Annotated in this window: 87 protein-coding genes, 1 tRNA gene and 3 pseudogenes (1 of these 91 running past the window's edge); 53 read left to right on the top strand and 38 right to left on the bottom strand. The window is 60.3% G+C overall.

Translation table 11 applies throughout. The annotated features are described in order from the left end of the window. Positions 1–38 precede the first annotated feature (38 nt). The 3 genes from MUM_RS0131335 (at position 39) to MUM_RS0131325 (ending at position 4722) form a co-directional block, all read left to right on the top strand. The gene (locus MUM_RS0131335; protein ID WP_010176915.1) at positions 39–1013 is read left to right on the top strand and encodes a CobW family GTP-binding protein; all 975 of its coding nucleotides are present in this window, start codon (positions 39–41) and stop codon (positions 1011–1013) included. After that, on the top strand, positions 1010–2182 hold the full coding sequence (locus MUM_RS0131330) for an ABC transporter substrate-binding protein (protein WP_010176914.1): 1173 nt from the start codon (positions 1010–1012) through the stop codon (positions 2180–2182). The genes MUM_RS0131335 and MUM_RS0131330 overlap by 4 nt, the downstream gene beginning before the upstream one ends. Positions 2183–2385: 203 nt before the next feature. After that, positions 2386–4722: a putative bifunctional diguanylate cyclase/phosphodiesterase gene (locus MUM_RS0131325; RefSeq protein ID WP_010176913.1), complete on the top strand. Its 2337-nt coding sequence runs from the start codon at positions 2386–2388 to the stop codon at positions 4720–4722. A gap of 61 nt (positions 4723–4783) precedes the next feature. Here the strand turns inward: MUM_RS0131325 and MUM_RS0131320 are convergent, their stop codons facing one another. Further along, a complete protein-coding gene (locus MUM_RS0131320; RefSeq protein ID WP_010176912.1) occupies positions 4784–7201 on the bottom strand; it encodes a glucose/quinate/shikimate family membrane-bound PQQ-dependent dehydrogenase in 2418 nt (805 codons plus the stop codon). Between the two features lie 101 nt (positions 7202–7302). After that, positions 7303–8640: a carbohydrate porin gene (locus tag MUM_RS0131315; protein ID WP_010176911.1), complete on the bottom strand. Its 1338-nt coding sequence runs from the start codon at positions 8638–8640 to the stop codon at positions 7303–7305. Between MUM_RS0131315 and MUM_RS1000000134855 the strand changes: the two genes are divergently transcribed. Continuing rightward, the gene (locus tag MUM_RS1000000134855; protein ID WP_010176910.1) at positions 8626–9321 is read left to right on the top strand and encodes a hypothetical protein; all 696 of its coding nucleotides are present in this window, start codon (positions 8626–8628) and stop codon (positions 9319–9321) included. The genes MUM_RS0131315 and MUM_RS1000000134855 overlap by 15 nt on opposite strands. 44 nt (positions 9322–9365) lie before the next feature. Here the strand turns inward: MUM_RS1000000134855 and MUM_RS0131305 are convergent, their stop codons facing one another. Continuing rightward, positions 9366–10616, bottom strand: a complete 1251-nt coding sequence (locus MUM_RS0131305) for a 2-aminoadipate transaminase (RefSeq protein ID WP_010176909.1) — start codon at positions 10614–10616, stop codon at positions 9366–9368. 89 nt (positions 10617–10705) lie between these two features. Then, on the bottom strand, positions 10706–11572 hold the full coding sequence (locus MUM_RS0131300; RefSeq protein WP_207201799.1) for a LysR substrate-binding domain-containing protein: 867 nt from the start codon (positions 11570–11572) through the stop codon (positions 10706–10708). Positions 11573–11767: 195 nt separating this feature from the next. Between MUM_RS0131300 and MUM_RS0131295 the strand changes: the two genes are divergently transcribed. Continuing rightward, positions 11768–12796 carry an amino acid ABC transporter substrate-binding protein gene (locus tag MUM_RS0131295; protein ID WP_010176907.1) on the top strand — a complete coding sequence of 343 codons (1029 nt, stop codon included), beginning with the start codon at positions 11768–11770 and terminating at the stop codon, positions 12794–12796. A 4-nt stretch (positions 12797–12800) separates the two neighbouring features. Here the strand turns inward: MUM_RS0131295 and MUM_RS0131290 are convergent, their stop codons facing one another. The 5 genes from MUM_RS0131290 to MUM_RS0131270 form a co-directional block, all read right to left on the bottom strand. Beyond that, positions 12801–13814 carry a sensor domain-containing diguanylate cyclase gene (locus MUM_RS0131290; RefSeq protein ID WP_029616175.1) on the bottom strand — a complete coding sequence of 338 codons (1014 nt, stop codon included), beginning with the start codon at positions 13812–13814 and terminating at the stop codon, positions 12801–12803. A gap of 182 nt (positions 13815–13996) precedes the next feature. Beyond that, positions 13997–14305, bottom strand: a complete 309-nt coding sequence (locus MUM_RS0131285) for a helix-turn-helix domain-containing protein (protein ID WP_010176905.1) — start codon at positions 14303–14305, stop codon at positions 13997–13999. A 320-nt stretch (positions 14306–14625) separates the two neighbouring features. Continuing rightward, positions 14626–16524, bottom strand: a complete 1899-nt coding sequence (locus MUM_RS0131280) for an alkaline phosphatase D family protein (RefSeq protein WP_029616174.1) — start codon at positions 16522–16524, stop codon at positions 14626–14628. A 137-nt stretch (positions 16525–16661) separates the two neighbouring features. Then, entirely contained in the window at positions 16662–16907 is a 246-nt protein-coding gene (locus MUM_RS0131275) for a hypothetical protein (RefSeq protein WP_010176903.1), read from the bottom strand. Continuing rightward, complete coding sequence (locus tag MUM_RS0131270; RefSeq protein ID WP_010176902.1) at positions 16897–17685, bottom strand: MlaA family lipoprotein; 789 nt, start codon at positions 17683–17685, stop codon at positions 16897–16899. Before MUM_RS0131270 ends, MUM_RS0131275 begins: the two co-directional genes overlap by 11 nt. Positions 17686–17849: 164 nt before the next feature. Between MUM_RS0131270 and MUM_RS0131265 the strand changes: the two genes are divergently transcribed. Both MUM_RS0131265 and MUM_RS0131260 read left to right on the top strand, forming a co-directional pair. Beyond that, entirely contained in the window at positions 17850–18560 is a 711-nt protein-coding gene (locus tag MUM_RS0131265; RefSeq protein WP_029616173.1) for a response regulator, read from the top strand. After that, positions 18557–19876 carry an ATP-binding protein gene (locus tag MUM_RS0131260; RefSeq protein WP_010176900.1) on the top strand — a complete coding sequence of 440 codons (1320 nt, stop codon included), beginning with the start codon at positions 18557–18559 and terminating at the stop codon, positions 19874–19876. The genes MUM_RS0131265 and MUM_RS0131260 overlap by 4 nt, the downstream gene beginning before the upstream one ends. Positions 19877–19890: 14 nt before the next feature. On the opposite strand, the gene MUM_RS1000000134530 is transcribed toward MUM_RS0131260, so the two are convergent. The 4 genes from MUM_RS1000000134530 to MUM_RS0131245 all read right to left on the bottom strand — a co-directional run bounded on the left by MUM_RS1000000134530 (position 19891) and on the right by MUM_RS0131245 (position 23525). After that, on the bottom strand, positions 19891–20067 hold the full coding sequence (locus MUM_RS1000000134530) for a hypothetical protein (protein WP_158000321.1): 177 nt from the start codon (positions 20065–20067) through the stop codon (positions 19891–19893). A 139-nt stretch (positions 20068–20206) separates the two neighbouring features. Next, positions 20207–22435: an ATP-binding protein gene (locus MUM_RS0131255; RefSeq protein ID WP_010176899.1), complete on the bottom strand. Its 2229-nt coding sequence runs from the start codon at positions 22433–22435 to the stop codon at positions 20207–20209. Further along, on the bottom strand, positions 22432–23046 hold the full coding sequence (locus tag MUM_RS0131250; protein ID WP_010176898.1) for a biliverdin-producing heme oxygenase: 615 nt from the start codon (positions 23044–23046) through the stop codon (positions 22432–22434). The genes MUM_RS0131255 and MUM_RS0131250 overlap by 4 nt, the downstream gene beginning before the upstream one ends. Positions 23047–23147: 101 nt before the next feature. After that, a complete protein-coding gene (locus MUM_RS0131245) occupies positions 23148–23525 on the bottom strand; it encodes a response regulator (protein ID WP_010176897.1) in 378 nt (125 codons plus the stop codon). Positions 23526–23689: 164 nt separating this feature from the next. On the opposite strand from MUM_RS0131245, the gene MUM_RS0131240 reads away from it, so the two are divergent. The 5 genes from MUM_RS0131240 to MUM_RS0131220 all read left to right on the top strand — a co-directional run bounded on the left by MUM_RS0131240 (position 23690) and on the right by MUM_RS0131220 (position 26691). Further along, the gene (locus MUM_RS0131240; protein WP_237151067.1) at positions 23690–24214 is read left to right on the top strand and encodes a demethoxyubiquinone hydroxylase family protein; all 525 of its coding nucleotides are present in this window, start codon (positions 23690–23692) and stop codon (positions 24212–24214) included. A gap of 14 nt (positions 24215–24228) precedes the next feature. Next, positions 24229–24750, top strand: a complete 522-nt coding sequence (locus MUM_RS0131235) for a GNAT family N-acetyltransferase (protein WP_032882436.1) — start codon at positions 24229–24231, stop codon at positions 24748–24750. A gap of 27 nt (positions 24751–24777) precedes the next feature. Continuing rightward, the gene (locus MUM_RS0131230) at positions 24778–25161 is read left to right on the top strand and encodes a c-type cytochrome (protein WP_010176894.1); all 384 of its coding nucleotides are present in this window, start codon (positions 24778–24780) and stop codon (positions 25159–25161) included. 29 nt (positions 25162–25190) lie between these two features. Then, positions 25191–25637 (top strand): NUDIX hydrolase, encoded by a 447-nt coding sequence (locus MUM_RS0131225; protein ID WP_010176893.1) that lies wholly within the window; start codon positions 25191–25193, stop codon positions 25635–25637. A gap of 151 nt (positions 25638–25788) precedes the next feature. After that, a complete protein-coding gene (locus MUM_RS0131220) occupies positions 25789–26691 on the top strand; it encodes a hypothetical protein (RefSeq protein WP_010176892.1) in 903 nt (300 codons plus the stop codon). Between the two features lie 64 nt (positions 26692–26755). Here the strand turns inward: MUM_RS0131220 and MUM_RS1000000135120 are convergent. From MUM_RS1000000135120 to MUM_RS0131170, 10 genes and pseudogenes are all read right to left on the bottom strand, one after another. Further along, positions 26756–26884, bottom strand: a pseudogene (locus MUM_RS1000000135120) (sulfatase); the annotation flags it as partial. Positions 26885–26892: 8 nt separating this feature from the next. Beyond that, positions 26893–27720 (bottom strand): phosphonoacetaldehyde hydrolase, encoded by an 828-nt coding sequence (gene phnX, locus MUM_RS0131210; RefSeq protein WP_010176890.1) that lies wholly within the window; start codon positions 27718–27720, stop codon positions 26893–26895. Between the two features lie 88 nt (positions 27721–27808). Beyond that, positions 27809–28681: a LysR substrate-binding domain-containing protein gene (locus MUM_RS0131205; RefSeq protein ID WP_010176889.1), complete on the bottom strand. Its 873-nt coding sequence runs from the start codon at positions 28679–28681 to the stop codon at positions 27809–27811. Positions 28682–28717: 36 nt separating this feature from the next. Beyond that, the gene (locus tag MUM_RS0131200) at positions 28718–30013 is read right to left on the bottom strand and encodes an MFS transporter (RefSeq protein ID WP_010176888.1); all 1296 of its coding nucleotides are present in this window, start codon (positions 30011–30013) and stop codon (positions 28718–28720) included. Between the two features lie 93 nt (positions 30014–30106). Next, the gene (gene psrA, locus MUM_RS0131195) at positions 30107–31198 is read right to left on the bottom strand and encodes an iron-containing alcohol dehydrogenase PsrA (RefSeq protein ID WP_010176887.1); all 1092 of its coding nucleotides are present in this window, start codon (positions 31196–31198) and stop codon (positions 30107–30109) included. A gap of 126 nt (positions 31199–31324) precedes the next feature. After that, positions 31325–33343, bottom strand: a complete 2019-nt coding sequence (locus tag MUM_RS0131190; RefSeq protein WP_010176886.1) for an LTA synthase family protein — start codon at positions 33341–33343, stop codon at positions 31325–31327. Continuing rightward, positions 33343–33942 (bottom strand): hypothetical protein, encoded by a 600-nt coding sequence (locus MUM_RS0131185; RefSeq protein ID WP_010176885.1) that lies wholly within the window; start codon positions 33940–33942, stop codon positions 33343–33345. The genes MUM_RS0131190 and MUM_RS0131185 overlap by 1 nt, the downstream gene beginning before the upstream one ends. After that, positions 33942–35195 (bottom strand): exo-alpha-sialidase, encoded by a 1254-nt coding sequence (locus MUM_RS0131180; protein WP_010176884.1) that lies wholly within the window; start codon positions 35193–35195, stop codon positions 33942–33944. Before MUM_RS0131180 ends, MUM_RS0131185 begins: the two co-directional genes overlap by 1 nt. A gap of 37 nt (positions 35196–35232) precedes the next feature. Further along, positions 35233–35778 carry a cytochrome b/b6 domain-containing protein gene (locus tag MUM_RS0131175; RefSeq protein ID WP_010176883.1) on the bottom strand — a complete coding sequence of 182 codons (546 nt, stop codon included), beginning with the start codon at positions 35776–35778 and terminating at the stop codon, positions 35233–35235. Continuing rightward, on the bottom strand, positions 35778–36044 hold the full coding sequence (locus MUM_RS0131170) for a PepSY domain-containing protein (RefSeq protein WP_010176882.1): 267 nt from the start codon (positions 36042–36044) through the stop codon (positions 35778–35780). The genes MUM_RS0131175 and MUM_RS0131170 overlap by 1 nt, the downstream gene beginning before the upstream one ends. A 146-nt stretch (positions 36045–36190) precedes the next feature. Here MUM_RS0131170 and MUM_RS0131165 point away from each other — a divergent pair, with 146 nt between their 5' ends. Continuing rightward, positions 36191–36853: a response regulator gene (locus MUM_RS0131165; protein WP_010176881.1), complete on the top strand. Its 663-nt coding sequence runs from the start codon at positions 36191–36193 to the stop codon at positions 36851–36853. Then, positions 36850–38247, top strand: a complete 1398-nt coding sequence (locus MUM_RS0131160; RefSeq protein WP_010176880.1) for a sensor histidine kinase — start codon at positions 36850–36852, stop codon at positions 38245–38247. The genes MUM_RS0131165 and MUM_RS0131160 overlap by 4 nt, the downstream gene beginning before the upstream one ends. Here MUM_RS0131160 and MUM_RS1000000133760 read toward each other — a convergent pair. From MUM_RS1000000133760 to MUM_RS0131140, 5 genes and pseudogenes are all read right to left on the bottom strand, one after another. Next, positions 38204–38674 (bottom strand): hypothetical protein, encoded by a 471-nt coding sequence (locus MUM_RS1000000133760; RefSeq protein WP_081480153.1) that lies wholly within the window; start codon positions 38672–38674, stop codon positions 38204–38206. The two genes, MUM_RS0131160 and MUM_RS1000000133760, sit on opposite strands and share 44 nt — an antisense overlap. Before the next feature lie 9 nt (positions 38675–38683). After that, entirely contained in the window at positions 38684–38962 is a 279-nt protein-coding gene (locus MUM_RS0131155; RefSeq protein ID WP_010176879.1) for a colicin E3-like toxin immunity protein, read from the bottom strand. A gap of 15 nt (positions 38963–38977) precedes the next feature. Further along, a pseudogene (locus tag MUM_RS01000000132785) lies at positions 38978–40142 on the bottom strand (S-type pyocin domain-containing protein). A gap of 125 nt (positions 40143–40267) precedes the next feature. After that, positions 40268–40588: a DUF6966 domain-containing protein gene (locus tag MUM_RS0131145; protein WP_010176877.1), complete on the bottom strand. Its 321-nt coding sequence runs from the start codon at positions 40586–40588 to the stop codon at positions 40268–40270. A gap of 37 nt (positions 40589–40625) precedes the next feature. Beyond that, positions 40626–40994, bottom strand: a complete 369-nt coding sequence (locus tag MUM_RS0131140; RefSeq protein ID WP_010176876.1) for a PH domain-containing protein — start codon at positions 40992–40994, stop codon at positions 40626–40628. Positions 40995–41139: 145 nt separating this feature from the next. Between MUM_RS0131140 and MUM_RS0131135 the strand changes: the two genes are divergently transcribed. Further along, positions 41140–41775, top strand: a complete 636-nt coding sequence (locus tag MUM_RS0131135; protein ID WP_003210319.1) for a LysE family translocator — start codon at positions 41140–41142, stop codon at positions 41773–41775. On the opposite strand, the gene MUM_RS0131130 is transcribed toward MUM_RS0131135, so the two are convergent. Further along, the gene (locus MUM_RS0131130; protein ID WP_010176875.1) at positions 41772–42101 is read right to left on the bottom strand and encodes a hypothetical protein; all 330 of its coding nucleotides are present in this window, start codon (positions 42099–42101) and stop codon (positions 41772–41774) included. The two genes, MUM_RS0131135 and MUM_RS0131130, sit on opposite strands and share 4 nt — an antisense overlap. Before the next feature lie 94 nt (positions 42102–42195). Next, a tRNA-Leu gene (locus MUM_RS0131125) sits at positions 42196–42280 on the bottom strand. Positions 42281–42388: 108 nt separating this feature from the next. Between MUM_RS0131125 and queA the strand changes: the two genes are divergently transcribed. The 6 genes from queA to MUM_RS0131095 all read left to right on the top strand — a co-directional run bounded on the left by queA (position 42389) and on the right by MUM_RS0131095 (position 48468). Beyond that, on the top strand, positions 42389–43438 hold the full coding sequence (gene queA / locus MUM_RS0131120) for a tRNA preQ1(34) S-adenosylmethionine ribosyltransferase-isomerase QueA (protein WP_010176874.1): 1050 nt from the start codon (positions 42389–42391) through the stop codon (positions 43436–43438). A gap of 5 nt (positions 43439–43443) precedes the next feature. Continuing rightward, the gene (gene tgt / locus MUM_RS0131115; protein ID WP_010176873.1) at positions 43444–44559 is read left to right on the top strand and encodes a tRNA guanosine(34) transglycosylase Tgt; all 1116 of its coding nucleotides are present in this window, start codon (positions 43444–43446) and stop codon (positions 44557–44559) included. 43 nt (positions 44560–44602) lie between these two features. Continuing rightward, complete coding sequence (yajC, locus tag MUM_RS0131110) at positions 44603–44941, top strand: preprotein translocase subunit YajC (protein WP_003175975.1); 339 nt, start codon at positions 44603–44605, stop codon at positions 44939–44941. A gap of 62 nt (positions 44942–45003) precedes the next feature. Beyond that, the gene (gene secD, locus MUM_RS0131105) at positions 45004–46872 is read left to right on the top strand and encodes a protein translocase subunit SecD (RefSeq protein WP_010176872.1); all 1869 of its coding nucleotides are present in this window, start codon (positions 45004–45006) and stop codon (positions 46870–46872) included. A gap of 9 nt (positions 46873–46881) precedes the next feature. Continuing rightward, on the top strand, positions 46882–47796 hold the full coding sequence (gene secF, locus MUM_RS0131100) for a protein translocase subunit SecF (protein WP_003210311.1): 915 nt from the start codon (positions 46882–46884) through the stop codon (positions 47794–47796). Between the two features lie 123 nt (positions 47797–47919). Then, the gene (locus MUM_RS0131095) at positions 47920–48468 is read left to right on the top strand and encodes a glycine zipper 2TM domain-containing protein (protein WP_003210309.1); all 549 of its coding nucleotides are present in this window, start codon (positions 47920–47922) and stop codon (positions 48466–48468) included. 51 nt (positions 48469–48519) lie between these two features. Here MUM_RS0131095 and suhB read toward each other — a convergent pair whose 3' ends face one another. Beyond that, on the bottom strand, positions 48520–49335 hold the full coding sequence (suhB, locus tag MUM_RS0131090; protein WP_003175971.1) for a type III secretion system regulator SuhB: 816 nt from the start codon (positions 49333–49335) through the stop codon (positions 48520–48522). A 145-nt stretch (positions 49336–49480) separates the two neighbouring features. Here suhB and trmJ point away from each other — a divergent pair, with 145 nt between their 5' ends. From trmJ to MUM_RS0130985, 21 genes are all read left to right on the top strand, one after another. Then, positions 49481–50251 (top strand): tRNA (cytosine(32)/uridine(32)-2'-O)-methyltransferase TrmJ, encoded by a 771-nt coding sequence (gene trmJ / locus MUM_RS0131085; protein ID WP_010176871.1) that lies wholly within the window; start codon positions 49481–49483, stop codon positions 50249–50251. A 2-nt stretch (positions 50252–50253) separates the two neighbouring features. Further along, positions 50254–51036 (top strand): serine O-acetyltransferase, encoded by a 783-nt coding sequence (cysE, locus tag MUM_RS0131080; RefSeq protein ID WP_010176870.1) that lies wholly within the window; start codon positions 50254–50256, stop codon positions 51034–51036. Positions 51037–51335: 299 nt separating this feature from the next. After that, positions 51336–51827: a Fe-S cluster assembly transcriptional regulator IscR gene (iscR, locus tag MUM_RS0131075; RefSeq protein WP_003210305.1), complete on the top strand. Its 492-nt coding sequence runs from the start codon at positions 51336–51338 to the stop codon at positions 51825–51827. 50 nt (positions 51828–51877) lie between these two features. Further along, positions 51878–53092 carry an IscS subfamily cysteine desulfurase gene (locus MUM_RS0131070; protein WP_008438290.1) on the top strand — a complete coding sequence of 405 codons (1215 nt, stop codon included), beginning with the start codon at positions 51878–51880 and terminating at the stop codon, positions 53090–53092. Between the two features lie 102 nt (positions 53093–53194). Next, positions 53195–53581 (top strand): Fe-S cluster assembly scaffold IscU, encoded by a 387-nt coding sequence (gene iscU, locus MUM_RS0131065; RefSeq protein ID WP_003175965.1) that lies wholly within the window; start codon positions 53195–53197, stop codon positions 53579–53581. A 28-nt stretch (positions 53582–53609) separates the two neighbouring features. After that, positions 53610–53933, top strand: a complete 324-nt coding sequence (iscA, locus tag MUM_RS0131060; RefSeq protein ID WP_003209680.1) for an iron-sulfur cluster assembly protein IscA — start codon at positions 53610–53612, stop codon at positions 53931–53933. A gap of 8 nt (positions 53934–53941) precedes the next feature. Further along, a complete protein-coding gene (hscB, locus tag MUM_RS0131055; RefSeq protein WP_010176869.1) occupies positions 53942–54463 on the top strand; it encodes a co-chaperone HscB in 522 nt (173 codons plus the stop codon). A 51-nt stretch (positions 54464–54514) separates the two neighbouring features. Then, positions 54515–56377, top strand: a complete 1863-nt coding sequence (gene hscA, locus MUM_RS0131050) for a Fe-S protein assembly chaperone HscA (protein WP_010176868.1) — start codon at positions 54515–54517, stop codon at positions 56375–56377. Between the two features lie 3 nt (positions 56378–56380). Next, entirely contained in the window at positions 56381–56722 is a 342-nt protein-coding gene (fdx, locus tag MUM_RS0131045) for an ISC system 2Fe-2S type ferredoxin (protein ID WP_010176867.1), read from the top strand. 14 nt (positions 56723–56736) lie between these two features. Further along, positions 56737–56937 (top strand): Fe-S cluster assembly protein IscX, encoded by a 201-nt coding sequence (iscX, locus tag MUM_RS0131040; protein WP_010176866.1) that lies wholly within the window; start codon positions 56737–56739, stop codon positions 56935–56937. A gap of 90 nt (positions 56938–57027) precedes the next feature. Next, positions 57028–57453, top strand: coding sequence for a nucleoside-diphosphate kinase (gene ndk, locus MUM_RS0131035; RefSeq protein WP_003175956.1), 426 nt, complete (start codon positions 57028–57030; stop codon positions 57451–57453). A 30-nt stretch (positions 57454–57483) separates the two neighbouring features. Further along, positions 57484–58632, top strand: coding sequence for a 23S rRNA (adenine(2503)-C(2))-methyltransferase RlmN (rlmN, locus tag MUM_RS0131030; protein WP_003209670.1), 1149 nt, complete (start codon positions 57484–57486; stop codon positions 58630–58632). Between the two features lie 12 nt (positions 58633–58644). Next, positions 58645–59403: a type IV pilus biogenesis/stability protein PilW gene (gene pilW, locus MUM_RS0131025; protein WP_010176865.1), complete on the top strand. Its 759-nt coding sequence runs from the start codon at positions 58645–58647 to the stop codon at positions 59401–59403. After that, positions 59403–60416 carry a RodZ domain-containing protein gene (locus tag MUM_RS0131020; protein WP_010176864.1) on the top strand — a complete coding sequence of 338 codons (1014 nt, stop codon included), beginning with the start codon at positions 59403–59405 and terminating at the stop codon, positions 60414–60416. The genes pilW and MUM_RS0131020 overlap by 1 nt, the downstream gene beginning before the upstream one ends. A gap of 4 nt (positions 60417–60420) precedes the next feature. Beyond that, positions 60421–61530, top strand: a complete 1110-nt coding sequence (gene ispG, locus MUM_RS0131015; protein WP_003209666.1) for a flavodoxin-dependent (E)-4-hydroxy-3-methylbut-2-enyl-diphosphate synthase — start codon at positions 60421–60423, stop codon at positions 61528–61530. Positions 61531–61553: 23 nt separating this feature from the next. Then, the gene (hisS, locus tag MUM_RS0131010) at positions 61554–62843 is read left to right on the top strand and encodes a histidine--tRNA ligase (protein ID WP_010176863.1); all 1290 of its coding nucleotides are present in this window, start codon (positions 61554–61556) and stop codon (positions 62841–62843) included. Positions 62844–62883: 40 nt separating this feature from the next. Continuing rightward, positions 62884–63525 (top strand): YfgM family protein, encoded by a 642-nt coding sequence (locus MUM_RS0131005; RefSeq protein ID WP_010176862.1) that lies wholly within the window; start codon positions 62884–62886, stop codon positions 63523–63525. Then, positions 63518–64669 carry an outer membrane protein assembly factor BamB gene (bamB, locus tag MUM_RS0131000; protein ID WP_029616169.1) on the top strand — a complete coding sequence of 384 codons (1152 nt, stop codon included), beginning with the start codon at positions 63518–63520 and terminating at the stop codon, positions 64667–64669. The genes MUM_RS0131005 and bamB overlap by 8 nt, the downstream gene beginning before the upstream one ends. A gap of 139 nt (positions 64670–64808) precedes the next feature. Further along, entirely contained in the window at positions 64809–66278 is a 1470-nt protein-coding gene (gene der, locus MUM_RS0130995; RefSeq protein WP_003209661.1) for a ribosome biogenesis GTPase Der, read from the top strand. A gap of 108 nt (positions 66279–66386) precedes the next feature. Further along, positions 66387–67535 carry a pyridoxal phosphate-dependent aminotransferase gene (locus MUM_RS0130990; RefSeq protein ID WP_010176860.1) on the top strand — a complete coding sequence of 383 codons (1149 nt, stop codon included), beginning with the start codon at positions 66387–66389 and terminating at the stop codon, positions 67533–67535. Beyond that, positions 67523–68314 carry an amidohydrolase gene (locus MUM_RS0130985; protein WP_010176859.1) on the top strand — a complete coding sequence of 264 codons (792 nt, stop codon included), beginning with the start codon at positions 67523–67525 and terminating at the stop codon, positions 68312–68314. The genes MUM_RS0130990 and MUM_RS0130985 overlap by 13 nt, the downstream gene beginning before the upstream one ends. A gap of 202 nt (positions 68315–68516) precedes the next feature. On the opposite strand, the gene leuA is transcribed toward MUM_RS0130985, so the two are convergent. The 5 genes from leuA to MUM_RS0130960 all read right to left on the bottom strand — a co-directional run bounded on the left by leuA (position 68517) and on the right by MUM_RS0130960 (position 77886). After that, the gene (gene leuA / locus MUM_RS0130980) at positions 68517–70196 is read right to left on the bottom strand and encodes a 2-isopropylmalate synthase (RefSeq protein ID WP_010176858.1); all 1680 of its coding nucleotides are present in this window, start codon (positions 70194–70196) and stop codon (positions 68517–68519) included. A gap of 374 nt (positions 70197–70570) precedes the next feature. Continuing rightward, on the bottom strand, positions 70571–74482 hold the full coding sequence (locus MUM_RS0130975) for a membrane-targeted effector domain-containing toxin (RefSeq protein ID WP_238535559.1): 3912 nt from the start codon (positions 74480–74482) through the stop codon (positions 70571–70573). A gap of 298 nt (positions 74483–74780) precedes the next feature. Next, positions 74781–75602, bottom strand: a complete 822-nt coding sequence (locus MUM_RS0130970; protein ID WP_010176856.1) for a peptidoglycan DD-metalloendopeptidase family protein — start codon at positions 75600–75602, stop codon at positions 74781–74783. Between the two features lie 3 nt (positions 75603–75605). Next, on the bottom strand, positions 75606–76985 hold the full coding sequence (gene xseA, locus MUM_RS0130965) for an exodeoxyribonuclease VII large subunit (RefSeq protein WP_010176855.1): 1380 nt from the start codon (positions 76983–76985) through the stop codon (positions 75606–75608). 10 nt (positions 76986–76995) lie between these two features. Next, positions 76996–77886: a LysR family transcriptional regulator gene (locus MUM_RS0130960; RefSeq protein ID WP_010176854.1), complete on the bottom strand. Its 891-nt coding sequence runs from the start codon at positions 77884–77886 to the stop codon at positions 76996–76998. A 99-nt stretch (positions 77887–77985) separates the two neighbouring features. Here MUM_RS0130960 and MUM_RS0130955 point away from each other — a divergent pair, with 99 nt between their 5' ends. From MUM_RS0130955 to guaA, 4 genes are all read left to right on the top strand, one after another. Next, on the top strand, positions 77986–78753 hold the full coding sequence (locus MUM_RS0130955) for a sulfite exporter TauE/SafE family protein (protein ID WP_010176853.1): 768 nt from the start codon (positions 77986–77988) through the stop codon (positions 78751–78753). Positions 78754–78897: 144 nt separating this feature from the next. Beyond that, entirely contained in the window at positions 78898–79446 is a 549-nt protein-coding gene (locus MUM_RS0130950) for a hypothetical protein (RefSeq protein ID WP_003209647.1), read from the top strand. A gap of 160 nt (positions 79447–79606) precedes the next feature. Then, positions 79607–81076 (top strand): IMP dehydrogenase, encoded by a 1470-nt coding sequence (gene guaB / locus MUM_RS0130945; RefSeq protein WP_010176852.1) that lies wholly within the window; start codon positions 79607–79609, stop codon positions 81074–81076. 81 nt (positions 81077–81157) lie between these two features. Beyond that, complete coding sequence (gene guaA / locus MUM_RS0130940) at positions 81158–82735, top strand: glutamine-hydrolyzing GMP synthase (RefSeq protein WP_003209644.1); 1578 nt, start codon at positions 81158–81160, stop codon at positions 82733–82735. Between the two features lie 74 nt (positions 82736–82809). Here the strand turns inward: guaA and treR are convergent, their stop codons facing one another. Then, positions 82810–83514: a trehalose operon repressor gene (treR, locus tag MUM_RS0130935; protein ID WP_010176851.1), complete on the bottom strand. Its 705-nt coding sequence runs from the start codon at positions 83512–83514 to the stop codon at positions 82810–82812. 107 nt (positions 83515–83621) lie between these two features. Here treR and MUM_RS1000000134850 point away from each other — a divergent pair. The 6 genes and pseudogenes from MUM_RS1000000134850 to MUM_RS0130905 all read left to right on the top strand — a co-directional run. Continuing rightward, a pseudogene (locus tag MUM_RS1000000134850) lies at positions 83622–83708 on the top strand (outer membrane lipoprotein carrier protein LolA); the annotation flags it as partial. 124 nt (positions 83709–83832) lie between these two features. Next, positions 83833–85275, top strand: a complete 1443-nt coding sequence (treP, locus tag MUM_RS0130925) for a PTS system trehalose-specific EIIBC component (RefSeq protein ID WP_010176850.1) — start codon at positions 83833–83835, stop codon at positions 85273–85275. 65 nt (positions 85276–85340) lie between these two features. After that, positions 85341–86987, top strand: coding sequence for an alpha,alpha-phosphotrehalase (treC, locus tag MUM_RS0130920; protein ID WP_010176849.1), 1647 nt, complete (start codon positions 85341–85343; stop codon positions 86985–86987). Positions 86988–87061: 74 nt separating this feature from the next. Next, a complete protein-coding gene (locus MUM_RS0130915; RefSeq protein ID WP_029616168.1) occupies positions 87062–88282 on the top strand; it encodes a maltoporin in 1221 nt (406 codons plus the stop codon). A gap of 129 nt (positions 88283–88411) precedes the next feature. Next, the gene (ptsP, locus tag MUM_RS0130910) at positions 88412–90943 is read left to right on the top strand and encodes a phosphoenolpyruvate--protein phosphotransferase (protein WP_010176847.1); all 2532 of its coding nucleotides are present in this window, start codon (positions 88412–88414) and stop codon (positions 90941–90943) included. Between the two features lies 1 nt (position 90944). Next, on the top strand, positions 90945–91229 hold the full coding sequence (locus MUM_RS0130905) for a PTS transporter subunit EIIB (RefSeq protein ID WP_010176846.1): 285 nt from the start codon (positions 90945–90947) through the stop codon (positions 91227–91229). Positions 91230–91395: 166 nt separating this feature from the next. Here the strand turns inward: MUM_RS0130905 and mltF are convergent, their stop codons facing one another. Then, positions 91396–92856, bottom strand: coding sequence for a membrane-bound lytic murein transglycosylase MltF (gene mltF / locus MUM_RS0130900; RefSeq protein WP_010176845.1), 1461 nt, complete (start codon positions 92854–92856; stop codon positions 91396–91398). A 287-nt stretch (positions 92857–93143) separates the two neighbouring features. Here mltF and purL point away from each other — a divergent pair, with 287 nt between their 5' ends. After that, positions 93144–93964, top strand: the 5' portion of a protein-coding gene (gene purL, locus MUM_RS0130895; RefSeq protein WP_010176844.1) for a phosphoribosylformylglycinamidine synthase. The gene runs 3076 nt beyond the window's last position; 821 of the gene's 3897 nt are visible here — the first part of the coding sequence; its start codon is at positions 93144–93146; the stop codon falls past the right edge of the window.

Raw genomic sequence — 93964 nt, 5'->3', positions numbered from 1 at the left:
AAGCCGGGCTCCTACAGGGGCATCATTGAGGTAGAAATATGAGCATCGCTCTAAACGTCATCACCGGCTTCCTCGGCAGCGGCAAGACCACCTTGCTCAAGCGCCTGCTGCAAGGCGAAAGCCTCGGCGATACGGCGTTGCTGATCAACGAATTCGGCGACGTCGGCATCGACCATCTGTTGCTGGAAGAGGTCGCGCCGGACACGGTGCTGCTGCCCAGCGGTTGCGTCTGCTGTTCGATTCGCGGCGAGTTGAAAGACGCCTTGCTCGGCCTGTTGCAGCGCCGCGAGCGCGGCGAGATTCCCGCCTTCAAGCGGGTGATCCTGGAAACCACCGGCCTGGCCGACCCGGCGCCGATCCTTGCCACCTTGAACAACGACGTTCAACTGCGCGGGCGCTTTCATATCGGCCTGGTGGTGACACTGGTAGACGCCAGTCACGCTGCCTTGCAAGAACGCCTGCACCCGGAATGGCTGGCGCAGGTGGCCGCCGCCGATCGCCTGCTGTTGAGCAAGACCGACCTCGTCGAAGACTGCGACTCGCTGCGCGCGCACTTGCAGGCACTGAACGCCGGTACGCCGATCCTCAACACCTGCGATATCGACAGCGGTGAACAACTGCTGCTCGGCGAAGGCTTGCGCAGCGCCGAACCGGCGGCGGAAGTCAGCCGCTGGAAACTCCATCAAACCACCGCCGCCAACCATGGCGCGGCGCAGGTCTGCTGCCTGACCTTCGATCAGCCGCTGGATTGGGTCGGCTTCGGGGTCTGGTTATCGATGCTGTTAAGATGCCACGGCGAACGTATTCTTCGCGTCAAAGGACTGCTCAACGTGAACGCAAGTTTGGCTCCCATCGTTATCCATGGCGTGCAGCACTGCCTGCATGCACCGGTTCACCTGCCCGCCTGGCCGGGAACCGACCGGCAATCGCGCCTGGTGTTTATCCTGCGTGGCCTCGACCCCGCGTTGCTGCGCCGCTCCTTTGAAGTGTTCTCCAGAAGGTTCGCCGCATGATCACGCTTCGCGTCCTCGGCACGTCGGTGACCTTGCTGGAAACCTTGCGTGTGCGCGCCGAACAGGAGCTGGGCATTCGCCTGGTGTACCAGGTGCACGACGTCGAGCAGGCCCAGCGCATCGCGGTGATGCAGCCCGACAGCTACGACCTCTACGACCAGTGGTTTCACAACGTCGACTTCGTGTGGCCGGCGCGGGCGATCCAGCCGATCGACACCCGGCGCATCGCGCTGTGGCACGAGATCAATGACCTGCCCAAGCGCGGCCGCCTGTCTGCCAACGACCGCCTGGGCAGCGGCAGTGTGCCCAGCGAGCGCTTGTTCGTGCAGCACGACGGCAGCCTCGGCAGCACCGTCACCGAACGCATCAGCATGCTGCCCCTGACCCACAACGCCGACAGTTTTGCCTACCGTCCCGAGCGCCTGCCTGAGGGGTTCAACCGCGCCAACGAGAGCTGGGGCTGGCTGCTGGACCCGGCCTGGGGGGCGCGTACCGCGCTGCAAAGTGACGCCGCCATCGGTGCCCTCGACGCCGCGCTGGCGGTGCAGGGCGCGGGGCTGGCGAGCTTCAAGGACATCGGCAACATGAGCATCGAAGAGATCGATGTGCTGGCCGATATCCTGGTGCGCAAGCAGAAGGAAGGGCACTTCGCGGCGTTCTGGTCCGACGACGAAGAAGCGGCGCAACTGATGCTCAGCCCGAGCATCGACATCCAGAGTTTGTGGTCTCCGACCTTGATGCGCCTGCACCGGGCCGGGGTCAAATACCGCCTGGCGGTGCCCCGTGAAGGCTATCGCGCCTGGTTCGGCGGGTTGTCGTTGTCGCGCCATGCCAAGGGCCCGGTGCTGGACGCGGCCTATGCCTACCTCAACTGGTGGCTGTCCGGCTGGCCCGGCGCGGTGATGGCGCGCCAGGGGTATTACATCGGCAACCCGGCCCGTAGCCGCGATCACCTGAGCAGTGCCGAATGGGACTACTGGTACGCCGGCCTGCCTGCGCGGGAGGAGCTGTTGGGCAGCGACGGCTTGCCGCTGATCGATGTGGGCGAAGTGCGTGACGGCGGCTCCTATGAGCAGCGCATGGGGCATATCGCGGTGTGGAACTCGGTGATGGACGAGCACAACTACCTGGTGCGGCGCTGGGGCGACTTCATGCGGGCGCGGACGTAAGTACAGCGCTATGTCGCCAAATTAATGGCACTTAAGCTCCCGTATTTATTGGGTGCACTTCTGCTCTTGCACAGCTAATCTGGATAATTCAAATATCCCTTCAAAAAGGATATTTATTTGACGCCGGTCAGCTATCGCGAGGGACGCGCATGACGAAGGGACGTTTCGGCTGGAGGGGGCAGGCGCTGCCAGAGGGCAACAAAATGAGGTGGCGCCATACGTTTCAAACCCGGATCGCCGGGGTGCTGGCGCTGCTGTTGCTGGTGGTCGTGGCCGCGGTGTATTTCGCGGTGAAGACCGCGACCAACCGCGCCGTGGAAAACCAGGCCCAAGTGCAACTGGAAACCGGCAGCCAGGTGTTCGAACGTTTGCTCGACCTGCGGGGCCGGCGCCTGCAATACGGCTTGAACTGGCTGACGGCAGACTTGCCCTTCCGCCAGTCGGTCACCGAGGGCGAGCCCGCCGCGATTCTCGCTGCCCTGCGCCGGCACGGCACCGGCCTGACGTCCAGTGAAGTGTTTGTGCTGGGCCTCGACGGCCAGGTGATGATCAGCACGTTACAGGCGCTGACGCCCGGCCAGGCCTTTCCCTACAACGATGCCTTGCGCCAGGCCCGGCGCAGTGGCCTGCAAATGTTGATCGTGGCCCTCGATGGCCGGCCTTTTCTGCTGGTGCAGCAGGAAGTGGTCGATCTGGCACCGATTGCCCGTGTTGCCATGGGCTTTCCCATGGACGAAGTGTTTGCCAGTGAATTGCGCTCCATGAGCAACCTGGAAGTCTCGTTCATCAGTGTGCAGCAGGGCCAGCCCGGCGAATTGTTCAGCACCCAGCCCGAGGCGTTCCAGGCCTCGATTGCCAGCGACTTGCAGGCCCCGTACATCAACCCTGTGCCGCAACTGAACCTGTTTCACGGCCAGCGTTATCTCAGCCAGGTACTGCCCCTGGGCAACACCGCAGACGGCGGTGAAGTGCGGGTGCTTCTGCAAAGTCCGCTGGACCACGCCCTCGAATCCTTCGCGCCGCTGGACCGGCAGTTTCTCGCGATCGCCCTGGTGGTGCTGCTGGTGTCACTGGCGGGCGCGTTGTTTCTGGCACGGCGGGTGTCGCGCCCGCTCAATGCGCTGGTCGAGGCGGCCGAACGTATCGGCGCCGGTGACTACCGCACGCCGGTGCGGGTTCGCAGCCATGATGAGTTCGGCCTGCTGGCCCAGGCCTTCAACGCCATGCAAACCGGGATCGCCGTGCGCGAGCGGCAACTGGCCCACAACGCCCTGCACGACCCGCTTACCGGCCTGCCCAACCGCGCGCTGGCCATGGAGCGCCTGGGCAGCGCTATCAGCGCGGGCCGGCCCGTGGTGTTGCTGTACCTGGGCATTGAAAACTACCGGGTGATCAACGAAGGCTATGGCCCGGAAGGCGTGGAAGAGATGCTCCGCGAAGCCAGCCGCTGCCTGCTGTCGAGCCTGTCGGCCAGCGACACCGCCGCACGCATCACCGGCAGCGAGTTCTTGCTGCTGCTGGAAAACACCGAGATCGACCGTGTCGTGGCTCTGGCTGACCGCTTGTATGGGCTGCTGACCGAGCCCCAGCGCATCGGCGGCGATGAACTGCGCCACGAAGTGAGCATCGGCATCGCCGCTTACCCGGCCGACGGCCAGCAAGTTGAAGAACTGATCAGCCGCGCGGCCATTGCCCGTCACGATGCAGCGGCCTTGCCAGGCTATTTGCAGATCTACCAACAGGACCGCGACCTTGCTCATCAACGCCAGATCAGCCTGATCCGCGACCTGCGCCGGGCGGCGGCGGAGGGCGAGTTGTACCTGTGTTATCAGCCCAAGCTCGACCTGACCCACGGCCATGTGCGCCAGGCCGAAGCGCTGCTGCGATGGCAGCATCCGACCCTCGGGCTGGTGTCGCCCGCCGAATTCATTCCCCTGGCCGAGCGCACCGGCAGCATGGGCAGCCTGACCCACTGGGTGATCGAAGAAGCCATTCGGCAACTGGCCGAGTGGGAGGTGCGCGGATTGCAGGTGCAGTTGTCGGTGAACATCTCGGTGGACGACCTGGCCGATGACGGCCTGGCCCTGCGGGTGACCGAGTTGTTGGCACACTACCGTGTATCGGCCCGGCAACTGATTTTCGAAATCACCGAAAGCGCGATCATGCACAACCCGGCCCAGGCCCTCAGCGTGCTCGAGCAACTTCGCGGCTGTGGCATCAGCCTGTCGGTGGACGACTTCGGCACCGGCTATTCATCGCTGGCGCAACTGCAACGCCTGCCGGTGCAGGAGCTGAAGATCGACCAGTCGTTCGTGCGCAACCTCGACAGCACTTCCGGCGACGGGGTGATCGTGCGCTCGACCATCGAGATGAGCCACAACCTGGGGCTCAAGGTGGTGGCCGAAGGCGTGGAGTTCGAGCCGAGCCTCAAGCTGCTCAAGCTCTGGAAGTGCGACACGGCCCAGGGTTATCTGATCAGCCGGCCGCTGAATGCCATGGCGTTTGAAATGTGGATGCGCCGCGAGCGGGTGCCGGTGTAAACGCCACAAAAAAAGGCGGCTACCCATGAGGTAGCCGCCTTTTTCTTACCGCCGGTTTTACTTAATCCGGCAGTTTGAACGCCATCACATAGTCACCCTGCTTGGTGCCCAGGGAACCATGACCGCCGGCCATGACCAGCACGTACTGCTTGCCGTCCTTGCCGGTGTAGGTCATCGGTGTGGTTTGCGCGCCTGCTGGCAGGCGGCCTTCCCACAACTGCTTGCCGTTTTTCACGTCATAGGCACGCAGGTACTGGTCAAGGGTACCGCTGAGGAAGGACACGCCACCGGCGGTGGTGAAGGTCCCGCCCAGGCTTGGTACGCCCATGGTCAGTGGGATCGGAACCGGCGAGCTGTCACGCACGGTGCCGTTTTTGTGCATCCAGATGGTCTGGTGGTTGGTCAGGTCGACCGCGGCCACATAACCCCACGCCGGCGCCTGGCACGGCAGGCCCAGTGGCGACAGCATGGCTTCGAGGATCACACCGTATGGCGCGCCTTTGTTTGGCTGCACGCCTTCGGTTTCGCTGACACGCGGACCTTGCTTGGCAATGTCGGCGGCCGGGATCAGTTTCGATTTGAACGCCATGTAGCTCGGGTTCACGAAGGCAATCTGGCGAACCGGGTCAACGGAAATGCCGCCCCAGTCGAACACACCGAAGTTACCCGGGTAAACGATCGAACCTTGCAGCGATGGCGGAGTGAACGGACCGTCGTAGCGCATGGATTTGAAGTCAATCCGGCACAGCATCTGGTCGAACGGCGTCACGCCCCACATGTCACGCTCCTTGAGGGGCGGTGGCATGAAGTTCAGGTCGGATTTCGGTTGGGTCGGTGCGGTGTGATCGCCGGCCACTGCGCCTTGCGGTACAGGGATTTCATTGATCGGTACTACAGGCTGACCGTTCGAACGGTCGATCACATAGATGCTGCCTTGTTTGGTCGACGCCATGACCGCTTGTTTCACTCCTTCAGCGGTCTTGATGTCGATCAGCGAAGGCTGGCCGCCCACGTCCATGTCCCACAGGTCATGGTGAGTGAACTGGAAGGTCCACTTCACGTGGCCGCTGTCGATGTCCAGGGCGGTGAGGCCGGCGCTGTACTTCTCGGAGTCCGGAGTCCGGTCGCCGCCGTACTGGTCGGGCATCTGGTTACCCATCGGCAGGTAGAGCATGCCGAGTTTTTCGTCGACCGCGAACATCGACCACATGTTTGGCGAGTTGCGGGTGTAGGTCTTGCCCTCGGCCAACGGGGTGGTGTCGTCCGGGTTGCCGCTGTCCCAGTTCCACACCAGCTTGCCGGTGTGCACGTCGAACGCGCGGATCACGCCGCTAGGCTCGTCGGTGGAGACGTTGTCGGTCACGTGACCGCCGATCACCACCAGGTTCTTGGTGACGGCCGGTGGCGAGGTAGAGTAGTAACCGCCCGGGGCGAAGGTGCCGATGTTGGCACGCAGGTCGATCTGGCCTTTGTCACCGAAGTCTTCGCACATCTTGCCGGTGTCGGCGTTCAGGGCGATCAGACGGGTGTCGGCGGTCGGTACGAAGATGCGTTTCGGGCAGGCATTCGGCGCGGCGGCCGGGCTGGCGCTGCCAGTCGGGCTCTGCTCGGAAGCGTAGACCGCGTCATCGTGATACGACACGCCACGGCAGGTCATGTGCGCCCAACCCTTGAAGTTGGCAGCCCCTTCGCTGCTGATCTTCGGGTCGAAACGCCAGATTTCCTTGCCGGTGTCCGGGTCCAGGGCAATCACCTGGCTGTGCGGGGTGCACACGTAGAGCATGCCGTTGACTTTCAGCGGGGTGTTTTCCGCGGTGGTTTCACCGGGATCGCCTGGGCCAGGAATGTCGCCCGTACGGTACGTCCAGGCTGGCACCAGCTTGTGGGCGTTTTCCGGGGTGATCTGCGCCAGAGGCGAGTAGCGATCACCAAAGGCCGAGCGGCCATAAGAGTTCCAGTCACCATCAGCCTGGGCGGGAGCAGCGCTCGCCATGCCAGGAACCGCATCGCGGTCCAGTTGGCCTTTCTTGACCAGTGCACCCGGGTCGGTGAATTGGCTGGCCAAGGCAGCGGCGCCTGCCAGCACGACAGCGACGCTCAGGGCGCCAGTGCCCAGCGGCGCGGCTTGGCCACGCAGCAACGGACGGCGGAACCACGGGAGCAGCATGACGATGCCGAGGGCGAACAGCAGGGCCAGGCGCGGCACCAGTTGCCACCAGTCCAGGCCGACTTCCCACAGCGCCCAGACGGTGCTGGCAAACAGCACCAGTGCGTACAAGCCCAGCGCCGCGCGGCGTGTCGCCAGCAGCAACAGGCCTGTAACGGTGATGCCGAGACCGGCCAGCAGGTAATACAGCGACCCGCCGAGCATGCTCAGCTTGATCCCCCCGGCCAACAAGGCCAGGCCCATTATCAGCAGCAAGATCCCCAGCAGCCTGGGCAGCAGGCGACTTGGACTTGAAGCACCATCAGTGCTCATAGTGTGGTTCTCCGTTACGTTTTGAATTGATTGCGCACAGTTCACTGTAGATGACGTTCCGGCGCAGGCATGGTTCAGGGCAAATAAGGTTTATTCAGAAATCAGAAGGAACTTTGCAGCTTGATCCCGCCGATCAGCGCGTCATCCACCTGGGCCACGGCCCCGGGATGACGGATGTATTGCAGGTTCGGGCGCACCGTCAGCCAGTTCGTGACGTGCACGCCGTAATAGAGTTCGGCGCTGTATTCGGTGTGTTGCAGGGGCAGGTAGGCCGGGTCATCGAAGTCGAAGACGGCGCGGGCCTGGTTGCTGGCCTCGGCGTTCTTGCGATAGGCCGGGTTGACGTGCACCCGCGCCACGGCAAAGCCGATATCGTCCTTCGCGCGTGCGTCGAACAGGCCCTTGTAGACCACGCCGGCCTGCACGTAGTTATCCACAGCGTTGGTTTTCTTGTCGTGCATCGTGCCGTTGGCGAACACGCTCAGGCCCCGCGAGTGGTCGCTGGCCAGGCTGGTGACTTGCTGCTGCACGCCCAGCCACACCCCGTGCTTGCTGGAGGCGCTGCGGTAGGCTTCGCCGCTGAGGGCCGCCGGCTGGTCGTTGCGGTCTTTATAGACATCGCTGGCCTTGGCGCTGCTGTAGTAGTACCCGGCGCGGTATTCGCCGGGCAGGCCGTTGAGCGTGGGGGTCCACACCAGTTCAACCGGGAGCAGGGTGCCCTGGGTGCCGCTGCCACTGAGCTTGAAGCCATTGCCGCGATCCAGGTTGGACGGGTTCTGTTCATAGGCGCCGACCTGGGCGTAAAGCTCGGGCGTCAGGTGATATTTGACCCGCAGTGCCCACTGGCTCACCGGCCAGTTGTACCAGATGCTGCCCACCCAGTTGCCGACCTGCGAGCCGCAGAACGCCAGGTTCTGGAAGTCGCAGGGGAAGCTGTTGAAGTCTTCGCCTTCGCCAAAACGGCCGGCCTTGATGTCGAGCTTCTGGTCGAAGAATTTCTGCTGGTACCACATCTGCGTCAGGCGCCAGGTCTGGCCGCGCCCCCAGACTTCCTGGGACGAGGTGAACCCGCTCACACGTGGATCGTTGACCCGGTCATTGGTGATGTTGTTGCCGCTGCGCTCGGTCACCGTCAACTGGAACTCGGCGTCGTGCCAGCCGAGGATTTTCTGCAGGTCCAGGTGCGTGCCCAGGCCGAACTGATCGCTGTAGCGTGCGGTGCGGTCATGGTTTGAGCCGCCGTGCAGGTTGCTGCCCATCTCGCCGGTGTAGTCGAATTTGAAGTCGTAGCCCTGTTGAGACAGCGCTGTCCGGGTACCGCCGAAATCACCCAGCATCCACGGTGATTCAGCGTCAAAGGCAGGTGCAGCCTGGGCACACGTGGCCAGACCGAAAGGCAGCAGCGCAGCGCACAGGCGCAGATTTTGGAAAGCAGGCATAGGCAAAATGGGGTCTTAATATTTTATGGTTTTGAAACGCAAACAGCGGCCTGGCGCGTTCACACAAAGGCGCTGGACGCGGGCAGTCGATGGTTTGATGAGAATGATGAAACGTTTCAGTTTGTTACTGACAAGGATAATGCCCCGACGCGGGGAGAGAAAGGGCTAAACGGAAGATGGATTCTTTCGGATTTGGTAATAGTGGGCTGGGTTGTTGGATTTGGTATCAAACTGTTCATTGGTTTGGGGTTGATAGCGTGGTTATCTGCGTCACCAAAACGGATGGGGGCGACATGGATGCGAAAGCAACACGGGGTGAACAAGGGGCATATTCGTCATGAGTATCGGCAAGCCTCGTTACCCGAGAATATCCACAAAGGCAGAGGAGGAAACGACTTGGAAAAGCGTATTGATACGATTGAAAAAGCACTCCCTGATATACGTGATCGGCTTTCGCGAGTAGAGACGAAGCTCGATGGCATAAAAGAACAGATGGTGACCAAGGCTGACCTGATCGCCACAAGGGCCGACTTTCGTGAAGACACATCAGGGCTGCGTCTTGAGATCTCCAATTTCAGGACAGACATGCAATCAATGGAAACCCGTGTCCTCAAATGGTTTGTCGGAACCGCTGGCGTTCTGTCTGCCATTGCATTTGGCGTCGCTCGACTTGTCCACTGACGCTTTCCTTTTGAAGCCGGGCTCCCTGCCGGGCTTTTTGGTTGCTAAGCCAACTTCACCAAACACCCCTCAAGAATATCCAGCCCTTCCTCCAGCACTGCCGCCTCAATGGTCAACGGCGCCAACAGCCGAATGATGTGCCGCGATTTGCCACTGGGCATCAGCAGCAAACCCGCGTCGCGAGCGAGGGCCAGCAGTTGGGTGAGTTGTTGTGGCGCCGGGCTGCCGTCGGCATTGGCCAGTTCGATGCCGCGCATGGCGCCGACACCCGTCAATCGACCGAGATACGGGGAAAGCTTTTTCGAACGCCACGCTTCATATCGGCTGACGATGGCTTCTTCCTGTTGCGCGCCCCAATTTTGCAGGTGCTCGTCAGTCATTTCATCCAGTGTGGCCAACGCCGCCGCGCAGGCGATCGGATTGCCGGAGTAGGTGCCGCCCAGGCCGCCTTTGGGCAGGTTGTCGAGCAACGATTTGCGCCCGACCACCGCGCCCAGCGGTACGCCGCCAGCGATGCTTTTGCCCAACAGAATCAGGTCCGGCTCGATGCCCAGGCGAGAGAAGGCAAAACGCTGGCCGGTACGACCGAAGCCGGACTGGATTTCATCGGCAATCAGCAGGATGTTTTTTTCGTCGCAGAAGCGTCGCAGGGCCTGGGCGAATTCCACGTCCAGGGTCAGGAAGCCGCCTTCACCCTGCACCGGCTCGATGATGAAACACGCCACATCGTTGACGTCGATTTCCACGCTGAACAGCCGGTCCATCGCCTTGAGTGCTTCGTTGCAGGTCACGCCGTTGTCGCGGCTGGGGTAGGGCAGATGGAACACCGGCCCCGGCAGCACGCCGACTTTTTGCTTGTAGGGCGCGACTTTGCCATTGAGGTTCAAGGTGGCCAGTGTGCGCCCGTGAAACGCACCGTCAAAGGCAATCACAGCGGTCCGGCCCGTGGCGCCCCGGACGATTTTCAAGGCGTTTTCCGCAGCTTCCGCCCCACTGTTGGTGAGCATGCCGCTGACTGGGTAATCCACCGGGATGAAGGCAGTGAGGCGATCCATCAGTTCGATGTACGGCGCGTGAGGCACAGCGTTGAAGGCGTAGTGGGTGAGCTTGGTCGCCTGCTCGCGAATCGCCTCGACCACACGCGGGTTGCAGTGGCCCAGGTTGAGCACGCCGATGCCGCCGATGAAGTCGATGAAGCGCTTGCCGGTGGTGTCCCAGACTTCGGCGTTCTTGCCATGGCTGAGGCTGATGGGGTGGACGATGGAAATCGACTGGCTGATGGTTTCGCGGCTCATGGATCCGGGACTCAAGAAGGGGATGCGTCCTTTTATCTAAGCCGTGAGCCGCCTCGCCCCGCAAACGAAATAAAGTCGCCGGGTCATTATTAAAAGTCGGGATGTGCTGTGGCGTACTCCACCATCCAGTTCAAAAACGCCTTCACTTTCGGGATCTCCCCGGCATGTTCGGCGTGGGCGATAAAGTGCGCACCGGCGCTGGGCATCGTGTAGTCCCAGGGGATCATCAGGCTGCCGTTCGCCAATTCCTCGGCCACCAGGTACTGCGGCACCAACGCTACGCCATACCCGGATTGCGCCGCGCGGATGCACATGTAGAACGTGTCAAAACGCGGCCCGTGGTAGCTGTTCTGCGAGTGCAGGCCTTGTTCCAGAAACCACGCGTGCCAGGCCTCGGGACGCGAGGTGCATTGCAGCAACGTGTGGCGGGAGGAGGCGTCGCTGCCGGCGGCGACAAACCCGGGGGCGCACACCGGCACCACGGCTTCGCGAAACAACTCGATGCAGGTTGCTCCCGGCCACGATCCCTGGCCGAAGAAAAACGCGATATCCGCCTTGGCCTGCAACACGTCGAAGGGCTCCAGTTCGTTGCGCACGTCCAGGTGGATAGTGGGATGGCGTGCAGCAAAATCCTTGAGCTTGGGCACCAGCCAGCGGTCACCGAAGGTCGGCTGGGTGGCGATCCGCAGCACTTCGGTCTCGCCACCGTAGGTCAGGATGTAGCGGCTGGAAATATCCACCTGGTTGAGGATCTTGCGCACTTCTTCCAGGTACAGCGAGCCCGCCGGCGACAGGTACAAACGCTGGCGAACCCGCTGGAACAGCGGATGGCAGAGCATCTCTTCCAGCTGCGCCACCTGCTTGCTCACCGCACTCTGGGTCAGGTGCAGTTCTTCGGCGGCGCGGGTAAAACTCAGGTGGCGGGCGGCGGCTTCGAAGCACTGCAGGGCCGTCATCGAAGGGGTCAAGCGTTTGGATATCACGGGATCGCAGATCCTTTTAAATAGCCGAGTTCATTCCAAATCGGAAGGAGCCTAAGCCTAAACGTCGTTTGTGGCCAAGGTGTAAAGCCGTTGATACTGACCGGCAACACTATAAACCGGCGCGGGTTTTTGGCGCCGAATAATAAAGATCGACAGGGAGTGCCTTGCATGAAGAACGTGAAATCCACTTTGGCGGCATTCACCGCCGCCGCCGTATTGGGCCTGACCGGGACTGCTCACGCAGGGGCGACCCTGGACGCGATCCAGAAGAAAGGGTTTATCCAGTGCGGCGTCAGCGACGGCTTGCCGGGCTTCGGCGTGCCGGACGCCAATGGCAAGATGACCGGCATCGATGTGGACGTGTGCCACGCCGTCGCCGCCGCGCTGTTCGGTGATGCGTCGAAAGTGAAGTTCAGCCAGCTGACCGCCAAGGAGCGGTTCACTGCGCTGCAGTCCGGCGAGATCGACCTGATTTCCCGTAACACCACCTGGACCAGTTCCCGCGACGCCGGCATGGGCATGGTGTTCACTGGCGTAACCTACTACGACGGCATCGGGTTTCTGGTGAACACCAAACTCGGCGTGAAGAGTGCCAAGGACCTGGACGGCGCGACCATCTGCATCCAGGCCGGTACCACCACCGAGCTGAACGTCTCGGACTACTTCCGCTCCAACGGCCTGAAGTACACGCCGATCACCTTCGACACCGCCGACGAAAGCGCCAAGGGCCTCGAAGCCGGCCGCTGCGACGTGCTCACCACTGACCAGTCGGGCCTGTATGCCCAGCGGATCAAGATGGCTCACCCGGATGAGTTCGTCGTATTGCCGGAAGTCATTTCCAAGGAGCCCCTGGGGCCACTGGTACGTAAAGGCGATGACGAGTGGTTCAGCATCGTCAAGTGGACCCTGTTCGCCATGCTCAATGCCGAGGAAATGGGCATCACCTCGCAGAACGTCGAGGAGCAGGCCAAGTCCAGCAAGAACCCGGACGTCGCCCGCCTGCTGGGTGCAGACGGTGACTACGGCAAGGATCTGAAACTGCGCAAGGACTGGGTGGTGCAGATCGTCAAGCAAGTGGGCAACTACAGCGAAGTGTTCGAGCGCAATATCGGCCAGGGTAGCGTGCTGAAGATCAAGCGTGGTCTGAACGCTTTGTGGAGCAACGGCGGGATCCAGTACGCGCCGCCGGTTCGTTGAGGCGTCACGAAGACACGGTGTCTTTACCCGCCGCCTTGGAGCGATACAACGCCTGATCGGCCCTGGCCATCAGGCTTGTGGTTGACTCATCGGTGCGCCGTTCCACCACGCCTTGGCTCAACGTCACCTTGAAGCTGCCCACGGCGGGCAGGGCCTTGAGTGCCGTGCGCAACTGCTCGGCCAGTTCCCGGGCAGTTTCCAGCGTGCTTTTGGGGGCGATCACCATAAACTCATCGCCTCCCCAGCGTGCCAGCAAGTCGCCGGGACGCAGGCAGGCTTCGAGGCATTCCACTACATGCACCAGGGCTTCATCGCCGACGGCGTGGCCGTGCTGGTCGTTGATGGGTTTGAAGTCATCAATGTCCATGGCGATCAGCGACAGCGGCAGGCGAAACCGTTGGGCCCGATCGCATTCTTCCACCAGGGCCCGCTCCAGGCGGTAACGATTGGCCACACGGGTCAGGGCGTCGCGTTCGGCCAGGGAGCGGTTTTCATCCAGTTGCAACTGCAGTTGTTGATTGACCCGCGACAGCTCGCGCGTGCGCTCGGCCACCAGGGCTTCCAGGGATTGGTTACGTCGCTCCAGCTGTTCGATGGACTGCTTGCGTGCCTGGATGCTGCGGTGAGCGCCGAGCATACGGGCCACCGAGCCATCATCGTTACGTGCAATCACGTAGCCCCGGTCTTCTATCCACAGGTAGGAGCCGTCTTTCTTGCGGCAGCGATATTCAGCTTGATAGTGAGTGGTGCGGCGGTTGATGTAGTCATCAAACAGCACCATCACATTCGGATAGTCCTCGGGGTGAATCACGTTTTCCCAGGTAAACACGCTGTTTTCCAGGGAGTGATGGGCGTAGCCGAGCATTTCGTACCAGCCGGGGTTGCGGTAGACGAACCCGGTGTTGGCGTTCCAGTCCCAGATCCCGTCGCTGACCAACTCCATGATTGCGTGCAGCATGTCGGCGTTAAGGTCGCAAAAGTCTTTCCTTGACGGTCCGCTGGCGGATGTATCGTCCATTGCGCACTCCCTGCGTGGACTGGCCCCCATGGCCAGCCTAAGTTGACGCCGATACTCCGTGGCTGGCGGTACTGTACAACGGCGCTTTGGCGCTTAGAAGGGGGGCTTTGGTCTAGGCTGGAAGGTGGCTATGAGCCACTATTTTTTGCTGTTTAGTCTGTAGTTCTACGAACTGGCAGTGTTCAAATTATTGCCGGCGCTGCGTCCGGATTCGGCACAAGACGCACTTCAACTCGTTGCCCCAACGCTCGTGCTGCGCTTGCCAGGGTGGCAAGTGTCATGCCTGCATCGTTCTGATCCAGGGCTCTGTCCACTGCCGTACGACTGGTGTGCATGCGCTCAGCCAGTGCCTTTTTGCTGATGTGCTGGGCTTTCATGGCCTCTGCCAGTTGCCAGGCGATCACTCGCTTCAACGCTGCGGCGGAAACCTCCTCAATGAGTCCTTGTTCGTTAAGGAATTCATCAAAGTCGGAACCGATATGTTTTTTCATGAATTGTTCCTCAAAGTTTGGCTTTGCGTCGCTTTGGGCAGTTCCATCAACCACTCACGAACAGGCTCATTTCCGGCATCTGTGCGAAAAAAACTTACGTTTAGTACAAGAGGAATGTCGTTCACAGGCGAGTGTACCAAAAAAGGTTCATCTGACAATCGGCGATTAAAGAGGCTTTTTTCGAAAAAGCCGACCAAAGCGTCGCACGTTGTTCTGTGAGCGAAAGGGACTGAAATATTGCCAAAAATGGCGCGAGAAACTGCGTGTTAAGCAGCTTCCTCAAATTACATGGGAAGGTTGTTTGGCATGAGTAGGAAAGCTTACTTCGGTGCCACCATCCTCGTCCGTGGCGCCCCATTCGCATTGTGCTGATAAATCGCCTCAGGCTGCCCTTGCTGATTAAAAAACACCTGCCCGATACCGGCAGAATTCCACAACCGCTCACCCGCTTCGGCGTGTTCCGGAATGTGCGGCACCACCTGCATGGGACGGCGTCGAGTCAGCCAGTTCAGGGGGGAGCGCGGCGAATAGAGCCAGCGATTGAGGCGGTCGAACCATTCCAGCAGGCGCGGGGGGAATTCGTTCTTGATGCCGCTGCTGGTGATCTGCCAGATCTTCGGGCCCGCGTTGCGGTGGCGGATCAGCACTTCGTAGACGAACGAGTAGTGCACGTCCCCCGACAGGATCACGTAGTTGCCCGGGGTGCGGGAGTGGCGAAAAATGTTGAGGATCACCTGTGCCGCGCCGCGGTGGGCCATCCAGTTTTCCGCGTCCACCAGCAGCGGGTAGCCGCACCAGCTGAAGGCTTTCTGTACGGTCTCGATCAGCTTGACGCCGAAGATCGGTGCCGGCGACACGATGATTGCCGATGGGTGATCCAGCAGTTCCTGTTGCAGTTCGCTCAAGCCTTCCCAGTCCAGCAGGCCGGACGGTTGCTTGAGGGTGAATTCACTGCGCCAGCGTCGGGTGCGGGTGTCGATCACCACCAGCGCGGGTGTGGTGGGCAGCACGTAATGCCAGTGCTGGAACTTCAGCAGTTCATCCACCAGTTCATCCTGGGCCACGGCATCCAGAGAGTTGCCATGGGTTTGCGTAGTCAGCGCCAGGGTGTTGCCCAACACGGTGCCAAACGCATCCGGGTTGTTGCCCCAGCCCTGGCAGAGCATGTAGGCCAGCAGGGCGTTGCCGATGATGCGCTTGGAGAACGGGTGGCCATAGGCGGTTTCTTCCCACTGGGCGCTGAGGTTCCAGTCGTCGGTGATGTCGTGATCATCGAAGATCATCAGGCAGGAAAGGTGAGCGAACACCCGGGCCACGCCGCCCAGGCCGTCACGAAACTTGTCGATCTGCACCTGCTCGTGTGCATAGCGTACGTGCTCTTCGGCACGCAGTTGCGGTGTTTGCGGGGTGATCAGTTGCCACGGTGTGGGTGACCAGGCCAGCAGGTACATCGCCATGACTTCGGCGAAGGTCACCAGGTGGTTGTCGGCGCTGCTGCTGGTGAAAATCGGCTTCTTCACGCCGCCAAAAAAACGCTCGCGCAGGGTCTCGTTGCTCTCCAGGGCGGGCAACAGATCGGCCCGATGGTAGTAGCTGGCGGCGTGCTCGTAGAGTGCTGCGCTGTTGTCGACGACGGCACCGTCGAGGTGTTCGTCGAACAGGCCGAGGCGGCTGATCAACGCATGAATGGCCCGCAGCATCGGCCCCGCGACATCGTCGGCGTAGACCTGGTCGCCGCTCATCATCAACAGGGCCGGGCGGTCTTCGACCGTGGTCGACTCGGCCAGCAGCCGGTCGACACACAACAACCCTTCGTCGGCGCTGTGGTGGGGTTTGCGGCACGAGCCGTGTACCAACTGGTGGATGCGGCTGTGCAGGACAAAGTTCGGGCCTTGGGCGCCGGGGTACAGCAGATGGGGCGCCCACTCGGCGATACTGGCACTCTCGACCAGCAGGTCGTAGCCAATGCGCACGTCCTGGGGCAGGGCGTGCGCCAGTTCAACGTCGATCAGGTGGATAAACGCCTGGCGCCCGACGGGCACGACCTGGCAGCGGCTCGCGTCCAGTTCGATGTCGAACGCCTCGCCTTGGGCGGGTTGCAGCCTCAGGGTCAATGCCAGGGCGCGACTTCCCACCAGCCACATCACCAGGCGCCGGGGTTCCAGGCGTCGCAGCAACGGGCCGGCGAGTACAGCGGTAAGTGTGTCGGGGTGCGGCATCAAGGCAACGGCTCTGGGCAGGGTTGGGCCGAAAAGGTAACGCATTGAATGTCAGCGTTTTGTTAAGGCGCGATACCCGGGCGAGCCGCAAATTACCCGGCACCTGCGAGCCCGGGCTATAAACCTTTCATCTCAAATCATGACCGGCTGGCCGTGGGTTCACCTTCAGCGATCATCCAGCGCAACACGTCGCCCAGCGCCACGCTGTGCTGCCGCTCAACCCAGCGCACGCCCTGCGGGCTGTACTGTTCGACGTAGCGGCTGAGTACCAGCCGGCCCTGCTCCGACGACAGGCTCAAGCGGGTTTCCCGGCAGAGCAGGGCGTGAGCCCCGCGTTTACGCACCTGATGTTGCAGAACCAGTGAGCCTGACTCAGAAATCATCGCCGGCTCCCTGTGCGCAACTATCGGCCTGGGGCGACGTCGCTCCCTGTTTGCCTTCCAGTACAAAGGCCGCACGGTGTTCGGCCACCACATTACGCAGGGCGCTGTAGTAGTCCGGCAACTTTTGCAGGCTGTCGGTCAGTGGCAGCAACGACGCCCGGGTATCGACGGTACCGCCCACCAGGCTGATGGTGCCCAGGGTCTGCACGGTGTCGCTGTCGCCCAGCGGCGCCACCAGGAAGTTCAGGACTTTGCCTGCCGCATCGCGGCTGTTGCCGGTGCCCAGCAACGGCAGCTCGACAATCGGCCCGTTGCCAATCCCCCACACGCCAAAGGTCTGGCCGAAGTCGGCGGTGTGGCGAGGGATGCCCAGCGGGTCCGAAACATCGATCAGCCCGACAATCCCCACGGTGGTGTTCACCGCAAAGCGTCCCAGGGTATTGATCGAACGCCGTGGGTTGCCTTGCAGCAGGTCGTTGATAAATACCTTGGGCTCGCTGAAGTTGCTGGCGAAGTTATGCACACCCTGCTGGAAAAAATCTGGCAGGTATCGGTAACCACGAGCCACAGGCGCCAGGGCATAGTCATCGACGGCGCGGTTGAAGGCGAACACGCCCCGGTTGACCGGCTCGGCGGGGTCATACACCGGGTAGGAAACCTGTGCGCAGCGTGTGGTACTCGTCACGTTGGCCGGGCTCGCGCAGCCTGTGAGGTAAGACACGGTCAGCAGCAACACGGCCTGGCGAGCCAGGTGCTGGGGATACGTCAGCGAGCGCATAGGGTCAGTCTCCGGGAAAAGGAGGCCGATGCTGGCAGCCGCAGCTTGCGCGAAGATGTCTGCTTTATTGCGCCGTTGACGCTTTATTGCACGATTGAAATATATGACGGGCCGCGTCGAATGGTTTTAGATGGCGCATCGACAAGACCAAGTGATGCCCGCCGGTGAGCCATCTTTTAATCGTGGACGATGACCTTGAGGTCCTCGCCCTGCTGAAGAAATTTTTTCTGCAACATGGCTACACGGTCGAGACCGCCGCCAATGGCACCGAACTGTGGGCGGCCATGGAGCGTACGCCTGCCGACCTGATTATCCTCGACCTGATGCTGCCGGGGGATAACGGCCTGTTGCTGTGCCAACGCCTGCGCCAGCAATACGCAACGCCGGTGATCATGCTGACCGCCATGGGCGAGTTGAGTGATCGCGTGGTGGGCCTGGAAATGGGCGCCGACGATTACTTGAGCAAGCCCTTCGACGCCCGTGAGTTACTCGCCCGGGTGCGCGCAGTACTGCGCCGGGCCGGAGAAAACCGGCCAACCCTGGGTGACGCTTCGCGCCCGCTGATCCGCTTTGCCGGCTGGCAACTGGACCTGACGCGCCGCGAGCTGCGCTCGCCGGATCAGGTAATGATCCCGTTGTCGTCCGGGGAGTTTGACCTGCTGCTGGTGTTCGTCGAGCACCCGCAACGGGTGCTGACCCGCGAGCAATTGCTCAACCTGGCGCGGGGTCATAGCCATGACGCGTTCGACCGCAGCATCGACGTGCAAGTCAGCCGCCTGCGACGCAAGCTGGAGTTTGACACCAAGCGCCCGGCGATGATTCGCACGGTGCGCAACGGTGGTTACCAGTTCACCGTCGCCGTGACCCGCTCATGAGTCGCTTCAAACCCCGGGACACCGTGGCCCGCTGGATCGCCCTGACCATCCTGATTGCGATGCTCACGGCGCTGGCCTTCAACGCGCTGTTTGTGCAACTGGCGGGCGTTTGGGCCAGGCCGCCGCTGGGTGAGACCGGCCTGCTGGAAAAAGTGGCGGTGATCGTGCGGATGATCGAGGCGGCAGAGCCGTCACAGCGAGCACAGCTGACGCAGGCAGTGGGCGATGACAGTTTCAGTGTGAGTTGGTCGGCCACCCGCGGGGGCATTGATGTGCCGATTCTGGAAGACCCGGGTTTTCATTCCGATCAGGTGTTCAAACAACTGCTCAAGGGTCCGGAACGGCGAATGGAAGCCTACGAACCGTCCGACTGGCCAGGCCCCGGCGGGCACTATGCGTTGGTGGTGCAACTGGTTGACCAGTCCTGGCTGATGTTCAGTGCACCGTCGCGCAGTTGGGGCCTGGCTGAGGGCCCGCGAAGCCTGGTGGTGCTGATGCTGGTGCTGGTCTCCACTGCGCTGGTCACGCTGATCGCCACCCGGCGCCTGGCCCGGCCGCTTCAACATTTCGCCCAGGGCGTGCGACGCTTTGGCGCTGACTTTCGTGCGCCGCCCATCGAACCGGTCGGCCCCCACGAAATCCGCCAGGCGATCCTCGCGTTCAACGGCATGCAGGCGCAGTTGCAGCACTTCATCCAGGACCGTACCCAGATGCTTGCCGCGATTTCCCATGACCTGCGGGCGCCGCTGACCCGCCTGCGCCTGCGGGGAGAATTCATCGAGGATGCCGACCAGCAGCACCGCCTGTTCCGGGATGTCGATGAGATGCAGGCGATGATCAACACCGCGCTGGAATTCTTCCGCGACGATGCACGCCTGGAGCAGGCCACCCAACTGGACCTCGCCGAGTTGCTGCAAACCTTGATTGATGACTACCGTGACCAGTCCATCGACATCACCTTCAACGGCCCGCCGCGGCTGGTTTACTTCGGCCGACCGCTGGGGCTAAAACGGGTGATGACCAACCTTGTGGACAACGCGATTCACTACGGGCTGGCGCCGGAAGTTGAACTGCAACAGAGTCCTGGAAGGGTGACGGTGCGGGTGCTGGACCGTGGGCCCGGCATCCCGGTAGAGCAGCACGAACAGGTGTTCCTGCCGTTCTTCCGGCTGGAGGGCTCACGCAATAAAAGTACGGGCGGTGTCGGTTTGGGGCTCTCCACGGCACGGGCGATTGTGCTGGAACACGGTGGGACGCTGACCTTGGAAAATCGCCCGTGCGGCGGGTTGGCCGCCGTGGTGGTGTTGCCGGTTTAGGAGGGCTTAAACGGTCATGGCAGCTTGCCGTTTCCCAGGTTGCTCAAAGAGCCGCCATTCGACTGGGCGTGTTGTTGATTGAAGCCGTTACGCGATGGCTCCTCCTTTGGTTTGGACGCAGGTTGAACAGGCTGGACGGGTTGAAGTGCCTGGATCAGGTTTTGAGTATGAAAAACGCTGCCGATCATCATGGATGTACCTCTCGTTCAATAGGAAGTTTGCCGTGCGCATCAACTCCCTCTGAGTGCGTCCTGATCAGTGGCTTTGGCCCGGTCCAGCGTTCCGGGCCATCGGGTTTCCATTTGCTTCGCCGTCTCAACAGGGCCGGTTTCAAGCCGGCTTGGGCACCGTAAACCGAAACTCGCTGCCCCGGCCCAACTCACTTTCAGCCTCGATCCGCCCGCCGTGGGCCTGCACAATGCCTTGGGTGATGTACAGCCCGAGGCCGCTGCCGGTGGGGTTGTTTTCGGTCTGGGTCCAGTAGCGATCAAACACGTGGGGCAATTGTTCAGGCGCAATCCCTTCGCCGGAGTCCCGCACCGAAAACACAATCTCTTCGCCGGTACTCATCGCACTGATGCCGATATTGCCCTGGCGTGGCGTGAACTTGATGGCGTTGCCAATCAGGTTCGACAACACCTGGAACAGCCGCTCCGGGTCCGCATTGATTTGCAGCCCGGGTTCGGCGTTGAACGACAAATCGATGCCCTTTTCCATCGCCAGGGGCGCCAGCAATGAATAGGCCTCCTCGAACATCTGGCTCACGTCCAGGGCTACCGGCTTGACGGTGTAGCGCCCGGCCTCAATCTTCGAGGTGTCGAGCAAATCCTCCAGCAGTACATTCATGCGCCCGGCGGCTTGTTGCATGGTGTCGATGGCCGAGGAAATCCGCCGCGAGGTGTGCGGGCCGTCGGAGCTGAAGGCCTTTTGCATCATGCCGCAGAGCATCGAGATGACCGTCATCGGGTTGCGCAGGTCGTGGGAAACCACCGCCACCAGTTCATCCCGGGCGCGCACCGCTTGTTGTTCACGCAGCACCTGGCGGGCCAGGTCATTTTCCAGGGCCGAGCGACGCAGGTCGTTGGCGGCAAAGCGGTCGCCATGGCTCCATTTGGTGGAAATGCCGGCCATTTCGACCTTCCAGATTTCAAACGAGGTGCGTGGGCGCAGGCGCAGGCCTGCGTCGGAAGTTTCCAGGTTCAGTGGTTTATTGGGATCGCCGCTCCAGTTGATGTTTTCCTTGGCCTCGGGGCGAAACCACAGCACGCCGTTATCCACCGGCTTGGGCAAGTTCATGGCCAGCACGCCACTGGCTACGTGCTGGTACTCCGCCGCCGGCGGGTACACCGACGCCAGGTGATGGCTGGCAAATACCGGCTGCCCGGTCTCTTGCAGCCACTTGTGCAGGGCACGGATTTGCCCGGGTTCCGGGCAGTTGCCATAGCGGTGCAGCTGCTTGTCTTCGATGATCGCCACACCGCAGGCCTGGGTCAGGTCCATCAGCAGTTGCGGACGTTGCGCCAGGCCGTCGAAAACATTGGCGGGCGAGGCCTGCATGGCCTGGCTGAGGAGGGCCAGGGCCTCGACCTTTTCTTCGCGCTGGCGGCTCAGGTCCAGGGCCTCCATGGCGCTGATCTGCAACGACAGCACCTGGCCGATGGTCTGGCAGGCCGTGCGCAACTCATTGGGCACCATCAGCGGCTGACGGTTGCCGCAACTGATCAGGCCCCAGAGTTTGTCGCCGGCCATCAGGGAGATGCTCATGGACGACAGCACGCCCATGTTCTGCATGTACTGGCAGTGAATCGGCGACACGCTGCGCAGGGTGGCGAAGCTCAGGTCCAGGGGCTGGCCGGTGTCCGGGCGCAATCTGGGCACCAGTGGTACCGGCTCATAATCGGCGTTGGGGATGATCCGCAGCCAGTTGGTGCGATACAGCTCCCGGGCTTGTTCGGGGATGTCGGAGGCGGGGAAGAACAGGCCGTTGAACAGTTCCATCGACGGCGCGGACGCTTCGGCGATCACCTGGCCGTGGCCTTCTTCCTCGAAGCGATAAATCAGCACGCGGTCGTAGCCGGTCATGGCCTGGATTTCGTTGACGCTGATTTCATACAAGGCCTGCAGGGTTTTCGCCGCTTGCAGGCGTTGCAGCATCTTGCCCAGGTTGCTGGTCCGGCCATTGAGCGCCTTGGGCTGAAAATCCTTGAGCCGCGGCTCGAACTCCAGCACCAGCACACCCTGATGGCGGTGCAGCAACCCTTCGAACTCGGCGCCGTTGAGCGTCACGTGCAAGGGTGGGGCGTCGAAAAAACTATTGTGCGTGACCATCGCCTGGACGGCTTCGGCATGTTCCGTGCCGATCAATGTGTGCAGTGGCTGGCCCAGCAGGGACTCGGGCGCGTGATTGAACAGCCCTGCCACGTTGGCGCTGACCTGCACGATATGCAGGCCTGGCTCAGACAAGGTCAGCAGCGCGCCGTGGGGCTGGATGGCCCCCGGGAAGCGAATGGGCTCGTCCGCACAGTTGGCAAGCAGTTCTTCAAAATCATCGGGTTTCATAGCAGTACCTCCTGGCTGTCGAGCCATTGCTCAAAGCAGCTGAATGTTGAGCGGGCCGCGTTTACAGCGCGCAGTTTGGCGTGCGCGTCGAGGGGCACATGGCTCAGGTAATCGAGAAAGTCTTTCCAGCGCCGGCCGGTTTCGGCGCCATACACGTTGAGAAACGCACCGCCGTTGTCGGCGTCCAGCCCCAGGCGCTGCGCCATTTCCCGGCGCAGAATTTGCCCGCCCAGGGTGGCGCCTTCCAGCACGTACAGCGCACCCAGGCAGGCGGCAGGTGTGTCGAGGGGTGGTAGCGACGTGCAGCGGGGAAGGGCGGCAATGGCCGGGTCGTCCAGGCCCAGGGCGTGGAGGTCCGTCAGCAAGGTAGGCGTTTTCAGACGCAGTGCCTGATCGAATCCCGCCGGGATCAAGCCGCTGTCGTTCAGCGTTGCTTCCAGAGGGTCGTAGAACCCGTAGTAGGCCTGGAGCAGGCGTCGGTACCCGTCGTGATCCAGCTGCGGGGAGAAAAACGGCAAGCGTTTTTCCAGGGCGACGTGCAGTAAAGCGGTACCTGAGCGCAGGGCTTCAAGTACGGGGGGCGCACCAACGTCATGGGCCTGTGAATGCATTCAGTAAACTCGAACTGGGGGCCTGCTGGCCATGTAGGGTTGCCTGATCATTGACCGCAGGAGCTGTCGCGAAGTTCGCTGCAGCTGATATCGCTACGCTATCAATGCATGGGCGGGCCCTGTACCAGCGCCGATTGCACGCAATCGAGCAAGCGCTTGGCGCTCCACGGTTTGGGCAAGAAACGCACCGTGCCGCCCAGTTGCGACGCCATGGCGGTATTGCCCGAGGTCAGCAGCACCGGCAGCGACGGCCAGCGATGGGCGACCACCTTGCTCAAGTCATAGCCATTGAGCAGGCCGGGCATCTGGATATCGCTCACGATCAGGTCCACCGGATCATTGGCCCGTTCAAGAAAAATCATCCCTTCGTCTGCGGAGGGAAACGAGGTCACCACCGCACCGAAATCCTCCAGTACATCCACCATCAACGCGCGAATGATTTCGTCGTCTTCCAGCACCAATATCGATGGCTGAGCCATGATCACCACTCCACCATCCGGGATAAGTAAGGTGGAGTGGACGGCGGTTGATTAGGTTCGATTGGATGTTTTTTTTGCGATGGGTGGTCATTTGGTGGGTGTGCTTGCGAGTAACGGGCGGGATACGTCACGATGCCGTCCCCCACGCTATGGAAGGCAATCCCGTGTTGAGCACGACCGATATCGGTGGCCGCATGATCAAGGTCGACCACGCCGGCGAACATGGCGCGATCTGCATCTACAGCGGCCAACTGTTCATGGCACGCCTGGTTGCCCCTGGCCTGGTAGAGGAACTCAGGGAGCTGCGTTCCCACGAGTTGCGCCATCGCGCAGTGTTCCAGTCCGAATTGCAGCGCCGTGGCCGGCGGCGTTGCCGCAGCTACTGGCTATGCGGCCTCGGCGGCCTGGTGTTGGGGTTGGTGACCGGGCTTTGCGGGCGCAAGGCGATCCTGGCCACCACCGTCGCGGTCGAAAGCGTGGTGCTTAAGCACCTTGCCCATCAACTTCACGTTTTACGCGACAGCGACCCGCAGGCAGTGGTGGCGATTGCCTCGATTGTGGAAGAAGAGCAGCAGCACCATGACCAGTCGGCCGCGCAGATCGACCCGCGCGACCCGTGGAGCCGGGCCTTGAACCCGGTGGTGACGGCCTGGACAGAGGCGGTGATCTGGATGGGCATGCGTTCGTGAGTGGCCGCAGTCTCATCTCTGTTGTTATCAGGGCCGCTATCTGTGAGGACGCAGCGTTCTTGCCGGCGATAGAAGCATCTGCAGCCCAAGCCTTCCGCGGCATCGAATCCTTGGGCTGGCTTGCCGATGCCGAGGTCATGAGTGTTGAACGCCATCTGCAGGTCATCGCGTTGGGTACGTGTTGGGTGGCGGTGGAGGCTACTGGCCAAGTCCAGGGGTTCCTCAGTGCAGAGGTATTTGATGACGACCTGCACATCCATGAGCTGTCAGTGGCGCAGGCCATGCAAGGCCGTGGCGCAGGGCGGCAATTGCTTGAAACCGTGATGAATGAAGCACGCTCGCGCCAGTTGCGGGGCGTCACCCTCACCACGTTTTGTGATGTGCCCTGGAATGCCCCGTTTTACCAGCGGCTGGGATTTCGGCAAGAGCACTCCCTGGCGCCGGATCATCGTTTGGCAGAGGCTTTGCGTGAGGAGTATCGTCACGGTTTTGCGCCGGGCAGTCGTTGCGCCATGTCGTGGCAAGTCACCACCTGAACCGGCACACCGGATGGAAGGCTATTTATGAAGCACGTTGTTTTACTCACCCTTGCCCTGATGTCCGGTTTTCTCAGTGCCCAGGCAATGGCGGAAGGCGACGCCGAAGCCGGTGGAAAGTTATTCAGCAAAACCTGCGGCGGTTGCCATAGCGTCGGCGAAAACGCCCGGGGCGGTTTTGGACCTCAGCTCAACGGCATCATTGGCCGTCCGGCCGGGACCACCACTGACTATCAGTATTCAGATGCGATGAAGAACTCCGGCGTGGTCTGGACGCGGGACAAGCTGGCCGCCTATATCGAAGCGCCGAAAAAGGTGGTGAGCGGCACCCGGATGATTTTCTGGGGGATCAGTGACCAGGAGAAGATCGATAACTTGTTGGCCTACCTCGCAACGTTCCAGGCGCAATAAGCACCGACTCCAAGAACAAGGATTTCAGCATGGTCGCACCGCGTATCCGGGCGCTTGCCCTTTGCATTTTTCACCGCAACGGTCGAATTCTGGTTCACGAATTCCAGGATGCGGTGAAACAGCAGACAGTTTTTCGCCCCATCGGTGGTGGCATCGAATTCGGTGAACACAGCGCCGAGGCCATCGTGCGAGAAGTCCAGGAGGAACTGGCGCAGCCTATTCACAGCCTGCGCTTGCTCGGCACTCTTGAAAGCATCTTTACCTATGACGGCAACCCCGGACACGAGATCGTCCAGGTCTACGATGGCCAATTTGAGGATCAGAGCCTGTACGAGCAGCCGTATCTTGACGGTGCTGAAAGCAGCGGTTTTGCGTTCAAGGTGAGTTGGAAGGGCAGCTCAAGCTTCACCGCGCAGTCGCCACTGGTGCCGGAAGGGCTTTACGCGCTGCTAAGGCGTATTTCATTACTTGACTGAGCGACCAGCCGGCAACAGTCATCGAGATGTTTATATTCATTGATTCCTTTCTTGACCGTAATAGCGGGTGCCTCTGCCGTGAGGTGAAGTTTTTTGTTTGGGGCTAAATGCTTTGATGGATACTGACTTGTTGTTTTGTTTGGAGTGATTGATGGCGCCGTCTAAGCAGTTTGTTAGAAAAAGAAGTGATCTGGACTTTGGTGGGGTTGTTAAGTTTTTGTACCTGATGATCGCTGCTTCGGCTCCATTATTCTATATGGCCGGGAAGGTTTATCATGAGGGGTATCTTGCATTTTTTAGTTTAAAGCCCTCAATGTTTCCCATGGATATATACGAGACGTTTTCTACAGCTACGATGGCATTGATTTATGCGATCTTAGGTGCGTTTAAATCCATATCTGAATTTCTTGATATAAAATACAAGGCTCTTTTTATAATTTTTATTGTGCTGTTCTTGGGGCTTTTGCTGTTCCGCTACGCTGTTCGGACGTTGTCGAAAAAAATTGATTCCTGGCATCCATCTGTTGCATGGACGCCTCGTCTTGTATTTTGGATTGAGGAAATATGCAAATGCCTTGCCTGGGTTGTTTTACCTTTTTATTGCTTACTTGTCGTTATGCTTTTCGTTGCAGTTCTGTTGGTCTTGATGTTGGCTCCCTTTGAATCCGTCGGATGGAAACAGGCTGAGGAAGATTTGCGCAAAGAGTTTGTAAGGTCACCTGTGGTACGTGTCGCGACACCAGAGGCAGAATATAGATCCTATAGAATCATGGAGTGTTCTTCGAGTTTTTGTGCGCTATATCGCAGGGGGGAGGTGATAACGCTACCGTTGGCTGATATTAAGTGGGGGGTTTCAGACGTCCGGGGAAAGTCAAATTTGGCACGCTGTTGGAGGTCGGCACGACTTGAACAGCACTTCGCAGATAAGAGTGTGTATCCGGTTGTTTTTAACTTAAGTTATATTGGTCCGTTCTCTAAATATTTTTTAAGTTATAACTCTCGTGAAAGGCTTTCTGAATACTGTAGGTATGTTGATATGAAGTCTGATTTTTGAAAGTGGATTTAAACTAACAGGCAGCCTGTCCCTCATGGATCAAAGGGCATGCGATGCCACCATTATTGGCCAGGTCGCGCAGGATGAGCGAGCTGCCGCCGTGCTCAATTTGCAGCGCAAAGTCCTTCATTACGCTGCCGATCAGCGGGAAGGTGCCTTCCCTGGAGGCCAATGGCACCACCCGCTTGCTCTGTCGCCTTATCAAGAACCCTGCGGTGTTTCCCCGCGCGCCAAACGCGCATTGATATCGTCGATCACCGCCGGCAGTTCGACGATGGTGTCGATCAGGTAATGCGGCCGGGAGCCTTCGAACATCTGGGCGATGCGCGCACGCTCCAGCGCCAACTCAGCAGCGGGCAGAGCCTTGTATTGCTCGTAGGTCAAGCCCAGGGCGTTGCCCGAACAGGTCAACGCCACCGTCCACATGCCAGCGCTGCGGCCTTCCAGAATCCCGGGCCAGGTGTCGTCGACCTTCACGCAGGCGGCCACATCACTGATGCCCAGCGCAATCACGTTGGCCAACGCCTGCGCCGGATGCGGACGCCCGTTGGGCACTTCGTCAGTCGCCACCACATGGTCGGCGACGTAGCCATTCTGCCGTGCCAGCTCGACCACCTTGGCCATCACCACCGCCGGATAGCCCGAGCAGGAGCCAATCTTCAAGCCTTGGCCACGCAGGGTTTTGATTGCCTCAAGGGCGCCGGGAATGACCGCTGAATGCAGTGCGATTTTCTCGATCTGCAACGGCATGAAGCGTTCGTAGAGGGCCGTGACGTCCTCGTCGGTGGGCAGTCGATCAAACACCGCCCGATAACGCTCGGCAATCTGCGGCAGGTTGCACAAGGTGCGGATGTGATCCCACTTGCCCATGCCCATCGGGCCGCGTGCTTCCTCCAGTGACACGGCAACGCCGAACTCGCCGAACGCCTCGACAAAAATCTGCGTGGGGGCGAAGGAGCCGAAGTCGACAACGGTGCCGGCCCAATCCAGGACCACGGCTTGCAGCTTGGAAGGTTGTTGGTAGTGCATGGCAAGTCTCCATTTTCAGGTGTGAGCAGGCCGTCCCTCTGCCGAAGAAGAGGTAAGCGCCTGGTGAGGGTTTAAACGGGTAAGGCGATCAGGTGGCCGGGATCGGGCTGGCCTCGAACAGCTCCGCGATCATCGGTCGGTTGCGCCGGATGCCCAGGCAACACAAGTGGTAGTCGATGAAAAACGGATGGTCGACGAAGGTGATCGGCGTGGTGCCCGGGGTTTCGGCGTATTCCACGGCGGACACAAAGCCGATGCCGATGCCCTTGGTGATGGCGTGCACGATGGCTTCACGACTGTTCAACTGCATCACGCAGTTCACGGCAATTCCCTGGCGCTTGCAGCTTTCTTCCACCAGTTGCCGGGTGCGTGAGCTTTTCTCGCGCATCACCCACTTTTCGCGGCTGATCTGTTCCACGTGCACCTCTTTCTGTTGCGCCCATGGGTGGTCATCGCGCACCACCGCAATAATCGGATAGCGCCGGTACAGCTGGGTATCGAAGCGCTGGTCGAATTCCGAGAGGGCCAGGATTGCCACGTCGATATCGAAGTTGAAGAGCCGGTCCAGGGTTTCCTTTTCCGGGGAAAACGAGGTTTCCAGTTCGATGTCCGGGTGGCGCTGCATCAGTTCGTAAGTCAGGTTCATCGCAATCGGCGGCGACACCGCGCCCAGGCGCAACAACCCTGTCTTGCGCTGCTTGAAACTCTGCAGCAGTTGCATGGCTTCATCCTCCTGGCCGAACAGCCCCTGGGTGATCCCGTAAAGGGCGTGCCCGGCCGCACTCATCTCGATAAACCGCCCGCGACGGTGGAACAACTCCACCGAGAACTGCTTCTCCAAACCGTTGACCTGCTCGCTGACCGTCGGCTGGCCGACGCTCAGGTACTCGGCGGCGAGGGTGAAACTGCCGGTCTTCGCCACCGCATGAAACGAGCGCAGCCACTTGTGGTACTGGTACATAAAAAGTCCTGTTCCTGAGGTCCGCCGGGCCGGTCATCAACGTCGGATAAACAACGCCACCGCCGCGCTGCACAGGCAGGCCGAGGTCACGACGATGAAGATCAGCGAGGTATTGCCGGTACTGTCGAGCATACTGCCGATCAGCGGTTCCGCCAGGCCGGCGAACAGATAGGATGAGAAGTTCATCACGCCGGTGGCCGTACCCGCACGCTTGGCGCCGACCAGGTCCGGGCACAGCGCCCAGAAACTCGATGCCGGCCCGTACACAAAGAACCCGCAAAGGAACAATGCCACCAGACCGATTGCGCTGTGGGGTGGCAGGCTCCACATCCACAGGCTGGTGGCGGCACCGAGGAACATGTAGAGCATGATCGCCAGGTAGCGTTTGGAGCCGAACAGCTTGTCCGAGACCCAACCATTGCTCAGGGCGCCGATGGCCATGCCCACCGGCAGGGCCACGGTGATCCACTTCGGATCGATCATGCTGTCGCCGCTTTTCCAGTTGGCGCCCAGGAAGTGCACCGGCACCCAGACGATCAGCCCGTAGCGGGCAGCGTTCTGGAAGCCCAGGGAGAGGGCGGCGATGATCAGGCGCGGGTTTTTCAGGACAGCCTTGTAGCGCTGTGCCGAGGTTTCGACTTCGCCGTGGGCCACTTCATGATTCTTGTCTTCGGCGTTGGCCACGCCGGTATCGGCCAGGGGTTCGAAGCCCAGGTCCTGAGGCCGTTCCCGGGCTACCAGATAGAAGATGATGCCGCCTGCCAGCATCAAGAGTACCGGCAGGCGGAAGATCCAGCGCCACTCCAGTTGAAACACTTCCAGCACCACGATCGAGGTCACATACGACAGGACCGAGGCGCATCCGGCGGCGAACACATAAAAGCCGTACACCTTGCCGCGCTCACCGGCGCTCCACCAATTGGAAATCAGCCGGCTGCCGGGCGCCCAACCGAGGGCCTGGAAGTAACCGTTGATGCCCCACGGCAGGATCAGCCCGGCAAAGCCGCTGGCGAAACTGGTGACCCAGTTGGCCCCGCAGGACAGCACCGCGCCCAGGGTCATGATGCGCCGCCCGCCGAACTTGTCGGCGAGGTTGCCGTTGATGGCCTGTCCAATCGCATAGGCCCAGAGCATGGCGGCCGAGGCCCAGCCGAGGGTTTCCTTGGTCAGGCCGAACTCGGCCTGGATCCCGGGGATGGCAAAACCGAAGGTCTGGCGACCGGTATAGAAAAACAGATAACAAAACATCGCCGCCAGCAGCATGCGCCACTGGGCAACACGGAAAGACGAGGTACGGACGGCAGGAACAGGCAGCACGTGTGCACGATTCATGATGTTTTCCTTATTGTTATTCGCCCCGGCGACCGCAGCCGCAGGGGGGCACTCTTGATAGGTGCAACAGGAAACGACCGAATTACGGTGAGTCTAGGCCGCTTGCGCGCCGATGAAGTTCTTGCCGCGTGCGCCTTGCAGGGCGAAGCGGATCATCGCGTCGGCTTCGCTGGCATTCACGCCGTAGTCGGCAAATTCGGTCTTCACGTCCAGGCTGTGGAGGAAGTCGCGCAACTGCGCCTGGGCCTGGTGCAGGTCGGTGCCGAATACCCGCTGCAGGGTGCGGTCCCGCGCGGCGTCATGCCCCCACGCCAGGCCCAGCACCAGCGGCAAGGTGAAGGAACAGGCGATGCCGTGTGGCAGGCCGTGGTGCAGGGTCATCTCGTAGGAGATGGAGTGGGCGAGGGCGGTCTTGGTATTGGAAAAGGCCAGGCCGGCTTTCAGTGCCGCCAACGCCATCCGTGAGCGTAATTCCTGATTGCCGAGATCACGCCGCAAGCGCGGCAGGCATTCCAGGATGTCTTCGATGGCGGAGATGGCGAAGGTGTCCGAGACCGGGTTGGCGTTGATATTCCAGATCGACTCCAGTGCATGGGACAAGGCATCCAGGCCGGTAGAGACGGTGACGCCACCCGGTACCGTCAGCATCAACTGCGGGTCGATGATCGCCACTTTCGGCCAGGTGCAGTCCAGGTGCAGCGAGTATTTCTTGAGGCTGGCGGAATCCCAGATCGTCGCCCATGGCGTGACTTCGCTGCCGGTGCCGGCGGTGGTCGGTGCGGCAATCAATTGCTTGTGGCGGGCCGGCACGAAAGGTTTGCCGGTGGCCAGCAGCGCCAGCAATTCGTCAAAATCCCCCGACTCGGTGCCGACGATCAGCGCCTTGGCCGTATCGATCGCACTGCCGCCGCCAACGGCGACCACCACCTGACAATCACCGGCCTGCTGCCAGAAGCGCTCGTACGTGTCGCGCAGTTGAGCCACGTCGGGGTTGGGCTGCACATCTTCGATCACATACACGAGGCGGTCACCCAGCAGGGCCTGGATGCGGTCTACCAAACCGAGCCCACGGGCTTCAGGGAAGGTCACGAGGGCGACGCGCTGGCCTTCGGTGAGGGCGGCAAGTTCTTGCAGGCAGCCCCAGCCGAAGCGGGTGTCTACCGGGTTGTGGAATCGGGCAGTCATGGCGGGTTCCTGGTTTTTGTTATTGGAAGTGGCGCCATAGTCGGGGACGGTGAGAGGGACCTCAAATCGATAGATTGGGGGGATGGATTGGCTGGGCCGATAGTAAGGCCCAGCCGCGGGGTACCTTTAACGAACGTTTCTGAACAACATCAACCGTGCACTTTCATGCAGGCCCCGAGTCAGCCCCTGCAACCGCTGAAACTCCTCGGGATACTGCTGGGCTACATCGTCCCTCGGCGTTTGCGACGCCAGGTCGTGCAGGGTCGGCGAACTGCCGTCGTGTTCCATCTGCAGCAGGAAGTCTTTGGTCACGCCGCCGATCAGCGGGAACGTGCCCTCGCGCAGTACCAGCGGCACCACCCGCTCGCCTTCCGGCGCAGGCTGCTGGATATCGCGGCCCATGGCGCCATTGCGGAACGCAATGCCCGCCATGCCGGCGACCGTGGGCAGCAAGTCCGCCAGTCCGACCGCTTCTTCGATCACCCGGGGTTCCAGGCCGGGTGCATGGATCATCATCGGTACGTTGTTGCTTTCCAAGCCAAGCTGTTCGAACGCTGGCGCCATGTGCGGGATCTGGCTGATGCGGGTGTTGTGGTCGCCGAAGAACACGAAGATGGTGTTGTCGTAGTAACCGCCGGCCTTGGCGATTTCCATCAGGCGGCCGATGTTGAAATCCAGCAGGCGAACGGCGTTGTATTGCTCGACGCTGCGACTGCCTGCAGCCTGGACTTGCTCCACGGTGAGGTCGTGCACCATGAAACCATCGTTGTCTTTGGGGATGGTGAACGGGCGGTGGTTGCCGGAGGTTTGCAGGTAGGCGAAGAACGGCTGGTCCTTGGGAATGGCGCGCAGCAGCTCGTCGCCTTCCTTGAACAGGTCCAGGTCGGACACGCCCCACACGTCCACCCGTGGCGAACGCCAGTGGCTTTCGTCGTAGAGCTTCACGCCGTCGATGCTCTGGCGGATCAGCGCGTTGATGTTCGCCCAGCCGGCATTGCCGCCGATCATGTAGAGCTTCTGATAATTCTCGAAGGCGTTGATCAGCGTGTGTTGCCGGGTGATCAGCGGGTTGCGGGTGGCGGTCTCCCGGCGGGTGACGTCGGGCACGCCGGTGATGCTCGCCCACACGGTCTTGGCGGTGCCGGTGACGGGCACGTAGAAGTGTTTGAAGAACCAGCTTTCTTGCGCCAGCTTGTCGAGATTCGGCGTGGGGTTCAGCGGGTTGCCGTAGGCGCCCACGGCGCTGGTGCCGAGGGATTCGAGCATCACGAAGATCACGTTTGGCGGGCGATCGCCTTTAAGCCGGTAAGGCTGCACGGCTTGTTCGCGGGCGAAGCTCAGTTGCTGGGGATCGGGTTGGCTGACCCCCAGGTAATTCGCGACTTGCGGGTAGTGCTCACGCACCTTGCCTTCATCGAACTGCGACTGGCCGACCTTGAGGGTGTCGTACAAAAACAGCACCGGGTTGAGGCCCACGGCGGCGATCTGGTTATTGCCGGAAAAGAACGCATCGCTCCAGCGCAGGGGCACCGGGTTTTCGAGATTGAGGTTGGCCACGCGGCCGAGCAAGGCGAGCAAGACCACAATCACACCGACAGTGGCCACTGATGCAAGGGCCAGCTTGCCGAAGGGTTTGTGTTCGCCGTCCAGGGTGATGCGTTCGAGGCGAACCAGCGCGTAGGTCCACAGGCTGACGGCCGTAAGCCAACTCAAGGTTATCCACAGCACCGGGTAGGTTTCCCACACCATCTGTTGGGAAATCTGCGCATCCTCCAGGTAACGCAGCACCGTGGCGTTGATGCGCACACCGAGGTAGGCGTAGTGGCCGAAGTCGATGATGTACACCAGCCCGACGACGGCCAGCGCCACCAGCAGATAACCCCGCGCGAGCCAGCGCAAGGCGGGGACGGTCAGCAGGTTCCAGCGCGGTAGCCAGGCGAGCAGGGCCAGGGGCAACAGGATCAGCACCGCCAGGCGCAGGTCGAAACGCAGGCCGATCCCGAAGGTTTCCAGCAGTGCGGGTTCCTTGAGGTCGACCCCGGAAAACCCGAGTACAAACACCAGCCGCAGTGCCGCCAGCAGCGTAAATACCAAACCGATCGCGCCCACGCCGTAGCGCAGGCGGCGCGAGTGCAGCCATCCCATCATTGACCTCTGTGCAGTTGTATAAGAGGGCGCCAGGCGGCCATCGCCAGCATCCACAACCCGGCCACCAGGCAGTAGCCTGTCAGCAGTGGGTCGATCAGATAGTCCCAGTAGTTTTCCGAGGCCTTGAGCCGCAGCGCGAACGCCAGGGTGCCCGCCGCAAGCATCCACACGGCCAAGGTATTACGCAGCCAGAGCATCAGCACTGCGGCGATGCCTATCAGCACAATCATCGGCCGAGGGTTGAAACCCCAACGGTAGGGGTCGAAATACGTCAGGCCCATCGTCGCCGGGTAAAGCACCAGGCTCAGAGCGCCAAACAGCAGCAACACCTGGAGTTTCTGCGGACGCTTGAGGGGCTGGACCACGCCCAGACGGCATAGGCTGATCCACGCCAATAGCACCAGAGTGCTGATGGCCAAGTCATCAGTGAAGCTGCGCACATAGGCCGCCAACGGCAGTTCGTTGACCGGGATGAAACTCACCACCACCAACACCGGCAGCAACCATGGGCGCCAGGGTGTGGTGACGCGCAACAGGCTGAGCAGCACAAAGCCCAACAGCACAAAACTCAAATGCGCTTGCCATACCGAAACCATCACAGGCGCTCCGACAGCCAGGCTTCGTTGAAGCTGACGTGTTTGATGAACGTGTTATTCCACGAGTACACCAGGTGGTACATGCCGTCCGGGCTGCGGCTGAAGTACGGGTACTCGTATTCGAAATCGCAGCCACGGGGTTTGCACACCCGGTAATCCAGGCTGCTGAGGAAGCGTTGCTCCAGCGGCAGACGGCGGGCGCCGCTGGATTCGCGGAAGCCTTCGCCGATGATTTCCTTGTAGGCCTCGGGGGAGAACGGTTGGCCCAGCGGGTCGGGGGACTGGTCCAGCTCGACCACGGTGCGCCACTGGTTGAGGTTGGCATCGGTGCCGTACAGGCTCAGCTTGAAGCGCCCGTCCTGCAGGTCGTTGAGGGCCACCAGCAAACCGTCGCCCTCAGTACTGACGGCCGCCAACGAGGAGTTGGGGTTGGACGGCTCCAGCGGGTAAGGCTCGCTCCAGGTTTGCCCGGCGTCTTCGGTACGGCTGGCGAGCACCCGGTGATGAGTTTCGCCGGCGTAACGCAGCATGGCGATGGCGCGTTGGCCGTCCTGCGGGACGATGGTCGGTTGCAGCGAATTTTTCCCACGGCTGATACGGAATTTGTCGACCACCGCACCGTCGGCGCTCAAGTACAGGTACTCGGCGAATTTGCCCATGAACTCGTGGTACACCGGCAGGCCGATGGAACCGTCGGCATGGAACACCGGCGCAGCGCGCACCAGGGTGCTGATGTTGAAAAACGGTGAAGTGATCAACTGCCGAGGCGCCGACCAGTGGGTGCCGAGGTCGTCCGAGACCATCACATTGATCGCACTGGTGGCCCAGCCGCCTACCGACACCGAGACGTAAAACATCCACAGGCGGTTGTCCGGCGCCAGGGCGATCACCGGGTTGCCCAGTTTGCGGATGTAACGGTGGGTGCCGTCGCGCGTGCTTTCGCGGGTGGCGAGTACCTGCTCCGGGCCCCACTCGGCGCTTTTCGCGTCAAAGCGCGCGGTGCGCACCTGTACATCGGCGGCGCCTTCGCGGGAGCCGGCAAACCACACGGCCATCAGGTCGCCGCCGGGCAGGGCGGTGACCGAGGAGGAGTGCACGAAGTCATTGAGCTGCGAGGAGACAAAGCGGCTGCTGTATTGCGGGGTGGCCGCTGCCTGGGACGTGTCCTTGGCGGGCAGGGCAAACGGCGCCAACACGTGGGGCGGATGACTTTGCCAGGCGGCGAAAAATACCACTAGCAGGCTGCAGATCATGAATAGCGGGCGCATAGAGAACCTGTCGGGAAAAGGATTACTGCGCACGGTCATCCGGCAGGCGCCTCCTGCGGCCGGTGAGCATGGATAACGGCAGGTTGTCCCGCACCTGGATACTTTCAAACACCGCCGCCAGCACATGCACGCCAACCAGACCCGCCAGCACATTGGCGGCGGTTTCGTGCAACAGCAGCGGCAAATCGGCGCCCCACAGGGCATCGACTTCCTGCATCAAAAAGCCGCTGACGCCGATCGTCAGCAGCGCCAGCAACATCAGAATCATCACCAGCGCACCAATGGGCGAGTGGCCCAGGCGGTGCTGCGGTCGGCGGTTGAGCAATGAACGCACATGGCTTTTGAGTCGTTCCGGCGTCGGCCAAAAATCTACCCAGCGTGCGCTGCGCGGTCCTGCAAATCCCCACACCAACCGCACCAGCAACCAGGCCATGGCGTAATAGCCCAGCCACACATGCCAGTCGTCGCCTGCTTCGTTGAAGAAGTAATTGGCCACAAAGACGCCGGCGATGGAGAGGTGAAACACCCTGACCACCGGGTCCCAGAGGCGCAGGGAGGTTGCTGGCATCAGCCCTTGATCTCAGTCTTCACGGCCTTGCCGGTGACTGGATCGTGGTAGATCTCGACCTTGCGTTTGTCCTTGTCAAAGCCGTAGATCTCGTAGCAGTTGCCATCGGTGACCTTGAACTTGCTGATCTCGTAGCCCTGGGCTTTGAGTTGGTCCTGAAAGGCCTTCTGGTCCTGCCATTGCGAGCGCTCGGCAGTGGTGCATTGCGGGCCGGCAATGGCCAGGGGGCTGGCGATAATCAGCGACAGCAGGAGAATTTTACGCATGGAAACGCTCTCAGCAGATGTGGGAGATTTCACTGTGCAAAACCAACCTTAGCGAAAGCTTAGTTGGCAACGGCCCGTAACATCTTTCTCGAAATAGCCTCGGCGGTTACACGGCATCATGCCGCCGTTACTCCAGAGAATCAGCTATGCGCCTGCTCCTTGTCGAAGATGACCGTGCCCTCGGCCAAGGGATTCGCGTGGCCCTCAGCGCCGAAGGCTACACCTTGGACTGGCTGCAAGACGGCGTCAGTGCCCTGCATGCGTTGCGCAGCGAAAGCTTCGACCTGCTGCTGCTCGACCTCGGCCTGCCGCGCCTCGACGGCCTGACACTCCTGCAAACCCTGCGCGCCGAGCAATACGACCTGCCAGTGATGATCCTCACCGCCCGCGACGACACTGCCGAACGTATCGCCGGCCTGGATGCCGGCGCCGACGACTACCTGGTCAAACCCTTTGACGTCGAAGAATTCAAGGCTCGTGTGCGCGCCTTGTTGCGTCGCAGCCAGGGCCGCGCGCAGCCAATGCTGGAGCATGCGGGCGTGAGCCTCGACCCGGCGACCCAACAAGTCAGTTATCAGGGCCAGGACATCGTGGTGACGCCGATGGAATATCAACTGCTCCATCAACTGATGGTGCGCCCCGGCAAAGTCGTCACCCGCGAACGCTTGTCCCGCGCGCTTTACGGCTGGCAGGACCGCGTCGAAAGCAACACCCTCGAAGTCCTTATCCACAACCTGCGCAAAAAACTCTCCACCGATCTGATCCGCACCGTGCGCGGCGTGGGCTACGTGGTGGAGCTCAAGCCATGAACTCGGTGCGCGCGCGCATCCTCATCCCGGTGCTGGTGCTGATCTTGCTGGGTGATGGACTGATCAGTTGGCTGGTGCTGCGGGACAGTCACCACGAAATCGAAGAAGTCTACGACGCCCAACTCGCCCAAAGCGCCCGTTTGCTGCAAGGCGTACTGCGCCAGCGCGACCCCGGCGATGCCGACTGGGACCGCCTCTATCAGGCTTTCGACCAGGCCATGAGCCGCGTCGGCGAAGACGGCGCCGCGCACCCTTATGAGACCCGCCTGACCTTTCAGGTATGGCGCCCCGATGGTCAACTGCTCGTACGTTCCACTGATGCACCGATCCTCAACACACCGCCCACCACACTCGGGCCCCACGACCTGACGGAAAACGGCAACGACTGGTGCGCGTTCATGCTTGCCGACATGCAACAAGGCCTGCTCATTTGGGTGGGCGAGCGCGACGACATTCGCCAGGACGTGATCCAGCGCATCATCCGCCATACCCTCTGGCCCATCCTGATTGGCGTACCGCTGCTGGCGTTGTTGATTTGGCTGACCATCGGCTGGGGCCTCAAACCCCTGCGCGCGATGGCCCAGGCCATTCGCGGGCGGGACAGCAATACGTTGCGACCGCTGCAGCTTGAGCCATTGCCCACGGACCTGGAACCGATGCAAACCGCGCTGAACCGCCTGCTGGTGCAGGTGGACGACCTGCTGGAGCGGGAGCGTCGGTTTATCGCGGACGCAGCGCATGAACTGCGCACGCCGTTGGCGATATTGCGCATTCATGCACAGAACGCCCAGAGCGCGGAAACCGAGGAACAGCGGCGAGAGGCGTTGGACTTCCTGGTCAATGGCGTGGACCGGGCGACGCGTATTGGCAGCCAACTGCTGACCATGGCGCGCATCGAGCCGCAGTTGAACAACACCGTTCGCGTGCGTGTGCCGTTGACGGAGTTGGTGCGCGAAGAACTTGCGGAACTGACGCCCCTGGCGATGGAGAAAGGCGTTGAGTTGGTGCTGGAAGGGGATGAGGAATGCTGGATTGAAACGGACCCGATAGCGTTGGCGATTGCGCTGCAGAACCTGGTGACCAATGCGCTGAATTTCTCGCCGGCGGGGAGTGAAGTGAGGGTGATGGTGCGGGGGACGGATTCGGGCGTGGTGCAGCTGTGTGTGGAGGATGCGGGGCCGGGGATTGATGAAGGGGAAATTGGAAGGTTGTTTGAGCGGTTTTATAGTCGCGGGAATGTGAATGGGGCGGGGTTGGGGCTGGCGATTGTGCAGATGATCGTGGGGAGGATTGGGGGGCGGTTGGAGTTGTATAACCGGGAGGTGGGTGGGTTGTGTGCGCGGTTGAGTTTTAGCTCCTGTGGGGTGGAACCGGTGGGAATACCACACCGTTGAAGGTGTGGGTGCAGCAGTTACAAAACGGCTTCATGAACGCGGGTGTCAATTGCGGGTTAACCTTTTGTAGCAATCCCGCATCGTCGACGAATAAGCCGCTGTAATAGGTGGACTCGTCCGTTCGTACGTACTCGCTTTTTTCGCTTTCATGTAGGGCTACCATCCAGAACACGGGATCCGGGCGGTCCAGGCGGGCATTGGCTTCGCTGAAAATCGCATCCCATTGGTGGCCGACCTTGGACAGAAGAAACCGGAATAGTGGCGTGTAATCGAAGCCGTGCCGGTGATGGCTGTGCATCGAACCACGGCTTAGGGTGGAGCTCTTTTCGTTTTTGCTATGGCGTTGTTGCCTATAGGTGCGGCAGCTTCCGTGACGCACGTTGTACGTTCGGGTGTTGACTGAGCGGTAGAGAGGAGGCTTTTTCATTGGGGTCCTTTATGGCTGCCTGGAGGCTTGAGGTGGCCATGTACCTTGGTAACTGAAGGAGATTTGGTAATCGAAGTTCGCGGGTTCAATTGCGTGCTGGAAATGCGGTTGGATAATCGCTATCCAGCTTGGGAGAACATTGAACACGTCTGCATATATCGCTGTTTCTTGACCTAACCCTAGCGTTTCAAAAAAGCTCTCCGCATTATCAAAATCTGCCGAATATTCATCTGCCTTCACGTAATTGCTGTGCTTGTCGTACCAACGCAATCTGACTTTCATAACCATGATGTGTTTTCCACTTTATCTGTATATGCGGCGTTCGGGTTTTGCTCGACCTCGGCGCTCACCAGTGTAGGGATCGAATGCGCCTAGGTGGACAAGGTCACTGTTTCGATAGACTTCTAATTTGCCTTTCTTGGAGTTCCACTCAAATATCTTCCTCCCTTTAGCATCTATCCAACGCTCCCGTAAGCCGCTCCCGCCTTTCCTTGGTGTCACGGGCCTTTGGTCTATCAGGCCTGGAAAGCCAGTTATGTCAGCTGCTTGGGGGGGCCGGAAAATAATCGTGGTCCGGGTTTTTCATGCCCTTTCGTGGTTCGTTAACCACCACGTACAGCGGCCGAACCCCCGACTCCACCGGGAACACCAGAATAAAATCCCGGTATTCCGGCGGATAAATCGGATTCACCAAAATCTGCTTGGCCGCCTCAGTCGGCGGATAGATCCACATAACCGGCGCTTGCGGCGCAGCCTCCAATGCCGGAATGCCAAGGGTGTCGCCAGGATCAATGGCCGGCGTCCAAATCAGCTCCACACCCTCGCCAAGATCCGCCACAAACTGGCTGTCACGACTCTGAAACTGCACCACATCGATCATCTGCCAGTCGGCGTTTTTGCCGGTATAAAACCCATACCCCTTCAGCGTCCCGTCGGCGCGTTGCTCGATATGCAAACGCATCCGAGCGCGGGCTTTTGGCAGGTTACGAAGCTGCTCTTCGCTATAGAGCGCACTGTCGCCAAGCTCCGATGGCCATGCCAGCACCACCAGCCCTGCAAGCAAACTCCCGGCTGCGGCACCGACCGCCGTAGCCGCGGACTCCAATACCGCTGTACGCAGCACAAGCTGGCCAAGCCCCACGGGTAGGGCACGACCACTGATTTTCCTTAGGGCCACACCGCCGTGGCTATCCACCTCGCGCCCGCCTAACAGCGTGAAATGACCGTAGTCTTTGATCAGCTCAAGCGGCACATAACCGGTGGCGTTGTTGTAGCTGACTATCCCGTCGGGCAGTTGGCACGACTTGGCGAATACCTGGCCTGGAATCCTTGCAGGTTCAGGCGATGGCGCAGGAGGCGCTTCATACAAATCAATGAACGGTGAATACGGAATCTGCTTAGGCTGCGGAGCCAGAATTCGCCGCTTCAGCTGCTCTTCTTCGGTAATCGGATACGCGCGCTCTGTCATGACGACTCACTTCCCTGTGCAAGGAAGCGAGCCTATGAGAGCTGAGAAGAACCTGAAATTCTCGTTGTTCGATGGGAGGTGTGGGAAATGTCACTTTATCAATCGCTACATTGAGCCAAGTACACTTACTCTCGTTGAGAGCGCTGTATCTCCGTGCTCAATTGAGCAGCTTTGTTGCGTAACTCGTCCAACCGGTCGTTTAACTCTTTGTATCCCGGCTTCCAGGAAAAAACGCCGCCTTCGCTGCTTTGTCCAAGAACGAGGTCATTGAACGAACCCATTCCGCCGTATGCAGAGCGCAAATAGGTGATTCCGGAGTAATCGGATGCTTGCAATAAGGTTTTGGCCTTACGCATCCAGCGGCTCCAGTGATTGTCCCCGTCGCTTTCCAGCAGGGTGGCAAGATCCCCAAGCACATCGATTAGCTCTGCGGTTTTCGGGCCCATAGTGGGAAGTCCTTACAAGCGGAGTTTTCGTATTGGCTCAAAGCACATGCCTGGAAATCACCTTCGATATCTCCACAATCGACGTCTTCCCCGTGAACTCAAACTTCACTTTCCCCACCGCCGAAAAGTAAATCTCCAGTTCCGAATCCAGGTCAAACGTCCCGGACGTTTCCACCGAATACGCGACGATGTTTTTGTACGGCAGGGACGTGAAGTCTTTCTTGCTGCCGGTAATCCCTTGCACGTTCACCGCGATGATGCGCTTGGTGGTGAACACCACGCCGTCGCGCATGGCCTTGTAGGAATCGATCACCTGCTCATCATCCAGCAACAGGGACGATACGCGTTCGGCGTATTCGTTGTTTTGCTTGAGCTTGAAGAAGCCTTTGTTGTTGAAGTCGATCATGTGCCTTTCCTTGGGTGGGTGGTGCGCTAAACGCCCGCGCCGGTGTATGACGTTTTGCTCGCGGATCTGTATCTAACGGCCTGTCTTTTATCGCCCTACCATGGCGCCAATAACGCCGCCCGAACAAAACTCAAGGAGCCGCACCATGCCCGAACTGTCCAGCCTGCTTGCCTATGGCCTGATCTCGCTCGGGATGGTGCTGACGCCCGGTCCGAACATGATTTACCTCATTTCGCGGTCGATCTGCCAGGGGCGAGTGGCCGGGCTGATTTCCTTGGGCGGCGTTGCGATGGGTTTTGTCGTCTATATGTTCTGCGCGGCATTGGGTATCACCGCGTTGGTGATGGCGGTTCCCTATGCCTACGACGCGCTGCGGCTCGGCGGGGCGTTGTATCTGGTGTACCTCGCCTGGCAGGCGGTCAAGCCGGGTGGTCGCTCGCCGTTTCAGGTGCGGGATTTGCCAAAGGACAGCCCACGCAAGCTGTTCATGATGGGCTTTGTCACCAACCTGCTGAATCCCAAAGTGGCGGTGATGTATTTGTCGTTGCTGCCTCAGTTCATTGACCCTAACGGCCACGCCAGCGTGCTCTCGCAATCCCTGGTGCTGGGCTTTACGCAGATCATGATCAGTGTGAGCGTCAATGGGCTGATCGCTCTTATGGCGGGCTCGATCGCGGGATTTTTCATCCGCAAACCGGTCTGGCAAACCGTACAGCGCTGGTTGATGGGCTCGGTGCTGATGGGCCTGGCCGTACGCATGGCGGTCGAAGGCAGGCGTTAAAGGATCGCCTTCAGGTAATCCTTGAGTGCGTTTAGCGGGGCATTGAGTGCTTCGAGTGTCGTCGCTTGGCGCACATCCACCGCGAGCCGTTGCAGCTCGCGGCCCATCACGGTGTGAGCGCCGCCCAGGGATTCGAGGGCCAACGCCAGGCACTCGTCGATCTTCTGCTGGATAGCGCTCACATCGCCCTGGCGCACCAGCAAGCCAAACACTTCCCGTTCATAGCCGTCCATGACCAGGTCGTCCCGCAGAATCGGGCTCGCGCCTTCTGTCTCATATACCAACTTGAGAGCAAAAAGCGCTACAGCTTCCAGTGTCAGTTCCACGGTCAGGGTTCCTCTTTTCTCGCGTTCGCCCGCCCATCATCACTTTCCTGCAGGCGAAAAAAAAGACCTTGAATTTCAAGGTCTTTTTTTAAGATGGTGCCCCGAGGGAGACTCGAACTCCCACTCCTTTCGAAAACGGATTTTGAATCCGCCGCGTCTACCAATTCCGCCATCAGGGCTCAATGGCGGCGAAGTATAGAGATGAGATTACCGTTGGTCAATCACGTTTCATGGTCAATTTTCACTATTTCCGCTAGACTTCCCGGCCCTGCTAGACGAACCCCATCATGCGCGTTGCTGACTTTACTTTTGAGCTCCCTGATTCGCTGATCGCTCGCCATCCTTTGGCCGAGCGTCGCGCCAGTCGACTGCTGACCCTGGACGGGGTCAGTGGTGCCCTCGCACACCGTCAATTCACTGATTTGCTTGAGCATTTACGCCCGGGCGACTTGATGGTGTTTAACAATACCCGGGTGATTCCGGCTCGCCTTTTTGGCAAGAAAGCCTCCGGCGGCAAGCTGGAAATTCTGGTGGAGCGGGTGCTGGACAGCCATCGCGTGCTGGCCCATGTGCGCTCCAGCAAGTCGCCTAAACCGGGTTCGAAGATTCTCATTGATGGCGGTGGCGAAGCTGAGATGCTCGCCCGTCACGATGCGTTGTTCGAGCTGGGCTTTGCCGAGGAAGTGTTGCCGCTGCTGGAGCGCGTCGGCCACATGCCGTTGCCTCCTTATATAGACCGCCCGGACGAAGACTCGGACCGCGAGCGCTACCAGACGGTGTATTCCGAGCGCCTGGGCGCGGTGGCTGCCCCGACGGCGGGGCTGCATTTCGATCAGCCGCTGCTGGAAGCGATTGCCGCCAAGGGCATCGAATCCGCCTTTGTGACCCTGCACGTGGGGGCCGGCACGTTTCAGCCGGTGCGTGTGGATAACATCGAAGACCATCACATGCACAGCGAATGGCTGGAAGTCAGCCAGGAAGTGGTGGATGCGGTCAATGCGTGCAAGGCGCGCGGCGGGCGTGTGGTGGCGGTCGGTACCACCAGCGTGCGTTCGCTGGAAAGCGCGGCGCGCGATGGCGTGCTCAAGCCGTTCAGTGGCGACACCGATATCTTTATCTACCCGGGCCGGCCGTTCCATGTGGTCGATTGCCTGGTCACCAATTTCCATTTGCCGGAATCCACGCTGTTGATGCTGGTGTCGGCGTTCGCAGGTTATCCCGAAGCCATGGCCGCCTATAAAGCCGCTATCGAGCATGGATACCGTTTTTTCAGCTACGGTGATGCGATGTTTATCACCCGTAATCCGGCGCCGCGCGGCCCAGAGGAACAATCATGAGTCGTATGTCGTTTGAATTGCTGGCCACGGATGGTAAAGCTCGCCGCGGCCGTTTGACTTTCCCTCGCGGTACCGTCGAGACCCCGGCCTTTATGCCGGTCGGCACCTACGGCACCGTAAAAGGCATGCTGCCGCGTGACATCGTCGCCACTGGCGCCGAGATCATCCTGGGTAACACCTTCCACCTGTGGCTGCGCCCGGGCACGGAAGTGATCAAGAAGCACGGCGACCTGCACGATTTCATGCAGTGGAAAGGCCCGATCCTGACCGACTCCGGTGGCTTCCAGGTGTTCAGCCTGGGCGCCATGCGCAAGATCAAGGAGGAGGGCGTGACCTTCGCCTCCCCGGTCGACGGCGCCAAGGTGTTCATGGGCCCGGAAGAATCGATGCAGGTCCAGCGCGACCTGGGCTCCGACATCGTGATGATTTTCGACGAATGCACGCCGTACCCGGCCGATGAAGACGTGGCACGGGTGTCGATGGAGCTTTCGTTGCGTTGGGCCCAGCGCTCAAAAAATGCCCATGGCGATAACACCGCTGCCCTGTTCGGTATCGTGCAGGGCGGCATGCATGAAAGCTTGCGCAAGCGCTCGCTGGAAGGTCTGGACAAGATCGGCTTCGACGGCCTGGCCATCGGCGGTTTGTCGGTGGGCGAGCCCAAGCACGAGATGATCAAAGTGCTGGACTACCTGCCGGGCTTGATGCCGGCTGACAAACCTCGTTACCTTATGGGCGTTGGCAAACCGGAAGATCTCGTAGAGGGTGTGCGCCGCGGTGTGGACATGTTCGATTGCGTGATGCCAACCCGTAATGCCCGCAATGGGCATCTGTTCATCGATACAGGCGTGCTGAAGATCCGTAACGCGTTCCATCGCCATGATGAATCGCCGCTGGATCCCACCTGTGACTGCTACACCTGCCAGAACTTCTCGCGCGCTTATCTGCATCATCTGGACAAGTGTGGGGAAATGCTGGGTAGCATGTTGAATACCATCCACAATTTGCGTCACTACCAAGTCCTGATGGCTGGTTTGCGCGAGGCTATTCAACAGGGTACATTGGCCGCCTTCGTCGATGCCTTCTATGCCAAGCGCGGGCTGCCTGTGCCGCCCTTGGACTGAGTTTTCCGACCCTAAGATTCACTATTTGCAACTGGAGTGCTAAATGAGCTTTTTTATCTCTAATGCCATGGCTGATGCCGCTGCACCGGCCGCTGCCGGTCCTATGGGCGGTGGTTTTGAGTGGATTTTCCTGGTCGGCTTCCTGGTCATCTTCTACCTGATGATCTGGCGTCCACAGGCCAAGCGCGCCAAAGAGCAGAAGAACCTGCTGGGCAGCTTGCAGAAAGGCGACGAAGTCGTGACCACTGGCGGCATCGCCGGCAAGATCACTAAAGTGTCCGACGCTTTCGTGGTGCTGGAAGTCTCCGACACCGTAGAAATGAAGTTCCAGAAGGGCGCCATCGCCGCCACGCTGCCAAAAGGCACGCTCAAAGCGATCTGAGTAACAACCTTTACCAATCGACGGGGCGCGCAAGGCGCCCCGCGTTATAAGCGGGCGGCGTGATGCTGAACAAATACCCTCTGTGGAAATACGTACTGATCCTGGCGGTGCTGGCGATCGGTTTTATTTATTCCGCTCCCAATCTCTATCCTGATGACCCGGCGATCCAGATCACTGGCGCCAGCACTGCGCTGCAGGTCAATCAGGCTGATCTGGACCGTGCGAGCAAAGCGCTCACCGACGCGGGGATCCAGGTTAAAGCGGCAAGTTTGGCTGCTGATGCGAAGGGCGGCTTGTTGCGCCTGACCAAGCAAGAAGACCAATTGCCGGCCAAAGACGTTGTGCGCAAGGTCATGGGTGATGACTACGTCGTCGCGCTGAACCTGGCACAGACCACGCCAAAATGGCTGCGCGCGATTGGCGCACACCCGATGAAGCTGGGTCTGGACTTGTCCGGTGGTGTGCACTTCCTGCTGGAAGTGGACATGGACAAGGCCCTCGACGCTCGCCTGAAAGTCTACGAAGGCGATGTGAAGAGCCTGCTGCGTAAAGAGCGCCTGCGTTATCGCAGCCTGCCGCAGCTCAACGGTGCCATCCAGTTGGGTTTTGCTGACGAAGCAACCCGCGAACAGGCCCGTGCACTGATCCGCAAGAACTTCAACGATTTCGACATTGTTCCGGCCGACCTCAATGGTCAGGCGGTACTGCGTCTGGCGATGACCCCGGCCAAGCTGGCGGAAATCCGTGAATACTCCATCAAGCAGAACTTGACCACGGTACGTAACCGCGTCAACGAGCTGGGTGTGGCCGAGCCGATCGTTCAGCGTCAGGGTGCCAACCGCATCGTGGTTGAACTGCCGGGCGTGCAGGACACCGCTGAAGCCAAGCGTATCCTGGGTAAAACCGCCAACCTGGAATTCCGCCTGGCGGCTGAGCCGGGTGCTACCCGCGCCACTGCCGAAGAGTTCGAGTTCCGTGAAGGCAACCGTCCGCCTGCACTGATCGAGCGTGGCTTGATCATCACCGGTGACCAGGTGACCGACGCCAAGGCCGGTTTCGGCGAGCACGGTACGCCTGAAGTGAACATCCGCCTGGATGGCCACGGCGGCGAACTGATGAGCCGCGCAACCCGCAGCAACGTCGGTCGCAGCATGGCGGTGATCTTCATCGAACAACGTCCGGTCACCACCTACACCAAGCAAGTGGTCGACGGCGTCGAGAAAGACGTTCCGGTACAAACCTTTAAAGAAGAGAAGAAGATCATCAGCCTGGCGACTATCCAGTCGCCGCTGGGTGCTCAATTCCGCATCACTGGCCTGAACGGCCAGGGTGAGTCGTCCGAACTGGCGCTGCTGCTGCGTGCCGGTGGCCTGGCGGCCCCGATGTACTTCGCTGAAGAACGCACCATCGGCCCGAGCCTGGGTGCTGACAACATCACCAAGGGTATCGACGCTGCACTGTGGGGCATGCTGTTCGTTTCCCTGTTCATCATCGCCATCTACCGCTTCTTCGGCATCATCGCTACCGTCGCGCTGGCGGGCAACATGGTGATGCTGTTGGCCCTGATGTCGCTGCTGGGTGCAACGCTGACCCTGCCAGGTATCGCGGGTATCGTACTCACCATGGGTATGGCGGTAGACGCCAACGTACTGATCTTCTCGCGGATTCGTGAAGAGATCGCGGCGGGCATGACCGTGCAACGGGCAATCAACGAAGGCTTCGGCCGGGCATTTACCGCGATTCTCGACTCCAACCTGACCACTCTGTTGGTCGGCGGGATTCTCTTTGCCATGGGCACCGGCCCGGTCAAAGGGTTTGCGGTGACCATGTCCCTCGGTATCTTTACCTCGATGTTCACGGCCATCATGGTGACCCGCGCAATGGTCAACCTGATCTTTGGCGGACGTGACTTCAAGAAGTTGTGGATTTAAGGGGCTGCCATGTTACGTACAATCAACTTCATGGGCGTTCGCAACGTTGCGTTCGGCTTCACCATGCTCCTTACCGTTCTGGCGTTGTTCAGCTGGTTCCATAAGGGCTTGAACTACGGTCTGGACTTCACCGGCGGTACGCTCATCGAGCTGACCTACGAGAAACCGGCCGACGTTAGCCTGGTGCGCAACGAGCTGGTCAAGGCCGGCTATCACGAAGCCATCGTGCAGAGCTTTGGTGCAACCACCGACCTGCTGGTGCGGATGCCGGGCGAAGACCCGCAACTGGGTCACCAGGTAGCCGAGGCCTTGCAGAAGGTCGGCGGTGACAACCCGGCGTCGGTCAAGCGCGTCGAGTTCGTGGGCCCGCAAGTAGGTGAAGAGCTGCGCGACCAGGGCGGCCTCGGCATGCTGATGGCGCTGGTTGGCATCATGATCTACCTGGCTTTCCGCTTTCAGTGGAAGTTCGGTGTCGGCGCCATTGTGTCGCTGATCCACGACGTGATCGTGACTGTGGGCATCCTGGCCTACTTCCAGATCACCTTCGACCTGACGGTATTGGCGGCGGTGCTGGCGATCATTGGTTACTCCCTCAACGACACCATCGTGGTATTCGACCGGGTTCGTGAGAACTTCCGGGTACTGCGCAAGGCGACGTTGATCGAGAACATCAACATCTCCACCACCCAGACCCTGCTGCGCACCATGGCGACCTCGATCTCCACCTTGCTGGCGATTGCCGCGCTGATGGTGTTCGGTGGCGACAACCTGTGGGGCTTCTCGCTGTCGCTTTTCATCGGCGTACTGGCGGGTACTTACTCGTCGATCTACATCGCCAACGTGGTACTGATCTGGCTGAACCTCAACAGCGAAGACCTGATCCCTCCTGCCAGCACCGGCAAGGAGGTCGACGACCGCCCTTGATGGGTGTTTGTTGATCTGCTGTTACAAAGAAGGCGCGAGTATTGAACTCGCGCCTTTTTTTTTGCTCCAAGGCTGGGTATAGCGCGGATCGTTCGGTCCGTTTGTGATGGTCAGGAGGTTCACGTGAACAAGTCGTTACTGGTTGGTGCGGTATTGGGTGCTGTCGGTGTGACTGCCGGGGGTGCTGTTGCCACCTACAGCCTGGTAAAAAGCGGCCCTGAGTATGCGCAAGTGCTGGCGGTGCAGCCGGTGAAAACCCAGATTAAAACCCCGCGTGAAGTCTGCAAGGACGTTGCCGTAACCCGGCAGAAGCCTGTGCAGGATCAGCATCAGATCGTCGGTACGGTGGTCGGTGCGCTGGCGGGCGGCCTGTTGGGTAATCAGGTCGGCGGCGGTAATGGCAAGAAGCTGGCCACGGTGGCCGGTGCGGTCGGCGGCGGTTATGCCGGTAACAAGGTTCAGGAAGGTATGCAGAACCGCGATACCTACACCACCACGCAAACCCGCTGTAACACCGTTAACGACATCAGTGACAAGGTTGTCGGGTACGACGTGCGTTACACCCTGGACGGCAAGGAAGGCTCTGTGCGCATGGATCGCGATCCAGGCAACCAGATCCCGGTCGACAAGGAAGGGCGTCTGGTTATTGGTCAGAACCAGCCGCAGCAGTAATTTCAGGTACAAAAAAAGCACCCCTAGGGGTGCTTTTTTATGCTCGCTCGATTAGCGCTTCAGCGAAGCCGGCAGGTGCGGCTGGATCGCCGTCAGTACTGCCTTGAAGCACTTGGTGTTGCCGGCAACCACATGGCCTTTCTCAAGGAAGTCGTGACCACCGGTGAAGTCGCTCACCAGGCCGCCGGCTTCTTGAATCAGCAGTGCGCCTGCAGCCATATCCCACTCGGACAGGCCCGACTCCCAGAACGCATCAAAGCGACCGGCAGCGACATAGGCCAGGTCCAGGCTGGCTGCGCCGGCGCGGCGGATGCCGGCGGTCTGGCCAACCAGGGCGCGGAACATGCCCAGGTAGTTTTCCAGGTTGTCCATCTGGTCGTCACGGAACGGGAAGCCGGTACCCAGCAGGGCGCCGTCGAGGCTGGTACGACCGCTGACGCGCAGGCGGCGACCGTTCAGTTGGGCGCCACGGCCACGGCTGGCGGTGAATTCTTCCTGGCGAACCGGGTCCAGAACAACGGCGTGCTCCAGGCGGCCACGGTATTTGCAGGCAATGCTCACAGCAAAGTGCGGGATGCCGCGCAGGAAGTTGGTGGTGCCATCCAGTGGGTCGATGATCCACAGGTAGTCTTCGCCTTCGCCGCTACCTTTGTGCAGGCCGGTTTCTTCACCGAGGATGCCGTGGGTAGGGTAGGCCTTGCGCAGCGCGTCGATGATTTTCTGCTCGGCGGCGCGATCCACCTCGGATACGTAATCCTTGGCGTCTTTTTCGTCGACCTTGATGGTATCCAGGCGCTCGATGGAGCGGAAGATCAATTCACTGGCGCTGCGGGCGGCGCGCAGCGCGATATTCAGCATGGGCTGCATGGATGTGTCACCTAAGGTTGTTAAAGAAAGCCGAGCATTCTAGCAGAAACTTTCTTCAGGTGAAGGACGACGTTACCTTTCATGGCATAACCTTAGGCTGTTCTGTAAGATTTGCTCCCCTTTCCCGTGTCCGAGAGCGCCTCCCTTGCTGCAAAACATCCGTGTCGTCCTCGTCAATACCAGTCATCCCGGCAACATCGGCGGGGTGGCGCGAGCCATGAAGAACATGGGGCTGACGCGCCTGGTGCTGGTGGAGCCGCGTGTGTTTCCGCACCACGAGGCCGATGCCCGCGCGTCCGGCGCCAATGACATTCTCGAAAAAGCCCAGGTCGTCGCCACTCTGGAAGACGCTCTGGTCGGCTGCAACCAGGTGCTCGGCACCAGCGCTCGCGACCGTCGAATCCCTTGGCCGCTGCTGGATCCTCGCGAATGCGGGACCAAAGTCGTGGAAGAGGCTGCCGGCGGCGCTGAAATCGCTTTGGTGTTCGGCCGTGAAGATTCCGGCCTGACCAATGACGAGTTGCAGCGATGTCATTATCACGTGCACATCCCATCAGACCCGGAATTCAGTTCGCTGAACCTCGGGGCAGCGGTGCAGGTGTTGAGTTATGAAGTGCGCATGGCCTGGCTGGCCGCAGAAGGACAGCCAAGCAAGGTAGAGAAGGACGAGGTTGCGTCGACCAAGAGTGGCGAACTGGCCACCATGGACGAGCTGGAACGATTCTATGAGCACCTGGAGCAAACCCTGGTGGCCATCGAATTCCTTGATCCGGAAAAACCGCGGCACTTGATGGCGCGCCTGCGCCGGTTATACGGACGCAGCTCGGTCAGCCGGGCAGAAATGAATATATTGCGTGGCATCCTCACGGAAACCCAGAAAGCGGCCCGTGGTGAGCTTCTTAAGCGGAAGGATTAAAAATGTTCGAGCGTTTGCGAGAAGATATCCAGAGTGTTTTCCACCGTGATCCGGCGGCGCGCAACGCCTTTGAAGTGCTGACCTGCTACCCGGGTATGCACGCGATCTGGATCCATCGCCTGTCTGGCGCCTTGTGGAATATGGGCTGGAAATGGCTGGCGCGGTTGGTGTCGAACTTTGGCCGCTGGTTGACCGGGATCGAGATTCATCCGGGCGCCAAGGTCGGCCGCCGCTTCTTTATCGACCACGGCATGGGCATCGTTATTGGTGAAACTGCCGAGATTGGTGATGACGTAACCCTGTATCAGGGTGTGACCCTGGGCGGTACCACCTGGAACAAGGGTAAGCGCCATCCAACACTGGAAGATGGCGTTGTCGTGGGGGCGGGTGCCAAGGTGCTCGGTCCGTTTACCGTGGGTGCGGGTGCCAAGGTCGGCTCCAACGCCGTGGTGACCAAGGCTGTGCCGCCTGGCGCAACCGTTGTCGGCATTCCGGGGCGGATCATCGTCAAGCCGGAAGTCGGTGATGAGCAGGAGGCCAAGCGCAAGGCCATGGCCGAGAAGATTGGCTTCGATGCCTATGGCGTCAGCGAAGACATGCCCGACCCGGTGGCGCGTGCCATCGGCCAGTTGCTCGACCACCTGCAGGCGGTGGATGGCAAGCTGGACGGCATGTGTGGCGCCTTGAAAGACCTGGGCAGCAGCTACTGCGCCAAGGACCTGCCTGAGCTGCGCACCGAAGACTTCGCCGAGATCAAGAGCGAAAGCGCTACCAAAGCCGGCTGACTCTTGAGCCGGTCGCGATCCCTGTGGGGGCTGGCTTGCCTGCGATGGCGGCGAGTCAGTGCCGGATAGGCTGGCTGGCAAACCGCTATCGCAGGCAAGCCAGCTCCCACATTTGATCTCCATTGGTCTTGAGGTTGGGGGCTTGACCCTGTTCCCGCTGTTCCATCCGCCCCCGTCCTGCTATTATTCGCGCGCCCTTTTTGCGGGTATTCCTGACTAAAGTACTAGGTCTTATAGTTGACTTAAATACTCGGGAATCGCATACTTGCTCCCATTCTGAAACACCTTGGTACTTGTCCATGAGACTGACTACAAAAGGCCGATACGCGGTGACCGCCATGCTTGATCTGGCCTTGCACGCGCAAAATGGGCCGGTGTCCCTGGCCGATATCTCCGAGCGCCAAGGCATTTCCCTGTCCTACCTCGAGCAGTTGTTCGCCAAATTGCGCCGCAGCAATCTGGTTTCCAGCGTTCGTGGTCCAGGCGGCGGCTATCAACTGTCCCGCGACATGCAGGGCATCCAGGTAGCCCAGGTGATCGACGCGGTGAACGAATCCGTCGATGCCACCAAATGCCAGGGCCTGGGTGATTGCCACGCCGGCGACACCTGCCTGACGCACCACTTGTGGTGTGACCTGAGCCTGCAGATCCATGAGTTTTTGAGTGGTATCAGCTTGGCTGATCTTGTGACTCGCCGTGAGGTGCAAGAAGTAGCCCAGCGTCAGGACCAGCGCCGTTGCAACACCAAGGCGCCGCGTCTGGACAAGATTGAAGCGTCCGCCGTCGAGTGACAGCCGAAGAGCTAACGGCACGCCAGCCAGCCTGATTTAGGAGAAAGTCCATGAAATTGCCGATTTACCTTGATTACTCAGCGACCACCCCGGTTGATCCGCGTGTCGCGCAAAAGATGAGCGAGTGCCTGCTGGTTGACGGAAACTTCGGCAACCCGGCGTCCCGTTCCCACGTGTTCGGCTGGAAAGCTGAAGAAGCCGTGGAAAACGCTCGTCGCCAGGTCGCTGACCTGGTGAATGCCGACCCGCGCGAAATCGTCTGGACCTCCGGTGCCACCGAGTCCGACAACCTGGCAATCAAGGGTGCGGCGCATTTCTACGCGACCAAGGGCAAGCACCTGATCACCACCAAGATTGAGCACAAGGCTGTCCTCGACACCATGCGCCAACTGGAACGTGAAGGGTTTGAGGTCACCTACCTCGAACCAACGACCGACGGTATCGTGACCCCTGCGATGATCGAAGCGGCGATGCGTGAAGACACCATCCTGGTTTCCGTCATCCACGTGAACAACGAAATCGGCACCATCAACGACATCGCCGCCATCGGCGAGCTGACCCGCTCCAAGGGCGTGTTGCTGCATGTCGATGCTGCTCAGTCCACCGGCAAGGTCGACATCGACCTGTCGAAATTGAAAGTCGACCTGATGTCGTTCTCCGCCCACAAGACCTACGGTCCTAAAGGCATTGGCGCGCTCTACGTGAGCCGCAAGCCTCGCGTGCGTATCGAAGCCACCATGCACGGCGGCGGTCACGAGCGCGGCATGCGTTCGGGTACCCTGGCGACCCACCAGATCGTCGGCATCGGCGAAGCATTCCGTGTGGCCAAGGAAGACATGGCTGCCGAAAACGTGCGCATCAAGGCCTTGAGCGATCGCTTCTACAAGCAGGTCGAGCACCTTGAGGAGCTGTACATCAACGGCAGCATGACCGCCCGTGTACCGCACAACCTGAATTTGAGCTTCAACTACGTCGAAGGCGAGTCGCTGATCATGGCGCTCAAGGATCTGGCGGTTTCGTCCGGTTCGGCCTGCACCTCGGCTTCCCTTGAGCCGTCCTACGTCCTGCGCGCCCTGGGCCGCAACGACGAGCTGGCTCACAGCTCGATCCGCTTTACGTTCGGCCGTTTCACCACCGAAGAAGAAGTCGACTACGCCGCGCAGAAAGTCTGCGAGGCCGTCACCAAGCTGCGTACCTTGTCCCCGCTGTGGGACATGTACAAGGACGGTGTCGACATTTCCAAGATCGAGTGGGCGGCACACTAAATATAGAAGCCGCCACCCAAAAGGCTCTGTAAAGACGTGGCGGAAAACGCAGGCGTGTTTACAGGGTTCCAGAGCGGCCCTGATGAGTGAGGATTCAGTACCATGGCTTACAGCGAAAAGGTCATCGACCACTACGAAAACCCGCGCAACGTCGGCAAGATGAACGCGGAAGACCCTGATGTCGGCACCGGCATGGTCGGCGCTCCGGCGTGCGGCGACGTTATGCGCCTGCAGATCAAGGTCAACGACGCTGGCGTTATCGAAGACGCCAAGTTCAAGACTTACGGTTGCGGTTCGGCCATCGCCTCCAGCTCCCTGGCGACCGAATGGATGAAAGGCAAGACCCTGGATGAGGCTGTGACTATCAGCAACACCCAGCTGGCCGAAGAACTGGCCTTGCCGCCAGTGAAAATCCACTGCTCGGTACTCGCAGAAGACGCCATCAAGGCGGCCGTTCGCGACTACAAGCAGAAGAAAGGCTTGATCTAAGCAATTTGGCGACGAGTAAGGAGTCACGATGGCTATCAGCATGACAGAAGCGGCTGCGCAGCACATTCGCCGCTCCCTGAATGGGCGCGGTAAAGGTGAGGGGATTCGTCTGGGTGTTCGCACCACGGGCTGTTCCGGCCTTGCCTACGTGCTGGAGTTTGTCGACGAGGTGGTCGAGGAAGATCAGGTGTTCGAAAGTCACGGCGAAAAAGTGATCATCGACCCGAAAAGCCTGACTTACCTGGACGGCACCGAACTCGATTTCGTCAAGGAAGGGTTGAACGAAGGCTTCAAGTTCAACAACCCCAACGTACGCGGTGAATGTGGCTGCGGCGAAAGCTTCAACATCTGAGGCTGATTGTGGGTACTCCTTGTCATTTCGCCTTGTTCGAGCTGCAGCCGAGTTTTCGACTGGACCTTGAACAGCTTGCCACGCGCTACCGTGAACTGGCGCGTGGGGTGCATCCGGACCGCTTCGCTGACGCTTCCGAGCGTGAGCAACGCCTGGCGCTGGAGCAATCAGCCAGCCTCAACGAAGCCTATCAGACGCTCAAGAACCCTCCCAAACGCGCGCGCTACCTGCTCGCCATGGGCGGTCGCGAGCTGCCGCTTGAAGTCACGGTCCAGGACCCTGATTTCCTGATGCAGCAGATGCAATGGCGCGAAGAGCTCGAAGAACTGCAGGACGAAGCCGATCTGGCCGGAATCGCAGTCTTCAAGCGCCGTCTGAAAGTGGCCCAGGATGAACTCAACGAAAGCTTCGCAGCCTGTTGGGATGATGCAGCGCAACGTGAGCAGGCCGAACGCCTGATGCGGCGCATGCAGTTCCTCGACAAGCTCACCTACGAAGTGCGCCAGTTAGAAGAGCGCCTCGACGATTAACCCAGTGCCGCCCAGGTTGCACGCCTGATATACAGATAAGTCCTGATTACCATGGCCCTACTGCAGATCGCCGAACCCGGTCAAAGTCCTCAACCGCACCAGCGTCGTCTGGCGGTCGGGATTGACTTGGGCACTACCAATTCGCTGGTCGCTGCATTGCGCAGCGGTCTTTCCGAGCCGCTGCCCGACGCTGATGGCCAAGTCATCCTGCCGTCTGCCGTGCGCTATCACGCCGATCGCATCGAAGTGGGCGAGTCGGCCAAGCTGGCGGCGTCTACCGATCCCCTGAACACCGTGTTGTCGGTCAAGCGCTTGATGGGTCGTGGTCTGTCCGACGTCAAGCAACTGGGCGACCAGCTGCCGTACCGCTTTGTCGGCGGCGAATCCCATATGCCGTTCATCGACACCGTCCAGGGCCCGAAAAGCCCGGTGGAAGTGTCGGCTGATATCCTCAAGGTGCTGCGTCAGCGCGCAGAAACCACCCTGGGCGGCGAACTGGTGGGGGCGGTGATTACTGTTCCTGCGTATTTCGATGACGCTCAGCGCCAGGCCACCAAGGATGCGGCGAAACTGGCCGGCCTGAACGTGCTGCGCCTGCTCAACGAGCCGACCGCGGCCGCTGTGGCTTACGGCCTGGATCAGCACGCCGAAGGCCTGGTCGCTATTTACGACCTGGGCGGCGGTACCTTTGATATTTCGATTCTGCGCCTGACCGGCGGTGTCTTCGAAGTGCTGGCTACCGGTGGCGATACGGCCCTGGGTGGCGATGACTTCGATCACGCCATCGCTGGCTGGATCATCACCAGCGCCGGCTTGTCTGCCGACCTGGATCCGGGCGCGCAACGTAACCTGCTGCAAACCGCTTGCGCCGCTAAAGAAGCCCTGACTGATGCTGCATCGGTTGAAGTTTCCTACGGTAGTTGGTCTGCTCAGCTGACCCGCGAAGCCTTTGATTCGTTGATCGAACCGATGGTCGCCCGCAGTCTGAAAGCCTGCCGTCGCGCGGTGCGTGACTCGGGTGTCGAGTTGGAAGACGTGGCTGCTGTGGTCATGGTGGGTGGTTCGACCCGCGTGCCACGTGTCCGCGAAGCTGTTGCTGAAGCCTTTGGTCGCCAACCGCTGACCGAAATCGACCCGGATCAAGTGGTGGCCATTGGTGCCGCGATCCAGGCCGATACCCTCGCCGGTAACAAGCGCGATGGTGGCGAACTGCTTCTTCTCGACGTGATTCCGTTGTCCCTGGGGCTGGAAACCATGGGCGGCCTGATGGAGAAGGTGATTCCACGCAACACCACCATCCCCGTTGCTCGCGCCCAGGACTTCACCACCTACAAAGATGGCCAGACGGCCATGATGATTCATGTGCTGCAAGGCGAGCGTGAGTTGATCAGCGACTGCCGTTCCCTGGCACGCTTCGAGTTGCGCGGTATTCCAGCGATGGTGGCCGGTGCGGCGAAGATTCGCGTGACCTTCCAGGTCGACGCCGACGGCTTGCTCAGCGTTGCTGCGCGCGAATTGGCCTCCGGCGTCGAAGCCAGCATCCAGGTCAAGCCGTCCTACGGCCTGACCGACGGCGAAATCGCCAAGATGCTCAAGGATTCGTTCCAGTACGCCGGTGACGACAAGGTCGCCCGCGTGTTGCGTGAGCAGCAAGTTGACGCCCAGCGGCTGCTTGAGGCGGTGCAGGGCGCCCTTGATGCCGACGGTGAGCGTCTTCTGGATGCCGAAGAGCGCATGGTCATCGACCTGCAAATGCAGGAACTGGCTGAATTGATGAAAGGCACCGATGGTTACGCCATCGAGCAACAGACCAAGCGCCTGTCGCAAGTGACCGATGCCTTTGCCGCCCGTCGTATGGACCAGACGGTGAAAGCCGCCCTGGCGGGCCGCAACTTGAACGAACTTGAGGATTAACTGATGCCGCAGATCATTTTTCTGCCACACGCCGAGCATTGCCCGGACGGTATGGTTGTGGAGGCTGAGACCGGCAAGTCCATTCTCGAAGTCGCTCACGACAACCACATCGAGATCGAAAGCGCCTGCGGCGGCGTCAACGCCTGTACCACCTGCCACTGCATCGTCCGCGAAGGTTTCAACAGTCTCGAAGAAGCTGATGAGCTGGAAGAGGACTATCTTGATAGGGCGTGGGGCCTTGAGCCGACATCGCGCTTGAGCTGCCAGGCAAAAGTGGGAACAGAAGACCTTACCGTCGAGATCCCGAAATACTCGCTCAACCATGCCGCCGAAGCGCCGCACTGATTCAAGGAAGCGTCATGAGTCTTAAATGGGTTGAAGTGCAAGAAATTGCTATTCAGTTGGCGGACAAATACCCGGATACGGATCCCTATTCGGTGAACTTCGTCAAATTGCGTCAGATGGTCATGGAACTGCCCGAATTCGATGATATTCCTGATCGAGGCGGCGAGAAGGTGCTGGAAGCTATCCAGACAGCCTGGAACGATGAGCGGGACTAGGACCATTTTACGCAGTTAGGCAATACCCAAGAACCCGCGTATAATTCGCGGGTTTAATTTTTCGCAAATTACCGTTTCTGGAGTTACACCATGGCTGTTCAACGTACTTTCTCCATCATCAAGCCTGACGCTGTTGCAAAAAACGTCATCGGCGAGATCACCACTCGTTTCGAAAAAGCCGGCCTGAAGGTTGTAGCTTCGAAACTCAAGCAACTGTCCAAGGCTGAAGCCGAAGGCTTCTATGCTGAGCACAGCGCTCGTGGTTTCTTCGGCGACCTGGTTGCCTTCATGATCTCCGGTCCTGTTGTTGTTCAGGTTCTGGAAGGCGAAAACGCTATCGCTCTGAACCGTGAGCTGATGGGCGCTACCAACCCTAAAGAAGCTGCTGCCGGCACCATCCGTGCTGACTTCGCTGAATCGATCGACGCCAACGCCGTTCACGGTTCGGACTCCGAAGCCGCTGCTGCCCGCGAAATCTCGTACTTTTTCGCTGCTACTGAAGTAACCGCTCGCTAAGCATTGGCTTAAAAGAGCGAAGGTGAATCCATGACTACATTGACTGCAAAAACCAACCTGCTGGGTCTGACTCAACAGGAAATGGAAAAATTCTTCGACTCAATCGGGGAGAAGCGTTTTCGTGCCGCTCAGGTAATGAAGTGGATTCACCATCTTGGCGTCGATGATTTCGACGCCATGACGAACGTCAGCAAGGCCCTGCGCGACAAGCTCAAGGCCATTGCCGAAGTTCGCGGCCCCGAAGTGGTCAGCGAGGACATTTCCACCGACGGCACCCGTAAGTGGGTGGTGCGCGTGGCGTCCGGCAGCTGCGTCGAGACCGTGTACATTCCCCAGGGCAAACGCGGCACGCTGTGCGTTTCGTCCCAGGCAGGCTGTGCCCTGGATTGCAGTTTCTGCTCCACCGGCAAGCAAGGTTTCAACAGCAACCTCACCGCCGCCGAAGTCATCGGCCAGGTGTGGATTGCCAATAAATCGTTTGGCAGCATCCCGGCAACCGCCGACCGTGCAATCACCAACGTGGTGATGATGGGCATGGGCGAACCGCTGCTGAACTTCGACAACGTGGTTGCGGCCATGCACCTGATGATGGACGACCTGGGCTACGGCATCTCCAAGCGCCGTGTGACCCTGTCGACCTCCGGCGTGGTACCGATGATCGATGAGCTGGCCAAGCACATCGACGTCTCCCTTGCGTTGTCGCTGCACGCACCGAATGACGCATTGCGTAACCAATTGGTGCCGATCAACAAGAAGTATCCGCTTAAGATGCTGCTCGAATCTTGCCAGCGCTATATGGCGACCTTGGGCGAAAAACGTGTGTTGACCATTGAGTACACCATGCTCAAGGACATCAACGACAAGGTCGAGCACGCGGTCGAGATGATCGAGCTGCTCAAAAATGTACCGTGCAAGATCAACCTGATTCCGTTTAACCCGTTTCCCCATTCTGGCTACGAGCGGCCGAGCAACAACGCCATCCGCCGTTTCCAGGATCAACTGCACCATGCAGGCTTCAACGTTACCGTTCGCACCACCCGCGGCGAAGATATCGATGCGGCATGTGGCCAATTGGTAGGACAGGTGCTGGATCGCACCCGTCGCAGCGAACGTTATATCGCCGTGCGTGAATTGAGTGCCGCCGACGATATGCCGCAAAGTGCCGCGACTCGAACCTGAGAGAGGATCTCTATGCCCTTGCGCCTTGCGCTGCTTTTGCTTGTTGCCAGCCTCTCGGCTGGCTGTGTTTCATCGGGTCATGACAGCCCGTTGCAAACCGGCAAGGGCCGTGACGAAGCGCGTGCTGCCTATGTGCAGCTGGGCTTGGGGTACTTGCAGCAAGGGATGGCCGAACAGGCCAAGCTGCCGCTGAAGAAGGCCCTTGAACTGGACGCCAGCGACGCTGACGCCAATGCTGCATTGGCCTTGGTGTTCCAGGCCCAGGCCGAGCCCGAACTGGCCGATCAATATTTCCACAAGGCCTTGGCCATTCGTCCTGGCGACCCGAGACTGCTGAACAATTACGGCAGTTTTCTGTTTGCGCAGAAACGTTATGACCAGGCGTCCGAATATTTCCAGCAGGCTGCGGCTGATACCCTCTATCCTGAGCGCTCGCGGGTTTTCGAGAACCTTGGGGTGACCTCAATGCTTCTTGGCCAGCGCGACACCGCCCGCCAGCAACTGGAAAAAGCCCTGCACCTGAACCAGCGCCAGCCACGAGCATTGCTCGAAATGGCTGAGTTGTCCTTCGAAGACAGGCATTATGTGCCGGCACGTGACTATTACGAGCGTTTTAGCCTGCTGAGCGGGCAAAATGCACGTAGTCTATTGCTCGGTGTGCGCCTGGCGACGGTTCATGAAGAACGCGACAAGGCCGCACGTTTTGGCCAGCAACTCGAACGACTCTATCCCGGTACGCCGGAATATCAGCAATACCTGTCGGAGCAATGATGAAAGCGGCGCACCCGGAAGTTGTAGCAGCTAATCGTGGAAACCCAGGCGAGACCTTGCGTCAGGCCCGCGAAAGCAATGGTTGGTCGCTGGCAGAAGTGGCCCTCAAGCTCAATTTGACCACGACTTCATTGGGCAACCTTGAAGCTGGCGCGTTCGACAAGCTGCCAGGGCATACCTTTGCCCGCGGCTATATCCGCGCCTACGCCAAGTTGCTCGGTATCGACCAGGCCGCATTGGTCCAGGAATTCGACCAGATCACCGGCACCGATTCTCAAGGCAGCAATGTCCATGGCCTGGGCCGCATAGAAGAGCCTGTGCGGGTTTCCCACACTATTTTGCGAATTGTCAGCCTGTTGCTGCTGATCGCCGTGATCGGCGGTGGCTTTGTATGGTGGCAGGACCAGACCTCCCAGCGCGGCAAGGACCTGTCCAGCAACGCCATGGAGCACGTCGAAGTCGAAAGCGCCGACGGCACCACCCAGATTCATCCGCTGGACGAGCCGGAAGACCAGGCCGTAGCCCAGGGCCAGGCGGCGCCTGAGGCAGAGCCTGGTGCCGAGCAACCTGCGCCGGAAGCCGGGGCTGCCCCTGCCGCTCCTGCCGTCGCACCCGCTCCAGTGGTTGCAACGACGCCCGTTGCTCCGGCTCACACGCCAGCCGCTCCGGCCCATGCCCCGGCTGTGCCTGCGCCGGCCCCGGCGACAACGGCTCCGGTCAGCCCGGCAGCCCCGGCGATTTCCGCGCCAACCACGCCGGTGCTTATCGCCGGTGATGGCCGAGTACAAATTACCTACGTCGCTGACTGCTGGACGCAAGTCTCCGATGGCAACGGCAAGGTGCTGTTCAGTGGTCTGAAGCGTAAGGGAGATACACTTGACCAGGGCGGCAAGCCTCCTTTGACGCTGCGTCTGGGCTTCGCCCGTGGCGCGCAAGTGGCCTACAACGGCCAGCCTGTGGACGTGGCGCCGTTCACCAGTGGCGAGACTGCTCGCCTCAAGTTGGGACAATAAAGTCATGCACGGCGAATCTCCAATCAAACGTCGCGTATCGCGCAAGATCTGGGTCGGCTCGGTGCCGGTGGGCGGCGATGCCCCCATCGCTGTACAGAGCATGACCAACAGCGACACCAATGATGTGGCGGCCACCGTTGCCCAGATCAATCGTCTGGAAGCGGCTGGCGTCGATATCGTGCGGGTGTCCGTGCCGGACATGGACGCTGCCGAAGCCTTCGGCCGCATCAAGCAACTGGTCAAGGTGCCGCTGGTCGCCGATATCCACTTCGACTACAAGATCGCGTTGCGCGTGGCCGAACTGGGCGTCGATTGCCTGCGGATCAACCCGGGCAACATCGGTCGTGAAGACCGGGTTCGCGCCGTGGTGGATGCTGCCCGTGATCGCGGGATTCCAATCCGCATCGGCGTCAATGCCGGCTCCCTGGAAAAAGACCTGCAAAAGAAATACGGCGAGCCGACTCCGGCCGCATTGGTCGAGTCCGCGTTGCGCCACGTTGAACACCTTGAGCGCCTGAATTTCCAGGACTTCAAGGTCAGCGTAAAGGCTTCCGACGTGTTCATGGCGGTAGAAGCGTACCGCCTGCTGGCCAAGGAAATCGTCCAGCCATTGCACCTGGGTATCACCGAAGCCGGCGGTTTACGCTCAGGCACAGTGAAATCTGCGGTGGGTCTCGGTATGCTGCTGGCCGACGGGATTGGCGATACTATTCGCATCTCCCTCGCGGCAGACCCGGTAGAGGAAGTGAAAGTCGGCTACGACATTCTCAAATCCCTGCATTTGCGTTCCCGTGGCATCAACTTCATTGCCTGCCCGAGTTGCTCGCGGCAGAACTTCGACGTGGTGAAAACCATGAACGAACTGGAAGTACGCCTCGAGGACCTGCTGGTGCCGCTGGATGTTGCGGTGATTGGTTGTGTGGTCAACGGGCCGGGTGAGGCCAAAGAGGCCCATGTGGGCCTGACCGGTGGTACGCCAAACCTGATTTACATCGACGGCAAGCCGTCGCAGAAACTGACGAATGACAATCTGGTGGATGAGCTGGAACGGCTGATCCGCCAGAAAGCGGCCGAAAAGGTCGAAGCTGACGCAGCGGTTATCGCGCGCGGCTGATCGAACGAATTTAAGGATTTGATGTGAGCAAGTCTCTGCAAGCCATTCGTGGCATGAACGACATCCTGCCTGAGCAGACGCCCCTGTGGCGCTACTTCGAGGGCACTGTCGCGCGCCTGCTGGATAACTACGGTTACAAGCAGATCCGCATGCCGATCGTCGAGTTCACCGAGCTGTTCAAACGCTCCATCGGTGAAGTGACCGACATCGTCGAAAAAGAGATGTACACCTTCGAAGACCGCAACGGCGACTCCCTGACCCTGCGTCCCGAAGGCACTGCCGCCTGCGTGCGTGCGGTGCTGGAACATGGCCTCACCGGCGGTGGCCAGCCGCAGAAGCTTTGGTACATCGGCCCGATGTTCCGCCACGAACGTCCGCAAAAAGGCCGTTATCGCCAGTTCCACCAGATCGGCCTGGAAGTGTTCAACCTCGACGGTCCGGACATCGACGCCGAGCTGATCGTACTGACCTGGCGCCTGTGGGGCATGCTGGGCATCCGTGACGCGGTGAAGCTTGAGCTCAACAGCCTGGGCACCAGCGAATCCCGGGGTCGCTACCGCGAAGCCCTGGTCGAATTCCTGTCGGCTCACCTGGACAAGCTGGACGAAGACAGCCAGCGCCGTCTGAAAACCAACCCGCTGCGGGTACTGGACACCAAGAATGCCGAGACCCAGGCCGTACTCGTGGACGCGCCAAAAATGGCCGACTACCTGGACGACGAATCCCGTGTCCACTTCGAGGGCCTCAAGGCTCGCCTGGATGCGGCCGGTATTCCTTACGTCATCAATCCGAAACTGGTGCGTGGCCTCGATTACTACAGCAAGACCGTGTTCGAGTGGGTCACCGACAAGCTCGGCGCCCAGGGCACCGTGTGTGCCGGTGGCCGTTACGACGGCCTGGTCGAGCAGATGGGCGGCAAGCCGACCACCGGTGTCGGTTTCGCCATGGGCATCGAGCGGCTGATCCTGCTGCTGGAAACCCTGGAGCAGGTTCCCGAAGAAATCTCCCGTCAGGTGGACGTGTACTTCTGTGCCTTTGGCGAGGCGGCTGAACTGGCTGCCCTGGCCCTGAGCGAGAAGTTGCGCGACCAACTGCCGAACCTGCGCCTGCAAGTCAATGCCGGCGCCGGCAGCTTCAAAAGCCAGTTCAAGAAAGCCGACAAGAGCGGTGCACTGTATGCACTGATCCTGGGTGATGATGAGTTGGCCCAGCAAGTGGTAAGTTTCAAACCCCTGCGTGGTCAGGGTGAACAACAAAGCATTGCCTTTGATGCGCTTGCAGCGCACCTGGCCACCTGCATCGTGCAGGGTTGAAGCTGTCAAACAGCCGATTTAGCGATTAAGGAGTATTGGGGTGTCGAGTACTGATGATGACCAGCTGGCCGAGTTCAAAGACTGGTGGCAGCGCAACGGTAAGCCCCTGGTCACTGGCGGTTTGCTGGCTTTAGTAGTGGTGTTCGGCTGGCAAGCCTGGCACAAGTATCAGGCTAACCAGTCGCAAGGCGCCTCGATTATCTATCAGCAATTGCTGGAAACCACGCTGACGCCAAACGGCAAGCCGGACCTCGCCCAAGTGGCAGACCTGGCTGGCAAGCTGAAGAGCGAATTCGGCGGTAGCACCTACGCGCAATACGGCAGCCTGTTCGTCGCAAAAGTTGCGGTCGACAACGGCAAGCTGGATGACGCAGCCTCCGAGCTGAAAGCCATCACCGACAAGCCGGCCAACCCGACACTGGGTGAAATCGCACGTCAGCGTCTGGCTCAGGTACTGGCGGCACAGAACAAGGCCGACGACGCACTGAAACTGCTCGACGGCGATGCTGACAAGGCATTCCTGGCTACTCGTGAAGAGCTCAAGGGCGACCTGCTGGTCCAATTGGGTCGTACCGACGAAGCCAATGCTGCGTACCAAAAAGCCAAGGCGGCGCTGTCTGATGAAGCGGCGGTCGGTGGCTTACAAATCAAGCTCGACGACTTGGCCAAAGGGGATGCGTGACGTGATCCGTTGGAAACATGCAGCATTGCTGGCTCTGGCCGTTTTGGCCGCGGGTTGCAGCAGCAACAGCAAAAAAGAACTGCCTCCGGCCGAGCTGACCAGCTTCAAGGAAGAAGTGGTCCTGCAAAAGCAGTGGAGCCGCTCCATTGGTGACGGTCAGGGCGATCTTTACAACCTGATGGTCCCGGCGATCGACGGTGACACCATCTTCGCCGCTGACTCCACCGGCGTTGTGGTCTCCATGGATCGCATGAACGGCGACGTCAAGTGGAAGAAAGACCTCGAACTGCCTGTGTCCGGCGCCGTTGGCGTGGGTTCTGGCATGGTGATGCTCGGCACGCTGAAAGGCGACGTCGTGGCGCTGGATTCGAGCACCGGTGAAGAGAAATGGCGCGCTCGCGTGACCAGTGAAGTGCTCTCGCCACCGGCTACCAACGGTGACGTGGTTGTCGTCCAGACCCAGGATGACCGTGTGATCGGCCTCGACGCCGCCACCGGTAACCAGCGCTGGTTGTACGACAGCACGCCTGCGGTGTTGACCTTGCGCGGTACCAGCGGTCCGGTTGTGACCAGCAACCTGGCACTGGCAGGCCTGTCGACCGGTAAAGTGGTCGCCCTGGACACCCAGAACGGCGTGCCGGCCTGGGAAACCCGGGTCGCGATCCCTCAAGGTCGTTCGGAACTGGACCGCGTAGTGGACATCGACGGTGGCTTGCTGCTGTCGGGTGATACCCTCTACGTCGCCACTTATCAGGGCCGTGTTGCGGCACTGGACGTGCAAAGCGGCCGGATCAACTGGCAGCGTGATGCTTCCAGCTACGCCGGTGTCGCCCAAGGGTTTGGCAGCGTCTACGTAAGCCTGGCGTCCGGCACCGTTGAAAGTGTCGACGAGCGTTCCACCACTGCATTGTGGAGCAACGACTCCCTGGCCCGCCGTCAACTGTCGGCACCGGAAGTGTTCTCCAGCTACGTAGCGGTAGGTGACTTTGAAGGTTACCTGCACCTGCTGAGCCAGGTAGACGGTCGCTTCGTCGGTCGCGAACGCATCGACAGCGACGGCCTGCGTGCCCGTCCGCTGGTGGTAGGTAACATGCTTTACGTGTATGGCAACAGCGGCAAACTGGAAGCGCTGACCATCAAGTAATGGTTTGACTATGCTTGGGGTAATTCCCAGGCGGCCCTGCTTCGGCAGGGCATGCGGCGCTTCCGAGCGCTGCCCCGAGCACCAGCCGCTGCCTTGCAGCGGCTTTTGTATTTTCTGAAATAACGAAGTGGAGAGCCGCATGGTTCCCGTAATCGCCCTGGTGGGCCGACCGAACGTCGGCAAGTCCACCTTGTTCAACCGCCTGACCAGGACTCGCGACGCCATCGTCGGCGACTTGTCCGGTCTGACCCGTGATCGCCAATACGGTGAGGCAAAGTGGCAAGGGCGCTCCTACATTATTGTCGACACCGGTGGTATCTCCGGTGACGAGCATGGCATGGACGAAAAGATGGCCGAGCAGTCGCTGCTGGCCATTGAAGAAGCCGATGTCGTGTTGTTCCTGGTGGACGCCCGCGCGGGCTACACCGCCGCTGACCAAATGATTGGCGAGCACCTGCGCAAGCGCAACAAGCGTTCCTACGTGGTGGCCAACAAGATCGACAACATCGATCCTGAAATGGCCCGCGCCGAATTCAGCCCGATGGGCCTGGGCGACGCGATCCCGATCGCCGGTGCTCACGGTCGTGGCATCACCCAGATGCTGGAGATCGCCCTGCGCGATTTCCCGCGTGATGACGTGGATGAAGTCGAAGGCGAAGAAGAGATCGTTGCCGAAGGCGAGGAAGCCAAGCGCATTCCTGGCCCAAGCGAAAAAGACGGTATCAAGATCGCGATCATCGGACGCCCGAACGTCGGCAAGTCGACCCTGGTCAACCGTATGCTCGGTGAAGACCGGGTCATCGTCTATGACGAGCCCGGCACCACCCGCGACAGTATCTACATCCCGTTCGAGCGTAACGACGAGAAGTACACGCTGATCGACACCGCCGGTGTGCGCAAGCGCGGCAAGATCCACGAGGAAGTTGAAAAGTTCTCCGTGGTGAAAACCCTGCAGGCGATCAAAGACGCCAACGTGGTGATCTTCGTCATGGACGCCCGCGAAGGCGTGGTAGACCACGACCTGAACTTGCTGGGCTTTGCCCTGGAAGCCGGTCGCGCCCTGGTGATTGCGATCAACAAGTGGGATGGCATGACGCCAAGCGAGCGCGACTACGTCAAGGTCGAGCTGCAGCGTCGTCTGTTCTTCGTCGAGTTCGCCGATATTCACTTTATCTCGGCACTGCACGGTACCGGCGTGGGCAACCTCTACGCGTCGGTGCAGAACTCTTTCAAGTCCGCGGTTACCCGCTGGCCGACCAACCGCCTGACCCAGATTCTTGAAGATGCGGTCAGCGAGCACGCGCCACCGATGGTCAATAACCGTCGGATCAAGCTGCGCTACGCCCACTTGGGTGGTGCCAACCCGCCGATTATCGTGATCCACGGTAACCAGCTGGAGAAAGTGCCGAAGTCCTACGTGCGTTATCTGGAAAATACCTATCGCCGTGTCTTGAAACTGGTCGGTACGCCGATCCGTATCGAGTTCAAGGGTGGCGAGAACCCGTACGAAGGTAACAAGAACAGCCTCACCGACCGCCAGGTAAACAAAAAGCGCCGGATGATGACGCACCACAAGAAAGCCGACAAAAAGCGCCGCGACAAGCGCTGATCCTGATCGGTTAAAAAAGGGCTCTTTCAGAGCCCTTTTTTGTGCCTGGCGGTTGACCCTTCGCGGCATGCAGCTTAAAACTTGGGGCTCACCGCAAGGGGCGCACCGATGATCACCAGCAAGCTGCCGAATGTCGGCACCACCATCTTCACCACCATGTCGCAACTCGCCGCCGAAACCGGTGCGCTCAACCTGTCCCAAGGTTTTCCCGACTTCAATGGGCCGCAAGGTTTGCTCGATGCGGTGGGCAAGCACATTGCCCTCGGCCATAACCAATACGCGCCCATGACCGGCCTGCCGGTGCTGCGCCAGCAAGTGGCGGCCAAGATTGCCCGCAGCTATGGCGCCACGGTGAATGCCGACAGCGAAGTGACCATCACCCCTGGCGCCACCGAGGCGATCTTCTGTGCGATCCAGGCGGTGATTCGCAGCGGTGATGAAGTCATCGTGTTCGATCCTGCCTACGACAGCTACGAGCCGTCGGTAGAACTGGCAGGCGGTCGCTGCGTGCATGTGCAACTGGGCCTGGCTGACTTCGCCCTGGACTTCGAGCAACTGCGTGCCGCGCTGTCACCGCGCACCCGCATGATCATCCTCAACAGCCCCCACAACCCCACCGGCGCCCTGATCAGCCGTGCCGAGCTGGACCAGTTGGCCGAGTTGATCCGCGACCGCGATATCTACCTGGTCAGCGACGAGGTCTACGAGCACCTGGTATTTGACGGTGTGCCCCACGTCAGCGTGCTGGCCCACGAAGAGCTGTACCAGCGTGCCTTTGTGGTCAGCTCCTTCGGCAAGACCTACCACGTCACCGGCTGGAAAACCGGCTATGTGGTCGCGCCCCCGGCCCTCAGCGCCGAGCTGCGCAAGGTGCATCAATATGTCAACTTTTGCGGCGTGACCCCATTGCAGTACGCTTTGGCAGACTTCATGGCCGAACACCCGGAACACGTCGAGGAACTGCCGGCGTTTTATCAAGCCAAGCGCGACCTGTTCTGCGACCTGCTGGAACCGTCGCGTTTCAGCTTTAGCCGGGTGGCCGGTACTTACTTCCAACTGGTGGATTACTCACAGATTCGCCCGGACCTGGATGACGTCGCCATGTCACTGTGGATGACCCGCGAACATGGCGTGGCGACGATCCCGGTCTCGGTGTTCTACCAGAACCCACCGCAAGGCCAGCGCCTGGTGCGACTGTGCTTTGCCAAACGCGAGGAGACGCTGCGTCAAGCAGCCGAGAAACTATGCGTGATCTGAGTGCACTGCCCAACCTGAACATTGCTTTGGTGCAAACCACCCTGGCCTGGCACGACCGCCAGGCCAACCTGGAGCATTTCGAACTGCTGCTGGAGCAGGCAAGCGGCGCCGACCTGATCGTGCTGCCGGAGATGTTCACCACCGGTTTCTCGATGGAGTCGCAAACCCTCGCCGAACCTGAAAACGGTCCCACCCATCAATGGCTGCAGGCTCAGGCGAAGAAGTACAACGCGGTGATCACCGGAAGCGTGATCATCCAGGCCGCTGACCGCAGCCACCGCAACCGCCTGCTGTGGGCGCGCCCGGATGGCGAGGTGTTGCACTACGACAAGCGGCACCTGTTCCGCATGGCCGGTGAGCATGACCACTACACCCCCGGCGAGCGCCAGGTGCAGTTCGAACTCAAGGGCTGGCGGATTCGTCCGCTGATCTGCTACGACCTGCGCTTCCCGGTATGGAGCCGTGATGCCCAGGACACGGACCTGCTGCTGTACACCGCCAACTGGCCGGGTGCACGACGCCAGCACTGGAACCGCCTGCTGCCGGCCCGGGCCATCGAAAACCTGTGCTACGTGGCGGCGGTGAATCGAGTGGGCACTGACGGGAAAGGTTTTGCCTACACCGGTGACAGCCAGGTCGTGGACTTCCAGGGAGAAAGCCTGCTGAGTGCAGGGGAGGCGGACGGGGTGTTCCAGGTGTGCCTGGATGCGGCGGAATTGGCAGCGTACCGCACACGCTTCCCGGCGAACCTGGATGCGGACAGCTTCGCGTTTGTCTGAAGGACCTCCATTGCCAGGGAGATCGCTATCGCGGGCAAGCCCGGCTCCCACAGTTGATCTGAGTTGTCTGGAGGAATGCATTCCCCTGTGGGAGCCGGGCTTGCCCGCGATGAGGCCCTGACAGTCACCACAAATTTCGAACTCCACAAAAAAGGCCCCTGGATTCTCATCCCGGGGCCTTTTGCATTTCAGCGATCAGTAGTTACGCCGCCTTGGCTTCCTGATGGCTCAACGAGCGGTTCAGCGCGCTGAACAGTGCCTTGAAGCTTGCCGTGGTGATGTTTTCATCAATGCCCACGCCGTGCACCGGACGCTCACCGTTCACTCGCAGCTCAATGTAGGCCGCCGCCTTGGCATTGGTGCCGGCGCCAATCGCGTGTTCGTTGTAGTCCATGATCTCTACACCAATCGGCAGCCCGGCCACCAGTGCTTCCAGGGCGCCGTTGCCTTTACCGTGCCAGCGCAGGTTGGTTTCGCCCTGGCCCTTGCCGGAGACTTCAACTTCCACCGAGCTGTTGCCGTTCTCTTCCTGCAGGCGATGGCTCACCAGCGCGTACGGCGTGTTGGCTTGCAGGTATTCACGCTGCAACAAGCTGTAGATCTGCGCGGCAGTCATCTCCAGGCCCACACGGTCGGTTTCGGCCTGTACCACCTGGCTGAACTCGATCTGCATGCGGCGCGGCAAGCTGATGCCGTATTCCTGCTCCAGCAGATAGGCGATGCCGCCTTTGCCCGACTGGCTGTTGACGCGGATCACCGCCTCGTAGCTGCGGCCGATGTCGGCCGGGTCGATCGGCAGGTACGGCACTTCCCACAGGGCGTCGTCTTTCTGCTGGGTGAAGCCCTTGCGGATCGCGTCCTGGTGGGAGCCGGAGAAGGCGGTGTGAACCAGGTCGCCAACATACGGGTGACGCGGGTGCACCGGGATCTGGTTGCACTCTTCGACGACCTTGCGGATGCCGTCGATGTCGGAGAAGTCCAGCTGCGGGTCGAGGCCCTGGGTGTACATGTTCAACGCCACCGTCACCAGGTCGACGTTACCGGTACGCTCGCCGTTGCCGAACAGGCAGCCTTCGACGCGATCAGCGCCGGCCATCAGGCCCAGCTCGGTGGCGGCGACGCCAGTGCCACGGTCGTTGTGGGTGTGCAGGCTGATGATCACGCTGTCGCGACGGTTGATATGGCGACCGAACCACTCGATCTGGTCGGCATAGATGTTCGGGGTGGCACATTCCACGGTAGCCGGCAGGTTGAGGATCACCTTGTGCTCGGGCGTCGGGTTCCAGACCTCGATCACCGCGTCACAGACTTCCTTGGCGAACTCCAGCTCAGTGGCGCTGAAGGTCTCCGGCGAGTACTCGAACGTCCACTGGGTTTCCGGCTGCTGGGCGGCGTATTTGACGAACAGCTTGGCCGCGTTGACCGCGATGGCCTTGATGCCGTCCTTGTCCTGGTTGAACACGATGCGGCGGAACGACGGCGAGGTGGCGTTGTACAAGTGGACGATGGCTTTCTTCGCGCCGCGCAGGGATTCGAAGGTGCGCGCGATCAAGTCTTCACGGCCCTGGGTCAGCACCTGGATGGTGGTGTCCGCGGGGATGTGGTTGTCTTCGATCAGGGTACGCACGAAGTCGAAGTCGGTTTGCGAGGCGGCCGGGAAGGAGGCTTCGATTTCCTTCACGCCGACGGCGACCAGGGTCTTCCAGAAACGCAGCTTTTTCACCGCGTCCATCGGTTCGATCAGCGACTGGTTGCCGTCGCGCAAGTCGGAACTGCACCAGATCGGCGCGGCGGTGATGGTCTTCGACGGCCAGGTGCGGTCCGGGATATCAATGGTCGGGAACGCGCGGTACTTCGAAGACGGGTCTTTGAGCATGCTCATCGGGAAATCCTTTGTTTAGGGGCCGAGAAGAGGCGGCCTGCCGTAAAACTGTTATTGGGGATAAAGCAAAAGACGAGGCAGATCGATTCAGCCTGGCAGTCGTGCGCTGACGAGGCACAAGCTGCTGTGCTGGCGGAGCTGAATGAGGGTGTGAGAGGTTTTCATAGGTCCAACCCTAACCGTGAGGCGTTAAGATGGCAAGCCGTGAAAAAAAATTGAGATAATTCCTAAGTTATTCCTGGTTTACGATTTTTTATTGTGTCTTTTATTGGGATTGTTTGTTTTTATTGCTGTTCATTTTGCTGGTGCGCAATTGAGTGGTGGGCTGCGCCGCTGCGGGCGGCGCAACCCTGGTCGGCTATCCGGTAAGAAACCTACAAGGTGATCTTGTCGATGTTGTAGTCAATATGAATGTCGCCGATTGGCTCAGGGATGCTGGTGCCGTGCAGCAGCTTGAGCGGGGGTGGAGGGGTATGGGGTGGCTGGCTGACGATAGTCGACACACCTTTTGGTGTTGGGCTGATCGAGACGCTTACGCCTGCGGTTAACTCCGAGATACCGGGAATATTGTCATAGGTATTCATGTGCGCCTTGCCGACCACCGCGACGTATTTCTCACCTGCCGGAGTCTGATTGATAAGCTGGGTAGCGGCATAATTGAACTCTTGCAAGCGGTCATCGTAGAAGCGTGAATTGCTTAACCTGCCAATCCAGTTGTCGCTGTGCATTGTCAGCTCTCTATGCTCGAGGCCTATGACCTTGATACCGTTTTTTTCTGCCGCCTCAATAACATCCGACACTGTGGGGCTCTTTGGTGAGTAGGCTCCATCGTAGACTCTTGGCGATGCATAAACGGCATCTGATGGCGTATAGGCGCCTGCGCCAAACCCGGGCCCTTTCTGAAGAAAGAGCGTGTTTTCCATGTAAAGAACGGTCACTCCACTGTTTTTGAATGTCTGCATTTGGTCAATCAGGAGTTGAAACGTGGCAGGTTCGGAATGCACCTCTCCGAATACCAACCCCCTCACATCTGGTTGTGCCAGGGCACTTTGAACGGCGCTCTTGGGCGTGGCATTAATGCCTATTGGCGCTAGCGGAGGGCGAGCAGGCATCTGCCCGTTGGCCATGCTGGTGTAGAAGTCTTGCATGTCCCGTTTGAACCAGCGCCTGATGTGCCCAACCGTTGCACCGCTGGCATCAGTAAAGTCATTCGCACCCTTTCCGGTAATGATCCGGTCCATATATTCATCAGGCGGCGGCGTGGGTCTTCCCCGGTGGCGACTGCCTCCCGGCAATTCGCTCAGGCGCCATTCCCCGTTACCGGCAGACTGCAGGGAAGCCTTGATTCGGCTGCTTTTCGGGGCGCTCAGCGGTGCATTGGGATCGACGATATTGACCTGCCCGTTACGCGCATGGAACGCTGAATCGATCTGATAAACATCGTGGGTCCCTCTGCTGTCGGTATAGCGAATGTACCAATTGTCGCCAACGTTATAGGTACCGTCCGGTCTCAAGGGGTGACCCTTGATCGCGCTGTCGGGTACGGTGTAAGCGCTGAGGTCGCGGCTCGGTACCCTGGGTGAGGAGGTGGGGGCCGTGCCGGTTGAAGTACCTGCGGGCACTGAGCCTGGCGCTTGCGTCAAGGCTCGCTGGGCAAAAGGTACTTTACTGCCTCCAGCGATTGCCGCTGAAGCCTTGTTCACCGGCCGTAGCGGCGCACTGCGAAACAGCGGGATGCCCGCCGCGGAGGTTGTAAAATCAGTGTAGATCGCACGTCCCAGGCCAGGGTTCTTGAGCAGCGCAGGCAGTACCTTGGCGTTTGCCCGCAGGGCCGCCACGCCTGCTTTGCCTAGTCGCAGGCCCGTCGACAGGCCTTTACCAACTACCGGCAACAGGTCCACGAATATAGAGGCTACCTCAATGCCGAATTGAATCTTGTTGGTTGTTGATTGTGTCGCGACTTCCGCGCTGCTGACGGACTGGTAATCCGCCTTGTCTATCAGCATTTGGACCTGATGTTTGTACAGCTCATCCTGCACGTTTCCGGTGATGGGGTGGAGTGTGGCGCCGCCCTTGAGCTTCGCAGCGCCGAGCAAGAGCTCCAGGGAGGACAAAGGGTTAGTCAGCAGGTTGAGCGGATTCGATTTTATTTTTTGTGTGTATTTATCGATGTCGCTCTGCTCGACTGGCGACTTCCGGCCTGCGGTGTAGAGTTTCCATTGTGGCTTTTCGAGCAAGGTGCTCAGTGCATTCTGGTCCGCCACCTCTCGAAAGGCCACGCCGTCAGGCGCGTTCGGGGTGTACAACACCAGCGAAGCGTCGATCTGGTTGCTGATGACCATGACGCCTTGCACCGTTAAGCCATGTTGGACGAGCGTGTTGGTGATGATGGCTTTTCCATCCACCGTGGGGCGGTTTGCCGGCTCGGGATGATCAAGTACCGCGCGAACCCACTGTGCGCCACGTTTGGTAGTGGTCTCGGTGATGGCGTTGGCGGTATAGGCATCGGGGTTGAGGTCTGCGAGAAACGCCTCTTTTTCCATCACGTCGGCCAGGGTGGCTTTCCAGGTGTTGCGTATCACGCCCGCAGGCCCTGAGTCTGCATCTGTGGCCAGCCGTTGGTTGAGCAGCTTGGTGTATTCGCCACCGACATCGGCGGTATTGACCAGTGTTTTGAGCTGGTCTGTGCCCAGAACCACCGGTTTGCCGGCAGCGTCCAGAATCGGTTTGCCTTGGGTATCGTTCAAGGGCAGCGTGAAGGTGATCTGGGTATGGGTTGCGCTCTCGCCGGCTGGAAACTCAGTAGGGTTCTTCAACCCCAGGTCAGTCAGTGATAGCTGCGCGTTGTTTACTGAGCGTGACGCGTGACCGCTGGGACGGCCTGTATGAGTGCTGGTTTTGCTTTGCACCTGAACCCTCAATTGGTCAGCATTCACCTGAGCGGTTGGGTACAGTTTTCTGATCGCCTTATTCATCTTGTCCCGGGAAAACTCGGTCAATGAGGGAATGCTTTCCAGCAGTGGAGTCAACCTGTCCTGGCTTTTTTCCTCGGCATGTTCCAACTTTTTGAACAGTTCGTCGTGAACCGGCTGCAAGTTTTTCAGCCATTCGGGTTGCAGTTTGTCGGCCAGTTTCTGGTTGCGTGCCTGCATGGCATTGCTGCCATCAAGCAGGTATGACCAGTCGGCAGCCTCATCAATGGCTTGGTGTAATGGCGTGGTGGATTGGGGGGATATATTGGCAAAGCCCGTATTGATTTCGGCCTGCTGGCGCTTGAGCATCCCAGGCAAAGCTTCGGCCAGCACATCCCCGGCCAGAGGCTCGGCGCTGAGCATCAGGTCGTCCCCGGTGGGTGGGTTCGACCGGTTTTGCAACGATAGCGGTAGCGTCTGCAACAGCAGCTCGGCGCCTGTTCCGCCTTGATCCAGGCGTTGCGCCAACGTTTCGCGTGCCTGGGCTGGGGTTGCGAATTCTTCGAATCCCTCGCCGGGTGTATAGAGTATGACTGGGCCATTGGCATCGTTGAGCGCCAGGGATCTGCCTTTGGGCCAGGTCGGCGGAGTGGCGAAGGACCCGTCAGTCGGAGTGATGAGAAAGCTGCCCGCGAGTAAAGCACCACGCTCGGTGCCGTCATCCAGGGTGAGCGGATACACACCCGGACGGGCGCCATCGGCAAAGACGTTCTCCCGTTCGGCGAGAGTGGGGTATTGCAGCGCGGCGTCGATCAGTTGTTTGCCTGCCGGGCTCAGGGTGCCGTCGCTTGCGCGCAGTGCCGCCAGTGTCGACAGTTGGCGCTTGTGCAGGGTCAACAATTCGTCCTGCGGCGCCTTCAGTACCGGCGGGTTTGTTTTCGACGGGCGCGGTGTTGTCCAGAAGGCGAGTGACGCCTCGGGATATTGTGTGGTGATGCGTTGGGCGATGGTGTTTAACGAGTGCGTTGTGTCGATGAGTGCCGGCGATTGGCTGGCTGTGCCTTGGCTGAATACGCCCGACTGCACGCCGGCGCCTTCGTCATTGTTCCTCCCAGGCTGGCTCGACAGTTCTGCAATCTTTTTATCCAGTGCCTCCAGAAGAGGTTGCTCAGAGAGCGTTCTGATACTGCCATCGCTCTGTCTGATCCAGCGCCTGAAGGTCAGCTCTGCTGGATTGAGATGGGGTTGGTCGGCAAGCATCGTTGCCACTTGCTGCAACAGGAAATCCTTGAAGTTCGGCTGCTGGCTCTGCAGCCGTTGCATCGCGTGCGTGAGTGAGTCGTGTTGAGTGATGAAGGCTTGCTGATCGCTCACGTTGAAATGGTCTGCGAGTGCTGAGCGTTGCTCCGGTGGTATTCCTGGCGAGTCGGGCAACAGGCCAGGTGGGCTGGTGCTGACGATGGGTGTTGGAAGGGCGGGAGGTAGGGCCGGGGGCTGGATCGAGGTACGCTGCATCGACGTTTGAGCGAGAGCAAGCATAGGGAAACCTCAAAGTATTTGAATGTTGTTACGCTCCTTGTAAGTCGTCAGGTAGGTGAGTATTCACGGTGGGTTGGTTCCTGCAGGAAATGTAAGCAAACTGCGCTGCACCGGCGTCGATGCAGCGCAGAACTCAGGGCTGAAACGCCCCGATAAAAATCGCCGGGTCCACCCGCGCATCGTTCAGGCTGATGTTCCAGTGCATGTGTGGCCCGGTCGCCCGGCCGGTGGAACCGACCTTGCCCACCACGGCACCGCGTGCCAGTTGCTGGCCCACGCTCACATCAATCTTCGACATATGGCAGAACATGCTGATAAAGCCTTGGCCATGGTCGACAAACACGGTGTTGCCGTTGAAGAAGTAGTTACCGGTGAGAATCACCTTGCCCGCCGCCGGGGTCTTGATCGGCGTACCGGCGCCCACGGCAAAGTCCAGGCCCGAATGCGGATTACGCTCCTCACCATTAAAGAAACGTCGTACGCCGAACTTACTCGACAACGGCCCGTTCACCGGCTTGTCCAGCAACAGGTTGCTCGGCGTGTTCGGGCTGAAGCTGCGGTACGCCTTGAGCTGGACCGCCAACTCGCCTTCGATGCGTTTGAGTTGCGCCGGGTCGGGGTTCACCTGGCTTTTATTCTTCAAGGTGATGTGCTGTTCGGGGTATTTCTTGAAGCCCACGATAAACGGCAGGTTCTGGCTGCCGCTGGTGATGCGCTGGGTGCCGGGTTTGACCGTCAGCGGGATGCCGACAATCGCCAGCCAGTTGTTCTGCTCCTTCACCACCAACACCGGTCTGTTCAGGTAAGTGGCCTTGGGCGCCGTGGCGGACGTGCCGAGGTCGATCACCGCGACGCCACCGGGCACCGGCTTGTTCAGCAGCCGGGTGATGTAGCTGTCGGCGTGGGCATTGAAGGTCAGGCACAGCAACATCAACACACTTAAAAAACGTGGCATCAATCAATCCAGTAACGAGAGGGTGACGGGCGTCAGGTGGTTGTCTTCCACCCGCACCTGCAATTGGCCTTCACCGAGGCGCGCGGTGAGGCGCTGGCCGGTATGGGTTTGTGCGGCGTTGCGAATTGCCTGGCCGCGCTCGTCGAGCAAGATGCTATAGCCGCGGCCGAGGGTGGCCAGCGGGCTGACCACGTGCAGTGTCTGCACCTGGCTTTGCAGTTGCAGGCGGCGGGCCTTGAGGCCTTCGCGCATGGCGCGGGGCAGGCGTTCGGCGAGGCTGTCCAGGCGCTGGCGCAGCAGGGCCAGTTGGCGGCCGGGGTGTTGGCCGGCGAGGCGGGTTTCGAGGCGGATCAGGCGTTCACGACGGGTATTCAGGCTGCGCTCGAAGGCCCGGCGCAGGCGCATGTCCAGGTCGTCAAGGCGCTGGGCTTGCTGGCGCAGGCGTTCGCCCGGGTGACGCAGGCGACGGGCCATGCCTTCCAGGCGCAGGCGGTCGTGGCTCAGGCGGTTGCGCATCAGCATCATCAGGCGGCGGTGCAGGTTCTCTACTTGGCGAGCCAGGTGACTGGAATCCGGCGCTAACAGTTCGGCAGCGGCGGAAGGAGTCGGCGCACGCACGTCGGCGACAAAGTCACTGATGGACACGTCGGTCTCGTGGCCGACCGCACTGACGATGGGTGTCACGCAGGCGTCCACCGCACGCGCTACGGCTTCTTCGTTGAAACACCAGAGGTCTTCCAGCGAGCCGCCGCCACGCGCCAGGATCAACGCGTCAAAGCCGCGGGCATCGGCCAGCTTCAGGGCGCGGACGATTTGCGCAACGGCCTCACGGCCTTGCACGGCCGTCGGGATCAACGTCAGTTCGACGTTGGGCGCCCGGCGGCGGAATACGCTGATGATGTCGCGAATCACCGCGCCGGTAGGCGAGCTGATAATCCCGATGCGCCTTGGGTGGGCGGGCAGCGGCACCTTGCGTTCGGCACTGAACAAACCTTCGGCGCTGAGTTTTTCCTTCAGCGCGTCGAAGGCCAGGCGCAACGCGCCATCACCGGCCGGCTCCACCGTGTCGAGAATCAACTGATAGTCGCCACGGCCTTCAAACAGCGAGACCTTGCCCCGTACCTTTACCGCCAGGCCGTCTTTCAACGCCTGGCGCACCCGCGCGGCGTTCTGCCGGAACAGCGCGCAACGCACCTGGGCGCCGCTGTCCTTGAGGGTGAAATACACGTGGCCGGACGCCGGGCGGGCGAGGTTGGAGATCTCGCCTTCGACCCAGATATTGGTGAACACGTCTTCCAGCAACACCCGCGCGCGGCCGTTGAGCTGGCTGACAGTCAGGACTTCGCGGTCCAGGCCCAGACGGGCAAAGGGATCTTTAATCATGGGTGGCAGTTTATAGGCATTCGTGCAGGGTTTGACAGAACTGCTCCACCAGCGCACTCGGCGTTTGCTGGCAGGCGAGGGCGACGGTGCTTTGGCAGTCGGGATCGGCCAGGGGCAAAAAGTGAATATTGGCCGGTGCGATGTCTTGCATCGACTCCGGCAGCAGGGCGATTCCGAATCCGGCCTGAATCAGCTGCAATTGCGTGGTCTTGCGCGACATTACCCGGGCGGCCTTGGGAAAAAATCCCGCACGCATGCACAACTCGGCTGACAGGTAACTCAGCCCTCCGCGCTGGGGGTGAGGGATCGAAATAAACGCTTCGTTTTTCAGTTGCGCCAAATCGATACCGGATGTGTGCCCGGCCAACCGATGATTCGGCGGCACAGCCAATAACAACCGCTCGCTGTATAAAGGCACGATGCGCACGCCTTCGCGCTGGCGCAACACCGGCAGGCGCAACATCCCGACGTCCAGCCGACCGTCGGCGATTTCCTCCAACTGCGCTTCGGAGGACAGTTTGGCGATGTCCATCGACACGCCCGGGCACTGTTCCAGCCAGGCACCGATGCCCCGCAGCAGGCGGCCACTCATCGGCACCGTGCTTGAATGGCTCATACGCAACGTGCCGAGTTGGCCATTGCCCACCTGCGTCGCCATTTCACTGGCCTTGAGCAGTTCGCCCAGCAGGTTGCGTGCCCGTGGATAAAACGCCTCACCCGCAGCCGTCAGCCTGGGCTGGCGCGCGGTGCGCTCAAACAGTGGGGTTTGCAGCAGGTTTTCCAGCTCCTTGATCTGCCGGCTCAGGGCGGATTGCGCCACAAACAGCCGTTCGGCTGCCGCGCTGAAGCTGCCGCTGTCGGCGATTTCGACGAAGTAACGCAATTGCCGGGTGGAAATCACAAGTCATGCCTTTTCGAGATGAGTGACGGGCTTTGAAGATATTAGTCGCAACGCTCGCCAATGGCTAAAGTGATGGCCATCTCCAATAAGGAATACTTCATGAGCCCGGTCGAACTGTTGAGTCACTGGTCGTTTGGCGGTGTGGACTGGCTGGTGATCGGCGTGGCGATTGCCCTGGCCTATATCGTGTTCGGCATTGCGGGGTTTGGTACCGCACTGGTGGCGGGGCCGATCCTGATTCTGTTCATGCCGTTGTCGAAGATCATCCCGCTGCTGGTGCTGCTGGACTTTGTCGCCGCCTTCGGCAACCTCCTGCAATCGCGACGGGATGTGGTGAAACCGGAATTGCTGCGGCTGCTGCCGTGCATGGCAATTGGCTGCACCCTTGGGGTGATCTTCCTGCTTAACCTGCACTCTGATTTATTGCTGCTGTTGATGGGGCTGTTTATCAGCGCCTATGCGATCTACAGCCTGGCGGTGAAGGCCAAGCCCACGCAGATGGCGGCGGGTTGGGCGATTCCCATGGGGGTTGTCGGCGGGCTGTTTGGGGCGTTGTTCGGTAGTGGCGGCTTTTTATATGCGATCTACCTCAACAGCCGCTTGCCCAAGGATGGCGCGCGGGCGACCCAAAGCGCGTTGATCAGTTGCAGCACGGTGGTGCGCCTGAGCCTGTTTTTGATCGCGGGCGTGTATGCCGAGCTACCCTTGTTGATGTTGGCGGTGTGCCTGTTGCCAGCCATGGCGCTCGGGTTGTGGGCGGGGCGGCGGCTGACCCTGCGCATGTCCCGTGAGGCGTTCGTGCGGTTGGTGACCTGGCTGGTGCTGGCCAGCGGCATTGCCTTGATTGCCCGGTACTTGAGTACTTGACCTGTGGGTGTCAGGGATTAAGCTGCCGTGCTCTAGGGCCCCATCGCGGGCAAGCCCGGCTCCCACAGTTGATCGCATTCCAATGTGGGAGCCGGGCTTGCCCGCGATGAGGCCAGAAGCCACACCGCAGGACACCCAGGCACCATGAACTCCCAAAGCATCCTTGTCCCCAAGATCTCCACCTTGCCCGTCCACGAACCCCGCGCCCGGGCGATCGTGCGCTGGCTGGTGCGCAAGAACATCGTCAAGGAAGAGCTCACCACCTGCGGGCGCACCGGCAATCGCATGGGTTACGCACTGGCCGACGGTGCCCGCGCCGTGGTGCTGCACCCCGACGCACTGCCGTTCAACGAGCCGATCAACGGCCTGGAGATCATCTACAAGCGCTGCATCTACACCCCGGCCAAGGGCTTCCTCGAAGAAGCCGGCTGCCCCGAGTGCCTCAAGGAAGTCGGCGAAGCCCTGTTCGAAAGCCTGGAAGACTGGATGCCCGGCCATACCGACAACTTCACCTGCCCGCTGTGTGGGCATGAAGACGACATCAACGGCTTTCTGTTCCTGCAGGAATGCGGCTTCTCCAACCTGGGATTCATCTTCAATAACTGGGCAGAGGCGGGGTTCAAGCAGAGTTTTATCGACGAATTTGCCGACTGGCTGGACCAGAAGATGAGTTGGGTCAAAGTCGAGCTTTAACCCGATGTGATCGCTCCCACGCTCCCGCGTGGGAGCGATCAGTGCTGAAAGAATCATCCTTCTATCAGTATTACCAAGTTTGTCAGAGTTTTACATTGAACCCGAGGGGGTGTCTGACTATAATGGCGCGCTTCCATTTTCCCGCTCGGGAGCCCCCGCGATGCTGCGTATCAGCCAAGAAGCTCTGACATTCGACGACATTCTCCTAGTGCCCGGTTATTCCGAGGTGCTTCCTAACGAAGTCAGTCTCAAGACCCGCCTAACCCGTGGCATCGAGCTGAATATTCCTCTGGTTTCCGCTGCCATGGACACCGTCACCGAAGCCCGTTTGGCAATCGCCATGGCTCAGGAAGGCGGCATCGGCATCATCCACAAGAACATGACCATCGAGCAGCAAGCTGCCGAAGTGCGCAAGGTCAAGCGTTATGAAGCCGGTGTGGTCAAGGACCCGATCACCATCGAGGCCGATGCCACCGTTCGTGACCTGTTCGACCTGACCCGCCTGCACAACATCTCCGGCGTTCCGGTACTGCACGATGGCGACCTGGTCGGCATCGTCACTTCCCGTGACGTGCGTTTCGAGAACCGTCTTGAAGTCACCGTCCGTGAAGTGATGACGCCTAAAGAGCGCCTCGTGACTGTCAAGGAAGGCGCCGACAAGAACGACGTTCGCGAGCTGTTGCACAAGCACCGCATCGAACGCGTACTGATCGTCGACGACAAATTCGCCCTCAAGGGCATGATGACCGTCAACGACATCGAAAAAGCCAAGGCTTACCCGCTGGCGAGCAAGGACGACCAAGGTCGCCTGCGCGTTGGCGCTGCGGTCGGCACCGGCAAGGACACCGGCGAGCGCGTCTCGGCCCTGGTAGCGGCCGGCGTTGACGTGGTGGTGGTCGACACTGCCCACGGTCACTCCAAAGGCGTGATCGACCGCGTGCGTTGGGTCAAAGAGAATTTCCCTGAAGTGCAAGTGATCGGCGGCAACATTGCCACCGGTGCTGCCGCCAAGGCCCTTGTTGCCGCGGGCGCAGATGCGGTAAAGGTCGGTATCGGCCCTGGCTCGATCTGCACCACCCGTATCGTTGCCGGTGTAGGCGTGCCGCAAATCAGCGCCATCGCCAACGTCGCCGCTGCCCTTGAAGGCACTGGCGTACCGTTGATCGCCGACGGCGGCATCCGTTTCTCGGGTGACCTGTCCAAGGCCATCGTGGCCGGTGCTTCCTGCGTGATGATGGGCTCGATGTTCGCCGGTACTGAAGAAGCGCCAGGCGAGATCGAACTGTTCCAGGGGCGTTCGTACAAGGCTTACCGTGGCATGGGTTCCCTGGGCGCCATGTCCCAGGCTCAAGGTTCTTCCGACCGTTACTTCCAGGACTCCTCCGCGGGCGCCGAGAAGCTGGTACCGGAAGGCATTGAAGGGCGTGTTCCGTACAAGGGCACCCTGAGCGCCATCATCCATCAGCTGATGGGCGGCCTGCGTTCCTCGATGGGCTACACCGGCAGCGCCGACATCGAAGAAATGCGCACCAAGCCTGAGTTCGTGCGGATCACCGGTGCCGGCATGGCCGAATCCCACGTCCACGACGTACAGATCACCAAGGAAGCGCCAAACTACCGCGTAGGTTGATGCTTCCAGCAAAACGTTAAGTAACCGGGGCTGTTCTTCAGCCCCGAGTTGTTTCTGAATTACATAGACGAGACTGACTCCATGGCCCTCGACATTCACGCCCACCGCATCCTGATCCTCGACTTCGGTTCCCAGTACACCCAGCTGATCGCCCGCCGCGTGCGTGAAATCGGCGTGTACTGCGAACTGCATCCGTTCGACATGGACGACGAAGCGATTCGCGAATTCGCTCCAAAAGGCGTCATTCTCGCCGGCGGCCCCGAGTCCGTGCACGAAGCCAACAGCCCGCGTTGCCCGCAGGCGGTGTTTGACCTGGGCGTGCCGGTCTTCGGTATCTGCTACGGCATGCAGACCATGGCCGAGCAACTGGGCGGCAAGGTTGAAGGTTCCGAGCTGCGTGAATTCGGTTACGCCCGTGTCGACGTGGTCGGCAAGAGCCGCCTACTGGACGGCATCGAAGACCACATCGACGCCGACGGCCTGTTCGGCCTCGACGTATGGATGAGCCACGGTGACAAGGTCACCCGGATGCCGGAAGACTTCCACATCCTGGCCAGCACCCCGAGCTGCCCGATTGCCGGCATGTTCAACGACGAGCGCGGCTACTACGGCGTGCAGTTCCACCCGGAAGTGACCCACACCAAGCAAGGCGGTCGCATCCTGTCGCGCTTCATCCTCGACATCTGCCAGTGCGAAGCACTGTGGACCCCGTCGAAGATCGCTGAAGACGCCATCGCCAACGTACGTGCCCAGGTCGGCACCGACAACGTCCTGCTGGGCCTGTCCGGTGGCGTTGACTCCTCCGTGGTCGCGGCCCTGCTGCACAAGGCCATCGGCGACCAACTGACCTGCGTCTTCGTCGACAACGGCCTGCTGCGCCTGCACGAAGGCGAGCAAGTGATGGCCATGTTCGCCGAGAACATGGGCGTCAAGGTGATCCGCGCCAACGCTGAAGACCAGTTCCTGAACAACCTGGCCGGCGAGTCCGACCCGGAGAAGAAGCGCAAGATCATCGGCCGCACCTTCATCGACGTATTCGATGCCCAGTCCAACAAACTGGACAACATCAAGTACCTCGCCCAGGGCACCATCTACCCGGACGTGATCGAGTCGGCTGGCGCCAAGAGCGGCAAGGCCCACGTGATCAAGTCCCACCACAACGTGGGTGGCCTGCCTGAGGAAATGAACCTCAAGCTGGTAGAACCGCTGCGCGAACTGTTCAAGGACGAAGTCCGCCGTTTGGGCCTGGAACTCGGCCTGCCGTACGACATGGTCTACCGCCACCCATTCCCGGGCCCGGGCCTGGGCGTGCGGATCCTCGGTGAAGTGAAGAAGGAATACGCCGACCTGTTGCGTCGCGCCGACCACATCTTCATCGAAGAACTGCGCAAGGCCGACTGGTACCACAAAGTCAGCCAGGCGTTCGTGGTGTTCCAGCCAGTCAAGTCGGTGGGTGTTGTAGGTGATGGCCGTCGTTACGCCTGGGTTGTTGCCCTGCGTGCGGTGGAAACCATCGACTTCATGACCGCCCGTTGGGCACACCTGCCGTACGAACTGCTGGAAACCGTCAGCGGTCGTATCATCAATGAGATCGAAGGTATTTCGCGCGTGACGTATGACGTGTCGAGCAAGCCGCCGGCGACGATTGAGTGGGAATGATCCTGCGGTAGCAGGTGAGCGCTGAATAACAAAACCCCGGCCTAGTGCCGGGGTTTTGTGTTTCCGGCGTTTGTTTACCGCCGCGCAATATCCGAAAAGTAAAACTTATCCAGCGTATGCCGCGACTCGGTGTACTCGAACTGCCGTCCATCCTGCAAAAACGTCTGGTTGCTCACCACGATCACATGGCTTTGCCCATCCAGGTCCAGGTGCAGTTGATCGTCCTTGCCCCGGGGCAGCGCTTCGATGGTGCGCTGGGCATAGCTGATCTGCAGCTGCAGCGTCTGCTCGATAAACGCATAGATCGACTGCTCGGCAATCTCTCGATCGAGCCCCGGAATCAGGTCGGCGACGAAGTGGTTGATGTCGAGGATCACCCGCTTGCCCGCGATGCGCCGTACCCGTTTGACTCGGGTAATCAGGCTGCCGGGTTCGGCTTCGATGTGCTGCAGCAGCGAGCCTTCCAGCGGGAACTGGCTGAACTCCACCACTTCGGTGCTGACATCGTCTCCCAGCGCGGCATGGGTTTCGCGAAAGCTGACAATCCCGCCCAGTTGGAACTCGATGGGGTTGGGTGAGAGCACGAAGGTGCCCTTGCCATGGATCTTTTGCGCGAAGCCGCGCTCCTGCAATTGCTCGATTGCCCGGCGCACCGTGCCACGGCTGGCCTGGTAGGCGTCCATCAGTTCTGTTTCGGAGGGCAGGCGCGTGCCGCGTTGCAGGCGTTCGGTGGTGATGCTGGCAAGCAGATCGGTATAGATCTGGTTGTATTTGCTCATGGAGGAGGGCTCTGTGCCGCGATTGCATTCAAGGCACGAACCTTAGTGGCAGAGGTAAGGTTTGTCCATTCGACCCTTGGATATTCGTGCCTTCTGTAGGAGCGAGCTTGCTCGCGAAGGTCGTTAACGATGACGTTGGCCACCTGACTTTACTCGGTGCTCTCAGGTTCTTCGCGAGCAAGCTCGCTCCTACAGGGAACAAGCAATTTTAAACTCGTACAGACGAGTTGTTGCTTTAACTCGTACAGACGAGTACTTTTGCCCTCGGCGTGCTGCCTCTGACCGCCCCCAATAAAAAAAACCAAGTGGATACCAAGCATGAGCCACGACTATCCGAATATTGCCCGCGAGATTCTCAAGAACCTCGGTGGCAGCGACAACCTTGAGCAAGCTGCCCACTGCGTGACGCGTCTGCGCCTGGCCCTCAAGGACCCGAGCCTGGCCAACAGCGGCGCGTTGAACCAGGTCGACCTGGTCAAGGGCTCGTTCTTCACCGGCGGCCTGTTCCAGATCGTGATCGGCCCCGGCGAAGTGGAAAAGGTCTACGCCGCCCTGCGCGAACAGACCGGCCTCGCCGCGTCGACCATCGCGGACGTGAAACAGAAAAGCGTCGAAAAAATAAACCCCATGCAGCGCCTGGTGCGGGTGTTCTCCGACGTGTTCATGCCGATTCTGCCGGCGCTGATCATTGCCGGTTTGCTCATGGGGGTGAACAACCTGATGGGCGCCAAGGGCATGTTCATCGAGGGCAAGACCCTGCTCGATGCCTATCCGAACCTGGATGGTGTGTGGAGCCTGATCAACCTGATGGCCAACACCTCGTTTGTGTTCCTGCCGGCGCTGGTGGGCTGGTCGGCGGCCAAACGGTTTGGTGGCAGTGAAATCCTCGGCATCGTCCTCGGCCTGATGCTGGTGCACCCCGATTTGCTCAACGCCTGGAACTACGGCAAGGCAGTCGCCGGCCTCGACGGCCAGAGCCTGCCGTACTTCGATATTTTCGGCTGGTTCAAGATCGAGAAGGTCGGCTACCAGGGGCAAATCCTGCCGATCCTGCTGGCCGCCTACGTGATGAGCGTGATTGAAAAATGGCTGCGGGCACGGGTGCCGAATGCCATTCAATTGCTGGTGGTGCCGATCACCACCATCGTCGTCACCGGCGTGCTGGCGCTGGCGATCATCGGCCCGGTGACCCGTCACCTCGGCATCCTGATCACCGAAGGCGTGGTCACCCTGTTTGACCTGGCGCCCATGGTCGGCGGCGCGATTTTCGGGCTGCTGTATGCGCCACTGGTGATCACCGGCATGCACCACATGTTCCTCGCGGTGGACCTGCAACTGATCTCCACCCAGGGCGGCACCTTTATCTGGCCGATGATCGTCATGTCCAACCTGGCCCAGGGCAGCGCGGCGCTCGGTGTGTTCTACATGAGCCGCAATGCGCGGGACAAAAGCATGGCGTCCACTTCGGCGATTTCCGCCTACTTCGGCATCACTGAACCGGCGATGTTCGGGGTCAACCTGCGCTTCAAGTTTCCGTTCTACGCCGCCCTGACCGGCTCGGCCCTGGGCAGTATTTTCCTGTCGCTGAACAAGGTCCAGGCCTCGGCCATTGGCGTGGGTGGCTTGCCCGGGTTCATCTCGATCATCCCGCAGTACATCCCAAGCTTTGTCATCGGCATGGCCGTCGCGATTGTCGTGCCGTTTGTTTTGACCTGTGCACTGAGCATGAAGATCGTGCGGCCTGGATACAGGGTCGCCTGATCTGGCGCCAGCGCAGGAAAGCCCGCTCTCACAGTTGATCGCATTTCAAATTGAAGGAAACCACCATGCAAGACTGGCAACACTCGGTGATCTACCAGATCTACCCCAAAAGCTTCCACAGCCACGCGGGTAACGCCACCGGTGACCTGCTGGGCATCGTGGACAAGCTCGATTACCTGAAGTGGCTGGGCGTCGACTGCCTGTGGATCACCCCGTTCCTGCGTTCGCCCCAGCGCGATAACGGCTATGACATCAGTGACTACTACGCCATCGACCCAAGCTACGGGACCATGGCCGATTGCGACCTGCTGATCAGCGAAGCGGCCAAGCGCGGCATCACGCTGATGCTCGACATCGTGGTCAACCACACCTCCATCGAGCACGAGTGGTTCCAGCAGGCGCGCAGCAGCCTTGATAACCCGTACCGCGACTTCTACATCTGGCGCGACCAGCCGAACAACTGGGAGTCCAAGTTCGGCGGTTCGGCCTGGGAGTACGAGGCGCAAACCGGCCAGTACTTTCTGCACCTGTTCGACCACACCCAGGCCGACCTGAATTGGGACAACCCCAAAGTGCGCGCCGAAGTGTTCAAGTTGATGCGCTTCTGGCGCGACAAAGGCGTGGGCGGTTTCCGCCTGGACGTGATCAACCTGATCTCCAAGCCGGCGGATTTCCCGGAAGACAACACCGACGGTCGGCGCTTCTACACCGACGGCCCGAACGTGCATGAGTACCTGCAGGAAATGCACCGCGAAGTGTTCGAGGGGCATGACCTGATCAACGTCGGCGAGATGTCGTCCACCAGCCTTGAACACTGCATTCGTTATTCGAATCCGCAGTCGAAAGAGCTGTCGATGACCTTCAACTTTCACCACCTGAAAGTCGATTACCCGAACCTGCAAAAGTGGGTCGCGGCCGACTTCGACTTCCTGCAACTCAAGCAGATTTTGTCTGACTGGCAACTCGGCATGCAGGCCGGTGGCGGCTGGAATGCGTTGTTCTGGTGTAACCACGACCAGCCGCGGGTGGTCTCGCGTTTTGGGGATGACGGCGAGCACCTTGTGGTCTCGGCGAAGATGCTCGCCACGGCGTTGCACTTCCTCCAGGGCACGCCGTTTGTGTACCAGGGCGAAGAGCTGGGCATGACCAATCCGGGCTTCGACACCATCGACCAATACCGGGATGTCGAGACCCTGAACATCTACCGGCTCAAGCGCGAGGCTGGTGAGTCCGAGGCGTCGAGCATGGCGGCGATCATGCAGAAATCCCGCGACAACGGGCGCACGCCGATGCAATGGAATGCCGATAAAAATGCCGGCTTCAGCAGCGGTGAACCGTGGATCGGCATCCCGGCCAACGCGGCGCAGATCAACGTGCAAAGCCAGCAGGATGATCCGCAATCGGTGCTGCATCACTACCGCGCCCTGATCGAACTGCGTCGGCACGAGCCGCTGATTCAGGAAGGCGTTTACCGCCAACTGCTGCCACAGCACACCCAGGTGTGGGCGTACCTGCGGGAAGGGCAGGGCGAGCGCCTGCTGGTGATGAACAACTTTTACGGCACGCCCTGCGAAATCGAACTGCCCGATGGCCTGCTGACTGAGGCGCACGAGCAACGCCTGCTGATCAGCAACTACGACGATTGTCCACCGCGTTCGAGCCAGGTCTCGCTGCGCCCGTATGAATCGTTTGTGCTGCACCTCAAGGACTGAGAACCCTGCTTTATCCCCGGTGTGGGAGCGCCGGGGTGCTTCAAAAAAACATAATAAAAATATCGGAGTGCTTCATGAAAACAACAATAAAGCTGGGCCTCGTTGCATCTTGTCTGACCTTGCCGATGGCCGCCCAGGCATTGGAATTTGCCGGGTATTTGCGCAGCGGCGCGGGGACTTCAACCGGCAGTGGCAAGCAGCAGTGCTTCCAGTTGCCGGGTGCACAATCGAAGTACCGCCTGGGCAACGAATGCGAGCAGTACGCCGAACTCGAGTTGCGCCAGGACCTGCTGACCCTCGACGACGGTTCGGTATTCAGCGTCGACGCCATGGCCTCGCTGTACAACAAGTACGACCGGGCGCTGAAGTTCCAGGGTGAAGACAACGGCTCGGCGCGCATGCCGCAGATGTATGCACAGTGGTCGAACCTGCCCAGCCTCAACGGCGGTTCGCTGTGGGCCGGCCGGCGTTACTACAAACGAAACGACATCCATATCTCCGACTTCTACTACTGGAACCAGAGCGCCACGGGCGGCGGTATCGAGGACGTGAAAATCGGCGACCTGAAATACAGCTATGCGCTTTCCCGCAAGGACAACCTGTACCAGAAGGAATACGCCACCCGTCACGACTTCAACGTGGCGGGCTTCAAGACCAACCCCGGCGGCGAGCTGGAGCTGGGCTTGAGCTACATCGAAAAAGCCGGTGGTCGCGACACCAACAGCGGCTGGGCCATTACCGCCCAGCACGTGCAGAAACCCTTCCTCGGCGGGCGCAACAAGTTCGCCTTGCAGTACGGTGAAGGCCCCGGCACCGGCCTCGGCTACACCGGCGATACGTTCCTCGATAAAAGCAGCAAGAGCTACCGCGCGGTGGAGTTCTTCGACTGGCAAGTGACCCCGCGTTTTGGCGGGCAGATCGAGGCCGTGTACCAGAAAGACATTCGGCCGGGCAGCCAGGATCAAACCTGGATGTCGGTAGGCGTACGCCCGGCCTATGCGATCTCTGAACAATTCAAGCTGGTCACCGAACTCGGTCATGATCAGGTCGAGGCCACCGGTGGCACGCGCAAGCTGAGCAAATTTACCTTCGCCCCGACCTGGTCGCCCAAAGGCCCGGATTTCTGGGCGCGGCCGGAAGTGCGCTTGTATTACACCTACGCGACCTGGAACGAAGCGGCCAAGCGTGCAGCCAATGAGCTGGCGGCAGGTTCGGCGTTGTCCGACACCGGTAGCTACGGCAGTGCGTTGCATGGTTCCAACTTTGGTGTGCAAGTCGAATATTGGTGGAAATAACACAATCCCTATAGGAGCCCGGCTTGCTGGCGATGGCGTCCTTGAAATCATCGCACTATCGACCGACCTCATCGCCGGCAAGCCGGCTCCTACAGGTGTTTTTTACAGAACAAAACAGCAGGTGAAGTCATGACCACAACCCAATCCCTGGAATTGCTGGCGCCATTGTCCGGGGTGCTGCTCGCCCTGGACCAAGTGCCTGACCCGGTGTTCTCCAGTCGCCTGATCGGCGATGGCCTGTGCATCGATCCGACCTCGCAGACCCTCTGCGCGCCGCTGGCCGGGGTGATCAGCAATATCCAGGACAGTGGTCATGCGGTGAGCGTCACCGATGACAACGGCGTCCAGGTGCTGATGCACATTGGCCTGGACACCGTGAATCTGGCGGGCCAGGGGTTCACCCGATTGGTCGAGGAAGGCCAGCGGGTGGACGCCGGGCAGCCGCTGATCGAATTCGATGCCGACTACGTGGCGCTCAACGCCCGTAGTTTGCTGACCCTGATGCTGGTGGTCAGTGGCGAGCCCTTCAAGCTGCTGACCCCGGAGCAGGGCCTGGTGGAAGTGGGGCAACCGCTGCTGCGGGTAACGCCTGAGGCGGGCGCGGCCGAGGTCGAGGAAGAGCAGGGCGAGGCACTGTTTTCCAAGCCGCTGACGTTGCCCAATGCCAACGGCCTGCACGCTCGCCCGGCGGCGGTGTTTGCCCAGGCAGCCAAGGGTTTCAAGGCGAGCATTTACCTGCACAAGCAAACCCAGAGCGCCAACGCCAAGTCCCTGGTGGCGATCATGGCGTTGCAAACCGTGCAGGGCGATACCGTGCAGGTGAGTGCGGCGGGCGACGATGCCGAGGCGGCGATCACGGCCCTGGTTGCCTTGCTGGCAGACGGCTGCGGAGAGACGGTGGCGGTGCAGGTCGAGGACGTTGAGCCGGCGGCGCCGGTGTCATCGGCAAGCCTGCTGCGCGGTGTGTGTGCTTCGCCGGGTTCGGCGTTTGGCCAGGTGGTTCAGGTGGCCGAGCAGGATCTGAATATCACTGAAGCCGGTGCCGGTGAAGCGGTCGAGCGTGCGACGCTGGAACGTGGCCTGCGCGAAGCGACCGAGGCACTGCAAGCCTTGCAGGCCACGGCGGTCGGCGGTGCCCAGGCGGAGATTTTCCGCGCTCATCAAGAACTGCTGGAAGACCCGACGCTGCTGGAACAGGCCCATGAATCACTGGCCCAGGGCAAGAGTGCAGCGTTTGCCTGGAACAGTGCGACCGTCGCCACCGCCACGCTGTTCCAGGGCTTGGGCAACGCCTTGCTCGCCGAGCGCGCGGCGGACCTTGCCGACGTCGGCCAACGGGTGCTGAAGCTGATCCTCGGGATCAAGGACAGCGCCTGGGACTTGCCGGAGCAGGCGATCCTGATTGCCGAACAACTCACGCCTTCGCAAACCGCCAGCCTCGATACGCGCAAGGTGCTGGGCTTCGTCACGGTGGGCGGCGGTGCTACCAGCCACGTTGCGATCCTCGCCCGTGCCCTGGGCTTGCCGGCGATCTGCGGCGTGCCCGTGCAGGTGCTGGACCTGGCCAACGGCAAGCAAGTGCTGCTGGATGCCGACAAGGGCGAGTTGCACCTGGAGCCGAACCTGGCCGAGATCGAGCAACTGCAAGCCACCCGCCAACAACACGTACTGCGCCGCCAGCGCGAAGTGGAGCAGGCGTCATTGCCCGCCACCACCCGCGACGGTCATCACGTCGAGGTGACGGCCAACGTCGCGTCCCTGCAAGAAGTGGAACAAGCGTTGTCCCTGGGCGGAGAAGGCGTCGGTTTGCTGCGTTCCGAATTCCTCTACCTGGACCGCAACCGCGCACCGAGTCCCGAAGAACAGGCGGGCACCTACAGCGCCATTGCCCGTGCGTTGGGCCCCGAGCGCAATCTGGTGGTGCGCACCCTGGACGTCGGTGGCGACAAGCCGCTGGCCTATGTGCCGATGGACGCAGAGAGCAATCCGTTCCTCGGCCTGCGTGGAATTCGCCTGTGCCTGGAACGCCCGGAACTGCTGCGTGAACAGTTCCGCGCGATTCTCGCCAGTGCCGGTTTCGCCCGTCTGCACATCATGTTGCCGATGGTCAGCCTGCTCTCGGAACTGCGCCTGGCGCGGCAGATTCTTGAAGAGGAAGCGCTGGCCCTGGGGCTGACGGAATTGCCGAAGCTGGGAATCATGATCGAAGTGCCGTCGGCGGCGCTGATGGCGGATGTGTTTGCGCCGGAGGTGGATTTCTTCTCCATCGGCACCAACGACCTGACCCAATACACCCTGGCCATGGACCGCGATCACCCGCGGCTCGCCAGCCAGGCCGACAGCTTCCACCCGGCAGTGCTGCGCCTGATCGCCACCACCGTCAAGGCCGCCCATGCCCATGGCAAGTGGGTGGGTGTGTGCGGCGCCCTGGCATCTGAAGCGCTGGCGGTACCGGTGTTGATCGGGCTGGGGGTGGATGAGTTGTCGGTCAGCGTGCCGCTGATCCCGACCATCAAGGCCACCGTGCGCGAGCTGGACCTGACGGACTGCCAATCCATCGCCCGCCAGGTGCTGGGCCTGGAAGAAGCGTCACAGGTGCGCGAAGCGTTGCGCCTGTATCACGCGGCTACCGTTGAAACCTCATTGGTTGTGGAGAACTGACATGTTCGAGAAATTTCAGCGGGCGTTCTGGAAGGCCCTGACCCCGGATTTGATTCTTGAGACGCCGCAGGCGGCTCCGGTGAGCGAATCACTATTGGCACCGGCGGTGTTGAATGCGTTGGGTGGCGCGGAGAATCTCAAGTCGCAGCAGCGGCTGGCACTGACCCGGGTGCGGGTGCAGTTGAAGGAGGCGGGGCGGCTGGATGAGAAGGCGTTGAAGGCGGCGGGTGTGCCGGGTGTGATGGCGTTGGCGGGTGGGGTGGTGCACCTGATTACCGGACTTTAAAGATCAAATCAGGTGGGGAGATTACTTTTGTGGTGAGGAGCTTGTCTGTGGCGAGGGGGCTTGTCCCCCGTTGGAGTGCGCAGCGCTCCGGCTTTTTGGGGCTGCTTCGCAACCCAACGGGGGACAAGCCCCCTCGCCACAAAAGCTCGGCTCCATACGGAGTGAGTTACAGCTTCGGGGTTTCTTCCGTCGGCTTGGTCTTGTCCACGCCCGGCACATGCAGGTTGCCTTCCACCACCTGGTTGCCTTCCAGCTGCGGCTGCGTCACCCACGTCAGGATGTCGTAGTAGCGCCGGATGTTCGCCACGAAGTGCACCGGCTCACCGCCGCGGGCATAGCCATAACGCGTCTTGCTGTACCACTGCTTCTGCGCCAGGCGCGGCAGCATCTTCTTCACGTCCAGCCACTTGTTCGGGTTCAGGCCTTCTTTCTTCGCCAGGATGCGTGCGTCATCCAGGTGGCCGGTGCCGACGTTGTACGCCGCCAGGGCAAACCAGGTGCGGTCCGGCTCGGCAATCTTGTCGTCCAGTTCATCCTTGATCTTGGCCAGGTACTTGGCGCCGCCCATGATGCTCTGCTTGGCGTCCAGGCGGTTGGACACGCCCATGGCCTGCGCGGTGTTCTGGGTCAGCATCATCAGGCCGCGCACGCCGGTCTTGGAGGTGACCGCCGGCTGCCACAGTGATTCCTGATAACCGATGGCCGCCAACAGGCGCCAGTCGACCTTTTCTTCCTTGGCGTAGGCCCGGAAGTGTTTCTCGTATTTGGGCAGGCGCTGCTGCAGATGCTGGGCGAAGGTGTAGGCGCCGACATAACCGAGTACATCGACGTGCCCGTAATAACGGTCTTTCAAGCGTTGCAGGGTGCCGTTCTTTTCAACCTTGTCGAGGTAGTTGTTGACCTCGTTGAGCAGGCTGTTGTCATCGCCCGCCGCCACGGCCCAGGCCTGGTTACTGGCGTCGCCGAGGTCAAAGGCCACCCGCACGTTGGGGAAGTACACCTGGTTCATCGCCACTTCGTTGGAGTCGACGAGGGTCAGGTCGATCTGGCCTTCGTCCACCATGCGCAGCAGGTCGACCACTTCAACGGCGTCGGACTCTTCGTATTCAATCCCGGGAAACTGCTTTTTCAGCGCTGCCAGTTGCTCGGCGTGGGTGCTGCCCTTGAGCACCATGATCTTCTTGCCCACCAGGTCGGCCGCGGTAGTGGGGCGGGACTGGCCGTTGCGATAGATGATCTGCGGGGTGACTTCCAGGTACGGATGGGAGAAGCGCACCTCCTGGCGCCGCTGCTCGCTGCTCACCAGGCCGGCGGCGGCCAGCACCGGGCCGTTGGGTTTGCCGATCTGTGAAAACAGGTCGTCAAGGTTGTCGGCGGTCTGGATCTCCAGCTTTACACCCAGGTCGTCGGCAAAGCGCTTGACCAGTTCGTATTCGAAACCGGTTTCACCGTTTCGGTCCTGGAAATACGTGGCCGGGCTGTTTCGGGTGACCACCCGCAATACGCCATCCTCCTTGATTCGCTCGAGCGTGTTGGGTTTATCCACACAGGCGCTGAGCAGCAGGAAGAGTCCGGTGACGAGGAGCCATTTGGCGCCTCGCGGGCGTAAAGCAGTAGGGGAGAACATCTGCGCAGTATACGCAAAGGACCCTCGGCGCCATATCTCGACAGCGGGGCACTTGTCTGCTAGCGCCCGTAAACCTTGGCTGCAGCCCGCAGAAACGGGGCTTGGCAGCCGATTGTGACGGTTAAAATAACTGCCCAGAACAGCGGGTATGGCCATCTGATATCGTGCGATTTATGCCAACTGACGTCCGGCTGCGGCCACTGGTGCCGTTTCGGGTGCCGTTGGCGACGGTTTACGCTAGAATGCACGGCCTCAAAGCACACCCCCTTCCCGAGGCTGTCCCGAAGATGTTGATCCTGCGCGGCGCTCCTGCCCTTTCTGCCTTTCGCCACAGCAAACTCCTTGAGCAACTGAGCCAGAAGGTACCTTCTGTCAGTGGCTTGTATGCTGAATTTGCTCACTTCGCCGACGTTAACGGCGTTTTGACCGCCGACGAACAGCAAGTGCTGGCGCGCCTTCTGAAGTACGGTCCCAGCGTTCCTGTTCAAGAGCCTAACGGCCGCTTGTTCCTGGTCCTGCCACGGTTCGGCACCATCTCGCCCTGGTCGAGCAAGGCCAGCGACATCGCCCGCAACTGCGGCCTGGAAAAAATCCAGCGTCTGGAGCGCGGGATCGCCTTCTATGTAGCAGGCCAGTTCAGCGACGCCGAGGCCGAGCTGATCGCCAGCAGCCTGCACGACCGCATGACTCAGATCATCAAAGGCCAGCTGGAACAGGCCGCCGGTCTGTTCAGCCACGCCGAGCCAAAGCCGCTGACCGCGATTGACGTGCTCGGTGGTGGTCGCGCCGCGCTGGAAACGGCCAACACCGAACTGGGCCTGGCCCTCGCCGAAGACGAAATTGACTACCTGGTCAACGCCTTCATCGGCCTGAAGCGCAACCCGCACGACATCGAACTGATGATGTTCGCCCAGGCGAACTCCGAGCACTGCCGTCACAAGATCTTCAACGCCAGTTGGGACATCGACGGCCAGAGCCAGGAAAAAAGCCTGTTCGGCATGATCAAGAACACCTACGTGATGCACAGCGAAGGCGTTCTGTCGGCTTATAAAGACAACGCCTCGGTGATCGTCGGCAGCGTGGCTGGCCGCTTCTTCCCGGACCCTGA

The organism is Pseudomonas sp. PAMC 25886 (assembly GCF_000242655.1).
Classification (GTDB): domain Bacteria; phylum Pseudomonadota; class Gammaproteobacteria; order Pseudomonadales; family Pseudomonadaceae; genus Aquipseudomonas.
The sequence above is the reverse complement of the archived record's forward strand: the minus strand, read 5'-3'. Positions and strand labels throughout refer to the sequence as shown.

What these genes read in the sequence shown, in the direction of transcription:
- MUM_RS0131335 (WP_010176915.1), top strand. Translation starts at nt 39, where the DNA reads ATGAGCATCGCTCTAAACGTCATCACCGGCTTCCTCGGCAGCGGCAAG.
- MUM_RS0131330 (WP_010176914.1), top strand. Translation starts at nt 1,010, where the DNA reads ATGATCACGCTTCGCGTCCTCGGCACGTCGGTGACCTTGCTGGAAACC.
- MUM_RS0131325 (WP_010176913.1), top strand. Translation starts at nt 2,386, where the DNA reads ATGAGGTGGCGCCATACGTTTCAAACCCGGATCGCCGGGGTGCTGGCG.
- MUM_RS0131320 (WP_010176912.1), bottom strand. Translation starts at nt 7,201, where the DNA reads ATGAGCACTGATGGTGCTTCAAGTCCAAGTCGCCTGCTGCCCAGGCTG.
- MUM_RS0131315 (WP_010176911.1), bottom strand. Translation starts at nt 8,640, where the DNA reads ATGCCTGCTTTCCAAAATCTGCGCCTGTGCGCTGCGCTGCTGCCTTTC.
- MUM_RS0131305 (WP_010176909.1), bottom strand. Translation starts at nt 10,616, where the DNA reads ATGAGCCGCGAAACCATCAGCCAGTCGATTTCCATCGTCCACCCCATC.
- MUM_RS0131300 (WP_207201799.1), bottom strand. Translation starts at nt 11,572, where the DNA reads ATGACGGCCCTGCAGTGCTTCGAAGCCGCCGCCCGCCACCTGAGTTTT.
- MUM_RS0131295 (WP_010176907.1), top strand. Translation starts at nt 11,768, where the DNA reads ATGAAGAACGTGAAATCCACTTTGGCGGCATTCACCGCCGCCGCCGTA.
- MUM_RS0131290 (WP_029616175.1), bottom strand. Translation starts at nt 13,814, where the DNA reads ATGGACGATACATCCGCCAGCGGACCGTCAAGGAAAGACTTTTGCGAC.
- MUM_RS0131285 (WP_010176905.1), bottom strand. Translation starts at nt 14,305, where the DNA reads ATGAAAAAACATATCGGTTCCGACTTTGATGAATTCCTTAACGAACAA.
- MUM_RS0131280 (WP_029616174.1), bottom strand. Translation starts at nt 16,524, where the DNA reads ATGCCGCACCCCGACACACTTACCGCTGTACTCGCCGGCCCGTTGCTG.
- MUM_RS0131275 (WP_010176903.1), bottom strand. Translation starts at nt 16,907, where the DNA reads ATGATTTCTGAGTCAGGCTCACTGGTTCTGCAACATCAGGTGCGTAAA.
- MUM_RS0131270 (WP_010176902.1), bottom strand. Translation starts at nt 17,685, where the DNA reads ATGCGCTCGCTGACGTATCCCCAGCACCTGGCTCGCCAGGCCGTGTTG.
- MUM_RS0131260 (WP_010176900.1), top strand. Translation starts at nt 18,557, where the DNA reads ATGAGTCGCTTCAAACCCCGGGACACCGTGGCCCGCTGGATCGCCCTG.
- MUM_RS1000000134530 (WP_158000321.1), bottom strand. Translation starts at nt 20,067, where the DNA reads ATGATGATCGGCAGCGTTTTTCATACTCAAAACCTGATCCAGGCACTT.
- MUM_RS0131255 (WP_010176899.1), bottom strand. Translation starts at nt 22,435, where the DNA reads ATGAAACCCGATGATTTTGAAGAACTGCTTGCCAACTGTGCGGACGAG.
- MUM_RS0131250 (WP_010176898.1), bottom strand. Translation starts at nt 23,046, where the DNA reads ATGCATTCACAGGCCCATGACGTTGGTGCGCCCCCCGTACTTGAAGCC.
- MUM_RS0131245 (WP_010176897.1), bottom strand. Translation starts at nt 23,525, where the DNA reads ATGGCTCAGCCATCGATATTGGTGCTGGAAGACGACGAAATCATTCGC.
- MUM_RS0131230 (WP_010176894.1), top strand. Translation starts at nt 24,778, where the DNA reads ATGAAGCACGTTGTTTTACTCACCCTTGCCCTGATGTCCGGTTTTCTC.
- MUM_RS0131225 (WP_010176893.1), top strand. Translation starts at nt 25,191, where the DNA reads ATGGTCGCACCGCGTATCCGGGCGCTTGCCCTTTGCATTTTTCACCGC.
- MUM_RS0131220 (WP_010176892.1), top strand. Translation starts at nt 25,789, where the DNA reads ATGGCGCCGTCTAAGCAGTTTGTTAGAAAAAGAAGTGATCTGGACTTT.
- phnX (WP_010176890.1), bottom strand. Translation starts at nt 27,720, where the DNA reads ATGCACTACCAACAACCTTCCAAGCTGCAAGCCGTGGTCCTGGATTGG.
- MUM_RS0131205 (WP_010176889.1), bottom strand. Translation starts at nt 28,681, where the DNA reads ATGTACCAGTACCACAAGTGGCTGCGCTCGTTTCATGCGGTGGCGAAG.
- MUM_RS0131200 (WP_010176888.1), bottom strand. Translation starts at nt 30,013, where the DNA reads ATGAATCGTGCACACGTGCTGCCTGTTCCTGCCGTCCGTACCTCGTCT.
- psrA (WP_010176887.1), bottom strand. Translation starts at nt 31,198, where the DNA reads ATGACTGCCCGATTCCACAACCCGGTAGACACCCGCTTCGGCTGGGGC.
- MUM_RS0131190 (WP_010176886.1), bottom strand. Translation starts at nt 33,343, where the DNA reads ATGGGATGGCTGCACTCGCGCCGCCTGCGCTACGGCGTGGGCGCGATC.
- MUM_RS0131185 (WP_010176885.1), bottom strand. Translation starts at nt 33,942, where the DNA reads ATGGTTTCGGTATGGCAAGCGCATTTGAGTTTTGTGCTGTTGGGCTTT.
- MUM_RS0131180 (WP_010176884.1), bottom strand. Translation starts at nt 35,195, where the DNA reads ATGATCTGCAGCCTGCTAGTGGTATTTTTCGCCGCCTGGCAAAGTCAT.
- MUM_RS0131175 (WP_010176883.1), bottom strand. Translation starts at nt 35,778, where the DNA reads ATGCCAGCAACCTCCCTGCGCCTCTGGGACCCGGTGGTCAGGGTGTTT.
- MUM_RS0131170 (WP_010176882.1), bottom strand. Translation starts at nt 36,044, where the DNA reads ATGCGTAAAATTCTCCTGCTGTCGCTGATTATCGCCAGCCCCCTGGCC.
- MUM_RS0131165 (WP_010176881.1), top strand. Translation starts at nt 36,191, where the DNA reads ATGCGCCTGCTCCTTGTCGAAGATGACCGTGCCCTCGGCCAAGGGATT.
- MUM_RS0131160 (WP_010176880.1), top strand. Translation starts at nt 36,850, where the DNA reads ATGAACTCGGTGCGCGCGCGCATCCTCATCCCGGTGCTGGTGCTGATC.
- MUM_RS1000000133760 (WP_081480153.1), bottom strand. Translation starts at nt 38,674, where the DNA reads ATGAAAAAGCCTCCTCTCTACCGCTCAGTCAACACCCGAACGTACAAC.
- MUM_RS0131155 (WP_010176879.1), bottom strand. Translation starts at nt 38,962, where the DNA reads ATGGTTATGAAAGTCAGATTGCGTTGGTACGACAAGCACAGCAATTAC.
- MUM_RS0131145 (WP_010176877.1), bottom strand. Translation starts at nt 40,588, where the DNA reads ATGGGCCCGAAAACCGCAGAGCTAATCGATGTGCTTGGGGATCTTGCC.
- MUM_RS0131140 (WP_010176876.1), bottom strand. Translation starts at nt 40,994, where the DNA reads ATGATCGACTTCAACAACAAAGGCTTCTTCAAGCTCAAGCAAAACAAC.
- MUM_RS0131135 (WP_003210319.1), top strand. Translation starts at nt 41,140, where the DNA reads ATGCCCGAACTGTCCAGCCTGCTTGCCTATGGCCTGATCTCGCTCGGG.
- queA (WP_010176874.1), top strand. Translation starts at nt 42,389, where the DNA reads ATGCGCGTTGCTGACTTTACTTTTGAGCTCCCTGATTCGCTGATCGCT.
- tgt (WP_010176873.1), top strand. Translation starts at nt 43,444, where the DNA reads ATGTCGTTTGAATTGCTGGCCACGGATGGTAAAGCTCGCCGCGGCCGT.
- yajC (WP_003175975.1), top strand. Translation starts at nt 44,603, where the DNA reads ATGAGCTTTTTTATCTCTAATGCCATGGCTGATGCCGCTGCACCGGCC.
- secD (WP_010176872.1), top strand. Translation starts at nt 45,004, where the DNA reads ATGCTGAACAAATACCCTCTGTGGAAATACGTACTGATCCTGGCGGTG.
- secF (WP_003210311.1), top strand. Translation starts at nt 46,882, where the DNA reads ATGTTACGTACAATCAACTTCATGGGCGTTCGCAACGTTGCGTTCGGC.
- suhB (WP_003175971.1), bottom strand. Translation starts at nt 49,335, where the DNA reads ATGCAGCCCATGCTGAATATCGCGCTGCGCGCCGCCCGCAGCGCCAGT.
- cysE (WP_010176870.1), top strand. Translation starts at nt 50,254, where the DNA reads ATGTTCGAGCGTTTGCGAGAAGATATCCAGAGTGTTTTCCACCGTGAT.
- iscR (WP_003210305.1), top strand. Translation starts at nt 51,336, where the DNA reads ATGAGACTGACTACAAAAGGCCGATACGCGGTGACCGCCATGCTTGAT.
- MUM_RS0131070 (WP_008438290.1), top strand. Translation starts at nt 51,878, where the DNA reads ATGAAATTGCCGATTTACCTTGATTACTCAGCGACCACCCCGGTTGAT.
- iscU (WP_003175965.1), top strand. Translation starts at nt 53,195, where the DNA reads ATGGCTTACAGCGAAAAGGTCATCGACCACTACGAAAACCCGCGCAAC.
- iscA (WP_003209680.1), top strand. Translation starts at nt 53,610, where the DNA reads ATGGCTATCAGCATGACAGAAGCGGCTGCGCAGCACATTCGCCGCTCC.
- hscA (WP_010176868.1), top strand. Translation starts at nt 54,515, where the DNA reads ATGGCCCTACTGCAGATCGCCGAACCCGGTCAAAGTCCTCAACCGCAC.
- fdx (WP_010176867.1), top strand. Translation starts at nt 56,381, where the DNA reads ATGCCGCAGATCATTTTTCTGCCACACGCCGAGCATTGCCCGGACGGT.
- iscX (WP_010176866.1), top strand. Translation starts at nt 56,737, where the DNA reads ATGAGTCTTAAATGGGTTGAAGTGCAAGAAATTGCTATTCAGTTGGCG.
- ndk (WP_003175956.1), top strand. Translation starts at nt 57,028, where the DNA reads ATGGCTGTTCAACGTACTTTCTCCATCATCAAGCCTGACGCTGTTGCA.
- rlmN (WP_003209670.1), top strand. Translation starts at nt 57,484, where the DNA reads ATGACTACATTGACTGCAAAAACCAACCTGCTGGGTCTGACTCAACAG.
- pilW (WP_010176865.1), top strand. Translation starts at nt 58,645, where the DNA reads ATGCCCTTGCGCCTTGCGCTGCTTTTGCTTGTTGCCAGCCTCTCGGCT.
- MUM_RS0131020 (WP_010176864.1), top strand. Translation starts at nt 59,403, where the DNA reads ATGAAAGCGGCGCACCCGGAAGTTGTAGCAGCTAATCGTGGAAACCCA.
- ispG (WP_003209666.1), top strand. Translation starts at nt 60,421, where the DNA reads ATGCACGGCGAATCTCCAATCAAACGTCGCGTATCGCGCAAGATCTGG.
- bamB (WP_029616169.1), top strand. Translation starts at nt 63,518, where the DNA reads ATGCGTGACGTGATCCGTTGGAAACATGCAGCATTGCTGGCTCTGGCC.
- der (WP_003209661.1), top strand. Translation starts at nt 64,809, where the DNA reads ATGGTTCCCGTAATCGCCCTGGTGGGCCGACCGAACGTCGGCAAGTCC.
- MUM_RS0130990 (WP_010176860.1), top strand. Translation starts at nt 66,387, where the DNA reads ATGATCACCAGCAAGCTGCCGAATGTCGGCACCACCATCTTCACCACC.
- MUM_RS0130985 (WP_010176859.1), top strand. Translation starts at nt 67,523, where the DNA reads ATGCGTGATCTGAGTGCACTGCCCAACCTGAACATTGCTTTGGTGCAA.
- leuA (WP_010176858.1), bottom strand. Translation starts at nt 70,196, where the DNA reads ATGAGCATGCTCAAAGACCCGTCTTCGAAGTACCGCGCGTTCCCGACC.
- MUM_RS0130970 (WP_010176856.1), bottom strand. Translation starts at nt 75,602, where the DNA reads ATGCCACGTTTTTTAAGTGTGTTGATGTTGCTGTGCCTGACCTTCAAT.
- xseA (WP_010176855.1), bottom strand. Translation starts at nt 76,985, where the DNA reads ATGATTAAAGATCCCTTTGCCCGTCTGGGCCTGGACCGCGAAGTCCTG.
- MUM_RS0130955 (WP_010176853.1), top strand. Translation starts at nt 77,986, where the DNA reads ATGAGCCCGGTCGAACTGTTGAGTCACTGGTCGTTTGGCGGTGTGGAC.
- MUM_RS0130950 (WP_003209647.1), top strand. Translation starts at nt 78,898, where the DNA reads ATGAACTCCCAAAGCATCCTTGTCCCCAAGATCTCCACCTTGCCCGTC.
- guaB (WP_010176852.1), top strand. Translation starts at nt 79,607, where the DNA reads ATGCTGCGTATCAGCCAAGAAGCTCTGACATTCGACGACATTCTCCTA.
- guaA (WP_003209644.1), top strand. Translation starts at nt 81,158, where the DNA reads ATGGCCCTCGACATTCACGCCCACCGCATCCTGATCCTCGACTTCGGT.
- treR (WP_010176851.1), bottom strand. Translation starts at nt 83,514, where the DNA reads ATGAGCAAATACAACCAGATCTATACCGATCTGCTTGCCAGCATCACC.
- treP (WP_010176850.1), top strand. Translation starts at nt 83,833, where the DNA reads ATGAGCCACGACTATCCGAATATTGCCCGCGAGATTCTCAAGAACCTC.
- treC (WP_010176849.1), top strand. Translation starts at nt 85,341, where the DNA reads ATGCAAGACTGGCAACACTCGGTGATCTACCAGATCTACCCCAAAAGC.
- MUM_RS0130915 (WP_029616168.1), top strand. Translation starts at nt 87,062, where the DNA reads ATGAAAACAACAATAAAGCTGGGCCTCGTTGCATCTTGTCTGACCTTG.
- ptsP (WP_010176847.1), top strand. Translation starts at nt 88,412, where the DNA reads ATGACCACAACCCAATCCCTGGAATTGCTGGCGCCATTGTCCGGGGTG.
- MUM_RS0130905 (WP_010176846.1), top strand. Translation starts at nt 90,945, where the DNA reads ATGTTCGAGAAATTTCAGCGGGCGTTCTGGAAGGCCCTGACCCCGGAT.
- mltF (WP_010176845.1), bottom strand. Translation starts at nt 92,856, where the DNA reads ATGTTCTCCCCTACTGCTTTACGCCCGCGAGGCGCCAAATGGCTCCTC.